Genomic DNA, 115,343 nt, shown 5'->3' with positions numbered 1-115,343 from the left:
TCGCCGGTGACGGTCTTGATGACGTCGGGGCCGGTGACGAACATGTGGCTGGTCTTGTCGACCATGATCACGAAGTCGGTGAGCGCGGGGGAGTACACCGCGCCGCCGGCCGCCGGGCCCATGATGATAGACAGCTGCGGGATGACGCCGGACGCCTGGGTGTTGAGGCGGAAGATCTCGCCGTACTTGCCGAGCGCGACCACGCCTTCTTGGATCCGGGCCCCGCCGGAGTCGAGGATGCCGATGATCGGCACGCCCGTCTTCAGCGCGTGCTGCATCACCTTGATGATCTTCTCGCCGGCGACCTCGCCGAGCGAACCGCCGAAGACGGTGAAGTCCTGCGCGTACACGGCAACGTTGCGGCCGTGGATCGTGCCGACGCCGGTGACGACCGCGTCGCCGTAGGGGCGCTTGGCGTCCATCCCGAACGAGGTGGTGCGGTGGCGGACGAACTCGTCGAACTCCACGAAGGAGTTCTCGTCGAGCAGCTGCTCGATGCGTTCGCGCGCGGTGCCCTTGCCCTTGGCGTGCTGCTTGGCGATCGCGGACTCGCCCGCAGCGGTCACGGCCTCGTGGTACCGCTCGCGGAGGTCGGCCAGCCGGCCTGCCGTCGTCGAGAGATCGGGGGTGTCTCCTGAAGTCACCCGCTCACCCTACCGGCGGCGGGGTCGGGGCCGGTTGGAGGACCCCCACGGTTCCTGCCCGTACATTTGCGTGCATGTCCACATCCCCGTCGTCGTCGTTCCCCGCCACCAGCGAGGCGGTCCGGTCGGCGGGCGCGACCCTCACCGTCCCCGACGAGACCGGCTCCACCAACGCCGACCTGCTCGCCGTGGCACCCGAGCAGCAGCACGGCAGCGTGGTCGCGACGCTCCACCAGACCGCGGGTCGGGGGCGACTCGACCGCACGTGGAGTGCACCGGCGGGCGAGGCGCTGGCCGCGAGCCTGCTCGTGCGCGCCGACCTCGCCGACCACGACCGTGGATGGCTGCCCCTGGTCGCCGGCGCCGCCATGCGTGACGCGATCGCACGGGTGCTGCCCGCCGGCGCCGACGTCGCCGTCAAGTGGCCGAACGACGTCCAGGTCGCGGGCGACAAGGTGTGCGGCATCCTCTGCCAGGTCGCCTCCGACGGCAGCATCGTCGTCGGCGCCGGCGTGAACCTCACGATCCCCGCCGACCGCCTGCCGACCCCGACGTCGACGTCGCTGCTCGTGGCCGGCGCGGTCGACGACGCCCCCGCGTTGGCCGACGCGGTCCTGTCCGCCTTCCTGGCAGCCGTCCTGGAGGCCGTGGCCGGCCTGGTCGCCGGTGGTCCCGCCGCCGAGTCGGTCCGGTCCCACGTCCGCGCCGCGTGCGGCACGATCGGTCGCCGCATCCGCCTCGAGCTGCCCGACGGCACCGTGGAGGAGGCCGACGCCACCGGCATCGACGACGAGGGCCGCATCACGATCCGGGATCGAGCGGGTGACTCCAGGGGCGTCGCCGTGGGGGACGTCACCCACCTGCGGTATGCATGACGGCATGACCGCCGAGCCGCCGCCCGAACGCGTCGTCGCTCGCCTGCGACCGCACGCTCGTCGGCTCGTGCGCCCGGCGGTGTTCGTCGTGCTGGTCGTGGTCGCCGGCGGGTTCGGGTTCGGGGTGTTCCAGGCGCAGCTGGCGTGGCTGAACGCCGTCGTCGCAGGACTCGTCGTGGTGCTCGTGGTGTTCGGCGGCGCCGTGCCGCTCTTCCGCTGGATGTCCGAGCGGTACGTCGTCACGACCCGGCGGCTCGTCGTCGTGCACGGGCTCGGCACCCGTACCCGGCAGGAACTCCTGCACTCCCGCGGGTACGACGTGACGGTGCGCCGGCGCGGGCTCCAGGGCGTGTTCCGCTCCGGTGACGTCCTGGTGTTCCCGGGCGACGACCCCGCCGTGGTGCTCGCGGATGTCCCGCACGCCGACCTCGTGGTGGCCGTCCTGCACGACCTGGTCGAGGCGTACGAGGCCCGGCGGCGGCACCGCGAGCCGGACTGGGACGAGATCGTCGGCGGCCCGGACCGACCGCCGTGGGGCGACGTCCGCGCCTGACGCCGCCGCGACACCCTGGGTACCGCGGTGCTGGAACTCCCACGAGAAACCGGTACCTTCTTCGTCGTGCGTATCTCTGTCATCGGCTGCGGGTACCTCGGTGCCGTGCACGCCGCCTCCATGGCCAAGCTCGGACACGAGGTCGTCGCCGTCGACGTCGACCCGGCGAAGATCGAGCGGCTCGCTGCCGGCGAAGCCCCCTTCTTCGAACCCGGGCTCCCGGAGATCCTGACCGAGGCGCTCGCGTCCGGCCGGATCCGCTTCACCACCGACATGGCCGAGGTCGCCGGTGCCCGCGTGCACTTCCTCGCCGTCGGAACCCCGCAGAGCCCGACCGGTGCCGCGGACATGACCTACGTGAACGCCGCGGTCGCCGCGCTCACCCCGTACCTGTCGGCCGATGAGTTCGTCGTCGGCAAGTCGACCGTCCCGGTCGGCACCGCCGCACGCCTCGCCGCCGAGGTGTCCGAGGCCGTGCCCGGGGCGACGCTCGTCTGGAACCCTGAGTTCCTGCGAGAGGGCTTCGCCGTGCAGGACACCATCAGCCCGGACCGCTTCGTCTACGGTGTGCCGGACGGTGACGCCGGGCAGGCCGCCGTCGACGCCCTCGACGAGGTCTACGCCGAGGCGCTCGCGTCCGGCACCCCCCGGCTCGTCGTCAACCTGCCCACTGCCGAGCTCGTCAAGATCAGCGCGAACGCGTTCCTCGCCACGAAGATCTCGTTCATCAACTCGATGGCGGAGATCGCCGAGGTCGCCGGCGCCGACGTCACCGCGCTCGCCGACGCCATCGGCCACGACGCCCGCATCGGCCGCAAGTTCCTCAACGCCGGCCTCGGCTTCGGCGGCGGGTGCCTGCCCAAGGACATCCGGGCGTTCCAGGCCCGGGCGAACGAGCTCGGCGTCGGGGAGTCCCTGGCGTTCCTGGCCGACGTCGACGCCACGAACCTGCGTCGTCGTGCGCACGTCGTCGAGCTGGCGCAGGAGCTGCTCGGCGGGGTCGTCAGCGGCAAGCGCGTCGCGGTCCTCGGTCTGGCCTTCAAGCCGAACTCGGACGACGTCCGTGACTCGCCCGCCCTCGACATCGCTGCGCGCCTGCACGAGCTCGGTGCCACGGTGTCCGCCTACGACCCCGAGGCCGTCGTCACCGCGCGTCGCGTGCACCCGGAGCTCGACTTCGTCGAGACGGCGGCGGACGCGCTGTCCGGCGCCGACCTGGTCCTGGTGCTGACCGAGTGGACCGAGTTCCGCGAGCTCGACGCGACCACGGTGGCGTCCCTGGTGTCGAGCCCGGTCGTCATCGACGGCCGCAACTGCCTCGACCGCGACGCCTGGACCGCCTCCGGCTTCACGTACCGCGGCATGGGGCGCTGACGCCGATCGTCCCGGACCGGCTCCGGCGGCTGTCCTCCGGCGTGCTGCGTCCCGCTGGACGACTCCGCGGGCGCGACTGGGCGACCCCGGTCGTGCTCGCCGCCACCCTGCTCGTCCTGACGGCGTCGGTGGCGCGGACGTTCTCGTCGATGCCGCTCGCGAGCGTCGACGAGTCGGCCCACGTCGACTACGTCCTGCGCGTCTGGCACGGCCAGCTGCCGGTCCTGTCCGACGGCATCCGGTTCCGTCCGGGCTTCGGCGGGACACCGCCCGTCCAGTGGGTCGCACAGCACCCGCCGCTCTACTACCTGCTGCTCGCCCCGGTGATGGGCCCGCTCGTCGACGCCGGGCACCCGGTGCAGGCCGTGGTGCTCGGCCGTCTGGCGAACGCCGTGTTCGTCGCCGCGATCGTGCCGGTCGCCGCGTGGGCTGCGGCCCGGTGCTTCCCCGGGGTCGTGCGGCTCCCCGGCACCGTGGCCGTCGTGACCGCGTCGACGAGCGTCCTCGTGGTGCAGGGCGGTGTCGTGTACAACGACTCGCTCGCAGCGTTGACCTGTGCGCTGGCGTGCGGCGTCGCCGGAGCAGCGCTGCGGTCCGGCGTGGGACCGGGGCTCGCCGTCGGGGGAGCGCTCGTGGCGGCGGCCGGCACGACCACCCGCCTGTCGTTCGCCCTGTGGCTCGTGGCGATCGTCGTCGCGTTCGCACTGGCTCGCACGGTCCGGTTCGGCCGGCTCCGCGGTGTCTGGGCCCGCGTCGTCGTCGCGGCGGTCCCGGTGCTCGCCGCCGCAGCCGCCTCCGGGTGGTTCTGGCTGCGGAACCAGGCCCTGACCGGCTCGTTCAGCGGTCGGCCGACCGCCTGGCCCGGGTACACCCCGAGGCCGCACTACTCCGAGGCCGAGGTCGTCTCGATGCTCGGCTTCTGGCGGCAGCTCTTCGCCCTGTTCCGCGGCTCGTTGCCGATCGCGAGCCCGCTGCCGTGGGTGCTCCTGCTCGTCCCGGTGCTGCTGTTCGTCGCGGCCCTCGTGCTGCGGCGCCTGCGCCCCTGGGCACCCGCCGACGACGACCGGTGGCCGCGCCGCCTCGTCGTCGCGATGCTCGTCGTGGTCACGCTGCTGTTCGTCGTCGTCGAGATCCGTTACACCGCGGGGGGCGGCGCACCGCTCAACCGGTACACGCTCACGGTGCTGCTGCCGATCGCGTTCGCGATGGCGGCGGGCTTCCTCGCCTGGCGTCGTGCGGCGACGTGGCTCGTGCTGGTGTGGGGTGCCGCGGCCGTCGTGCCGACGTGGTCGCTCGTCCGGTTCGAGGGCTCCGAGCTCGTCGGGCACTCCGGCGCCGTCGTGGTGGTCGCGTTCGCAGCGGCGGTCGTGTGCGCCGCCGGGATGCTGGTGGCCTACGCGATGGCCGCGCGCAGCACCGCCCGGTAGCGCTCGCCGATCCGTTCGGTGGAGAACTCCGCCGCCGACACCACGGCCTGCTCCTGGTAGCGCGCCCGTGCGGCGTCGTCGGTGAGCACGCGCTGCAGTGCTGTCCGCAGCGCGGGGACGTCACCGGGGGGCACGAGGACCCCGGACACGTCGTCCTGCACGACGTCGCGGATGCCGGGCAGGTCGCTCGCGACGATCGCGGCACCGACGGCAGCGGCCTCGAGCAGGGTGACGGGCAGCCCCTCTTGGTCGCCGTTCGCCGCGGGGATCGACGGCACCGCCACGACGGTGGCCGCAGCCAGGGTCTCGAGCACCTCGGTGCGCCCGCGCTGGCCCAGGAACGTCACGGGCAGTCCGGCGGCCTGCTGCTCGAGCTGTGCCCGGTACGGACCGTCACCGACGACGGTGAGTCGCCACGGCACGTCCTCGCCGAGTCCCCGCAGCCCCTCGATCAGGTTGCCGAAGCCCTTCTTCTCGACGAGGCGGCCGACCGCCACGACGTGGTGCTCCTGTGCGGGGACGCGGGCGCGGGTGTCACGGGCCGGGCCGAGGTCGACGCCCATCGGGATCACGGTCGACCGGGCCTCGGGCACGCCCCACTCGGTCAGCCGCTCGCGCATCTCGGAGTTCACGGTCGTGACGTGCGCCGAGCGGCCGAACACCCAGCGCTTCAGGCGGACCAGGGGAGCGGCACGGAGCGCGTAGATGTCCCCGCCGTGCGTCGTGACGACGATGGGGACACCTGGGGCCGCCAGCGTCGCGACGAGTGCCTGCGGGATCGCCCAGTGCGCGTGGATGACGTCGGGCTTCGCGGAGCGGACAACGCGGCGGATCGCGAACCACTGCGCGAGCACCAGGGCCGGCACCTGCACGATGCGCGACCGGCGTTCCTTGAGGTTGTCGAGGATCGCGCCGTCGGCCAGGTCCTCGAACGCCTTCGGGAAGTACGGGAACCGCCGGACGCCGACGTCGCCGATGCGTTCGGTGGTGGCACCGCCCGGGACCCGCGGCGTGAGCACCATCGTGTCGAACTCGAGTGCCTCTTGGTGCGCGAGGTCGAGCACGAACGCCGGCACGCCGTCGTCCGGACGGGCCGGGAACGTCGAGCCGAGGACGAGCAGGCGGGGACGGGCGGAGGGGGTGGGGCGGGACATCGTGCCTTTCCGGGGGTCGCGGGGGACGGTCCGGTAGGCTCTCCACCCGTGCGCGTTCTGATCCACAATAGCGATTCGCCCCACAACCGCGGGGACCGGGCGATCCTCGCCGGCAACGTCGAGCTGGTCCGCAGGCGGTGGCCGGACGCCGAGATCGTCTCCCTGTCGCAGTACCCCGAGCGGGACGCTGCGTGGTTCGGGATCCGGTTCCTGCCGGTCTCGCCGTACAGCACCGGCATCGGCGACCTGTTCGCCCTGCTGCGTGCCGCGCGCAGTGCCGACGTCGTCCTGTGGGGCGGCGGCGAGATCCTCAAGGACTACACGAACAAGCTCGGCCTCGTGTACTGGTTCGGCAAGATGCTGCTCGTCCGCGCGGTGAACAAGAACCTGATCGGAGCCTTCCAGGGCATCGGTCCGACCACCGCCGGCGTCAGCAAGCGCCTGATCCGCGCCACCGTCGACCTGTGCCGCTCGTTCGCCGTCCGCGACGACGAGTCCCGCGAGAAGCTCCTGGCGTGGGGCGTCCGCACGCCGATCGTGTCGTCGTTCGACCCGGCCGTCGTCGGGACCGTCACGACGCCCGACGCCGACGTGCTCGAACGGCTCGAGCGCACCACCGGCTTGACCGCCGAGCGCCTCGAGGGCTCGATCGGCTTCGGCGTCCGCCGCTGGTTCCACTACAAGCGCAGCGGCTGGATCCCGTTCCGCTTCCTGCCGAAGCGCTTCCGGCAGACCGGTGTCGACAGCGACAAGCTCGTCACCTACCGCCAGGCCGTCGCCGACCTGGCCGACCGCGTCATCGACCGTTGGGACGCCGACGTCGTGTTCTACCCGATGCACATGGAGGCGTCGGAGGGCGACGCCGCCTTCGCCCGCGAGGTCATCGCCCTCATGCGGCACGCGGACCGCACCCACGTGGTCGAGGCCGACGAGTTCTCACCGTCCGAGTACGCGGGCCTGATGTCCTGCAGCCGCCTGTTCCTGGCGAGCCGCCTGCACTCCGCGATCGTCGCGACCATCGCCGGCGTCCCCGCCGCGGTGCTCTACTACGTCGACAAGGGCCGGCTGTTCTTCGAGCAGATGGGCCAGCAGGAGTTCTCGAAGCCGATCGAAGCAGCACTCGAGCCGACGTTCGTCGACGACGTGACGGCGCAGCTGGAGCGGCTCGACGCCGACCGCGACGCGGTCCGCGCGCAGCTCGCCGAGGGCGTGGCCCGGATGGCGACCGCGCTCGACGCCGACTTCGCCGAGGCGACCCGCGACGTCCGCTGACACCAGCGGCTCGCGATCGTGAGCCGATGACGGACGGGAGGCCCGTGGCGACACCGCCACGGGCCTCCCGTCCGTCCGGGCGAAGCTCGCCGGCGCGTGGTGCGTGGGCGGCGCACCGTGCGTGCGTCGTCGTCCGGTGCGGGCTTGCCCGCTTGGTGCGCGGTTGTGTGTCGGCACGGGGCGTGCAACGGCGCACCGGGTGTCGGAGTCCGCACCGTGCGGCGGACGGGAGGCCCGTGGCGACACCGCCACGGGCCTCCCGTCCGTCATCCGCACCCGCTCAGGGCGTGACGCGCGTCACTCGGTCTTGGCCGCGAAGCGCTTCAGGTACGTGATGTCGTTCCGGTAGACGTCCTGGTCACCCGGGAGCACCCCGCCGGACGCCCACTGCCAGAAGGTCCACTTCGACCAGCTGCGCCCGAGCGTTCCCGGCGTGGTGAAGTTCTTGACCGGGTAGATCGCGACGAACAGCGGGTTCTTCGAGAACTGGTTGCTGTTGTTCGTGCAGCGCTTCCACCAGTCGGTGGTCGTGTAGATCGCAGGGTAGCGGTGGATCTTCTTGTACACGGTGTTCGAGAAGTCCTTGATCCAGCTGCGCATCTGGCCCCAGGTCTTGCCGTAGCAGGTGCCCTGGGCCGCGCTGCCGTACTCGATGTCGAGCAGGGGCGGCAGGGTCTTGCCGTCCTTGCTCCACTGCCCGCCGTGTGCGAAGAAGTAGTTCGCCGTCGCGGCGCCGCTCGCCTGGCTCGGCTGCGCGTACACGTAGCCGCCGCGGTACAGGTTCCGCTGCTTGGCGGTGGCGTACTGCTGCTTGTAGGTCGAGCTGACGTACGAGGTGCCCTCGGTCGCCTTGACGTAGGCGAACCGGGCGCCGTTGCGGTACGCCTGCAGGAAGTTGACGCTCGGCTGCCACGCGCTGATGTCGAACCCCTGGACGCGTCCCGGTGGTGGGCCGGACGCGGTGGCGGCGGAGGAGGTGCTCAGCGATTGGGCGCTCACGCCACCGGCGGCGCTGTCCGGCGCGGTGACCGTGACGTGTGACTCTCCGGCGTGGGCGGCGATGCCGGCCCCCATGGTGTGGTTCCCGGTGCGGTCCATCTCGGCGATGGAGAGCTGCTCGGCAGCGGGTGCGGGTGCAGCAGGTGCAGCAGGTGCAGCAGACGCAGTGGGGGCTGGGGTCGCCGCCGCTGTCGTCGTGGCAGTCGGTGCCGGCGTTGCCGGGGCGGTCTCGGCGACCGCCGTCCCGCTGCCGAAGGTGATGGCCCCGGCGACGGCGGCAGCGGTGCCGAGTCCGAGGATCTTGGTGATCGGTGCGCGCATGTGGTCTCGTCTTCCCTGTCGAGATGCCGTGGGCCCCTGATCACCCACGCCGCGGTCCGAGCGATGCTACCTGGCGAGCGACCGTGCTGTCCGCCACGCGCAGGACGTGAGCGCAGGACGTCGGCGCAGGACGTGCTGCGGCACACCGCGGGTGCGTCAGCGCGCGGTGCGGCTGCTCGCGTCGGTGGCGGCGTCGTCGCTCTCGACCTCGGGCAGGCGGCCGCGGTGCGAGACCTCGGCCGTGGCGTGCTTCTGCCGGCGGTTCATGAAGTTGCGCTCGACGAGCCACCAGAAGCCGATGCAGATGCCGATCACGACCGGGATCACGACGAACACCATCATCAGGAACTGGTACTTCGGGTACAGGCCGAGGGGCAGGAGCAGCAGGTTGCCGAGGCCCAGCAGCGGGCTGTGGAACAGGTAGATCGAGTACGACACCAGACCGGCGAGCACGAACGGCTTCCACGCGAAGAAGCGCGCGAGCCAGGTGTGGTTGCCGGTGACCGCCTGGCGTCCCATCCAGGTGAGCAGGATGCCCGCGAGGATGCCGGTGACGACCTCGGACGGCCAGGTCTGGTGCTGCCAGTAGTCGCGGTTGCGGAAGAACACGAGCAGGGTCCCGAGGGCCATGGCACCGACGAACGCGCCGCTCGCCCACCGCGGGCCGCCGAGCTTCGAGCGCTCGCGGACCACGCCGGACAGGTGCTCGTCGCGCGCCTTCACGGTCAGTTCGGCGGCGAGCATCCCCACTGCGAACAGGCCGACGAACCACGGGTGCATGAACGAGTAACGGCTCTCGGCGCCCATCCACATGCCGATGAGGACCAGGCTCGACGCCGTCGCCCACCCGCCGAAGACCCGCCACAGCGGCAGGATCAGCAGCGGCATCAGGAAGTAGATCTGCCACTCGACCGCGACCGTCCACATCGGGCCGTTGATCTTGCCGATGTACTGCGGGAAGAAGTCGTGCACCAGGAAGAAGTGCGTCAGGAACGTGCCCCAGCCCATCGGCAGCTTCGTGTCCCATTGCGTGCCGCCGGGCTGACCGAGCACGGGGACGAACAGGATCAGCAGGGCGAACAGCACGAGCGACGCCCAGTACGGCGGGATGATGCGGCGGGCGCGACGCCAGACGAACTTCCAGAACCCGCCGGGCAGACGGTAGCGGTCGAACCGTGTCAGCACCGGCAGCATGAGCACGTAGCCGGACAGCACGATGAAGAGCGGGACGCCGAGGTAGCCCCAGCCGATGATCGGGCGCAGCCAGGGCAGCTCGGTCGGGCCGGTGCCGGTCGTCCCGGTGAAGAGGTACGCGTGGTAGAAGACCACCGCGAGTGCAGCCAGCCCCCGGAGTCCGTCCAGGTAGGGGAACTCGAGTCGGCCGCCGGCGCGTGGCGCGGGGGCAGCGGAGTCGGCTGCGGGTACTGCGGCGCGGGTTTCGGTGGCCAATGATCGTCCTCGTGGTGGTCGGAGCGGGGTCGCAGGCAGTCTCCCACACGCCGACCCGGCGCCGCGATCAGGCACCCTGTGCCTGGTGTTTCGGTTCGGATGTCATGATGAAGCACGTGACCTCGACGAGCGCAGCCGCAACGCAGATCACCCACGAGCCCGTCCACCGGCGTTCGGGGGCGGTTCCGAGGCGGTACAAGCACGTCGTCGCGCCGGTCATCCTGGCGGTGCTCGTCGTCGTCGGCGTCGCGCTCAGCGCCGCCGTGGCGTACCACAACCGCCTCGGCGTGACGAACGTCGACGGTATCTCCTACATGGGCATCGCGCGCGAGTACGCGAACGGCTGGCTGCCCGACGCGATCAACGCCTACTGGTCGCCGATGGTGTCCTGGATGATGGCGCCGTTCATCGCTGCCGGCCTCGGCATGCAGACGGCCTTCGCGGTCGTGAACTGCTTCGCGGTCGCCGTCGTGCTCGGCGTCGGTGGCTGGCTGGTGTGGTCGCAGAACCACCGCATCGTGCCGGCCGTCCTCTTCATGGTCACCGCGATCCCGGCGCTGATGAGCGCGGTCTCGGTGCAGACCCCCGACCTGCTCGTCGTCGCGTGGGTCGTCGGCTACCTGTGGGCACTCCGGTGGGCCGACCAGGCGTTGCACGGGTCGACGCGGGCCCGGTTGGTCTCCGGCGGGGTGCTCGGCGCGGTCGCGGCCATCGGGTACTTCGTGAAGCTCTTCCTGCTGCCGGTGGCGGTCGGCGCGGTGGTCCTGTGGCTGCTGCTCCGGGTCTGGTCCGCACGACGCCGTCGTGAGCCGGTGCTGCACTGGTGGACGTCGCCCGTGGCCACGATCGTGGTCTTCGCCGTCGTCATCGCACCGTGGGTCGGTGCCCTGACCATGAAGTACGGGTCGCCGACCCTGGGCTCGTCGCTCTCGGTGAACATCGGCTCGAAGTTCGACGACGGCGGGCGTGCGACCGACTGGCCGTTCCTGCCCGTGCCGCCGAACTCGCACGCGTTCTCCCCGAACGAGGACTTCACCCCGTCGGTCTACAAGCAGGGCCCGATGGAGAACCCGGACCCGTCCGTGGTGCCGCCGACGACCGAGTCGACCACCGAGGACACCGCGCCGAAGGTCACGAAGGACTCCGGCATCGCGGCCCGCGCCGGCTACTACCTGCACGAGCGCATGCTCGCGCTGCCGTACTACCTGCAGAAGATCAGCACGTTCGCCCCCTTCGCGGCACCGATCGCCCTGCTCTTCGCCGCCGCCCTGGTGATCGGCGTGGTCCGGTTCCGCCGGTACGCGTTCACCTGCATCGTCGCGGCGACGACCCTCGTCTACTTCGTCGGCTACGGCATGATCACGTCGTCGTCGAGCGGTGGCGGGAACGCGCGCTACTACTGGCCGCTGTTCTACCTGACGGCGATGATCGGCGCGCTCATGCTGCCAGCCGTCTGGCGGTTGGTCCGACGACGCGGCGTGGTCCGGACGATCGTGGCGTGCGTCGCGATCGCCGTCGTCCCCGTGGCGTCGTTCACGCAGAACTGGATCGGGTCGCCGGCACCCTTCTACCCGTCGGTGAACCGCACCGAGGCGCTTCGTGTCACCGGACCGACCGACGTCCCCGAGATCGTGCGGCTCGCCGACCAGATCCGGGCGAGCGGGGCCCTGCCCGAGGACGCCACCGTCATCGGCTCGAACTACCGGTCGCTGTCCTCGTTGGCGTTCCTGACCGACACGCGTGTGTACGGTCGCTCAGGTCAGGGCTACACGTACCACTCGGACGCGATGCGCAAGCTGTTCATCGACGAGGGCGTGCAGTACTTCGTGCAGTTCGACCCCGCCAACGCGCCGGCACGCGACTACTCGATGGCCGGGAAGCTCGTCGGCACGTACAACGCGACGATCTCGTGCAGCGCCGACCGGTCCACGGATCCCGAGATCCCCTGCCGCGTCCAGATCGTGAAGTTCGCGAAGTAGCCGCCGCTCCAGGGAGCGCGCCACACCAGCGTCTACGATGACCTGGTCCCGAAGCCCGGCAGGAGACCACGTTTGTCAGGAACCACCAGCGACACCCCCGCGCCCGAGGGGAAGCGTCCGCCGACCTGGCGACGGTTCCTCGGCAAGGCGATCCCCATCGTCTTCTACGTCCTGCTCGCGGTCTTCCTCGTGCTGTACGTGCGGAGCGTCGACTGGGGGCAGCTCGCCGGGCTGGACTGGCAGTGGGGCTGGGTGATCCTGGCGACCGTGATCAGCCTGGGCTTCCGGTACTGGGGCGTCGGCATCTGGTTCTACCTGCTGCGGCGGCTCGGGGCGACCGGCCTGAAGGGCAGCGGCGTCACGCTGACCTACGTGTACGCGAAGTCCTGGATGGGCCGCTACATCCCGGGGGCCGCGACCTGGATCATCGGCAAGGTCTACTTCGCCTCGAAGCACGGCGTCTCGAAGGCCCGGCTCGGCGTCAGCGGCCTGCTCGAGGGCGCGCTGCAGATCGCCGCCACCCTCGCCCTGGCGCTCGTCCTGCTGCTCATCGACCCCCGCACGCACGCGCTCAGCCCGTGGCTCATCGCCCTGATGATCGCGGCGTTCGTCGCCTGCGTCGTGTGCCTGATCCCGCGGGTCTTCGTGTTCCTGATCGGCATCGCGCTGAAGATCCTGCGTCGCAAGCCGCTCGAGGCCGACGTCCGCCCGAACCTCGGCACCGTCCTCGGCGGCGCCGGTCTGTACGTCGCCGGTGCGATCCTGTCGGGCACGGCGTACTACTTCATCACCCTCGGGGTGTACCCGTCGCTCAAGCTCAGCGACGCGGCGTTCGTCATCGGTGCTGCGAGCATGGCCTCGGCGATCAGCATGCTGGCCGTGTTCGCCCCCGGCGGCCTCGGCGTCCGCGAGGGCGTGCAGGCCCTGCTCCTCACCCTCGTCATGCCGCCGGGGATCGCCCTGGTCGTGGTCGTCGTCACCCGCGTGTGGAGCCTGGCGGTCGACGGCCTGTTCCTGCTCTGCGCCGCAGCACCGACCTGGTTCCGCCGTGGTCGTCCGACCGACGACCCGTCGGCCGTCGAGGGCAGCGCCCCCGCCGCCTGACGCGCACTTCGTGAGCAGGAATGGTCGGGTCCGCGGTGTGCGACCCGACCATTCCTGCTCACCATCCGGGGGCACGCGACGCGCGTGACGGCCGAGCCTGGAGGGACGTGCCAGCTGGCACCGGGCCTCCCGTCCGTCTGGTGGGGCGTCCACCCCGTCAGCCGCACGCCCGACGTGTGGTCAGGACGCGGGGGCGGCCACCCGACGGTCGGCACGGGCGACCTGGACGACCGACGCGACCAGGCCGACGGCCACCAGCGCGACCACGGCCACGAGCACTGCGGGCGGCACCGGCCCGATCTCCGTGTAGCGGAGCAGCCCGCGCCCCGTCACCGGGAACAGGGCGGCGTTCCAGAACCACGCCGACGCCACCGCGAAGCCGTACACGCCCACGGCGGGCAGCAGGACGGCCAGCGCCACCGCGACCCACGAGCGTGCGCGCCCGGCGGGCACCAGGCGACGCCAGGCCAGGGCGCTCAGCACGATCAGGCAGACGATCGCGGGGAAGTAGTAGCGCCCCTGGGTCGCGGCGACCTCGGTGGTGGTGAGGTACGAGTGCGCGCTCGTCCGGTTCTGGATGCCGATGAGCAGCGCCGGGAACACCGCCAGACACAGGGCCACCCGTAGGTCGGGTCCGCGCCGGAACGCCCAGCCGACGAGCACGACGAGCGCGATGACCGTCAGGACGGCCGTGAGCAGGTCGCCCATGCTGACCTGTGCGCGACCGCCGAAGCTGCCCCAGAACGTGCGCGCGAGCGTGCCCCAGCTGACGTCGAGGAAGTGCCCGAGCGTCGGGTGCTCGCCGGGCGGGAAGTCCTTGGGCGGACGCATCGCCGTGTAGCCGTTCGGCTGGATCCGGCCGTAGGCGAACCAGTTGTGCACCCACCACCACGCCCCGATGCCACCGGTCACGGCCATCGTCACCACGGTGCGGACCACCCGTTGCCGCAGCGACAGCACCCCGGCGCCGGCGAAGAGCACGACCACCGCCACGAACGGCACGGCGGGCAGTCCGGTGCCCTTGATCCAGACCAGGGCGCCGAGCACCACCGCGAGCGCGATGGTGGTGCGCCACCGGGTGTCACCGGTGAGCAGCCGGGTGGCGAGCCACACGACGATCCCGGCGACGAGCAGGACGGGGGCGTCGTTCGAGAACGAGGAACCGATGGACGCGAGCTCGGGCGTCGCGAACACGGCGAGCCCACCGACGAGCGCGGCCCGCGGCGACCGGGTCACCCGGCGGACGGACGCCCACGCCAGCAGCGGCAGTGCGGTGACGGCGAGGACGTCGGCGAGCCGCAACGCGGTGAACGCCCGGTCCCACCGCAGGTCACCGAAGTCCACGGCACGGAGCACGGCGGCACCGGCGAGGTAGGCGGTCGGCGGGTGCTGGGTCATCTGGTTGACGGTCGACGACGGCCCGGGGGCGTTCTGCAGCAGCTCGCTGACGGTCGACCACTCGCTGGACGGCTTCGTCGCCTGCTCGACCTTCGCGGCCTGCACCGCGTTGGTGACGTACAGGTCGCCCGGGGCGGCCCAGGCGTCACCGAGCGCGACGTGCACGGCGGCGTCGATGTGCGCCGTCTCGTCCGGGGCCTCGAAGACCGGGACGATCAGCGCCCAGGCTACGAGCCACAGGCCGAAGGTCGCCGTGACGACGGCGATCGCCACACGCTCCCAGCGGGCGGTGCGGGGTGGTGCGGTGGTGCTGGTGGTGGTCTCGTGGGCCGTCACCCGGTCGAGTCTAGGGCGCGCCCCTCGGGTGAGACGTCCGCGGCCGCGGGCTCGGAGCCGGTCCGCTCGGGGTGGTACACCCACACCTTGTAGAGCCAGAAGCGGAACACCGTGCCGAGCACCAGGCCGACGATGTTCGCGACGTTGTCGGCGAAGACCGAGGTCAGTCCCATCACGTAGTGGGACACCCCGAGGCACGCGAGCGCGATGACCATGCCGCCGAGCGAGACGACGACGAACTCGATGCCCTCGCGGGTGGCGACGGCACGGCGCTGCTCGCGGAACGTCCAGTACCGGTTGCCCATCCAGTTGACGAAGATGGCGATGACGGTGGAGATCACCTTCGCCCAGAACGGCCCGGAGTGCACCTCGTCGGGGTTCAGGACGGTGATGCGCAGCACGTTGAACACCGTGGTGTCCACGACGAAGCCGACGGCACCGACCACGCCGAAGCGTGCCAGTTGGGCAATGAGGCGCCGCACGTGCCCTCCAGGATCCGTAGAGTTGTCGCGGGCCGTGCACAACGCGACCCGAACAGCGATTGTAGACAACGCGTTCACCCTCGATGGTGCGAACGCCGGAAGGATCACACAGCATGGCGTTGCGCGTCGGGGTCATCGGTGGGGGACAGCTGGCACGGATGATGGTGCCGGCGGCCGTCGAGCTGGGGATCGACATCCGGGTCCTCGCCGAGGGGCCGGGCATGTCGGCCGCCATCGCCGCCACGGCCGAGGGCGACTACCACGACGCCGCGACGGTGCTGGCGTTCGCCCGCAACGTCGACGTGGTGACGTTCGACCACGAGCACGTGCCCCAGGACGTCCTGCGCGCCCTGGTCGACGCCGGCGTGGCCGTCCGCCCCGGACCCGGTCCGCTGGCCGTCGCCCAGGACAAGATCACGATGCGCACGAAGCTCTCCGAGCTCGGCCTGCCGGTGCCGGACTGGGCCGCGGTGCACGACCCCGACGAGCTCCGGGCCTTCCTCGACGAGCACGGCGGCCGCGCGGTCGTGAAGACGCCCCGCGGTGGCTACGACGGCAAGGGCGTCCGGGTCGTGTCCGACCCGTCGGACGTCGACGACTGGTTCATCGCCGTCGCCGAGGCCGGCGGCGGGCAGGCCCTGCTCGCCGAGGAGCTCGTCCCGTTCACCCGCGAACTCGCGCAGTCCGTGGCCCGCCGCCCCTCCGGCCAGGTCGTCGCGTGGCCGCTGGTCGAGACCGTGCAGCGCGACGGGGTCTGCGCCGAGGTCATCGCCCCCGCGCCCGACAGCGCCGGACGCATCGCCGACGTGACGGAATCGATCGCGGTCCGGATCGCCGAGGAGCTCGGGGTCACCGGGGTCCTGGCCGTCGAACTGTTCCAGACCGCCGACGAGCGCATCCTCATCAACGAACTCGCGATGCGACCGCACAACACCGGTCACTGGACGATCGACGGTGCGACGACGAGCCAGTTCGAGCAGCACCTGCGTGCCGTCCTCGACCTGCCGCTCGGTGCCACCGGGTCGTTCGCCCCGGCCACCGTGATGATCAACGTGCTCGGCGGACCGGCCGACGGCGACCTCGCCGCCCGGTACCCGGCCGCGCTCGAGGCGTTCCCCGAGGCGAAGTACCACTTCTACGGCAAGGCCCCCCGGCCGGGCCGGAAGATCGGGCACGTCACCGTGATCGGTGAGGACGTCGACGACGTCGTCTACCGGGCACGCGCGGCCGCGGCGCACTTCGACGACTGACGATCGGGTGTCGGCACTGTTGCCGACACCCGCTCGGGTGCCACCCGCACTGGCGGCTGGCCGCCACTGCGGGCGCATGGTGCCATGGACGGGTCAGGGGTCCGATCGTCCAGGGGAGTGTCCATGCGCCGCCGTCCGCGCCGTGTCGTCGTCTGCAGCGCCGCCGTCGCACTCACCGCCCTCGTCGGCGGGCTGCTGCCCGTCGCGTTCGGGTCGAGCGCCACCGCCGCGACGTCCGCGACGACCATCCGCTCCGCATCGGCTGCGTCGCTGTACGGTGCCGGTCCGTACCGGTCGCCCACGAGCGAGGCAGCGAAGGCGGCCACCGCGCTCGCCGCCTCGGACCCCGCTGGTGCCGCTGCGGCGTCGACCATCGCCCGGTACCCCGTCGCGACGTGGCTCGGCGAGTGGACGCAGGGGACCCAGCTGACCAAGACGATCAGCACGGCGGTCTCGGGGGCCGAGCAGTCCGGCACCACCCCGGTGTTCGTGCTGTACGCGATCCCGGACCGGGACTGCGGCGGGTACTCCGCCGGCGGGTTCTCCGAGGCCTCCTACGACGCCTGGGTCGACCAGGTCACCGCGGCACTCGCCGGACACCGCGCCGCCGTGATCGTCGAGCCGGACTCCCTCGCGATGCTCAGCAACGCGAAGTGCAGCACCACGCTCGACGACCAGCGCTACCGGATCCTGTCCCGCACCGTCGCCGGGCTGACCGCCGCCGGGGTGCCGGCCTACCTCGACGCCGGCAACTCGAACTGGGTGCCGCCCGCGACGATGGCCGCACGGCTGAACAGCGCCGGCGTGCAGCAGGCCCGCGGGTTCTTCACGAACGTCGCGAACTACTACCCGACCGCGCAGGAGCAGGCATACGCGCAGAAGGTCTCCAGTGCGACCGGGGGATCGCACTACGTGATCGACACCTCGCGGAACGGGCAGGGCTGGCGGGGAACCTGGTGCAACGGACCCGGCGCCGGACTCGGCACTTCGCCCCGGGTCGCCACCGACGGCACCGCGCTCGACGCCCTGCTGTGGGTGAAGACCCCCGGCGCGAGCGACGGCACCTGCAACGGTGCGCCCGCCGCGGGCAAGTGGTGGTCCTCCTACGCCCAGGCCCTCGTCGCGAACGCCCGGCTCGGGGCCCCCGCGGCCGACCTCGCGCCGCAAGGTTCGCTCGAGGTCGTCGCCGGCACCGGTGGCGGCGTCCGGGTCCGGGGATGGGCCTTCGACGAGGACGACCCCACGCAGCCCGTCCGGGTCCGTGCCACCGTCGACGGCGCCGCCGCGGGAGCCGTGACCGCCGGACTCCGCCGCACCGACGTCGACGCCGCCGCGGGCGTCGGGGCGACCCACGGCTTCGAGGCCGTCGTCCCCGCTGCCGCCGGCGCTCGCCGGGTCTGCGTGACCGCGGTGAACATCGGCGCCGGGGCGGACACCACGCTCGGGTGCGCCACCGTCCGCGCCTTCCGGCACGACCCCTACGTCGCGCTCGAGTCGGTGACGGGAAAACCGGGCGGCATCAGCGTCCGTGGCTGGGCCTTCGACGGTGACACCGTGTCCTCCGCCAGCACGGTCGCGATCACGGTCGACGGCAGACGGGTGACGTCGTTGTCGGCGGGACGCGTGCGCGCCGACGTCGACCGGACGTGGGGCTCGGGCACGAAGCACGGCTTCGCCGGCACCGTCGCGCTCAAGGCCGGCAAGCGGACCGTCTGCGCGGTCGCGCGGAACACCGGCACCGGGAAGGACCGGAAGTCGAGCCCCTGCCGGACGGTGACGGTGGCGCGGCGCTGACCGCTCGGGCCCGTTCCGCTGGCAACCCCGCACCGTGCGAGGTGCGAGGTCCCGGTGCTGCCGTCGCACGGTGCGGCACTGCTCAGTCGGTACGAGGTTGATCGCTGGGTGCGGTCATGCAGGCTCGCACGGAGCGGTCAGCGACGACAGGAGTGGCGAACGTGCCACGGTGCTCGCCTGTTCTCCTCCCTGCGCACGGTGCGGCACTGCTCACTCGGTGCGAGGTTGATCGCTGGGTGCGGTCATGCAGGCTCGCACGGATCGGTCAGCGGGCTCCCCGGCGACGAACTCCGCACGGTGCGCGTCCGATCACTGCGTACGAGCCCGGTCGTCCGGTGCGAGAGGATGGGCACATGCCGCGTGATCTCGTCCGCCGGGCCGCTCGTCGACTCCGCCGGGTCGTCGCCGGGACGCCCCCCGTGCCCGTTCCGCTGCCGGTCCTCGGCTACGTCGTCGCGGGCGGTGACGGCGCCCACCCCGCATCCGCCCACGTGCGCGTCGTCCGGCGCACCGAGCACCTGGCGGCCAGCGGCACGGCCGAGGTCCGCCAGGTCGACCCCGTCGCGTTCGTCGACGGGACCGACACGACGTCGTACGCCGCCGTCCTGGTGCAGCGCGACATCCTGCCGCGCGACGCCGTGCAGCCCTTCCTCGCGGCGGCTGCGGCCCGCGGCGTCCGCGTCGTCGGCGAGGTCGACGACGACTTCTTCACCGAGTCCGGCCGCCAGCGCCTCGCCCGCGCCGAGTACGACCCGGACCGCCTCGCCTCGATCGACGCACTGGTCCGCGGTGCCGACACGGTCGTCGTGAGCACACCGGAGCTGGCCGAGGTCGTGCGCCCGGTCGCCCGCGACGTCACGGTCGTGCCGAACGCCCTCGACCCGGGGCTGTGGACCGCTGGCGTGACCGAGGACGACGACGATCGTCCCGGAGCAGAGCACCGGGTGCTGTACATGGGCACGCTCACCCACGCCGCCGACCTCGAACTCCTGCGCGACGTCTTCACCGACCTGACGACCACCGACGGCACGCCGATCCGGCTCGAGGTCATCGGTGTGACCGACGAGGGCGGCGCCGACTGGTTCCGCCGCATCGAGGTGCCGGACGGCCACTACCCGGCGTTCTCCCGCTGGCTCGTGGCGCACCGGGAGCGCTGGCGTGCCGGTGTCGCGCCCCTTCGTGACGAGGAGTTCAACCGCGCGAAGAGCGACCTGAAGTTCCTCGAGTACACCGCACTCGGACTGCCGGCAGTGGTCTCGGACCGGCCCTCCTACGCCGTGGCGCGGGCCCACGGGGCCGTCGCGGTGCCGGACGACGTCGGGGCCTGGCGTGGTGCGGTGCGCGCCGCTGTCGAGCGCGGGACGGCCGACGAACGGGCGGTCCGGTGGGTCACGGGGGAGCGCACGATCGGCCGTGACGACGACGCCTGGCGCCGCGTGCTGCTCGGCTAGGCTCGTCGCGTGACCGACACCGACGCACCCGTCCAGCCGCTCGTCTCGATCATCATGGGGTCGGACTCCGACTGGCCGACGATGCGCGCTGCGGCCGACATCCTGGCCGAGCTCGGCATCCCGTTCGAGGCGGACGTCGTGTCGGCGCACCGCACGCCCGACAAGATGACCCGGTTCGCCCGCGGCGCCGCCGAGCGTGGCATCCGCGTCGTGATCGCCGGTGCCGGTGGCGCCGCGCACCTGCCGGGCATGGTGGCCTCGATGACGACGCTGCCCGTCATCGGTGTCCCGGTGCAGCTCGCACGCCTCGACGGCCTCGACTCGCTGCTGTCGATCGTGCAGATGCCGGCCGGCATCCCGGTGGCGACGATGGCGATCAACGGTGCCGCGAACGCCGGACTCCTCGCCGCGCGGATCATCGGCACCTCGGAGCCCGCGGTCGCGGCTCGCCTGACCGAGTACGCCGACGGCCTCGAGCGACTGGTCGAGGAGAAGGCCGCGCGCCTGCGCGACTCCCTCTAGGTTCCGCGCGCCTGCGCGACTCCCTCTAGCGTTCCGCGCGCCTGCGCGACTCCCTCGAGCGTTCCGCGCGGGTGGCCCCGGGACCGTCGAACGGGTTCCCGCCGTTCAGGACGCCGTACGCGATCGCGTTCGTCCGGTCGGCGCAGGCACGGTCGAGCGTCCGCGTCGCTGTCCGGACGACCTCGCCGGTGATCGGTCGGCCGCATTCCTCGCATCGGGTCATGCGCGCTACGGTACCGCCATGCCCGCTCGTCTCCGTCGCCACACCGCCGCCCTCGTCCTGGTCGGTGTCGCGGTCGTCGCAGCCGTGGTGTGCGCCGTCGCCGCACGCGGTGCGGGCCCGATGAACCCGGTGTCCTGGTGGATCCGAGGCACGGACGAGCACGTCGTCGCGACGAAGTCGCAGTTCGACTCGTGGCTCCTGGCGTCGCACGTGGCCGAGGTCGCAGCGGTGGTCGCGGTCGTCGCCGTCCTCGCCGCGGTCGTCACCGCCGTCGTGTCGTCACGCCGCCGTCGCACGCGGGTCTGAACACCACCGCCTGCCGGAGCCCACGAGTCGCCGGCAGCCCCAGAACGGGGGACGCAACACGGCGCTGATCAGCACTTCTTCGACGTAGACGGAACGTTCTGCAACCCCCGCGTACTGGGGATGCGCCGGTTCTGTCAACCCCGCGCGCGGGCTGCATTTCGCAACTACGGTGAACGGCGGGTGGTCGAGATCCGGCCGCCCGGCACCCACGGGAACGGGTGCGAACCGTCACGTCAGGGAGTGACAGCTCATGCAGAAACGTGCAACCAAGCGGGCCGCACTCACCGTCGTGCTCCTCAGTGCCGCACTCGTCGCAGGACCGCTCGGCACGGGAACCGCAGCGTCCGCAAGCTCGGCACCGATCGGCAACGTCGGGAACTTCAAGCAGACCTTCCGCGAGAACTTCAGCACGGCGGCGGCGGCCAAGGGGAAGTTCGCCACGACCTACGCGAAGTCGTGGCAGCCCTACCCGGACGGCACCGGGGGCATGTACTACTCGGGCGCCCAGATCAGCTCGCACAACGGGTACATGGACGTCAAGCTGGACGGCAAGCACGGCGCTGCCGGCACCTTCGGCACCCCGTCGGGTGCATGGGGGCACAAGGGGGGCAAGTTCATCGTCCGCGCCAAGGCGACCGGCGGCAACGGGAACGGCGCCGCGTTCATGCTCTGGCCCTCGTCCGACAAGTGGTCGGACGGCGAGATCGACTACCCCGAGGCGAACTTCGAGCAGCAGCCGATGCTGCACCACCACTCGATGACCCCCGGCCAGGAGGTCAACGCGACGAGCCTGAGCACCGGCGTCTCGTGGCGCTCGTGGCACACGTACTCGATCGAGTGGATCCCGGGGAAGTCGGTGCGCTACCGCCTCGACGGCAAGGTGATCAAGACGATCACGAAGCACGTCCCGAAGACCGCGCACCGGTACATGTTCCAGGTGGGCAACTGGGGCGCCACCGGTCACCTGTACATCGACTGGGTCAGCACGTACACGTACAAGAAGTGACGTACACCTCCGAGGAGTGACGTGACGCCCGCGCCGGCTCAGAGGTCGGCGTGCAGCTGCCAGGTCTCGGCGGCGGAGTCGCTCCAGTCGTACATGCGGGCACGATCCGGCCCGGCGACGGCGAGCTGCCCGGCGAGCAACGGGTCGTTGACGACCTGGTAGACCGCCTGCGCGATCCGCTCCGGGTAGGAGTCCCGCGGGTTCCGGGCGACGGTCACCCCGGCGTCGGACGCGACCTCGGCCACCGCGGGGTCGTCGGAGTGGATGACCGGGGTGCCGAAGCTCATCGCCTCGATCACGGGCAGGCCGAAGCCCTCGGCGAAGCTCGGGAACACGAACACCGTCGCCCGGTCGTAGACCACGGCGAGGTCGGCGTCGTCGATCCGCCCGAGCACCTTCACCCGGTCGCGGGCGAGCCCGGCGCGCTCGGCGGTGCCGTACACGTCGACGTCGCCCCAGCCGTCCGGGCCGGAGATCACGAGCGGGATGTCGGCGGGGGCGTCGGGGTGCGCGAGCGCCTCGATCAGGGACCCGAGCGCCTTGCGTGGTTCGAGCGTGCCGACTGCCAGCACGTAGCGGTCCGGCAGGCCGAGACGCTCGGCGCGCAGGTCGGCGTCGACGGGCAGCCGCAGCCGACCGCTCGGAGCTCCGCCGATGACGCGCAGTCGGTCGTCGAACCGGTGGATCTCGTTCAGTGCGCTCGCGACCGCGTGGGTGGGGACGACGACGGCGTCGGCGTGCTTCCACGCGCGCTTCACCATCGCCTTGTGGAAGTGGACGCCGCGGGGCGTCAGGGTCTCGGGGTTCGTCCACGGCACGGTGTCGTGCACGGTGACGACGGTCTGCCGGCCCGGGTCCTGGAACCGGTCGTGCTTGACCAGGGGAGCGAGGACGCTCGGCGCGTGCACCATGCCCTTCGCGATGCCACCGACGAAGCCGCCCTGCCACGCGAGCGAGAGTTCACGACGGGCCAGCGGCAGACGCTGCAGGTCGGACAGACCGGGCAGCAGGGTGCGCAGATGAGCCATCTCGTCGGAGCTGACCGCGGACACGACCCCGGCGACGTCGCAGCCGCTCGGCGCGTTCGCGACGAGGTGCCGGGCGAGCTCCTCGGCGTACCGCCCGATGCCACCCGGAACGGGTGCGACGACCTGGTCGACGAGGACGTGGAGGGTGGTCATGGTGCTGCTCTCCTCGTCGTGGTGATGGGGCCGAGGACCGGCCCGGCGCCCGGCTGCCCGACCCTACCAGGGCCGGTGGGCCGCCCCCTGGAAGCCGCGGCAGGAGACCTGGACGGGAGGCCCGGATCACGTTCGCGACGCGGCGGACGTGATCCGGGCCTCCCGGTCGACTGCCGTGCCTACTTCGTCAACGCTCCTGCGGCCACCGCGGCGCGCAGCGCCTCGCGCCAGTCGCGCATCGGCGCGAGGCCGGCGCGCGACCAGCCGTCGTGGCCGAGCACGCTGTACGCCGGGCGCGGCGCCGGCCGGACGAACGCGGCGCTGTCGGTCGGCAGGACGCGCTCGGGGTCGAGTCCGAGCTCGGTGTAGATGGCGCGGGTGAAGTCGAACCACGACCCCTGCCCGGCGTTGGTGCCGTGGTAGACGCCCGCGGGGGCGTCGCCGTCGACGAGCTCGACGATCCGCGCGGCGAGGTCGCCGGTCCACGTCGGCTGACCGACCTGGTCGGTGACGACGCTCACGGTGTCGTGCGAGCCGGCCAGCCGGAGCATCGTCGCGGCGAAGTTCGGTCCGTGCGCGCCGTAGATCCAGGCGGTGCGGACGACGTACGACGTGTCCGGGGCGATCTCGCGCACGAACGCCTCGCCCGCGGCCTTGGTGCGGCCGTAGGCGTTGATCGGGTCGGTCGGGGCGTCCTCGGCGTACGGGGCGGTGCCGTTGCCGTCGAAGACGTAGTCCGTCGACACGGTGACGAGCTTCGCGCCGTGGCGGACCGCGGCCTCGGCCAGGAGCTTCGGGCCGGTCGCGTTGACGGCGAAGGCGTCGTCCTCGTGGCCTTCTGCGTCGTCGACCTTCGTGTACGCGGCGGAGTTGATCACGACGTCGTGTCCGGCGACGGCGGCGTCCACCGCGGCCGGGTCGGTGATGTCGAGCTCGGCGCGCGAGAGTGCCGTGACGTCGCGGCCGGCGAGCGCGGCCCGGAGGTCACGGCCGAGCATGCCGGCGGCGCCGGTGATGAGGTACCTGGTCATGCGATCGCTGCGCGCTCCTTGAGCGGCTCCCACCACGAACGGTTGTCGCGGTACCACTGCACGACGTCGGCCAGGCCCTGCTCGAAGGGGACCTGCGGCTCGTAGCCGAGCTCGGCCTGGATCTTCGAGATGTCGACCGAGTAGCGCAGGTCGTGCCCGAGGCGGTCGGCGACGCGGTCGACGTACGACCAGTCCTTGCCGGTGGCGTCGAGGAGCAGCTGCGTGAGCTCCTTGTTGGTGAGCTCGGTGCCGCCACCGATGTTGTAGATCTCGCCGGCGCGGCCACGGGTCAGGACCATCGCGATGCCGCGGGTGTGGTCGTCGACGTGCAGCCAGTCGCGGATGTTGTTGCCCTCGCCGTACAGCGGGACGTGCACGTCGTCGATGAGGTTCGTGACGAAGAGCGGGATGACCTTCTCGGGGAAGTGGTACGGCCCGTAGTTGTTCGAGCAGCGCGTGATCGAGAGGTTCAGCCCGTGGGTGCGGTGGTAGCTGCGGGCGAGCAGGTCGCTGCCGGCCTTCGACGCCGAGTACGGGGAGTTCGGCTCGAGCGGGCGCTCCTCGTCCCACGAGCCCTCGCTGATGGAGCCGTAGACCTCGTCGGTGGAGACGTGCACGAAGCGCTCGGTGCCGTGGCGGAGCGCAGCGTCGAGCAGGCGCTGGGTGCCGACGACGTTCGTCTCGACGAAGATGCCGGAGTCGCGGACCGAGCGGTCGACGTGGGACTCGGCGGCGAAGTGCACGATCGCGTCGACCGTCGGGACGACCTCGTCGAGCTTCGCGGCGTCGCGGATGTCGCCGTGCACGAAGGTGTAGCGGGGGGAGTCGGCGACCGGTGCGAGGTTCGATTCGTTGCCGGAGTAGGTCAGCGCGTCGTAGACGACGACCTCGGCGCCCTCGAGGCCGGGGTACGCGTCCTCCAGGGTGCGGCGGACGAAGTTCGAGCCGATGAAGCCGGCCCCTCCGGTGACGAGGATCTTCACGAGTTCTCTTTCCTGACGGTCGGTTCGTGGGTCGGCGGCGATTCTAGCGGGAGCCCGGTGACGGGGGTGGTCGTGGTGCTCGGCACGGCGGCCGTGGTGCTCGGCACTGCGGCCGCGCGCCAGACGAACACGGCGGATGCGACGGCGGCGGCGAGGAACAGCGCGCCGGCCAGCGCGATCGGGAGCGGCCCGGCGAGCGAGCCACCGGCCATCGCCGACAGGCCGCCGGGGGTGACCCGGAACTGGACGTTCTCCCACGCGCCGCGGTACGCGATGCCGATGCCGTACAGGGCGATGGCGAACGAGCCGACGGCGGCGATCCGGGCGAGCCGACGGCGCAGTTCCGGACGGACGACCAGGGCACGCCACGCCACGGCCTGCGACAGCACGAGGGCGACGACGGCCACGAACATGAACCGGCCCTGCAGCCCGTTGCCCTGGTGGGTGCCGAGGTAGTTCCGCCAGTCGTAGGCAAGGGTCGCGACGACGACGAGCACCGGCCAGACCAGGGCGATGGTCATCACCCGGCGTCCGGCGCCACGACGCGCGCACGACCAGCCGAGGGCGACGAGACCGACGATCGCCAGGGCGTCGACGACCATGGGCGGCAGTGGCCACTGGTTCGCGCCGAAGCCCCCGAAGAACGAGGCGGTCAGGCCGTCCCACTGCCGACCGGCGAACGCGCCGGGGTTCGCGCCGCCCGACGGGTACGGCTGCACCGTGGTGACGCCGCGCAGGGCGTCCGGCAGCAGGGTCCCGCTGACGAGCAGCGTGCGGACCCACCACCAGCCGGACACCGCGGCGGCGGCGACGACGACCACGCCGGCGTGCAGGGCCGCGCGGCGCCACGGACGTGCGGTGCGCTGGTCGCGGTCGCGGTCGCGGTCGCGCTCGTCGCGCTCGTCGCGCTCGTCGCGGGCCAGCGCGAACACGAGCACGACGAACGGCACTGCCAGCAGGCCGAGTGCGCTGATCGCTGCAAGGCCGGTCACCGCCACGGCCAACCCGGCCGTGGTCCACCACGACCGGTCACCGGTGAGCACGCGCACGCTCAGCCACACGAGCACGGCGCCGAGCAGGATCATCGGCGCCCACGACGTCACGCCGGCGGCCACCTGCGCGAGCTGCGGCACCGCGAAGAGCAGCAGCGGTGCGACCAGGGCGGTCCGCGGCGACCGCGTCACCCGGCGGACGGTCGCCCACACGAGCACGGGCAGCGCGGTCACGAGCACGACGTCGAACAGGCGCAGGACGAGCACCGAGGTGGCCCAGTCGTGCGCCCCGAAGCGGATCAGGCGCAGGATGCCCGCGGCGACGAGCCAGTACGTCGGCGGGTTCTGTGACATCGGGTCGATCGCGGGGGAGTCGCCGGGGACCGCTGCCAGGAGCGCGTCGACCGTGGGGCGGTCGACGGCGGGCACCGGGTGCTCCACGATCTGCCGGATCGCAGCGAGGTAGTGCATCTCGCCGCCGTGCGGCCACCCGAGGCCGAGCGCCAGCCGGAACGCGGCGTCGACGTGCGCGGGCTCGTCTGGGGCGCCGAACGCGGGGGTGAGCAGGGCGAAGCCGAGCAGCAAGCCCAGCCATGCGGTCGTGATCGTGCCGAGCACGACCCACTCGCGGCGGGCGGTCACACCGTCACCGCCGTCCGGCGCACGAAACGCACCAGCAGGACCGCCGTGGCGATCAGCGCGACCGCCGCCACGGTGGCCAGCGTGAAGTTCCCGCCGGCGGCGAGCATGCCGTACTGGTCGAACTTGACGATCGAGAACTCGTCGATCCAGAACGCGGCGTCGCGGCCGAACGCCCGGAGCGCGTAGACGACGCCGTAGAGGGCGATGGCCGTCGCTGCGACGGACATGCCGACGGCCAGTCGTGTGGCGCCGGCCGCGGTGACGGTCACGCGCCGCCAGGCCAGGGCGCTCAGGGCGATCAGGGCGATGAGGGTGGGGTAGTAGTAGCGCCCCTGGGTGCCGGCGACGATCGTGTTCCGCACGTAGCCGCCCCACCCGCTCTGCATGTGCAGGGCGATCAGGATGACGGGGTACGACGCCAGGACGATCGCGGGCCGCAGCGACGGGCCGCGGCGGAACGCCCAGATGACGATGCCGGCGATCGACACGATGGTCAGGCCGTCGATCAGGAACTGGGCGAACTGGAACTGCGTCAGGCCGCCGACGCTGCCCCAGAACGTGCGGGTCACGCCGTTCCAGTAGTCGCGCAGGAAGACCTCCGGACTGGCGGCGGTGTCGTCCGGGAACGGCATCGACGGACGGGCGTAGGCCATGCCGTCGGGCTGGATCGCGTGGTACACGAGGATGTTCCGCAGCCACCACCACCCACCGACGACACCGGCGATCCCCAGCGTCCAGGTGGTGCGCAGCACGTTCCGCCAGACGGTCGCGCGGGTGCAGCCCGCCGCCATCACCGCGATCCCGACGAAGGGGACCGCGGGCAGGGCGGTTCCCTTCGTCAGCAGCATCGCGCCGAGCAGCAGGCCGATCCACACCGTGGTCCGCACCCGCTGGTCGCCCGTCAGCAGCCGGACGACGAAGTACACCAGCGCACCCGCGAGGGGCAGCATCAGGGCGTCGTTCGTCACCGAGGTACCGATCGACGCGACCTCGGGGACGGCCAGGATCGCCGCCCCGCCGACCACGGCAGCCCGGGGCGAGCCGGTCAGTCGACGCACCGTGGCCCACGCCAGGAACGGCAGGGGCAGCACGAGCAGGGCGTCGAACAGCCGCAGGGCCATCACGGCGTGGTCCCACCGTAGGTCCTCGAAGTGCACCAGGTGGAGCACCCCGGCGGCCAGCGCGTAGTACGTGGGCGGGTGCTGCGACATCTGGTCGATGCTCGTCGGGTGCACGCCGGGGAACTCCCGCAGCAGCTGGCCCCACGTCGCGTTGTCCGACGCCGGCTGTCGCAGGTTGCTGATCTGCGTGTCGTGCGTGGCGTTGAGGTAGTGCATCGCGCCCGGCTCCGGCCAGGCGTCACCGATCGCCAGGTGCAGGACGGCGTCGACGTGCGTCGGCTCGTCCGGCGCCTTGTAGGTGGTCGTCACGATCGCCCAGACCGCCAGGACGGCGGCGAACGCGACCGTCAGGGCGATGACGACGACGCGCTCAGCACGGCCGACCCGTGGGCGGGCGACGGTGCCCGACACGGCCGGGGCCGTGTCAGTCGCCATACCGCTGCAGTTTCTGCAGGTCGAGCTGCTCCTCGGCCAGCGTGCGGTTGAGGCGGGTGAGGTCGGCGACGACGCCGATCACGATGGAGAGCAGCGCCGTGATGAGCAGCACCACACCGAGGATGATCGACTGCAGGTGGTTGCCGGGGGTCTGCATCGCGAGCAGCACCAGGTAGCGGACGAGCGGCCAGAGCCCGAGCCCGCCCAGGATCACGCTGACCCAGGCGAAGAGCGCCATCGGCCGGTACATCAGGTAGACCCGGGCGATCGCCGAGCCGGACTCGAACATGTGCTGGAAGATGTTGCTGAACAGCCGGGACTCGCGGGTCTTCGGGTTCGTCGTGATCGGCACGGACGCGATCGCCAGGCGCTTGTAGCCGGCCTGCACGATGGTCTCCATGCAGTAGCTGAAGCGCGTGACGATGTTCAAGCGGATCAGCGAGTACTTCGAGTAGGCGCGGAACCCGCTCGCGGCGTCGGGCAGGTCGAGCCCGGCGGCGCGGCTGGCGACCCACGACCCGAAGCGCTGCATGAGCTTCTTGAAGCCGGAGAAGTGCTCGATCGTGCGGGTCTGCCGGTCGCCGATGACGATCTCGGCTTCCTTGCGCAGGATCGGCTGGACGAGTTCGGCGATCTGCGCCTGCGGGTACTGGTTGTCGCCGTCGGTGTTGACGACGATGTCGGCACCGTGCAGCAGGGCGTAGTCGACGCCGTCGCGGAACGACCGGGCGAGCCCCATGTTGGTCGTGTGGTGCACGAAGTGCTTGACGCCGTGCTCCTTGGCGACCTCGACGGTGCGGTCGGTGCTGCCGTCGTTGATGACCAGGATCTCGATCTCGTCGATGCCGTCGATCTCACGCGGGATCGAGTCGATGACGCTGGCGAGGGTGTTCTCCTCGTTGAGGCAGGGGATCTGGACGAATAGCTTCACGGGCTCGCTTGGTCTCGTTTCGGGAGTCGCAGCGCGCGGGGCGCGGGGCACAGAACCAGGACAGCCTATGCGATGCGCCACCTTGCTAGGCTTCCCCGGTGCAGATCCGCGAACTGAAGATCCCCGGCGCGTGGGAGTTCACGCCCGTCCAGCACGGCGACGCACGAGGAGCATTCCTCGAGGCGTACCGGGCCGACGTCCTCGAGGAGACGGTCGGTCACCCGCTGGACCTCCGCCAGGTGAACATGTCGATCTCGTCGGCCGGCGTCGCGCGGGGCATCCACTACGCCCTCGTCGCCCCGAGCCAGGCCAAGTACGTCACCGCCGTCCGAGGCGCCTTCATCGACTACATCGTCGACATCCGCGTCGGTTCGCCGACGTTCGGGCAGTGGGACTCGGTCCGCATCGACGACGTCGACCGCAAGGCCGTGTACCTGTCCGAGGGCCTCGGTCACGCGATCGTCGCGCTCGAGGACCACTCCACCGTGAACTACCTGGTCAGCGCACACTACGACCCCCAGCGCGAGAAGGGGATCACGATCCTCGACCCGACCGTCGGACTCGAACTGCCGGACGGCATCGGTGAGCCGGTGCTCTCCGAGAAGGACACGAGCGCCCCGACGCTCGAAGCGGCCGCCGCCGCCGGTCTGCTGCCGACGTACGAGGAGTGCGTGGCCTACACCGAGTCCCTCCGCACGACGAAGTAACGAAGTAAGGAAGCGATCCCGATGAAGGGCATCATCCTCGCCGGTGGATCCGGCACGCGCCTCTGGCCGATCACCAAGGGCATCAGCAAGCAGCTCATGCCGATCTACGACAAGCCGATGGTCTACTACCCCCTGTCGACCCTGATGATGGCCGGCATCCGCGAAGTGCTCGTCATCACGACGCCGGAGTACAACGAGCAGTTCAAGGCCCTGCTCGGCGACGGCTCCGCCTTCGGCATGGAGATCCAGTACGCCGTGCAGCCGTCCCCGGACGGGCTCGCGCAGGCCTTCGTCATCGGCGAGGACTTCATCGGCGACGACAGCGTCGCACTCGTCCTCGGCGACAACATCTTCCACGGCACCGGCCTCGGGACGAACCTGCGGAAGAACACCGAGGTCGACGGTGCGACGATCTTCGCGTACCACGTGGCCGACCCGAAGGCCTACGGCGTCGTGGAGTTCGACGACGACTTCACGGCCGTCTCCATCGAGGAGAAGCCGGCCGAGCCGAAGTCGAACTACGCCGTCCCCGGCCTGTACTTCTACGACAACAAGGTCATCGAGATCGCGAAGACGATCGAGCCGAGCGCCCGTGGCGAGCTCGAGATCTCGACGGTCAACGAGCGCTACCTCGAGGCCGGTGAACTCGGCGTCCAGGTCCTCGACCGTGGCACCGCGTGGCTCGACACCGGCACGTTCGAGTCGATGATGCAGGCGTCCGAGTACGTCAAGGTCATCGAGGACCGTCAGGGCTTCAAGATCGGGTGCATCGAGGAGATCGCCTGGCGCAACGGCTGGATCGACGACGCGCAGCTCGCCGAGCTCGCCGCACCGCTCGTCAAGGGCGGCTACGGCGTCTACCTCCAGCGGCTCCTCGGCGCCTAGCACCGCCCGTGGCGTCCGGTTCTGGGTGGTTCGGTCGCCGTCGTCGCGACACGACGGCTGCCGACCACCCCGACCGGGAGGCCCGTCCCACGCCCGCAGCGACGACCGACGTCGTCCGCGTGGCCGGCTTCGACGGCCCCCTGCCGCACCTGGACCAGGACGTCACGGTCCTCGTCACGACCCGGTCGGACCGGCACGCCGAGGTCGCGCGCCTCGTCGCCGTCGCCCGCGAGGCCTTCGGCCGTGGCGCTGACGTCCGCGCCGTGAGCTACGTCGCCGACGCCTCGCCGCGCGATCCGTTCGGTCGTCGCCTGCCGTGGGTGCGGAGCGTGCCGGTCGACGGCCTGGGGTCCGCGATCAACGCCGGCCTCGCCGCCGGGGTCGGACGGGTCCTCGTGCTCGTCGACACCTCGGTGACGATCGATGCCGCCGGCCTCCGGGCACTCGCCGAGACCGGAGTCCACCGCCTGGTGCAGGCCTCGGTGCGCACGGCGGACGGTTCAGCGCGGAACGGTGCACTGCTCATCCGTCCCGGCGCACTCCCGTGGTCCGACGACCGTCCGTTCGGCACGGGGGACTCGGTGTTCGGTGCCGATCAACCCGTGCTCGCTGTGCCCCGGGCCGCGATCGTCCCTGCGCCCGTGCTCACGGACGAGCCGACGACGCTCGTCGGGTGGACGCACGCGTGCGCCGTGCGCCAGCGACCGCAGTCGGGTCCCACGATCCTGGTGAAGGACGTCGGTGAGACCGTCCGACTCGCTGAACCCGGGCGGACGATCGACGCTGCCACCGTGGACGTGTTCTCGTCGTGGCGGGACGCGAGACGGGACTCGGTCGACGGCCGGGGCGCTGCAGTCTCCGCCGGGCCGCCGCTGCCGCCGTGGGGAGCGCGACCGGTGACACCGGTCCGCCGGACGACCAGCAGCGCCACCGACCCGCTCACCTGGTCGCTGAAGATCGCCGCTCCCGCCGGGCCCGAGGGTGACGGCTGGGGCGACGTGCACTTCGCCGCCGAGCTGGCCGGGGCCCTCGAGCGGCTCGGGCAGCGCGTCCGGATCGACCGCCGTGACGCCCACGTGCGGGACGACGATGCCGCGGACGACGTGACGCTCGTGATCCGCGGGCTCGACCGGGTGCCGCCGAACCCTGCGTCGGTGAACCTGCTCTGGGTGATCAGCCACCCCGACGACGTCTCCGACACCGAGCTCCGGTCGTTCGACGCGGCCTTCGCCGCCGGGCCGGTCTGGGCTGCTGCGGCCGCAGCGCGGTCGGGGGTCCCGGTCCGCACGCTGCTGCAGGCGACCGACCCCGCGGTGTTCCACCCGGGCGCGCGGGCGACGACGAGCCCCGATGCCGACCGGGTGGTCTTCGTCGGCTCGACCCGCGGCGCCGCGCGCCCGGTGGTCGCCGATGCCGTGGCGCTCGGAGCCGACCTTCGCGTGCACGGCCCGGCGTGGCAGGGCGTGGTCCCCGACGCAGCGCTCGGCGAACCGTCGCTGAGCCGGGCCGAGGTCGCCACGGCCTACGCCTCGGCGCGCGTGGTGCTCAACGACCACTGGGCGGACATGGCGGCCGGTGGCTTCGTGTCGAACCGGGTGTTCGACGTGCTGGCGTCCGGGGGAGTCGTCGTCACCGACGAGGTCGCCGGGCTGACCGAGGTGCTCGACGTCCCGACGCTCGCGGTGGCGCGTTCCCGTGACGAGCTCGCTGCGCTCCTGGACCCGGCACGAGTGTGGCCGACTGCTGCCGAGCGGGCGGCGGTGGCGTCGCGCATCGCCGCAGAGCACTCCTTCGACGCCCGAGCCGACGTGCTGCTGGACGCAGCCCGAACCGAACGCGCCCGCCTCCGCGCCTGACCCGCTGCCCGCGTCCCCGCCGCGCGACGCTCCGCACAACCAAAGTGCGGTCGAGCCGTGCAATCCCGCGGTTCACGTGCACTTCGGTTGTGCGGAACGCGATCGAACCGGGGCCTCCGAAGCTGCGACCGATGTGCGCGCCCCGCTGCGGTCGTGGGGGGCCCCGGGGGGGGGGGGGGCCCCCCCGGCGGGGGGGGGGGGGGGGGCCCCCCCCCCCCCCCGCCCCCCCCGCGGGGGGGGGGGGGGGGGGGGGGGGGGCCCCCCCGCCCCCCCGCAGAAGGGGCCCGGGGGGGGGAGGCCCGGCCCGCCCCCCCGGCGGGGGGGGGCCCGCGCCCCGGCGGGGGGGGCGCGCGCGGGGGGCGGCCCCCGGGGGGGGGGGGGGCCCCCCCGGGGGGGGGGGGGGGCGCCGGGGGGGGGGGGGCCCCCACGACCGTGCGGGGGCGCGATGGCAGAACCCCGCGCGCAAAGACCCCGACCGGGCTACTTGCGTGTGACCCAGCGGGCGCGGGCGGAGAGGCCCGCGTGCAGGGCGACGCGCAGCGGCCAGAGCCACCACGCCCGGTACTTCCGCGACAGGAACCGGTACGCGCTGCGGTGGTGCTCGATCTCCATCCGGCGCCGGTTGGACGACGTCGAGTGCGCCCCGGTGTGGGTGACCACGGCCGTCGGCACGTACACGTTCGCGCGACCGGAGCGACCGACGCGCTGGCCCAGGTCGACGTCCTCGAAGTACATGAAGTACGACTCGTCGAACCCGCCGAGCTCGCGGAACACCGACGTCCGGATGAGGAAGCACGCGCCGGACAGCCAGCCGGCCTCGCGCTCGACGACCTGCGTGGTGGACCAGTACCGCTGGCTCCACGGATTGGCGGGCCAGAACCGCGAGAACGCCGCGTGGCCGAGCCCGGTCCGGAGCGACGGCAGCTGGCGTGCGGACGGGTACGTCTCACCCTGCTCGTCGAGGATCCGCGGCCCGAACGACCCGCCGGACGGCAGCCGGTCGGCGGCGCGGACGAGTTCGTCGATCGAGCCGGGTGCGAGCACGACGTCGGGGTTCGTGACGAGCAGGAACTCGGGGCGGACGTCGGGCAGGACGTCGTCGAGGGCGCTCAGTGCGGCGTCGATGCCCCCGCCGTAGCCGCGGTTGCCCCCGGAGGACACCACGACGGCACCGTAGGACTCACCGATCGCCCGCAGTGCGTCGATGTCGGCGGAGCCGTTGTCGGCGATCACGACGGCGACCGGCTCTGAGGACGCCGCCGCGACGCTCGCCAGGAACGGCCGGATGGTCTCGCCGGTGTTGTAGGTGACCGTCAGCACGGCGACGCGGATCACCGGGTACCCCCGGCCCGCGCGTCCCGGGCCACGGCCGAGTAGGCCTCGACGTGCACGGCTGCCGTGGCCTCCCACGTGAACGAGGCGGCCCGGGCCAGCGCGGCCGCCCGGTGCGACGCGGCGAGCGACGGATCGTCGAGCAGCCCCGTCATCGCGGACGCCAGTGCGGAGGCGGACGGCTCGGTGTACACCGCTGCGTCACCGCCGACCTCGGGCAGCGACAGCCGCCGGGTGGTCAGGACGCAGGCGCCGGAGGCCATCGCCTCGACCACCGGCAGCCCGAAGCCCTCGCCGAGCGACGGGTAGACGACGAACTCCGCGCCGCCGAGGTAGCCTGCCAGGTCCTCGAGGGGCAGGTAGCCGGCCTCGATCACGTGGTCGTCCGGCTGCAGCGCGTCGAGCCGGGCGATCGCGGACTCGTCCCACCCGCGGGCCCCGGAGAGCACCAGCCACGGGACGTCGGAGCCACCAGCCGAGCCACCGTCCGCGCGCGCGGAACGCAGCGCGGCGTAGGCGTCGAGCAGCGCGGTGACGTTCTTCCGCGGTTCGATCGTGCCGAGGAACGCGATCCACGGCGCACCCTCGGGCAGCGTCGCGGCGATCCGGGCGTCCTCGACCTCGGCGGTGGACGGCTCGTGGAACACGGCACGGTCGACGCCGAGCGGTGCGACCCGGACGTCGGCGCGGATGCCGGTCACGACCCGTGCGGCCTCGGTCGCGGTGGCCGCGCTCGGCACGATGACGACCGGGCGGGAGCGCAGGGACCGGCGGCTCCACCAGGTGAAGAACGTCCGCTTCAGGCGGGAGTGCCACTCGGGGTTCGAGAAGAACGTGGCGTCGTGCAGGGTGACGACGGATCCGCCGCGCCAGCCGAACGGGAACGTGTAGTGCGGGGAGTGCAGCACCTGCGCGCCGAGTCGTCGGCCGAGTGCCGGCAGCCCGGTCTGCTCCCAGAGGAACCGGAGCGGCACCGAGTCGGTCCAGCCCGGCGCGGTGTGCACGGTCGCGTGCGGCGCGACGGCGGCGAAGTGCGGAGCGTGCACGGGTCGGACCACCAGGTGGACGTCGAGCGCCGGGTCGGTCAGGTGCGACACGACCCCCTCGACGTAGCGGCCCACACCGCCGAGTGCACGCGGTACCGCGGTCCCGTCGACGAGGACGGTGAGCTGCGGCACGCGAGGGTCCTTCCGAACGGGGGAGCCACGGTCGGGACCGTCGGCGGGGGAGCGAGCAGGGGAGTGACCAGGATAGCCCTCCGCGCTCATGCGCCCGGGTCCACGCTGCGGCGCGGGACGGACGCGCGCCGCGACTCGCGGAGCCGCCGCGCGAGGTGCGACGGGAGCGCCCCGACGACGTCCGCGAACGCTGCCAGGACGAGCCGGGCCTCCCGTCGGGTGGGAGCGGCCAGCAGCCCGCGCAGGCCGCGGAAGAGGGTCCGGGCGCTCGCCCGCAGGACGGTGCCCCACGGCGCGTGCCAGAGCGCGACGACCACCCGGTTGCGCGCGTTGCGGAAGAGGAACAGGTCGCTCTGCACCCCGGACGACGCCGAGTGGTCGTGCTCGACGACCGCATCGGCCGCGTGTTCCACGCGCCAGCCGCGTCGGCGGAGTCGCCACGTGAGCTCGGTGTCCTCGTAGTACATGAAGAGCGACTCGTCGAGCAGGCCGACGTCGTCGAGGGCGCTCCGCCGCAGGGCGGAGGCCCCACCGGAGAACCCGAAGACGTCGACGTCCGCGACCCGGTCGACGGGCGCGAACCAGTCACGGTCCATGCCGTTGCCGTCGCGGTCGACGCGCACACCGGTCGAGTTGAGCCGCACGTCGCCGTCGGGCGACGGCGTCCACGAGCGGCCGTCGTGGCCCTGCAGCACGCGCTGGCCGGGTGCTGGCGTCGCGCCGACCGGGAGGCTCGTCCAGCGTCCGGCGAGCACGATGCGGCCCGTCACGGCCGCGACCTCGGGCCGCGCCTGCGCCAGGTGGTCGCGGAGCGCCGCGACGAAGCCCGGCGCGGGGACCGCGTCGTTGTTGAGCAGCACGACGACCTCGGCGTCCGCGTGCCGGATGCCGGTGTTGGCGCCGGCCGCGAACCCACCGTTGTGCTCCTGCGCGACCACGTCGACGTCGGGCAGCTCGCGGCGGAGGACGGCGACGGAGTCGTCCGACGAGCCGTTGTCGACGACGACCACCTGGTCGGCCGCGCCCTCGGCGAGCACGGCGCGGACGGCCGCGGTCGTCAGGTCGGCGCGTTCCCAGTTGACGACGACGACCGCGGTGCGCGGGACACCCGGGGTCCGGACGTCGGTGCCGTCGTCGGTCGGGCTCAGTCCAGCTCCTCGATCGAGGGCTGCGCGTAGACCGTGCCCACGGCGTTCTCGAACCCGGGCACCTCGAACGAGTCGCACTCCGGCATGTCGTGCAGGTGGCGGCCGGCGGAGTCCATCATCGACACGTTGATGAAGTACTTGCCGGTGCCGAACGCGGTGTCGGCGATCCGCAGGCGGAGCTTCCGGCGACCGTGCAGCGGCTGCAGTTCGAGGCCCATGATGCCGGTGGTGGTGCCGTACACGACCTGGCCGCCGGCGTTGTTGATCTGCACCGCGGCCTCCCAGTCGGCGATGCCGTCCAGGTGCTCGAACTCCATGTCCACGACGAGGTCGTCGCCGGGCATGACCTCGGCGCGGGGCTCCTTGCCGTCGACGTGCACGCTCGCGCCGAGGACCTTGCCGCGGCCGACGGCGACGTCGGTGCTGAGCTCGCCCTGGCGGCGTTCCTCGAGGACCTCGCGGAACATGCTCACGGCCTGGACGGGATCGCCGTCGTGCAGCACCTTGCCCTTGTTGAGCAGGACCACCCGGTCGCACATCTCCTGCACCTGGCTGAGCGAGTGCGTGACGATGATGATCGTCTTGCCCGCCTCTTGGAAGGTGCGGATGCGGTCGAGGCACTTGCGCTGGAACGCCTCGTCGCCGACGGCCAGCACCTCGTCGACGAGCAGGACGTCGGGGTCGGTGTGCACGGCGACGGCGAAGGCGAGTCGCACGTACATGCCGGATGAGTAGAACTTCACCTGGGTGTCGATGAAGTCGCCGATCCCCGAGAACGCCAGGATGTCGTCGAACTTCTCGTCGGTCTGCTTGCGGCTCAGCCCGAGCAACGACGCGTTGAGGTAGACGTTCTCGCGCCCGGACAGGTCGGGGTGGAAGCCGGCGCCGAGCTCGAGCAGGGCAGCGAGGCGACCGCGGCGGGCCACCGTGCCGGAGGTCGGCTGGATGATGCCGCCGATCGCCTTGAGCAGGGTCGACTTGCCGGAGCCGTTCTGGCCGATGAGGCCGACCGTGGAGCCGGCCTGGATCGACACGGTGACGTCGTCGAGGGCCCAGAAGTCCTGTCGGTGCTTGCGGCCGGCGCGACCGAGCGTGACGATGCGCTCGCGCAGGGTGTTGTCCTTGCGGACTGTGAAGCGCTTGCGGACGTGGTCGATGACGATGACGTCCGGCCGCTCGGCGGTGCCCTCGGTGGGCGTCGGGGCGACGGGGGTGCTGATGGCCATGGTCTACAGCTCCTGCGCGAAGTTGCCCTGCAGACGGGAGAACACCCGCTGCGCGCCGAGGAGGCAGAGGACACCGATGACGAACGCGATGCCGAGGCGCAGCATCAGGTGGTCCGGGTACGTGACGTCGGCCGGGTCGTGCAGCCAGATCGCGTTCTGCATGCCGAGCACGGCCAGCGTCAGGGGGTTGTTCGTGTAGGCGGTGATGAGCCAGTCGGTGTTCACGGTGGCGACCACCCGCGAGTACGAGTACACGATCGGCGAGGCCCAGAGGAGGACCATCAGGCCGACGTCGATGACGAACTGCACGTCGCGCAGGTACACGTTGAGGGCCGAGAGCACCAGGCCGATGGCCGCGCCGTAGACGAGGATCACCGCGAGCGACGGGATCAGGTAGACGAGCCCCTCGTGGAACGGGAAGACGCCGATGACCACGGTCGCGGCGAGCAGGATCGCGAACTGGATGGTGAAGTTGACCAGGGCCGCGCCGACGCTGGCGAGCGGGAAGACCTCGCGCGGGACGTAGACCTTCTTGATCAGCCCGGAGTTGCCGACGATCGAGCCGGTCGACCCGGCGACGATCTCGCTGAAGAGCGTGTACGCGGTCAGGCCGGTGAAGACGTAGATCGCGAAGTTGTCGATGCCGTTGGCGGCGCCGAGGACCTTGCCGATGACGAAGTAGTAGATGAGCAGCTGGGTCAGGGGGCGCACCAGCGTCCACACGAACCCGAGCGCCGAGTCCTTGTACCGCGCCTTGAGGTCGCGTCGGATGAGCATCCCGAGCATCTCGCGCTGCCGGAAGACGTCGCGCAGCTCTCGCCAGGTTCCGCGGAAGGCGCTCGTCGGAGCGCCGATCACGACGAGGGGTTCCTTCGCGAGCGCCGCCATGCGGGCTTGATCGACCATACGTCTCTTCGTTCGTGGGGGCAGGACCGGAACAGCATACTCACCGGGCCCGCGCGGCAGGGATGGGCGACGGCCGTCGTGCACCCCGAGCGGGGGTGATTCCGGACCGATCCAACCCTCAACCTTCACTTTGGGGTTACCGTTGTCGCAACCCGGACCCTTGTCAACATCCACAGGACGGCCCGTCAGCATGCTCCTCGCATCCAGGCCGATCGCTGCGTTCGCGGTGGTCGGTGCCCTCAGTGTTCTCTTGGCCGGTTGTTCCGGTGGTGGCGACGACGCCACCCCGTCGCCGTCCGCGTCAGCGACCCGCACCGCGAGTCCGACCCCGACCGCCGACGACCCGGCGACCACGGAGCCCACCGGCACCGCGTCGTCGCCCGCGTCCGAGGCCACCGACGACCCCACCGCCTCGGACGACGACACCCCCGGTGCCTTCCCGGGGAGCGGCTCGACCAACGAGCCGGACACCGACCCGTCGGACTTCCCGGCGACCGCCGTCGTCACCTACAGCGGCTGGGACACGGCCTCGAAGTCGCTGCAGGCCGGCGGACTCGTCTCCGGCACCACCGACACCAGCGGGACCTGCACGTTCACCGCGAAGAAGGGGAGCGTCACGCGCACCGCCACGAGCGCGGCGCAGGCGAGCGCTTCCTCGGTCAACTGCGCGCAGGTCGCGTTCCCCGCGGCCCAGGTCCCCAGCGGCACCTGGTCCGTCACCCTGACCTACGCCGTCGGCTCCGCGTCGACGACGTCCGACCCGATGCCGGCGGAGGTGCCGTGATGCGTTCCATCCAGACCGAGTCGGACGGGCGCCGTCGCCGACCCTTCCGGACCTCCCTCGCGATCGTCGCGGCACTCGCCGTCGCCGTCAGCGGGCTGACCTTCGGCACGATCCTGTCCGAGCAGACCACGACCGAGTCCGCCTCGGCCGCCGTCGCCGGCGACTTCGACCCGGGCAACATCATCAGCGACGCCAACTTCTACAACGGCTCGGCGATGAACGCCGCGTCCGTGCAGTCGTTCCTGACGAGCGTCGCCCCGAACTGCCGGAAGTCGTCGAGCGGACCGGCCTGCCTGAAGGACTTCTCGCAGAAGATGAGCGCGATCGGCGCCGTCTCCGGCCGGTGCAGCGCCATCGCCGGCGGCACCAAGTCCGCCGCGACGATGATCGCCCAGGTCGGCGCCGCGTGCGGCATCAGCCAGAAGGTGCTCCTCGTGCTCCTGCAGAAGGAGCAGGGCATCGTCACGACGTCCTCGCCGACGTCCTACATGTACCTGCACGCCACCGGCTTCGCGTGCCCGGACACCGCCCCGTGCGACCCGGCGTACTTCGGCTTCGGTCAGCAGGTCTACGCCGCCGCGCTCCAGTTCAAGCGCTACCAGTCGTCGCCGACCTCGTGGGCGTACCAGGCGGGTCGGACCAACTCGATCCTCCTCAACCCGAACGCGGCCTGCGGTCGCAAGTCCGTCTACATCCAGAACCAGGCGACCGCGGGGCTGTACATCTACACCCCGTACACCCCGAACACCGCCGCGATGTCGAACCTCTACGGCACCGGCGACGGCTGCTCGGCGTACGGCAACCGCAACTTCTGGCGCATGTACACCGACTGGTTCGGCTCGGCGACCGGCGGCGGCAACCCGTACGGCAACGTCGACGCGGTCACGCCGAGCTCGACCTCGTCGATCACGGTCAGCGGCTGGGCCGTCGACCCGGACACCACGAGCGCGGTCCGCGTCGCGTTCTACGTCGACGGCGCCGGGGCGAAGACCGTCACCGCGAACGTGAACCGTCCCGACCTGTCCGCCACCCTCGGCGCGAACAACCTCAAGCACGGGTTCTCGACCGAGCTGACCGGGCTGAGCGTCGGCAAGCACTCGGTGTGCACCTACGCCATCAACCAGGGCAAGGGCAGCAACACGCTGCTCGGCTGCTACACCCGCACCGTCGTGAGCGCAGCCCCGAAGGGTGCACTCGACACCGTCACCGGCAGCGCCGGCACGATCACCGCGACCGGCTGGGCGCTCGACCCCGACTCGGCGAAGCCCGCCCCGTGGAAGATCCTGGTCGACGGCGTCAGCAAGGCGACCGGCACCACCGACCGCACCCGCACCGACGTCGCCAAGGTCTACAAGGGCGTCGGCAGCACCCTCGGGTTCTCGAAGACGATCGGCGGCATCACGCCGGGCACCCGCACCGTGGCGCTGTACACGCAGGACAAGCCCGGCACCGACTACGTCAAGGTCGCGTCGAAGTCCGTGTCCGTCAGCGCCCCCACCACCGGCAAGACCGGCAAGACCGGAGCACTCCGCGGCTCGTACGAGTCCGTCACCGGCGGCGCCGGCACGGCCACGGTGCGCGCGTGGGCGATCGACCCGGACGTCTGGGACCCCGTCAAGTACAAGGTCCACGTCGACGGCGTCAGCACGAACAGCGGCACCGCGAACGCCACCCGCACCGACGTCGAGGCGAAGCACCCGTCCTGGGGTTCCGACGTCGGCCTGGCACTCCGCCTGACCGGGCTGAGCGCCGGCAACCACACCGTGCGGGTCTACTTCCAGGACCTGCCGAGCGGCACCTACAAGAGCTTCGGCACGAAGACCGTGAAGGTGACGTCGGCCACGGCCCCGTCGTCCGGCACCACCGGCAAGACCGGCAAGACCGGCGCGGTGACGGGCTCGTACGAGTCGGTGACCGGCGGCGTCTACAGCGCGACGGTCAAGGGCTGGGCGATCGACCCCGACGTGTGGGACCCGGTCAAGTACAAGATGCACCTGGACGGCGTCGCGATCGACCCGGGCGTGGTGAACGCCAAGCGCACCGACGTCGAGGCGGTCCACCCGGGCTGGGGTTCCGACGTCGGCCTGTCCGTGCAGCTCACCGGTCTGAGCGCGGGCACGCACACCGTCCGCGTGTACTTCCAGGACCTGCCGAGCGGCACGTACAAGAGCTTCGGCACGAAGTCCTTCACGGTCATCGACCCGCCGGCGACGGGCAAGACCGGCAACACCGGCGCGGTGAAGGGGTCGTTCGACTCCGTCACCGGCGGCAAGGGGACCATCACCGTCAAGGGCTGGGCGATCGACCCCGACGTGTGGGACCCGGTCAAGTACAAGATGCACCTGGACGGCGTCGCGATCACCCCCGGCACGGTGAACGCGACCCGCACCGACGTGCAGAAGAACTACCCGAACTGGGGTTCGGACGTCGGGCTGTCGCGGGTGCTCACCGGCCTGCGGCCCGGCACGCACACCGTGCGGGTCTACTACCAGGACCTGCCGAGCGGGACGTACAAGAGCTTCGGGACGAAGACGGTGACCGTGCAGTAGACGGTCGCCGAGACGGACGGGAGGCCCGGTGCCAGCTGGCACCGGGCCTCCCGTCCGTTCCGTGGTTGCGCCCACGGCGGCGGATCGTGAGCAGCAATGGTCGGGTCCGGTGGACGGACCCGACCATTCCTGCTCACGAAGTGAGCGCGCTCGACGTCGGTGCTGGTCCCACGTCAGCGGCGCACGCGCCGGGCCATCAGGCCCACGCCGTGCAGCAACCGGTACTCGGGGGAGCGGGTGAGGCCCGCGAACCGCGCCGCGATCTGGTCGCGCTCCGCCTCGGCCTGGCGGCGGGCCGTGTCGTACGCGCCGACCTGCTGCTCCGACGCGACGAGCCGCCGGTTGATGTCCTGCACCCCGGACAGGTGGACGTCACGGTCGTGCTCGGCCTGCCGCAGGACCTCGCGCTGCGCGGTCGCCCAGCGCAGGAAGGCGTTCCGCTCGCCGGACCGACCCGAGGCGATCGCCACGGCCGCGTCCAGGACCGGGCCGACCTGCTCGGCGCGCGCGCGGAACGAGTGTCGCTCGACCACCACGGCACGGAGTCGGGCCGTCAGGGCCGTGCGCTCGGCGCGGGGCATCGCGAGCACCCGCTCGAGCGACGCGGCGTCGTCGAAGACCGGCACGTCGGACAGGCCGAGCTCGTCCAGGCCGAGCGCGCAGTCCGTCACCGGCAGCGCCCCGGACGCGAGTGCCTCGTACAGGCGCGAGTTCAGGGTGCCGTACTCGGCAGCCGGAGCGATCACGTCGTCGACGACGAAGCCGGCGGCGCGGTACACCTCGGGCAGCGCGAAGTAGGACACCGCGGGGCGGAGCTCGACGCCGGCCGTGGCCTCGACGTGGTCGACGTTCGCGGCGAACCACACGATCGGCTCGGCCGGGGCGACCTCGGCGAGCACGTCCTGCACGCGGCGGCGCACGCCCCAGAAGTTGACGGTCGTGACGGCGCGGTCCGTGCGCTCGGACGCCGTGGCGGGCGCGGTCGTGCCGGCTTCGTGCGGACGCTCGTCGGTGAACAGGTCCAGGTCGACACCGATCGGGACGACCTCGACCGGACCGTCGTACTGCGCGGCGACGGCGTCGCGGGCGATGCCGGACGACGTCCACACCGCGTCGAACTCACCGAGGTAGGGCAGGGCCGCCCACTTCGCGGTCCAGTTCCGCACCCACGCGACCAGGGCGGTGCCGGCGGGGACGTACCCGGGGACGAACGACTCGATCATGCTGACCACGACGGCGGTGTCGGCGGGGACCGCTTCCCCCCAGCGCTCGAGCGGCCACATCGCGACGCCCCAGCCCTCGGCACGGAGCGCCCGTGCGAGCCCGAGTGCGACGAACAGGTCGCCCTTGCCCTCGGTCGGGTCGGCGGTCGACACGGCGAACCGGACGGTGCCGCGCGGCCCCTCGGCGTGCGCACCGGCCGCGATGGCCGCGTACTCCGGTGCGAGGGGCGAGGACAGGGGAGTGTTCGGGATCACTGCGGCAGTCACGCGGCCCATTCTGCACGAATCGGCGACGGCCACAGGGGAGTGGCGGGGCGCGCCTTGTAGGGTGTCATCGGCTCGCGGCACCCCGTGGGCCGAGCCACCGATCCGCGCCGTGCGCGGCAGCTGCTGGAGGAACTCGCGTGACAGAGCGCAAGCCGGGAGTCGTGTCCGTCATCCTCGTGAACTACAAGGGCACGGACGACACCCTGACGAGCATCGCGGAACTCCGCAAGCAGGACTGGCCTCAGGACAAGCTCGAGGTGATCGTCGTCGAGAACGGCTCCGGTCCGGAGCACCTCGGTCGGCTGCAGGCCTCCGACCTCGACTTCACCCTGATCGACGCGGCCGCCAACCTCGGCTTCACCGGCGGGTGCAACCTCGGCGTCGAGAAGTCCTCCGGCGAGGTCGTCGCGTTCCTCAACAACGACGCCCGTCCCGACACCGGCTGGGTGCGCGAGGCGATGGCCACGTTCGCGTCCGGCGCCGACATCGGTGCCGTGGCGTCGAAGGTCCTCGACTGGGAGGGCGTCAACATCGACTTCACCGAGGCCGCGATGACCTGGTACGGCATGGGCTACAAGCCCTTCGCCGGGTCGCCGGACACGGGCCGCTGGGAGAGCGAGACCGACGTCCTGTTCGGCACCGGTGCCGCGATGTTCATCCGCGCCGAGCTCTTCGAGCAGCTCGACGGCTTCGACGACCGCTACTTCATGTTCTACGAGGACGTCGACCTCGGCTGGCGGCTCAACCTGCTCGGCTGGCGCTTCCGCTACCAGCCGAAGTCGGTCGCGTTCCACAAGCACCACGCGTCGATGAACAAGTTCGGCGACTTCCGCGAGACCTACCTGCTCGAGCGGAACGCCCTCTTCACGCTGTACAAGAACCTCGGCGACGAGCAGCTCGCCGCAGCCCTGCCCGGCTCGCTGGCGCTCGCCGTCCGCCGTGCCGTGGGCCGCGGGGAGCTCGACTCCACGGAGCTCGACCTGCGGAACCCCGGCGACGACAGCGTCCCCACCATCCCGGTGCCGAAGACGAGCATGGCCGGCATCTACGGTGTCGACCAGTTCGTCGAGCAGCTGCCGTCGATGACCGAGTCGCGCCGCGCGATCCAGGCCACGCGTGTCCGCAGCGACCGCGAGCTCTTGCGCCTGTTCGGCAACCGCGATGAGCCCGCGTACCCGATCGAGAACTACCTGGCCGGCTACGACAAGATCGTGCACTCCCTCGGTGTGCTCGAGGTCGGCACCCGTCGCCGCATCCTCATCATCACGGGCGACTCGATCGGCGCGAAGATGGCCGGACCCGCGATCCGCGCCACCCAGATGGCGAAGCAGCTCGCGTCCGAGCACGACGTGCGCGTGGTCAGCCTGACCCGCTCGTCGCAGATCGACCCGTCGTACGACGTCGTCACCGTGCCGCACCGCCACCCCCGTCAGATGGTCGAGCACGAGGGCTGGGCCGACGTCATCATCGTGCAGGGCCACGCGCTCCGGCTGTTCCCGGTGCTCGAGTCGACGAGCAAGATCCTGGTCGTCGACGTGTACGACCCGCTGCACCTCGAGCAGCTCGAGCAGGGCCGCAGCGACGACGTCGACCAGTGGAACCGTCAGATCCTCGACGCCTCGGACACGCTCAACCACCAGCTCGAGCTCGGCGACTACTTCATCTGCGCCTCGGAGCGCCAGCGCATGTTCTGGCTCGGCCAGCTCGCCGGTTCCGGCCGGGTCAACGCCCGCACGTACTCGCGCGACGCTGACCTCCGCTCGCTCATCGGCGTCGTGCCGTTCGGGCTGTCCTCGACCCCGCCGGTGCACGACCAGCCGCGGGTCAAGGGAGTCGTGCCGGGCATCGGCAAGAACGACAAGCTCGTCGTCTGGGGCGGTGGCATCTACGACTGGTTCGACCCGATCACCCTGGTCCGCTCGATCGCCCAGCTCGCCGCCCGCCGGCCGTCGGTGAAGCTCTTCTTCATGGGCGTGCAGCACCCGAACCCCGACGTGCCCGAGATGGACATCGTCGCGAAGGTCCGCGCCGAGGCCGACGCCCTCGGTCTGACCGGCAAGCACGTGTTCTTCAACGACTCGTGGATCCCGTACGAGGAGCGCGGCGCCTACCTGCTCGAGGCCGACGCCGGCGTCTCGACGCACTACGAGCACCTCGAGACCACGTTCTCGTTCCGCACCCGCATCCTCGACTACCTGTGGGCGCGCCTGCCGATCGTCACGACGGCCGGCGACTCCTTCGGTGACCTGGTCGCCGAGCAGCAGCTCGGCGTCGCAGTGCACGAACAGGACGTCGACGGCCTGGCCACGGCGCTCGAGACCGCGCTCTTCGACAAGAAGGCCCGCGCCCAGTTCATCGCCAACGTCGACCGCGTGCGCGAGCAGTTCACGTGGGAGAACGTCCTGGCACCGCTCGTCGAGTTCTGCCGGAACCCGATCCGCGCGGCGGACAAGTCTGTGCGGGACACCAGCACGAAGCTCGCGCCCCACACGATGCGCGTGCGCGTGCCGGACCGCAAGAAGCTCTCAGGCGTCCGCTACGACGTCGGGCGTGCGGTGCATTACTTCCGCACCGAGGGCCCGCGCAGCGTCGCGGGGAAGATCAAGCGACGCCTCGGCAACCGGTGAACCCAGCCGAGACCACGGCCCTCGTCATCGTCCCGACGTACGACGAGGTCGAGAACATCCGAGCCATCGCCGACGCGATCCTGACGGCGTCGCCCGGTGCCCACCTGCTCGTCGTCGACGACGGCAGCCCGGACGGCACCGGCGACATCGTGCGGTCCATCGCGGCCGACGACGACCGGGTGCACCTGCTGCAGCGGTCGGGCAAGCTCGGGCTCGGCACGGCCTACGTCGCCGGGTTCCGGTGGGGCCTGGAGCGCGGCTACCCGCTGCTGGTCGAGATGGACGCCGACGGCTCGCACCCGGCCGATCGGCTGCCCGCGCTCATCGACGCGGTCACCTCGTCGGACGACGTGCTGCTCGCGATCGGGTCGCGGTGGGTGCCCGGTGGGTCGGTCGTCGACTGGCCGCTCCGTCGTCAGGCCCTGAGCCGCGGCGCGAACACGTACGCGCGGTTGGTGCTCGGGATCCACGTGCGGGACATCACCGCCGGGTACCGCGTCTACCGTTCCGACGCGATCGCGCGGATGGACCTCGGCTCGATCGACTCGAAGGGGTACTGCTTCCAGGTCGACATGACGCTGCGCGTGGACGCGCTGGGCGGCCGCATCGTCGAGGTGCCGATCCGGTTCCGCGACCGCGTGCACGGGGTCTCGAAGATGAGCCGGTCCATCGTCGTCGAGGCGATGCTCCGCGTCACGCAGTGGGGCCTGCAGCGCCGCCTGGGTCGTCCGACGCGCCCGTAGCGCGCGCGCCCGCGCTGCCCCCGCACGCCCGCGCCCGCCCGCCCCCCGTGTGCGGCCCCGAGGTTCCGAGATCTCGGAACCTCGGCGCTCCCACCGCCGTTCCGTGGAACCTCGGCGACACACGGGCGGCGTGTCGTGGAACCTCGGCGCCCTGCGCCCGCGGCAGGCATGACGACCGCGGTGGCCGGCGCTTCGTGAGCAGAAATGGTCGGGTCGCCGCGGCGGACTCGACCATTCCTGCTCACGAAGTGCGTCACACGCCGTGCCTGCGCGCCCCCGCGGCACCTACGCCCGCGGCAGGTGCCGGCGCCACGAGCGCCGCCGCGCCGCGATCACGAGCACCGTCACGAAGAACATCAGGCCCGCACCGTGCAGCAGGTAGCTCTCCGCCGTGCTCGTCACCGCGAGCAGCACCAGCACCGCGGCCGGCCACACGTAGGCCACCCCGGGGAACGTCGTCGCCGTGACCCATGCCCGAGCGAAGGCCAGCAGTGCGGCGATCCCCAGGATGATCGTGCCGGCCACCCCGAGCTGCAGCCACGCGTCGACGAACGCGTTGAGGCCGGACGTGAACCGCGCGCCGGACGGGTCGATGAGCGTGACGTACGGCACGACGGGCTCGGTCGGCCACGTCCCGACCCACCCCCAGCCCTGGATCGGGTAACGCTCGGTCAGGACGCGGATCTGCGACCACAGGTCGATGCGCGTCGCCGTGCCCCCGGCCGCACCGATCTCCGCGAGCAGCCGGTGCCGCGCGAACACGGCCACGACCAGGGTGAGCAGGACCGCGCCGCCGAGGACGCCGTTGACCACCGGTCTGGTGGCGGGCCGTGCGTGCCGGAGCGACCAGAGGGCCAGCGCGGTGACGGCGAGGGCGATCATCGCGAGGCCGGTGATGGGGGACTGCACGAGCATCAGCGCGATGACGGCGAGGGCGGTGGAGCCGATCGCCCGCCACATGGTGACCGAGCGGGTGAGGAACTCCACGACGAAGGTGACCAGGGCCATCGCGGCGATGAACCCCATGAAGTTGCGGGTGCCGCCGATGCCCTGGATCGGGCCGCCGTAGGCGATGTCGCCGCGGATCCCGAAGGCCGGCAGCGGGACGTCGAGCACCAGTCCGGACAGGACCTCGAGGCCGAGGGCGACGACGAGCAGGATCCGGAACGCGTCACCCGACGCCCGGATCACCTGCACCAGGTCCCGCCCGAGCGCCAGGTAGAGGCCGAGCCCGATGAAGCACACCGTCTGCACCAGGCCGCGCAGGGCGACCCACGAGTACTCGCTCCAGAGCACGCTCAACGCGCAGTACCCGACGAACGCCAGCAGCGACAGGGGCAGCACGCCGTGCCACTCGATCCGGTACCGCTGCCCGAGCAGGCTCAGCCCGGCGAGGACGAACAGCGTCACGAGCACGGCCCACGTGCCCGACCTGCCGACGAGGGCCTGGACGGTCGGCTGCCCGAACCCGAACAGCACGATGACCGTCGCGAGCGCCTGGCTGAACCGTCCACCGGCCGAGAAGCCGATCCAGGCGGAGAGGTACCGGCGCCCGAGCACGTGTCTGCTCACCCGGCCGTCCGTCACGCGTCCATCTTGGCGTACGACCTTGTGACGAGTCGCCCGCATCGCGGAACGGCTGTATCGACGATCCGCGGTGTGGCGTCATCGACGATGCGCGATGCTGACCTAGCTTCACTGCAATGGACCCCCTGCGGAGGGCCGCCGGCCTGCCGCTGGTCGCGGTCGTCATCGGCTTCGCCGCCGCCGCGCTCGCCTGGTACCGGCTCGGCCCCGTGCCCCGGAACACCGTCTGGGCCGAGGACGGCGGGGTCTTCCTGCGGGAGCGCATCGCGCTCGGCCCCGTGGACACCCTGCTGCACCCGTACGCCGGGTACGTGCACCTGCTGCCCCGGATGGTGGTCGACCTCGGGTACGCACTGCCGACCGCGCGGTACGCCCAGGTCGTCTCGCTGTCGTCCTGCCTGGTGGTCGGAGCCGTGTGCGCGCTGGTCTTCGTCCTGTCCCGCGACGTGGTCCGACCGTGGCCGTTCCGCCTCGTGCTCGCCGCGGTGCCCGTCGTGCTGCCGCTCGCGCCGTACGAGATCAGCGGGAACGCCGCCAACCTGCACTGGTACCTGCTCGTGCTGGTGCCGTGGGTCTTCGCACACCGCAGCCGGACCTGGTGGGGAGCCGTCGGGCTCGCCGTCGTCGCCGCACTCGCGGTCCTCACGGAACCGCAGACGATCCTGTTCACGCCGCTGCTCCTGCTCGCGTGGCCGCTGCGTCGTCCTGGGGGCGACGGGTCGCGCCGCGCGCGCCTGCTCCCGCTGCCCGTCACGGTCGTGGCGCTCGCCGGGGCCGTCGTGCAGGTCGTCACGACGCTCACCCACCCGCGCGACCTGACGCCCGGCGCTCCCGCGTTCCGCGACGTGCTCGCCGGGTTCCTGCTCCGGCCCGTCGCCGGCGCATGGGACCCGCACCTCGGCGTCGTGGTCACCACGGTCGTCGAGCACGGCTGGGCGCCGGTCCTGGTGCCCGTCAGCGCACTGGTGCTGGTCCTGGTCGCCGGTGTCGTCGTCGGTCCGGCCCGCTCCCGGTGGATGGTCGTCGCGCTGACGGTCGCGTCCGGTGCCGTGTGGTGGGCGGCGCTGCTGGCGAACGACGGCGCCGGGCAGCCGTGGGCGAGCCCCACGGCCGCCATGGCGGCGATCCCGCCGCAGCGCTACGCAGCCGCGTCCGGCCTGCTGCTCGTCAGCGCCGCGGTGGTCGCCGCCGCCGCACTGGTGGACACCGATCGGTGGTCGCGTGTCGCGCAGCGGACGGGAGGCACGGGTCGCCTCGTCGGGGCGCTGGCCGCCTGGTGCGTGGTCGCCGCCGTCGTCGCGTCGGCCGTCCTGCACGTCGCGCCGGCGGACACCCGGCGCAGCGACGGGCCGGTGTGGGCGGAGCAGCTGCCCGCGGCCGCCGAGGCGTGTCGCGCCGACCCGACGCTCGAGGTCGTGCGGGTACGGTCGAACCCGTGGTCGTCACCGGTCGCGTGCGCGTGGCTGTTCCGCTGACGCGGGACCGCTGACTGCGGGCCGCTGACGATCAGCGCGTGGTGGCCCAGCGGAACTCGCGCTTCGCGGGCGGGGTGCGCGGGCCGTCGCCGGTCGACGTCGGTTCCTCGCCGGTCAGGACGATCCGGGTCTTGATGGCGATGAGCGCGAAGAGCACCCAGTTCCCCTGGTAGAGCAGCCGCGACTCCGCGACGGACTGCACGAGCAGCGCGACGACGACGAGCAGCGGCAGGAGCGACACCGGGTCGAACGTGCGTGGACGGAGTGCGGCGTCGTAGCCGATCCGGGTCGCGCACGCCCACGAGCGCGACAGCGTCGTGACGACGTACAGCAGGAACAGGACGAGGCCGATGATGCCGGTCTGCATCCACACGTCGAGGTAGGCGTCGTGTGCCTGCAGGTACGTGACGCCCTTGCGGTGCGCCAGGTCGGCCAGGGTGGGGATGCCCGGCCACCAGTAGCCGATCCAGCCCCAGCCGACGACGGCGTGCTGGTCGATCAGACCGAGCACCTTCGCCCAGATCTCGCCGCGGCCGGTCGCGTCCGACCCCTTGCCGAGCAGCTCCGAGACCGGACCGCGCAGCACGAACGCCGCGCCGGCGACGACGACCGCGCCGACCGCGAGCAGCAGGTAGCGCGGGGTGCGTCGCTCGGTCGGGACCCGGCGCATCCACACGGCGACCAGGGCGACGACGGCGACGACCAGCGCGGCCGCGATGACCGTGGAGGACCGGGTGAGGACGAACCCGAGGGCGGCGACCACGAGCCAGCCGGTGGCCCGCTGCCCGCGCATCCGGCCCTCGGCGAGCTGCACCACGACGACGATCGCGACGAGCAGCGCGACCATCGCGAGCAGGTTCGCGTTGCCCGGCAGGCCCTGGATGCGGCCACCGGTGAAGAGCTCGGCGCGTGAGAAGTAGAAGGCGTCCGGGATGTCGGCGTCGCCGTAGTCGGTCCAGATCGGCGCGATGGGGTGCCGCACGAACACCGCGACGACGGCCTCGAACAGGATCGAGAGCAGCAGCACCCAGCGGAGCGCGAGGCTGAGCGCGTCGAGGATCCGGCGCCAGGTCAGGGTGGACGCGATCGTGAAGGCCACGGCAGCGCAGATCACCTGCACGGTCAGGCTCGAGATCGTGGCGAACCGCCAGTGCGACCAGACGACGGACAGCAGGCACCACCCCAGGAAGGCCCAGAGCGGCCAGGGGGAGCGCACGAGCGGCGGCTTCGCCCGGACCAGGATCGTGATGCCCCAGGCGGCGACGAGCGCCCACAGGACGCCTGCTCCGACCCAGGTGAGGGTGTTCGGGACGGCGTCCCCGGCGAACAGCACGAAGATCGTGGTCGCACCGAAGGCGAACGCCTCGCGCTCGGGTACGGTCCCGCGTGCCAGCGGCCAGGTGTTCGTCACGACGTCAGGCTACCGGCGGCAGCGGGCCACCGGAGTCCCCGGATCCCGCCGGTAGGCTCTCGCCCATGTTCCTCGGCATCACGAACACCCCCCGCGACTACGCCTGGGGCTCGGTCACCGCGATCCCGGAGCTCCTCGGTCGCACCGCCACCGGCGCCCCGCAGGCAGAGCTCTGGCTCGGCGCCCACCCGGGCAGCCCGAGCGTGGTCGTCAACCCGGCGATGGTCGGCGGTGCCGACACACTGCTCGACTGGATCGCCGCCGAGCCGCAGGACGCCCTGGGCGGCGACCGCACCGGCCTGCCGTTCCTGCTGAAGGTGCTCGCAGCGGCGGCGCCCCTGTCGCTGCAGGCGCACCCGACGCCGGAGCAGGCCGAGGCCGGCTTCGCGCGCGAGGAGCGCGAGGGCATCGCGATCGACGACCCGGCGCGCAACTACAAGGACCCGTTCCCGAAGCCCGAGCTCGTCGTCGCGCTGAGCGAGCGGTTCGAGGCCCTGAGCGGCTTCCGGCCGGTCGAGGAGACCCTGGCCGAGGTCCGCGTGCTCGACGCCGGCAGCGGTCGGCTCGGCCCGCTCGAGGTGCACCTGCAGCACGGCCTCGAGGACACCGTGCGGTGGCTCGAGACGGCCGACGACTCCGCGCTCGCCGTCGTGCAGGCCGCGAGCGACCTCGCCGTCGCCCTCGACGACGACCTGCTCACCCCGAACACGGCGACGGTCCGCGACCTTGCGACGAGCTGGCCGGGCGACCCCGGCATCGTCGTCTCCCTGCTCATGCACCGGGTGACGCTCACCGCGGGGCAGGCGATGTACCTGCCCGCCGGCAACATCCACGCCTACCTGGACGGCCTCGGCATCGAGCTGATGGCGCCGTCCGACAACGTGCTGCGCGGGGGACTGACGCCGAAGCACGTCGACGTCCCCGAACTCCTGCACGTGCTCGACTTCACGGCCTACCCCGCACCGGTCCTCGAGCCCGAGCGCCTGGCCCCCGGCGTGGACCGCTTCGCACCAGAGGACGTCGGGTTCGCGCTGCTGCGGGTCGACGGCGACGGACGACCGGTCGGCCTGAGCACCGGCGGGGTGGCTCCGCTGGCCGGCCCGTCGATCGCGATCTGCACCGAGGGTGTCGTGACGCTCGTCGGCGCGACGTCCGCCACGTTGCTCCGCAAGGGCGAGTCCTGCTTCATCACACCGGACGAGGGCGACGTCACGGTCGAGGCCGACTCGTCGAACGGCGTGACGTCCACGGTCTTCATCGCGACCGGCCGGTAGCGCGGAGCCGCACCGGCTGGCGCGGTCCCGCACACCGCGACCGGGGTGCGCCGTCCGTCCGCTAGCGTGGCGACCATGAGTTGGCTGGTCACCGGCGGTGCCGGGTACATCGGGTCCCACGTCGTCCGAGCACTGCGCTCGGCCGGCATCGACACGGTCGCGTTCGACGACCTCTCGAGCGGCTTCCGCGCGTTCGTGCCGGACGACGTGCCGTTCGTCGAGGGCACGATCCTGGACGGCGAGCTGGTCGCCCGCACCCTGCGCGAGCACGACGTCACCGGCGTGGTGCACGTCGCGGGTTTCAAGTACGCCGGCGTCTCGGTCGAGCGTCCGCTGCACACCTACGAGCAGAACGTCACCGGCATGGCGACGCTGCTCCGTGCGATGGCCGAGAACGGCGTCACGAAGGCCGTCTTCTCGTCGAGCGCCGCGGTCTACGGCACCCCGGACGTCGACGTCGTCGTGGAGTCGACCCCGAAGGCACCAGAGTCCCCGTACGGCGAGTCGAAGCTCATCGGCGAGTGGCTGCTGCGCGACATGGAGGTCGCCGCCGGCTTCACGACGACCTCGCTCCGCTACTTCAACGTCGTCGGGTCCGGCGAACCCGACCTGTACGACGCCAGCCCGCACAACCTGTTCCCGCTCGTGTTCGACGCCCTGCTGGCCGGCCGCACGCCGCGCATCAACGGCGACGACTACGCCACCGAGGACGGCACCTGCGTCCGTGACTACATCCACGTCGCCGACCTCGCGCACTCGCACGCCGTCGCGGCGCAGAAGCTCGAGGCGGGGGAGCCGCTCGAGCAGGCGTACAACCTCGGCAGCGGCGACGGTGTGAGCGTCCGGCAGATCATGGACGCCATGGCGAAGGGCACCGGGATCGCCTTCGACCCGGAGATCGCGCCCCGCCGCCCCGGCGACCCGGCGCGCATCGTGGCCACCGGCGAGGCCGCCACGCGCGACCTCGACTGGGCGATGCGCCACACGCTGGACGAGATGGTCACGAGTGCGTGGGAGGCCCGCCGCAGCGCCTCCTAGCGGCTGAGGACGTGTCAGTTGTCCCCCGAAACCCCGACAGACCGGGCGCGACACGCCCAGACGGGGGACATGACACGCCGAAGCGGTCAGTGCCTTCTATGATCCGCGACTTGACTCAGGCGAATGACACCGCTGTAATTACAGGCAACGACTTCAATCGTTGTGGTCCCGTTATCGAGACGTCAGGGGTGATCAGGGTGAACGGTTCCGACTTCCACGCCGGAGTTCCGGAGGACTGGCACGTCGACCCCGTGGCGCTCGGCGTCCCGGGTGTTCGACGGCCGGAGACGGACGACGAGGAGAACCCGCTCGCGTGGCAGGTCGACTCGTTGTGCGCACAGACCGACCCGGAGGCGTTCTTCCCCGAGAAGGGCGGCTCCACGCGCGAAGCGAAGAAGATCTGCACGTCGTGCGAGGTCCGGGCGCAGTGCCTCGAGTACGCGCTCGAGAACGACGAACGCTTCGGCATCTGGGGCGGCCTGTCCGAGCGCGAGCGTCGCAAGTTGCGCAAGCGCGCGTAGCCGTCCAGGAGGCACGGTGCGCGCCCGGCGCACACCGTGCGGTCCCGAATCCTCGTCGCAGGCTCCTCGGCGCGACCTCGCACGGCGCTGGCGCGCCGTGACCGCTCGGCCGCGCAGGTTCACGGCGCGCCGCCGTCCGCAGCGGACGCCGTGCCTCCAGACCGTAGAGTGACGCCCGTCATGCAGCCCAGAGTCACCGCGATCCTCGTCGCCGCCAACGGAGCGGCCCACCTCGACCGGACCCTGGACGCACTCGCGGCCCAGACCCGCCACCCCGAGAACCTGGTGGTCGTCGACGTCGGATCGACCGACGGCTCCACCGCCGGCCTGTCCTTCGGCGGGTCCGCCGAGCTCCTGCGCCTGCCGGCCGGACGCCCCTTCGGCGAGGCCGTCGCCCGCGGGGAACGCGAGGCCCCGCCCGCCGTCGTCGACGAGCCCGTCGACGAGTGGCTGTGGCTGCTCGGGCACGACAACGCGCCGTCGCCGACCGCGCTCGCCGACCTGCTCTCCGCCGTCGAGATCGCGCCGTCCGTGGTCGTGGCCGGCCCGAAGCTCGTCGCCGACGACGACCCCTCGCTCATCCGCGCGTTCGGCGAGAGCATGACGCGCTTCGGCCGATCGATCGGTCTCGTGCAGGACGAGCTCGACCAGGGTCAGCACGACCGGCACACCGACGTGCTCGGCGTCGCCGCCGGCGGCATGCTCGTGCGACGCTCGGTGTGGACCGAGCTCGCCGGCTTCGACCCGGCGCTGCCCGACGTCGACGCCGCCCTCGACTTCTGCGTCCGGGTGCGCCTGGCCGGGCACCGCGTCGCCGTGGTCCCCGAGGCGAAGGTCACCACCGCGGGTCCGGTCGAGGAGTTCGGCCGCAAGCGCGTCTCCGAGGCCCGCCGTGTCCGCATGCACCGGCAGGCGCAGCTGCACCGCCGGATGACCTACGCGCCGGGCGGACTGCTCTGGCTGCACTGGCTCACCCTCGTCCCCTTCGCACTCGGCCGGGCGATCGGCCACCTCGTCGCCAAGCACCCCGCGGCCGTCGTCCCCGAGCTCGCCGCGGCGTTCGCGGTGGCCTTCGGCGGAGGCACCGGTCGGGCGCGCAGGAACCTCGCCCGCACGAAGAAGCTCGGTTGGGCCGCCGTCGAACCGCTCCGGGTCAGCTGGCGTCGGGTGCACGAGCACCGCACCACCTCGCGCGACGTCGAACTCGCCCGGGTCGAGGACGCCCCGATCGCGCGGGCGTCGTTCCTCGGCGACGGCGGGATCTGGGTCGTGCTGGCCGCGGCCGTCCTGAGCGTCGTCACGCTCTACCCCCTGCTCGGCTCACCGGCGCTGACCGGCGGCGGCCTGCTGCCCCTCAGCACGAGCGTCGGGCAGCTGTGGCAGAACGTCGGGTACGGCTGGCACTCGCTCGGCACCGGGTTCACCGGTCCGTCCGACCCGTTCGCCGCCGTGCTGGCGGTCCTCGGGTCGATCGTGTTCTGGTCGCCCTCGACGTCCGTCGTGCTCGTGATGCTCGTCGCGTTCCCGGTCTCCGCCCTCGGCGCCTGGTTCGCGGTCCGCAAGGTGACCACGCGCAAGTGGGTGCCGGTGATCGGTGCCGCGCTGTACGCCATCGCGCCCTCGCTCGTCGGCGCGGTCACGACGGGCCACCTCGGCGCCGTCATCGCGCACCTGGTGCTGCCGTGGCTGTTCGTCGCCGTGCTCGAGGCGCACCGCTCCTGGGCCTGGGCCTCGGGTGCCTCGCTGCTGTTCGCGGTCGTGGCGGCCTCGGCGCCGTCGTTGCTGCCGGTCCTGCTGATCGGGTGGCTCGTCGCGCTCGTCGTCGGGTGGCGCCGTGCACACCGTCGGGCCTTCATCCCGGTGCCGACCGCCGTGCTCTTCCTGCCGCTCGTCCTCGCCCAGGTCGCACGCGGGAACGTCCTCGCCGTCTTCGCAGACCCCGGCGTCCCGTCCGCCACGCGTGCGCCGTCCGCGCTGCAGCTGGCCATCGGTCAGCCGCTGCCGGACTGGAGCGGGTGGCTGCCCGCCACGTCCGGGCTCACCGCCGTCAGCACGTGGCTGCCGATCGTGATGGCCGTCCTGGCCGTCCCGATCGCCGCCGCGGCGATCGGCGCGATGCTCGGACACCGCTGGGCCGTCGCCGGCTCGGCGCTCGTCGTCGCACTGCTGGGTTTCGGCACCGCGTTCGCCGCCACCCACGTGACCGTCACCGGCGTCGGGTCGACCACCACCATCGTGTGGCCGGGCAGCGGGCTGTCGGTGTACTGGCTCGCGATCGTGGTCGCTGCCTGCATCGGGATCGACGTGCTGCCCAAGGCCGCCCCGGTCACGGGACTCGTCGCGACGGTGCTCGCCGGTGTGGCGGTGGCCCCCGCCTTCGCCGCGTTCTACCTGGGCAACGCCGCCATCCAGCCGACCACCGGCCGGGTGCTCAGCGCGTACGTGAACGCCGAGGCGCAGGCGAACCCCGACGTCGGCACGCTCGTCGTGGTGCCGCAGGACGACGGGTCGCTCGCGGTCGCGCTCGAACGCGGCCAGGGAGCCACCCTCGACGACCAGTCGACCCTCGACGCCACCGCCCTGCGGTTGAGCGAGTCCGGCGCCCGGCTCACGACGCTCGCCGGCAACCTGGCGAGCCGCAGCGGCTACGACCCCCGGCCGGCACTGCAGGAACTCGGCATCAGCTTCGTCCTGCTCGACGACGCCGGTGACGACCCCGAGGCGCAGACCGTGCACGACCGTGCCGCTGGCGCGATCGGGCAGAACGCGCTCTTCACGAGCATCGGTGAGACCACGAACGGCCAGCTGTTCCACTACGAGGGCGACGTCGACCGGACCACCACCGGGTCCGCCGCCGCCCGTGCCACACACGTCCTGTACCTGGTCGTCCTCGGCGTGGTGTTCGGGGCGGCCGCCCTGCTCGCCGTGCCGACGGCCCCGCGCCGTCGCCGCGCCACCTCGAACGTCATCGAGGCCGAGGAACCCGCGACCACCTTCGACGAGGAGCGCGACGAATGAGCACCACCACCCGCTCCGTCCGACGCTGGGTCGTCCGCGGCACCGCGACCGCGATCGCCGTCGTCGTCGCTGCCGGCGCCGTCACGGCCGCGCACGCCTACGGCACCGCGGCCGAACCGGGTCGCCCGGCCGGCCGCACCGTCACCCCGGTGCCCGCCGACGCCGAGCGCGTCTGCGCCGGCAGCGCCCTGCGCCTGTCCGACGACTCCGGCAACGACGCCACCCAGGCGAGCACCGTCGGGTCGGCGACCGTGGCCACGGCGACGACCGGCTCGACCGTCGAGCGGACCTCGCTCGACCCGTCGTCCACCGGCGGCAGCGACCCGCGCCTGCTCACCGCCCCCGCGGGCGACACGACACCGCAGGTCGCGGGCAGCAGCTACCAGAGCGTCTCCAGCGGCGACCTGGTCGGTGCCGGCGCGGCGTCGTGCGACGATCCCTCGCAGTCGACCTGGCTCGTCGGCGGCTCGACCGAGACCGGGCGCACCAGCCTCGTCACCCTGTCGAACCCGACCGACGTGAATGCGACCGTCGACCTGGCGATCTACGACGGCACCGGCACGGTCAGCGCCCCCGGCACGACCGGCATCGTCGTCGCCCCGAACACCCAGAAGGTCGTCCCGCTGTCCGGCTTCGTGTCCGACCAGGGATCCACCGTCGTGCACGTGTCGTCCTCGGGCGGGCAGATCGTCGCCCACATGCAGGAGACCGTCGTCCGCACGCTGACGCCCGGTGGCTACGACATCGTCTCCGGCGGCGCCGCTCCCTCGCGGTCGCAGGTCATCCCCGGCGTCGTGCTCGCCGGCGCGCAGGAGGCACAGCTCGGTGACGACACGGCGGACGCAGCCCCCGTCGTCCGGCTGTTCGTCCCCGGTACCGAGTCGGCACGCGTCACGCTCGGCATCAGCACGGCGGACGGCGGCGGCACGACCGTGAACGCCACCGCCGAGCCCGGGGTCGTGACCGACGTCGCGCTCGACGACTTCCCGGACGGCCGCTACTCGTTCATCGTCACGTCGACGCAGCCCGTCGTCGCCGGTGCCCGCACGACCTCACCGACGGCCGACGGCAACAGTGACCTCGGCTGGTTCGCCTCGGCCGAGCCCCTGGGTGACCAGGTCATCACCGCGGTGGCACCGGGGGAGGGCGTCCGCATGAACTTCGTGAACCCGACGCGTGAGGACCGTTCGATCACGATCCGCTCCGGCGACGAGAAGCGCACCATCACGGTGCTGTCGGGTGCCACCGCCACCATGCCCGTGCAGACCGCGAAGCAGCTCTCGATCTCCGGCGCCGAAGGGGTCGTGGTGGGCGTGACCTACCGCGGGGACGACGGCATCGCCGGGTTCCCGGTCCGACCGTCCACCCAGGTGTCCACGCCGGTGCGCGTCTACCCCTGACGGTGACGTCGGTGCGGCGCCTCCGGGCGCCGCACCGTCACCAGTGGCGGTAGCGGTCCGGCGCCAGGTCCCACGGGTCCTTGCCGATCAGCTCGCCGACGGCGCGGAACACGGCCGTCTCGATGATGATCCGCCGGTCCGCGTCGTCCTTCTCGGGGCTGCGGTTCACCCGCTCGACGGGGATCCGGAACACGGTGACCCTGCGGGTGTCGCGGTCGATGCGCCAGCGGGGCATCGCGTCGGGCAGGGTGGCGTCGGTCGGCATGTCGGCCACCTGGAACACCACGCCCGACAGCTCGTCGGGCCAGAGCCCGATCAGGTAGTGGGCACTGTCGCCGACGATGCGGTCGAAGGCCTCGGCGCGGGTGGTGATCGGTGCGAGCTCGGGACCGGTCACGCTCGACCGCCCGCCGCGTCCGTGCCGGGACCGGCCTCGACCGCGGTCGACGGGAGTGACGAGGCGGGGCTTGCGACGCATCCCCACATCGTACGCGTGCCGTCGTCACTCCCGGTCGCTCCGGTCGCTCGTGCGCGCTCCGCTAGGCTCCCTGACGACATGGACGTGAGGATCTGCAGCAAGGTCGCGTGCGCCGCGAGCGCTTCGGCGACCCTGACCTACGACTACGGGGACTCCATGGTCGTCGTCGGGCCGCTCTCCACGCGGGTCGAACCGCACGGCTACGACCTCTGCGCCCGGCACGCGGCCGGCCTGCGCGTCCCGCGCGGCTGGCAGGTGGTGCGGCGCGAGCCGCTGCAGCGCGAGGCCGACTGACGGCTCGCGTCCGCGACGCACCAGCGGTGGTGGACGGGATGCCCGTGGAACGTGACCGACGTCGGCTGGGGACCCGCGCCTCCCGGCATGGAAGACTGATGGGCATGCCCACCGAAGCCCAGACCGCAGCACCGCACCGCGTCGCCGACCTCTCGCTCGCCGAGGCGGGCCGCCACCAGATCCGCCTCGCCGAGAACGAGATGCCGGGCCTGATGGCCCTGCGCGAGGAGTTCGGTGCGTCGCAGCCGCTGGCCGGCGCGCGCATCGCCGGGTCGCTGCACATGACGGTGCAGACGGCCGTCCTGATCGAGACGCTCGTCGCCCTCGGTGCGCAGGTGCGGTGGGCGAGCTGCAACATCTTCTCCACGCAGGACGAAGCCGCCGCGGCGATCGCGGTCGGGCCGACCGGCACGCCGGACGCACCAGCCGGCGTCCCCGTGTTCGCGTGGAAGGGCGAGACGCTCGAGGAGTACTGGTGGTGCACCAGCCGCATCTTCGACTGGACCGCCGAGGCCGCTGCCGTCGGAGCCGACTGGGCCGGTCCGAACCTGATCCTGGACGACGGCGGTGACGCCACCATGCTCGTGCACACCGGAGCCGACGCCGAAGCCGCTGGTGCTGCGCCGGTCGCCGGTGCCGATGCGAGTGCCGAGTGGAAGATCGTGCTCGACACCGTCGCGGCGTCGCTCGAGACGTCGTCCGACCGCTGGACCCGCATCGCCGCGGACATCGAGGGCGTCACCGAGGAGACCACCACGGGCGTGCACCGCCTGTACGAGCTGTCGCGCAACGGACAGCTGCGGTTCCCCGCGATCAACGTGAACGACTCCGTGACGAAGTCGAAGTTCGACAACAAGTACGGCATCCGCCACTCCCTGCCCGACGGCCTGAACCGTGCGACCGACGTCCTGATGGGCGGCAAGGTCGCGTTCGTGGTCGGGTACGGCGACGTCGGCAAGGGTGCGGCGGAGGCACTGCGCGGCCAGGGCGCCCGCGTCATCGTCAGCGAGGTCGACCCGATCTGCGCGCTGCAGGCCGCGATGGACGGCTACCAGGTGGCCCGTCTGGCCGATGTCATCGAGACCGTCGACATGGTCATCACGTGCACGGGCAACCTCGGCGTCGTGGGCGTCGACGAGATGCTCGGGCTGAAGCACCTGGCGATCGTCGCCAACGTCGGCCACTTCGACAACGAGATCGACATGGCCGGGCTCGAGTCCCTGCCCGGTGTGGAGAAGGTCGAGATCAAGCCGCAGGTGCACGAGTGGCGCCTGCCGACGGGCCGCTCGATCCTGGTGCTGTCCGAGGGGCGGCTGATGAACCTCGGCAACGCCACCGGGCACCCGTCGTTCGTGATGAGCAACTCGTTCACGAACCAGGTCCTGGCGCAGATCGAGCTGCACACCCGTCGTGACGAGTACCCGACCGGGGTCTACGTGCTGCCGAAGCACCTGGACGAGAAGGTCGCGCGCCTGCACCTCGGCGCCCTCGGGGTGGAGTTGACGACGCTGCGCCCGGAGCAGGCGGCGTACATCGGCGTGCCGGTCGAGGGCCCCTTCAAGCCCGAGCACTACCGGTACTGAGCCGGGGCGCGCCGCGCACCGCGCTAGCGCGGGAAGCCCGGGGGCCGCGCCGACGCCGACGCTCCCGCCTCGGTGAGCAACCCGACGCGGGAGCGCAGCGCCTGCACGTCCCGCCCACGGCGCAGCACGACGACCCCGGCGAGGAACACCTCGGCGGGCACCGGCGGCACCGGGTGGGCGAAGGGTGCGACGTCCGCGGCCAGCGCACGGGCGGCGGACTCCCGGAGTTCGGGGCGCATCACGGCGGCCCCGCGGAAGAACGCGCCGAGCCGGTTCTCGAGCCGCTGCGGCAGCGCCGAGACGTCCGCGACCGTGGCCCAGGCCGTCAGCTCGGGTGGCAGCACCACCTGGGGGTCGCGCTGCTCCGGCAGCCGCTCGTGCTGCACGACGGTGCCGGCGAGCAGGTCCCCGAGGCGCCGCGGACGACTGCCGAACAACGCCACGAGCAGCGCCACCGACCCGAACGTCATCCACAGCTCGAACAGCCCGACGAGCGCGCGGGTGAAGGCGTGCCGGAACCCGATCGCACCGCCGTCGACCCGGACGACCCGCGTGCCGACGGCGTACCGGCCGACGCTGCGGCCCCGAGTCACCGTCTCGACGGCGGCCGGCACCAGCACGAGCACGGCGACGAACAGGGCGATGCTCAGCGCGGCGCCCCACGCCTCGTCGAGGCCGCTCGGCCACAGCCGGGACACCCCGAACATGAGCAGCAGGTACAGGACGAGCAGGCACACCCCGTCGAGGAGCGCCGACGCCAACCGCAGGACGAGTCCGGCCGGCTGCACGTCGAGCGCGACCGCCTCGCCGACCACGAGCTCGTCGGCGGTCTCGTCCAGGGCGAGCGAGAACCGGGCGTCGGCGAGGTCGCGCGGCGTGCGGGGCTTCGACATGGGATCATTCTGTCGGAAGTCGGCCGACACGAGGGGGAACACGTGGACCTGGACGCCTACGCCGAGGTGCACCGCGACCGGTGGCAGGAGCTCGACCGCCTCGCGCGCGCCCGGCACACCACCGGTGCCGACGTCGACCAGCTCGTCTCCGGCTACCAGGCCGCCGCGACGGACCTCGCCCGCATCCGCGGCGCCGCACCCCGCACCGCGACCGGCGACCGGCTGTCCCTCACCCTGTACCGCGCCCGCCTGCGCTTCACCGGCACCCCGGTCGACCCGCTCACCGCGGTCGCCCTGTTCTTCACCCGGCAGCTGCCCGCGGCGCTGTACCGGATCCGCTGGGTGACGATCTGGGTGGCGCTGGCCACCATTGCGATCGGCGCGATCGTGGCCGTCTGGATCACGACGACACCGGGGGCGACGGCGACCTTCGGCACGCCGGAGGCGCTCCGCCAGTACGCCACGCAGGACTTCGTCGACTACTACTCCGACCACGGCCTGGGCGCGTTCACGGCCCAGGTGTGGACGAACAACGCCTACATCGCCGCCACCATGGTCGCGTTCGGCATCACGGGCGTCTTCGTGCCGTTCTCGATCATGCAGAACGCCGTCGGGCTCGGGGTCTCCGCGGCGATCATGCACTCACAGGGCCGCCTGGCCGACTTCTTCCTCTACATCGCCCCGCACGGCCAGCTCGAGCTGTACTCGGTCTTCCTCGCTGGCGGCGCGGGCCTGATGATCTTCTGGTCGTGGGTCGCTCCGGGGTCGCACCGGACCCGTGCGCAGGCCCTCGCCGAGGACGGCCGAGCCCTCATCACGATCGCGGTCGGCCTGACGCTGACGCTGCTGCTGTCCGGCCTGGTCGAGGGCATCGTCACCCGTCAGGACTGGCCGTGGCCGGTCAAGATCGGCATCGGGACGATCGCCCTCGCTGCGGTCCTGGCGTACCAGTGGGTGCTCGGCGGTCGCGCGTACCGGGCCGGGGAGCGTGGCGACCTCGACGAGTTCGAGCGCGGCACCTCCGCCCTGGTCGCCGGGTAGCGTCCGTCCCGTTTCAGAGCCGGCCGGTCGCCTTCGCGCGCAGGTAGGCGTCGGCCACGAGCGGTGGGACGTCCTCCGGTGCGCCACGGACGACCTCGGCGCCGCTCCGGCGTGCGACGTCGGCGACGCCGTCGGCATCGAGCAGGGTGCGTTCGGCGGCGGCCCGCCGGTACACGTCGCGCTCCGCGCCGGTGGGGAGGCCCGGCACGCGTCCGCCCCGCGCGGTGCGGATCGTCGTCGCCGGGTCCACCCCGCCGCGTGCGGTCCGCTGCACCGCCGGGTCCTCGATGCTCGTCACCACGACGGCGTGCCGCCGGGTGAGCCGGGGCAGTACCGCCAGCAGGTCACCGGAGGCACCGACCGAGTCGAGACTCGACGCCAGCACGACGAGCGCCCGTGAGGTCGTGATCGAGTCGACGAGCGCCGGCACGGCGGACCAGTCGGTCGCGGCGAGTCCGGGTTCCGCCATCGCGAGGGCCTCGCCGAAGCGCTGGACCACGTCGGTGCGGGTCGCCCCGTGCACACGGTCGTGGACGGTGTCGTCGAGGACCGCCAGGTCGACCCGGTCGCCGGCGGCCGCGGCCAGGGCACCGAGGAGCAGTGCGGACTCGATGAAGGTGTCGAGGCGTGGTTCGTCCGCGACCCTACCGGCCCCGGCGCGTCCGGCGTCGACGACGACCACGACCCGACGGTCGCGCTCCGGGCGCCAGGTGCGGACCACGAGGTCCTGCCGTCGCGCGGTCGCTCGCCAGTCGATGGAGCGGACGTCGTCGCCCCGGACGTAGTCGCGCAGCGAGTCGAACTCCGTGCCGTGGCCGCGGAGCTGCAGGGTGGTCTCACCGTCGAGTTCGCGCAACCGGGCCAGCCGTGACGGCAGGTGCCGTCGCGAGCGGAACGGCGGCGTGACGACGAGTTCGCCCGGCGCCGTGACGACCCGCTGCCGGGCGGCGAGACCGAGCGGGCCGAACGCCCGGACCGCCACGCCGGCCGTGCGGCGTCGACCGCGGCGGAACGGGGTGAACCGCATGCGGGCGGTCCGTCGTTCGCCCGCGGGCACCGTCATCCGGACCCGGCGCGGCCGGTGTCCGGCCGAGGGCTCCCACATGTCGCGGACGATGCCCCGGAGCACCCGCCCGCCGTCGTTCGCGAGCACGAGCGTGCCGTCGGCGGTGCTGTCCCGGCGGGCCAGTCGCGGCATCCGCCGTTCGACCCGCACGCGTGCCAGGTCGGCGGCGAGCAGGACGTCGAGGGCCGCGGCGAGCAGCACGACGACGACCCACGCCAGGCCGGCCCACCCGCTGGCGAGCAGCACGGTGGGCACGACGGCGACGGCGAGCAGCGCGACGAACCGGCCGGAGACCGCCACTAGATCGGCACCCGCACCTGCTCGAGCACCTGCTGGAGCACCCCGTCGGCGCCGACGCCCTCGAGCTCGGCGTCGGCGGCGACCCGGAGCCGGTGCCGCCAGACCGGCAGGGCCATCGCCTGCACATGGTCGGGCGTGATGGCGTCGTAGCCGGTGAGCCACGCCCAGGCCTTCGCGGCGGCGAGCAGGGCCGTCGCACCGCGCGGGCTGACCCCGACCCGGACGGACGGTGCCTGACGGGTGGCGCGGGCGAGGTCGACGATGTACGCCAGCACGTCGTCACGAGCACCGACGGCCCGGACGGCGCGCTGCGCGGCGAGGACCTCGTCGACGCCGACCACGGGGGTGATGCCCGCCGACCGGACGTCCCGCGGCACGAAGCCGTCGGCGTGCCGGCGGAGGACCTGCCACTCGACGTCGCGCGGCGGGATGTCGAGCGTCAGCTTCACCAGGAAGCGGTCGAGCTGCGCCTCGGGGAGCGTGTACGTGCCCTCGAACTCGATCGGGTTCATGGTCGCGGCGACGAAGAACGGGTCGGGCAGCAGCCGGGCGTCGCCGTCCACGCTGACCTGGCGTTCCTCCATCGCCTCGAGCAGGGCTGACTGGGTCTTCGGGGGCGTGCGGTTCACCTCGTCGGCGAGCAGCACGTTCGTGAAGACGGGGCCCTCGCGGAACGGGAACGTGCCGGTGGAGGCGTCGTACACGAGCGAACCGCTCACGTCGCCGGGCATCAGGTCCGGCGTGAACTGGATCCGCTTCGTGTCGAGGGACATCGCGGCGGCCAGGCTGCGGACGAGCAGGGTCTTGGCGACGCCGGGCACGCCCTCGAGCAGCACGTGCCCCTGCGCCAGGAGTCCGACGATCATGCCGGACACCGCGCCCTCCTGCCCGACGACGGCCTTGGCGACCTCGGCCCGGACCCGCCCGAAGGCGTCGCGGAGCCCGGGGTCGTGCTGGTTCCGGTCGTGCGGGGCGCGGTCGCCCGGTGCGGGGACGTGCTGGTCGGGGGCAGCTGGCAGGTCGGTCACGGTCGTGCTCCTGGTCGGTCGTGGTCGGTGCTGGGACGGTCGCCCGAGGTGGATCGTCGGACGGCCCGTTCGAGGTCGTCGAGTGCCCTCGTGCCGTCGACGAGCGCGCGGTCGTCGGAGGTCGGACCGCCGACGAGGACGGCGCCGACGCGGTCGTGCGGGATGCTGGTGGCGCGGGCCGCTGCGCGGACGACGTCGTCGACGTGCGCGGACCGGGGGAGTCCGAGCAGCCGGCCGATCCGGCGCACCGCGGCGACGCGGAGGGTGTCCAGGGCGTGGGTGCGGTCGTGGGTGCGGGCGTACATCCGGGCCCGGCCCTCGGTGGTCTCGGCGGCGCGGACCACGACGGGCATCCGCTCGACGACGAGCGGCCCGAGACGTCGGCCCCGCCACACCGCGGCGGCGACGGCCACCAGGGCGAGCAGCGCGAGGCTGCTCGGCACCCACGGTGGTGCGAGCTCGCCGAGGGTCGGGGCGGCGTCTGGGGCGCCGACGGTCGGCGTGTACCAGGTGAGGCGGTCGTCCGAGCCGAGCAGCCCGAGGGCGAGCGCGGCGTTCCCGGCGGTCGTGATCGTGTCGTTGCGGAACGCCGAGGTGGTGCCGACGAGGGTGACGTCGCCGCCGGGCGTCGCAGTGCGGACGAGTCCCCAGGCTCGGTCGTCGCCGCTGCCGGACGGCGCGCAGCGATCCGCGTCGGGGTCGTCCACCGTGTAGCCGTACCCGGCGGTGGACACCCGCGCAGCCGACGCCGCGGCCGGGATCGCGCAGGACGCGGTGGACACGGTGTCGTCGCCCTCGGGCGCGGTGGCCGTGGTGACGTCGAGGCCGAACGACGCGAACGGCGTGGAGTCGACGCCCACCAGGACCACGTGGTCGGCGGTCCGGGCGAGGCGCTCGGCGACGCCTGGGTCGAGGACGCCGTCGGAGTCGTCGACGAACACCGTGCCACCGTCGATCCCGTCGGCACGGTCGGTCACCCGGACGGAGGTGCCACGCTGCTCCAGGACCCGGACCAGCGCCGCCGATCCGCTCGCGGTGGTCGAGGTGGGGTCGAGCGGCCGGCGGTCCGGTCCCTCGGCGCCCTGCACCACGGCGGTGAGCACGGCGAGCACGAGCCCGACGAGCACGATCGCGATCCAGAAGCCGAACCGGAACCGGCGGCCCTCTGGCTGGTCCTCCGACGGCGCACCCGTGCGCGGCGCAGCGGCGGTGGCGGTGCTGGCGGTCATGCCGGTACCACCGGCCCCGAGGACCTGGCCGGACGAGCCTGGCGCACGGCGCGCTCGGTGTCGAGGACCCGGCGAGCGGTGCCCTCGTCGGCGTCGAGCCCGAGGTAGCGGACGGCGTCGAAGGCCGTCGCCGCGTCGTCGAGCGCCGCGGCCTCGGCGGGGAACGGCGCGGCACCCCGCACCGCGATGGTGCGTGCGGTGGCCCCGGGGATGTCCGGGACCAGGTCGCGCTCGCCGAGGCCGCGGGCCGTCGCACGGAAGCCGTCGAGGACCGCGGCCGACCAGTCGCCCCGGCGGATCGCGGACTGCGCGGCGTCGAGCAGTTCTCGGGCGGAGCGCAGGTCGTCGTCGTCGAACACTCCGCCGGTGTCGTCCGCGCCGCTGCGTGCACGACGTCGGGGGAGCCCGCGGGCCACGACGACGAGCACGACGACGGCGACGAGCACCACGATCGCGATCACCAGGGCCGTGCGTGCCACGACGGGGGAGTCGAGTCCGTCGGCGCGGAGCGACCCGAGCCAGTCCAGGAACGTCCGTGACGCGCGGTCCCACCAGGTCACGTGCGCGCCGTCGTACGCGGGCCGGTCGAGTTCGCGTTCGAGCAGACGGCGGGCCTCGTCGGGGTCGACCGCGGTCATGCGGTCCCGTCCGGCGGGCGGTGCTGCCCCTGCTGCGGCGGGTGTTGCGGCCACGGTTGCTGCTGTCCGGGCCAGGGCTGCTGCGCCTGCTGCTGTCCGGGCCACGCCTGCGGGGGCTGCCCGGCCCACGGCTGCTGCGCCCACGGCTGCTGCTGCCCGGCCCACTGCTGCGGCGGCCACGGCGGTCGGGCGACCGGTGCGGACGGTGCGAACGGGTCGGCCGGCTGCCCGGTGTCGAGGTGCGAGGCGATGCGCTGGTCGAGGGCCTCGGTCCGGATCCGCCGGTCGATGGTCAGGAAGGTGACGACCGCCGCGCTCAGCACGTCGGTGACGCACTGCACCGCGATCGCGAGCAGGCTGCCGATGACGATCAGGACGAGGGCGCCCGCACCGATGCCCGAGGACGCGTCGGTCTGCCCGAGCGGGTCGAACACGCCGCCGACGAGCACGGCCCCGATGGTGAGCGGCGCCGTGGCGATCGAGGCCGCGACGCCGAACATCACCTGCACGAGCAGCAGGATGCCGAAGGTCCGCCAGAACGCACCGCGGGTGAGCCGCCACGACTGCGCGGCGGCGGCGAAGACCGGTCGGCCCTCGAGCGCGATGGTCGGCACCGTGAAGGCGAAGCGGATGCCGAGCCACGTCAGCACGACACCGAAGCCCAGGACCATCACGAAGACCGCCAGGACGAACCACCCGGCGCCGGCGTCCCCGGCACCGAGCGCCGCGAAGAACCCGAAGAACACCACCGCGACGATGATCCCGACGACGAGCCCCGCGCCGATCTGCACGAACATCCACCCGACGACCGGCCACCGCCGCCCGGCGAGCAACGCCCACAGGCCCCGGAAGGTCGCGCGACGGCCGAGCACCCGCTGGCCGGTGTCCGCGGCGACCGGTGCGACCAGGAAGCCGCGCCCGAGGTACGCCAGGAACGGCAGGCCGATCGTCAGCAGGATCCACAGCGTCACCGAGCCCGCGACGATCGTGTCGCCGCCACCGCTGCCGTCGAACGCCGTCATCATCCGCGACTGCAGCGCCTGCTGGCCGAACGTGCTGACGAGGGTGGAGAGCAACCCGAGCACGCCGCTGAGCAGCACGCTCCAGAGCAGCAGGACGCGGGCGTTGCGGCGGAAGACCGTGAAGGCGCCGCCGAGCACGTCACCGAACCCGAGCGGGCGCAGGGGGATCACCGGACGCGAGCCGGACGGCGGACGACCGCCGGGGGGTCGACCCGGCCCCGGGGCGGGCGGCGGCGGTGCGGAGAAGCGGGGCGGGCCTCCCGGCTGTCCCTGCCACGCGCCCTGCTGCCCGGCACCCTGCTGCCCGGCCCCCTGCTGACCACCGCCAGGCGTCTGCCAATCGGACATGACCTCGGCCCCCTTCGTCGTGTCGGTCCGCGCTGCGACGCGCGGTCCACCTCCATCCTGGCGGAAAACGCCGCGTGACGGGGCCTCGGCTATCGTGTGGGGACACGTGCCGACCCGGCACCACCCGCACGCCACACGGAGTCCACATCACATGACACCGCGCATCCTCGTCGTCGACGACGACCAGGCCCTCGCCGAGATGATCGGCATCGTCCTCCGCTCGGAGGGCTACGAACCCGAGTTCAGCGCCGACGGCAACGACGCCGTCGACGCGTTCCACAGCACGAAGCCGGACCTCGTCCTGCTCGACGTGATGCTCCCGGGCATCGACGGCATCGAGGTCTGCAAGCGCATCCGTGCCGAGAGTGGCACGCCGATCATCATGCTCACCGCCAAGAGCGACACCGCCGACGTCGTCCTCGGCCTCGAGAACGGGGCCGACGACTACGTCGTCAAGCCGTTCAACCCGAAGGAGCTCGTCGCCCGCATCCGCACGCGGCTGCGGCCGAGCGCCACCGACGCCACGGTGCTGCACGTCGGCGACGTGACGGTCGACGTCGCCGGGCACGAGGTCCGCCGCGGTGACACCGTCATCGCGCTCACCCCGCTCGAGTTCGACCTGCTCCGCGCGCTCGCCGAGAAGCCGAACCAGGTCTTCACCCGCGAGATGCTGCTCGAGCAGGTCTGGGGCTACCACTACAAGGCCGACACCCGCCTGGTGAACGTGCACGTCCAGCGCCTGCGCGCGAAGATCGAGCACGACCCGGACAACCCGAAGACCGTCACCACGGTCCGCGGCGTCGGGTACCGGGCCGGAGGAGCCTGACCACCGTGCCGCCCGCCCCGCCCGCCGGCACCGCTCCCGGCACGGCAGCCGGTGCCGCCCCCGGCACGGCCACCGTGTCGATCGGGGTGGTCGGCCGTGGCCGACGACGGATGCGCCGCTGGGTCCGCCGTGGCTGGCGGCCCGTCGCGTACGTGTGGCGTCGGTCCCTGATGTTCCGCTCGGTCGCCATCACCGTGATGACGACCGGACTGGCGGTCGGGATCATCGGCACCGCCGTCATGGTGAGCATCTCGACGAACGTCTACTCGCAGCGCCGCGACCAGATCGAGTCCGAGTCGGCCCGCGCGACCATCGTCGCGCAGGGGATCTTCGACGCCGCCACCGCGGCCGAGGACAACAACCAGTCCGAGCTCGAGACGCTGCAGAACGAGGCGCAGCAGGCGATCCTGTCGAACACGACGAGCCCCGGCGGCACGAGCATCGCGATCGAACGGAGCCCCGACCAGTCCACCCCGCAGACGCTGCAGACCATCGCGAGCCAGGACTTCCCGGACGCCGTCATCACGGACGCCCTGCGCAAGGAGGTCGGCGCGAACACCGGCAAGCTCAGCCTGCAGCCGGTGCAGCTCGACGACGACGGCCGACGCGTGCCCGGGCTGGCCGTCGGCTCCACGCTGCAGATCCCGAGCGCCGGCCAGTACGAGCTGTACCTGGTCTACGACCTGTCCGATGCCCAGCAGACCCTCGACTTCGTGTCGCAGACGCTCTCGATCGGCGGCGTCGCGCTCATGGTGCTCATCGCCCTGGTGACCTCGCTCGTCGTCCGGCTGGTCGTGGTCCCGATCCGCGAGGCAGCGGAGACGAGCCGCAAGATCGCGGCCGGACGCCTCGACGAACGCATCCCGGTGCGCGGCCAGGACGACCTGGCGACCCTCGCGCGGAGCTTCAACGGCATGGCCGAGGCCGTCAGTCGGCAGATCACCCAGCTCGCCGAGCTCTCCCGCGTGCAGCAGCGCTTCGTGTCGGACGTGTCCCACGAGCTGCGCACGCCGCTCACCACCATCCGGCTCGCCGGCGACATGCTCTTCGACTCGCGGCACGCGTTCGAGCCGTCGGTCGGGCGCTCGGCCGAGCTCCTGCACGCCCAGGTGGAGCGGTTCGAGCTGCTGCTCGCCGACCTGCTCGAGATCTCCCGCTACGACGCGCAGGCCGTGCAGCTCGACACCGAGCCGTCGGTGCCGGCGGCGCTCGCCGCGGACATCGTCGAGGAGTTCCGCCCCCTTGCCGAACGCGCCGGCATCGACCTGCAGCTCGCCACCCCCGGCGGCCACACCACGATGCGGCTCGACGCCAAGCGCGTCCGCCGCATCCTGCGCAACCTGGTCGGCAACGCGATCGAGCACGGTGACGCCAAGCCCGTCCAGGTCGTCGTCGACAGCGACGCCCGCACGGTCGCCATCGCGGTGCGCGACCAGGGCGTCGGCATGCCGCCGGAGGACGCAGCACGGGTGTTCGACCGGTTCTGGCGCGCCGACCCGAGCCGCAAGCGCACCATCGGCGGCACCGGCCTGGGTCTCGCGATCAGCCTGGGCGACGCGAAGTTGCACGGCGGTCGGATCGACGTGTGGTCGCGCCCCGGTCAGGGATCGACCTTCGTGCTGACGCTGCCCCGCAACGAGCAGGTCACCGCCGCGACGTCGGCGATCCCGCTGCCCGAGCTCGACGAGTCGTACGACGGCCCCCGCGCCGTGCGAGAGGAGTCCTGATGCGCCCCCGTCTCCGCCCCCGCTTCCGGCACGTCGTCGCCGCGGCGCTGGCGGCCGTCAGCGTGCTGGCGCTCACCGCCTGCGCCGCCATCCCCGTCGACGGCGCCGTCCGCACCGGGCAGACGATCAAGGACGAGTCGCTGTCCGGCGTCGACTTCCGGCCGGACAAGCCGATCACCGGCTCCGACCAGACGGCGATCCTGCGCGGGTTCATCGCGGCGGCCACCGGTGCACAGGACAACTACGCCATCGCCCGGCAGTTCCTCGCCTCGGACTTCTCGCAGCAGTGGAACCCGCGGCAGGGCGTCACGATCCGCGACGGCAGCGGCACCGTCGAGCGCGCCGACGACCGCGAACTGACGTACACGCTCACCGCGAGCGCGACGGTGGACTCCGAGGGGGAGTACACCCAGGCGGTCCGCCCGACCTCGTCCACGCTGACGTTCCAGTTCACCCGCGAGGACGGCGAGTGGCGCATCGCCTACGCCCCGGACGGCATCATCCTGTCCCCGGTGAGCTTCGACTCCGTCTTCCAGCAGCACGCCCTGTACTTCTACGACCCGACGTTCCGGTTCCTCGTGCCCGACGAGCGCTGGTTCCTCGCCCGCTCGTCCACCAGCACCCGCATCGCCAGCGCCCTGATGGCCGGTCCCGCCGACTGGTTGAAGGGCGCCGTGGTCTCGTCGTTCCCCGAGGGCACCCAGCTCTCCCTGAACGCGGTCACCATCGACAGCGGCACGGCACTCGTCGACCTGTCCAGCGACGCCCTGCGGGCCAGCACCGTCGACCGCGTCCGGATGCGCGAGCAGCTGAGCAAGTCGCTCGCCTCGGTCGCCACGATCTCGTCGGTGTCGATGACCATCGAGGGCGCGAGCCTGTCCGTCCCGGACTCGAGCGGGGCGAACGCGCAGCAGAACCCGGACGTCGACCCCCGCCCCCTCGTCGACGAGGACGGTGTGGTCGGCTACGCGGCCACGGGCACCGGCAAGGTCTCGAAGCTCGGCGGCGGCGTCGGCGACACCGTGGCCGGCCTCGACCCGACCTCGATCTCGCTGTCCGCCTCCGGCACCACGGCCGCCGTCGGCAACCGCGACGGTGCCGTCGTCGTCCGCGGCGACGACCACCTGCGCGTCGACGCCCGCGAGGACCTCGTCGCCCCCGCGATCGACGACCTCGGGTTCGTGTGGGTCGGCCAGTCGTCGGACACCCGCCGGATCACCGCCTACGGCCTCGGCGGCGACCCGCACCAGGTCGCGACGTCGTTGCCGCGCGGCGACCTCGTGTCGTTCCAGGTCTCCCGCGACTCGACCCGGGCACTCGCCCTGATCCAGACCGCCGACGGCCCCGGCCTGTACGTGATGGCGATCATCCGCGGGTCCGACCGGTCCCCGACGTCGTTCGGCGCAGCCGTCCGGGTGCAGGCAGCCACCGGCGACGCGGTCGGGGCGACGTGGGTGAACGACACCGACGTGGCCTCGGTCGGGCAGACCACGGCCGGGCCGAACGTCGTCCGGACCACCATCGGCGGGCAGTCGAGCACCCTGCCGAAGCCGGACGGTCGTGCGACCTCGATCAGCGGCGGGAGCGGTGGTGCTCTGCTGCTCCGGATGTCGAGCGGGTCGGTGCTGCAGTCGACCGGCGGCGGTTGGGACACCACCGGCGTGACCGCCGACGTGCTCGGCGTCCAGCGCTGACGTCGCGGTCACCCCTCCACACCCACCCCGGCCAGGAGGCCCGTCCACCGTCCGCACGGTCGGCCCACTACCGCCGTCCGGTCGCCACCACACTCGTCGCATGCGCACCGAGGACCCGCCCACCGAGGACCGGTCCACGGCGGGCCCGCTCACCGGGGACCGGTCCACCGCGGACCCGCTCACCCCGTGGCGCGACGCGGCGCTCGCGGTGCTCGGCCTGTTCCTGCCGGTGGACTGCCTGGGCTGCGGACGCCCCGACCGTGCGCTCTGCCGGGCCTGCCGCGCCGCCCTGGCCGCGCGCCCGCGCCGGGTCCGACTCGTCGCGGGCGTGCGGCTCGACGCCGCCTTCGAGTACGAGGGACTCGTCCGGACCCTGCTGCTCGAGCTGAAGCTCCGCGGTCGGGTGGACGTCGCACGACCGCTCGGCGCTCGCTTCGGCTCGCTCGTGCGTGCCGCGCTCGCCGAGGCACCCGTCGGCACCGTCGTGCTGCGGGTCCCGCCGTCGCGGGCGGGGGCACGGCGTCGGGGGTTCGACCCCGTGGTGCTGCTGCTCGCCCGCGGCGGCGTCCGTGGCACCGGGCGGCTCCGACGGGTGCGGGTCCGGGGTGGACCGGCGAGCGGGGGGCCGGGCCAGAAGGAACGGACGGCGATCGAGCGGGTCGCCGCGACCGTCGGGACGCTGCGGGCGTGCGGGGTCGACGGGCGGGACGTGGTGCTCGTGGACGACGTCGTGACGACCGGCGTCACGATGGCCGAGGGGGTGCGGGCGGTCCGCGCCGCGGGCGGCCGGGTCGTCCGGTGCGTGGCCGTCGCGAGCGTCGAGGACTGACGGCTCGGTGAACACCGGGTGACCGCTGTGCGTCCGGTGGGTGTCCGGCAGACTCGCCGACGCACCGTGACGCGGGACCTGCGGCGGGTCTAGCCTCGCGGCAAGGCGTTCGGGTTCGCCGGATGGAGGCGACGCGCCGAAGCTCGATGGGAGCCGCGACATGGACGTGACGATCACAGGCCGGAACGTCGGGGTCACCGACCGATTCCGCACCTACGTCGAACAGAAGTCCGAGAAGATCGACGTGCTCGCTGACCGTGCGCTCGCCTTCGAGGTGCGCATCAGCCGCCACCACGAGAAGTCGGGCGGCAGCCAGGGCGAGGACCGCATCGAGCTGACGCTCATCGGTCCCGGGCCCCTCGTGCGGGCGGAGTCCGCGGCGTCCGACAAGTACGCCGCCTTCGACCTCGCCTTCGCCCGCATCATGGAACGGCTGCGTCGTGCTCGTGACCGGCGCAAGGTGCACCGCGGTCGTCACCGCCCGACCTCGGTGGCCGAGGCCGCAGGCAGTGGCTTCGACGGCATGGGGGTGGTCCCCGCTGACGGCCGCCTCATCGAGGACGTCGCCACCGGCGCGGTCACGGTCGTCGACGCCGACGCACCGGAGGACGAGGACGACGAGGTCTACAGCCCCGTGGTCATCCGGCACAAGGTCTTCGAGGCCGCCCCGATGACCGTCGACGACGCCCTGTACTTCATGGAGCTCGTCGGACACGACTTCTACCTGTTCGTGGACGCCGAGACCCACCGCCCGAGCGTCGTCTACCGACGCAAGGGCTGGGACTACGGCGTGATCGGCATCGACGACCAGACCGGTGCCGCGGCATCGGTGGACGCCGAGCCGGCCGCCGCGCTCGCCTGACGCGATCGCTGCGGACACCGTCCGACCCGTGTGTGCGCGGTCCGTTCGCGGGCCGCGCACACCGCTGCCCCCACACCGACGCCCCTCACAGCGCACGGCACCGGGGGGTTGCTAGCATGACTGGTCGATCGGGCGCGCAGGTCGCGCACGACGACCCCGTAAGGAGCTCACGTGGCAAACGTGCTGGAGAAGGTCCTCCGCATCGGCGAAGGACGCACCGTCCGCCGGCTGAAGGCGTACGCCTCGGCGATCAACGACCTCGAGGACGACTTCTCGAGCCTCACCGACGAGGAACTCCAGGACGAGACGAAGGAGCTGCGCGAGCGGTACGCCAACGGCGAGACCCTCGACGACCTGCTCCCCGAGGCGTTCGCCGCCGTGCGGGAAGCAGCGAAGCGCACCCTCGGCATGCGGCACTTCGACGTGCAGCTCATGGGCGGGGCGGCCCTGCACCTCGGCAACATCGCCGAGATGAAGACCGGTGAGGGCAAGACCCTCGTCGCGACGACGGCGGCGTACCTCAACGCGATCCCGTCGCGTGGCGTGCACGTCATCACGGTCAACGACTACCTGGCGTCGTACCAGTCCGAGATCATGGGTCGCGTCTTCCGCGCCCTCGGCATGACGACCGGCTGCATCATCGCCAACCAGACGCCGGCCGAGCGCCGCGAGCAGTACGCGGCGGACATCACCTACGGCACGAACAACGAGTTCGGCTTCGACTACCTGCGCGACAACATGGCGTGGCAGGCCTCCGACATGGTGCAGCGCGGCCACTTCTTCGCCGTCGTCGACGAGGTCGACTCGATCCTCATCGACGAGGCCCGCACGCCGCTCATCATCTCCGGCCCGTCCTCGGGCGAGGCCAACCGGTGGTTCACGGAGTTCGCCTCGATCGCCAAGCGCCTCACGCCGGGCGAGGACTACGAGGTCGACGAGAAGAAGCGCACCGTCGGCGTGCTCGAGCCCGGCATCGAGAAGGTCGAGGACTACCTCGGCATCGACAACCTGTACGAGTCGGCGAACACCCCGCTCATCTCGTTCCTCAACAACTCCATCAAGGCCGTCGCCCTGTTCAAGCGCGACAAGGACTACGTCGTGATGAACGGCGAGGTGCTCATCGTCGACGAGCACACCGGCCGCATCCTGATGGGCCGTCGCTACAACGAGGGCATCCACCAGGCGATCGAGGCGAAGGAGAACGTCGAGGTCAAGGCGGAGAACCAGACCCTCGCCACGGTCACGCTGCAGAACTACTTCCGGCTGTACCAGAAGCTCTCCGGCATGACCGGTACCGCCGAGACCGAAGCGGCCGAGTTCATGTCGACCTACAAGCTCGGCGTGGTCCCGATCCCGACGAACAAGCCGATGCAGCGCATCGACCAGACCGACCTGGTCTACAAGAACGAGAAGTCCAAGTTCGAGCAGGTCGCCGAGGACATCGCCGAGCGCCACGAGCAGGGCCAGCCCGTCCTCGTCGGCACCACGAGCGTCGAGAAGTCCGAGTACCTGTCGAAGCTCCTCGCCAAGAAGGGCGTGAAGCACGAGGTCCTCAACGCGAAGAACCACGCGCGTGAAGCCGCGATCGTCGCCCAGGCCGGTCGCCTCGGCGCCGTCACCGTCGCGACGAACATGGCCGGCCGAGGCACCGACATCATGCTCGGCGGCAACTCCGAGTTCCTGGCGGTGCAGGAGATGCACGCCAAGGGCCTGTCGCCGACCGAGACCCCCGACGAGTACGAAGCCGAGTGGGACGAGGTCTTCGCCCGCGTCAAGGCCGAGGTCGAGGTCGAGGGCGACAAGGTCCGCGAGGCCGGTGGGCTCTACGTCCTCGGCACCGAGCGCCACGAGTCGCGCCGCATCGACAACCAGCTGCGCGGTCGTTCCGGTCGTCAGGGTGACCCGGGCGAGAGCCGCTTCTACCTGTCGCTCACCGACGACCTCATGCGCCTGTTCAACTCCGGTGCCGCCGAGAGCCTCATGGGCCGCTCGAACGTGCCGGACGACCTGGCGATCGAGAACAAGCTCGTCGGCCGCGCGATCCGTTCCGCCCAGGCGCAGGTCGAGGGCCGGAACGCCGAGATCCGCAAGAACGTCCTGAAGTACGACGACGTCCTGAACCGGCAGCGCGAGGCGATCTACAGCGACCGCCGCCACATCCTCGAGGGCGACGACCTGCACGACCGCGCGCAGTCGTTCCTCAAGGCCGTCATCGACGACGTGATCGACACCCACACCGGCGAGGGCTCGCCGGACGACTGGGACCTCGACGCCATGTGGACCGAGCTCGGCACGCTCTACCCGATCTCGATCTCGATCGACGAGGTCATCACCGAGGCCGGCTCGAAGGGCAAGGCATCGCGTGACTTCCTCGGCCGCGAGATCCTCTCCGACGCCAAGCTGGCGTACTCCACGCGTGAGGAGCTCCTCGGCGACGAGGCGATGCGCGAGCTCGAGCGTCGTGTCGTCCTGTCGGTGATCGACCGCCGCTGGCGCGACCACCTGTACGAGATGGACTACCTCAAGGACGGCATCGGCCTCCGCGCGATGGCGCAGCGTGACCCGCTCGTCGAGTACCAGCGCGAGGGCTACGCGCTGTTCCAGACGATGATGGGCCAGATCCGCGAAGAGTCGGTCGGCTACCTGTTCAACCTCGAGGTCCAGGTGCAGTCCGACGGCGAGAACGCCGTCATCGAGGCCAAGGGTCTCGGCGAGGACGAGGTCTCCGGCCTCGAGTACTCGGCACCGTCGATCGACGGCGAGGTCGAGGTGCGCGACGAGAAGGGCCGCCTCGAGCAGGCCGCCACGGCGCGTGCGCAGCAGGCCCAGGCCGAGGCCGAGGCAGCTGCCGAGCCCGAGCAGGGCTCCGCGTTCGGCAACGCGGCCACGGCCTCCGGCCAGGCTGCCGCGGCCGGCAACCGTGCCGAGCGTCGTCAGGCGTCGAAGAAGTAGTCCGCGTGCGCGCGAGCGCATCGTGAGCAGCAATGGTCGGGTCCCGCGTCGGGACCCGACCATTGCTGCTCACCAAGCGCACCACGCGCACCGACGACGGACGGGAGGCCCGTGGCGGCACCGCCACGGGCCTCCCGTCCGCGTCAGGCACCTACAGGACGCCGATCGCGGTCGCCCGCCACCTGCCGTCCCGCGTCTCCAACCGCATCGCCACGGCGCGTGCATGACTGCGCGTGTGCACGACGACGGTCGCCTCGGCGACGCCGTCCGCCGGTCGGCAGACGAGCACGCTGCCGACCCGCAGCACCGCTCGGCTCCGCGACCGTCGGCGCACCGAGCGGGCGTGCGCGGCCACGGCTGCACGTTGCTGCAGGTGTCGGTGCACGTCGTCGGTGATCCAGCGGGCGATGCTGTCGACCTCGCGGGCCCCGGTCAGGACCTCGGCGACGCACAGTCCCAGGGCGCGTGCGGTGTCCGCCGGGTCCGGAGGGCCGCTCGCCGGTTCCTCGACCGGTTGCGGTTCGACGATCGTCAGTGGCGGCGAGTGTGCCGTCGTCGTCGTGTGGTCGATCCGGCGTGCCTGCTCCGCCACCCCTGCCCCTTCCGTTGCTGGAGCGAGCGTATGGGGCGTGCAACATGAGAAATACAAAGCTGCTGGGCCTGTGGAGAGGACGACGTTCTCCACAAGTCGGCGCACCTAGACTGGCTGGGTGTCGACCCTCAGTGACCTCGTCCTCGCGCAAGGCCGTTCCTCCGAAGCCGACGTGGAGTGGCTCCACCTGCTCGTGGGGGACTGGCAGCTCCTCGCCGACCTGTCCTTCGCCGACATGGTGCTGTGGGTGCCGACTGCCGAGGACGGCTCGTTCGTCGCCGTGGCACACGCCCGACCGAGCTCCGCCGCCACGCTGTTCTACCGCGACATCGTCGGCCAGGAGATCCGCGAGGAGTGGCGCGGTCAGGTGACCGAGAGCTTCGCCGGCGCCCGCGTCGTCGACTCCGCTGAGCCCGACTGGTACGAGGACACCCCCACCCGGGTCCGTGCGATCCCGGTGCTGCGGCGCCTCAGTGCCAAGAGCGCAGAGACCACCGAGCGGCCGATCGCCGTCGTCACGCGGCACTCCAACCAGGACGAGATGCGGACGCCGAGCCGTCAGGAACTGAACTTCACCGCGAGTGCGAACGACCTGTTCGGCATGATCGCGACGGGCGACTTCCCGGACCTCGGAGCACCGGCCGGTCCGCGCCGCGGCGCCCCGCGCGCCAGCGACGGTCTGCTGCGCCTCGACACCGCCGGCATCGTGACGTTCGCCAGCCCGAACGGCCTGAGCGCCTTCAACCGGATGGGCTTCGAGGGGGAGCTCGAGCGGAAGTCCCTCGCCGAGGTCACCACCGAGCTCATCGGCGCGCAGCTCGACGTCGACGAGTCATTGCCCCTCGTCGTCACCGGTCGCGCTCCGTGGCGGGCCGACATCGAGTCGAAGGGCGTGACGGTGTCGCTGCGGTCGATCCCGCTCCGCGACCACGGCGACCGCATCGGAGCGATCGTGCTCTGCCGCGACGTGTCCGAGCTCCGGCACCAGGAGCGCGAGCTCATCACCAAGGACGCGACGATCCGCGAGATCCACCACCGCGTCAAGAACAACCTGCAGACGGTGGCGTCGTTGCTGCGCATCCAGGCTCGCCGGACACACTCCGACGAGGCACGCACGTCCCTGCAGAACGCGATGCGCCGCGTGGCAGCCATCGCGGTCGTGCACGACACGCTGTCGAGCGGCCTGAGCCAGACGGTCGACTTCGACGACGTCTTCGACTCGGTGCTCAAGCTCGTCACCGAGGTCGCCGCGTCGCACAACACGACCGTGCACCCGAAGAAGACCGGCGAGTTCGGGGTGCTGCCGTCCGAGGCTGCCACGCCGCTCGCACTCGGGCTCACCGAGCTCGTCACGAACGCCGTCGAGCACGGACTGGACGGCCGCGACGGTGAGGTCGAGATCGTCGCCCGCCGGTTCGACGACCACCTGGAGATCGAGGTCCGTGACAACGGCGTGGGTCTGCCCGAGGGGAAGGTCGGGTCGGGCCTCGGCACCCAGATCGTCCGCACGCTCATCCAGGGTGAACTCGGCGGCACGATCGACTGGCACACCCTGACCGGCAGCGGCACCGAGGTGACGATCACCATCCCGTTCCGCTGGCTGACCGCTCCCGCCTAGCCCGCGCGCTGCGCCGCGCCGCGCCCGCGGGAGTCGCGCGTCGGGTCCGCGCCCGCTCGTGAGGTTCCGAGATCTGCGCATCTCGGCGGGCGATCGCGCGTGTTGTGGAACCTCGACGGTCGGCGCGCGGCGAGTTGTGGAACCCCGAGGACCAGCGCACGGCGTGCCGCCCCGCCCCGCGCCCCGCGCCCCGCGCGCACGACGACGCCCGCCGCCCCCGGAGGGACGACGGGCGTCGGTGTGTCCTGCGGGAACCGGCCCGGGTCAGGAAGCGCGGCGGGCGCGGGCGGCGCGGCGCTTCAGCGCACGACGCTCGTCCTCGCTGAGGCCACCCCAGACACCGGAGTCCTGGTTGTTCTCGAGGGCGTACTGCAGGCACATCTCGGTGACCGTGCAGCGTGCACAGACCGACTTGGCCTTCTCGATCTGATCGACGGCGGGCCCGGTGTTCCCGACGGGGAAGAAGAGCTCGGGGTCCGCGGTGAGGCAAGCTGCCTTGTCACGCCAGTCCATGTGTGGTGCTCCTTGATGTCGATGCTCGAACGGCAGGCCGGGGCCGGGGTTCGGGGGATCGGAACGCTGACCATGCATGAGGCATGAGGGGACAACTGTGGGGAGGAGTCCGCTGGAAGCGAGTCTGACGCCCGCGTGACGCTCGGGGGAGGAGCGACGAACCACGGGAGACGCACACCACATCGTGCCGTCCAAACGACCTCGAATATCGTTCCATACTGGTAGGGGCAAATCAAGGGTTCCGATGCTGGAGGATCACTGTGCACGATGACGACCCGACCGCGGTCGACCGTCCTGAGCGACGCTCACGCGCGCTGATCGGCCTGCTGGTGGTGGTCGGCCTCGAGTTCGCGGCGCTCGTCGTGGTCACGGTCGTCCTGGTCGTCGAGCTGATCGTCGCGCCGGCGTCGAGCCTGGCGTCCGGGATCGCCCTGACGATCCTGTCGGCCGTCGCGGCGCTCTGGCTCGGTGCGCTCCTGAACGGCCTGTGGAAGCGTCGCGCCTGGGTGCGCTCGGGGATCATCGTCTGGCAGGTCCTGCAGGGTGCGATCGCGATCGGCGCGTTCCAGGGTGTCTTCCGCGAGCCGGCGGTCGGCTGGGTCCTGCTGATCCCCGCACTGCTCGGCATCACGTTCGTGCTGTCGCGGTCGGTGACGGCCGCGCTCGCGCGTCCCGTGGAGTGAACGCGACCGACAGACGGACGGGAGGCGCGGTGCCAGCTGGCACCGCGCCTCCCGTCTCGCTGTGGTCCGGTCCTCAGACCAGGCCGAGCTTCTTCCGCAGGCTCGCCACGTGTCCGGTCGCCTTGACGTTGTAGAGCGGCAGCTGCACGCTGCCGTCCTCGTCGACCACGATCGTGGAGCGGATCGTGCCGGTGACGATCTTGCCGTAGTTGTTCTTCTCGCCCCATGCGGCGTAGGCCTTGTGCACCGCCAGGTCGGGGTCACTCAGCAGCGGGAACGTGAGTGCCTGCTCGTGCTGGAAGGTCTTGAGCTTCGCCTGCTCGTCCTTCGAGACGCCGAGGACCTCGTAGCCGGCTGCCTGCAGCGACGACATGTTGTCGCGGAAGTCGCAGGCCTCGGTGGTGCAACCGGGGGTGGACGCGGCCGGGTAGAAGTACACGATGACCTTCTTGCCCCGCAGTGCGGCGAGCGAGTGTTCGACGCCGTCCTGGTCCGGCAGCGTGAAGTCGGGGGCGGTGTCGCCGGCGGCGAGACGGTCGGTCATGGTGCTCCTGTTCGCTTGGTGCCCACGAGTGGTCGTGAGCGCGCAGAACCCATGCTATTGTTGATTCCCGTTGCGGCACGGAAGCCGGAACATGCACCTCTAGCTCAATTGGCAGAGCAACTGACTCTTAATCAGTGGGTTCTCGGTTCAAGTCCGAGGGGGTGCACCACAACCACGAAGGCCCCGACTCATCGAGTCGGGGCCTTCGTGCGTTCCGGGAGTGTGTACGCGTTCCGAGCGGGACACGCCCGAGGTACTTCCGGCGGTCGGATTCAGTCGGCGGCGACGTCGACGATCCGTTCCGGGCCGACGACGAGGTCGACGGCGCCGGCGGAGGCCGATGCGAGGTCGGCGGTCAGGGTCCCGAGCGCCTCGGCGGGCACCCAGACCTCGAACGTCGCCGTACGCCCGTAGGTCGTCGCACCGAGCGTCGCGTGGTGGTGCCGGACCCAGTCGCGCAGGACGTTGTCGAGCCGGCCGGCCTCGGCGTGCGGGGCGTCGAAGTGCACCTGCGTGAGCGCCTCGCGCCGGACGAGCGCGGCGGTGTCGAGGGCCTCGGAGACCGAGGTCGAGTAGGCGCGGACGAGTCCGCCGGCGCCGAGCTTCACGCCGCCGAAGTAGCGCGTCACGACGGCGACCACGTCGGTGAGGTCGCGGCGGCGGAGCACCTCGAGCATCGGTACGCCCGCCGTGCCCGACGGTTCTCCGTCGTCCGACGACCGGGCCTGGTCGCCGAGCGTGCCGGTGACCATCGCGGTGCAGTTGTGCCGGGCGTCCCAGCGGCGGCGTTTCACCTCGGCGATGACCCGCTCGGCGTCCGCGACGTCCGACACGGGGGCGACCGTGGTGATGAACCGCGACTTCGTGATGACGATCTCGTGCTCGACCGGGTCGGCGATCGTCGCGGGGAAGCTGCGGGCCATGCCCACGAGGCTAACGGCGTGCACCGTGTCCGCCGCGCTACGATGTCGTGCACGCACGGCTGGGGAGGAGTCCGACATGGAGACCGGTGATCCGAGGGGCGGGGTCCTGGACGCCGCCGAACTCGCACGGCGCATCAACCTGCTGCTCGACTTCGAGGAGTCCCAGCGCGGTGCTCCGGTGCCGTTCGCCTCGATCGAGGAGTACGTCGCCGCCCACGGCGGTTCGCTCTCGCGGGCGAAGTGGACCTACATGCTCTCCGGCGACGGCCGACGCAACCGCGACACCGAGCTCCTGCGGCTGCTCGCGGGGTTCTTCGAGGTCGACGAGCGCTTCCTGCTCGAGGACAGCGACGTCCCCGAGCGCATCGGCGCCCAGCTCGCCCTCGTCCGCTCCCTGCGTTCCGCCCGCGTGAGCGGGTTCGCTGCACGCACCTTCCCCGGCGAGCTCTCACCCGAGGCGCTGCGGCGCATCGCCGAGGTGCTCGAGGAGGAATCACAGCGCGGGAGCGTGGCGTGACCGACCCGCTGCTCGAGTCCTTCTGGGCACGCGGTGCGGTCGAGGGGTGGTCCGACGTCGACCAGGCCGTCGCAGCCGCAGCCGTCGTCGTGGACAAGCCCATCGTCGTCCGCGAAGAGGCGTTCCTGGCGACGGAACCCGTGTGCGGCTTCGTCGCGACGCTCGAGCACGCCCACCTGATCATGATCTCGCCGACCGCGTCGCCGACCTTCCGGGCGTTCGTCATCGGCCACGAGCTCGGCCACGTCCTGCACCGGCACCAGGAGCACGCGCCCCAGTCGGCCTACATCCGCGACGTCATCCCGGACCTGCCCGAGTACAAGGTCGAGCGGGCGCTGGCGCGGGGGATGTTCTCGAACGCGTACGAACACGAGGCCGAGGTCTTCGCCGACGCACTCGCGACGCTCATCCGGCGACACCGCGGCCGCCCGAGCGCCTTCCGCGGGGTCTTCGGGTGATCGTCGCCGTCGTCCAGGCGGTGCTGCTCATCGCCGGGACGATCGCGCTCTTCGTCCTGCAACGCGGGCAGGACCGCACCCTGGCGGTGACCTTCCTGCTGTTCGCCGGCACCATCGTCACGAACGTCGACCCGCTGTACCGGTGGCTCGACCCACTGCTCGGTGGCTTCAACGTGGTCACCGTGGTCAGCGACTGCCTGATGGTCGCCGGCACGAGCACGCTGCTCTGGGGCGTGGCGAAGGCGGTCGGGGCAGCGCGGCCGTGGCTCCGGAACGCGATCGTGGCGTCGTGCGCCGCGGTGGTGGTCGTGGTGGTCGTCGCCTTCTCGGTGCTGGACAAGCCCGCCACCACGACGACGTTCATGCTCGACGCCGGGTCGCACCCGGCCGCGACCGTCTACTCGATCGCGCAGACGGTGTACCTCGGGGTGGCGCTCGGCGCGACGGGCCTCATCTGCGTCCTCCGCCTGCGCGAGGCCCGGACGACGACGGACCTGGTCGGGCTGTGGGTCCTGGTGCTCGGCGGCGTGCTGGGGGTCGTCCGGATGGTCGTCGTCGTGGTCATGGACCTGGCGCACGTCACGGGGGACCTCGACCGGATGCGCTCCCTCGCGCTGCCGTACGACGTCACGACGCCCGGCGCCGTGATCTGCGTCTCGACGGGGATGCTGCTGCTCGTCGTCGGACACCGGGTCTCGCGACGTCGACACACCCGGCGGGTCGACGCGGCGCTGCGGCGTCTCGCGCCGCTGCACGAGCGGATCGGTGCCGACAACGCCTACCCGTCGACCGAGGACCCCGCGACGCGGTTGAGCCGCGCGATCGTCGAGGTCAACGACGGGCTCCGGCGGACGCGTACGCCGTTGACCGATGCCGAGCGAGCCGTCCTCGCCGAGGCCGAGTCGGCGCTCGACTCCGCGTAGCCCGAAGGGGTGACTCGACGGTCTCCCGACGCCCGTGTAGGGTTTGTAGCAAGTGCTACAGATCCTGTGGCTCGTCGGTGGGACTCGGCCGCGTTGGGGGCGGCCGAGCACCACCGACACTCGTTGTCTAGACTCGGACGGTGCTCGTCTTCGCCGCAGTCGTCCTGTTCATCGGTGCCGTCTTCAACGTCGTCACCTGGCCGCGCTTCTTCCAGCGCGTCGCGAAGGACACCCGCGCGCGTGACGCCGCGGGCAAGCCGACGACGTTCTACACGGTGCACCTCGTGCTGCTGCTCATCGCGCTCGCGATCGCCGTGGCCGCGGTCGTCGCCGGGGTCCTGCTGCTGGTCTGAGCCATTCGCCGATCGCCGATCGCCGATCGCCGTCGGGCGTCGCTTCAGCGCTGCTTCAGGGCGGCACGGCAGGATCGTCGCCATGCGTGTCCTGGTGGTCGATGACGAGGTGCGGCTCGCCGACGGCGTCCGTCGCGGCCTCGAGGCCGAGGGGTGGGCGGTCGACGTCGCCCACGACGGCGTCGACGGCCTGTGGCACGCCCGCGAGTTCCGCTACGACGCGATCGTCCTCGACCTGATGATGCCGGGGATGAGCGGATGGGCGGTCTGCGCCCAGCTCCGGGCCGACCAGGACTGGACGCCGGTGCTCATGCTCACCGCCAAGGACGGCGAGTGGGACCAGGTCGAGGCCCTCGACGCCGGCGCCGACGACTACGTCACGAAGCCCTTCTCGCACCCGGTCCTCGTCGCCCGGCTGCGCGCGCTCGTCCGCCGCGGTGCTCGGGAACGCCCGGCGGTGCTGACCCTCGGCGACCTGGTCGTCGACCCGGCCGCACGGACCGTGGCGCGTGCCGGGACCCCCGTCGACCTGACGAGCCGGGAGTTCGCGGTGCTCGAGTACCTCGCGCGGCGCTCCGGGCAGGTGTGCTCGAAGCGCGAGGTGATCGAGAACGTCTGGGACGTCGACTTCGAGGGTGACCCGAACATCGTCGAGGTGTACGTCGGGCACCTCCGACGCAAGCTCGACCGGCCGTTCGGACGGACGTCACTCGAGACCGTCCGCGGTGCGGGCTACCGACTGGCGGCCGACGGTGGCTGACCGGGGGACGGGGCGCACGCGCCGCTTCCGGTCCGTGCGCGCGCGGACCACGCTCGGCGCCGGCGTGGTCGTGCTCGCCGCCCTGGTCGTCGGTGCCGTGGGGTTCGTCGTGGTGCTCCGCCTGGTGCTGCTCGACGGGGTGCGGACGTCCGCCGAGGCCGGACTCGAACAGGTGTCGTCACGGGTCGAGTCCGACGGTGCCGGTGCGGTGACCGACTACGAGGACGTCCTGGTACAGGTGGTCGGTGCCGGCGGCTCGGTCCTCGCACACGGTGAGGACGCCGACGCTCCGGCCCTGTCGACCGCCGACGAGTCCCGGTGGTCGCACGACGGCGAACGCTGGCTGCTCGTCGCCGACGACGTCGACCTGCCCGGTGGGGGTGAGGCGACCCTGGTGTACGGCGTCTCCCTCGAGCAGACCGAGACCGCCATCCGGACCGCCGTGGTGCTCCTCGCCGTCGGGGTGCCGGTCCTCGTCCTCGTGCTCGGGATCGTGACCTGGTCCGTGACCGGGCGGTCGTTGCGTCCGGTGGAACGGATGCGCACCGAGGTCGAGACGATCCGTGCCGCGCAGCCCGATGCCCGCGTGGTCGTGCCGGACACCGGCGACGAGATCGCCCGGCTCGCGACCACCATGAACGCCATGCTCGACCGGCTCGACCGATCCGCGGTGGGGCAGCGGCAGTTCGTGTCCGACGCCTCGCACGAGCTGCGGTCGCCGATCGCGTCGCTCCGCCAGCACGCCGAGGTCGCCGTCGCGTACCCGGGCCGGACGGACGTGGCCGAGTTCTCCGACGTCGTGCGGTCCGAGGCCGTGCGCCTGCAGGACCTCGTCACCGGGCTGCTCGAGCTGTCGCGGCTCGACGAGGGCGGCGCGGGTGTCCGTCGTCCCGTGGACCTCGACGACCTCGCACTCGACGCCGTCGCGCGGACGCGGGCCCGGGTGCCGGGTGGTTCGACCGGTGACCGTGCGATCCGGGTCGACGGCTCGGGGATCTCCGCCGCACGCGTGCTCGGCGACGAACGGCTGCTCACCGGCGTGGTCCGGAACCTCGTCGACAACGCCGTCCGGCACGCGACGTCACGCGTCGCGGTGGCCCTGGTCGAGCAGGACGGCGCCGCGGTGCTGACCGTGGACGACGACGGCTCCGGGATCCCGGCGGCCGAGCGCGACCGGGTGTTCGAGCGGTTCGTCCGGCTCGACGAGGCCCGCAGCCGCGACGCCGGTGGTGCCGGCCTCGGTCTGGCGATCGTGCGGGACGCCGTCCGGGCGCACGGCGGCGAGGCGACGGTGGCGGACTCGCCGCTCGGCGGGGCGCGGTTCGTCGTGCGCATCGCACTCGGCGGCTGAACAGGCGGCTTCAGGTCTGCTTCAGCACCCCGACGACATGCTCGTCCCATGACCTTCCGCACCCAGCTCCAGAAGCCCTCCGCCCGCCGCGTCGCCGCCCTCGCCGCCCTGCCCGTCGTGGCCGCGCTCGCCCTCACCGGCTGCTCCACCGACGGGTCGTCCGACTCGGCGGCGTCGTCCTCGAACGGATCGGCCGCGACGGGCGCCACCACCGGCACGTCGGGTGGCGCGTCCGCGACCGCCGCCTCGGCCACGTCGAACGACGCCCTGCTCGCCGCCGTCGCGACCGCACGCGGGAGCGTCGGCTCCGGCACCGTCATCTCGGTCGAGCAGGAGCAGCGTGGCAGCGCGTACGAGGTCCTCGTCGTGACGAAGGACGGCACCGAGCACGAGGTGCACACCGACGCCGCCGGCACCGGGGTGACCGGTACCCCGCAGACCGAGACCGCGGACGCCGACGACCGTGCCGAGCACGACCGGTTCGTCGCAGCGGCCGACGTCGACGTCAGCAAGGCCGTCAGCGCCTTCGAGGACCTGCACGCCGGTGCGATCACCGAGCTCGGCCTCGACGACCACCTCGGCAAGGTGGTCTGGGAGGGTGACGTCGTCGACGGGTCCGGCACCAAGCACAGCGTCCGGATCGACGCCGGTTCGGGCGACGTCGTCACCGACCAGGTCGACACCGACGACTGACCCGACGACTGACCCGACGAACGACCCGACGACCGACCCGGCCGACGTCGGCGGTCAGCGGTAGACCTGGGGCATCCGACCTGGGCGTCGGCGACCCCGGGAGACACCATGACGGACCAGACCCCTCGCACCTACCCGCAGGGCGTGCCGAGCTGGATCGACGGACGACACCCGGACCCCGACGCCGCGCAAGCGTTCTACGGCGGTCTGTTCGGCTGGGACTTCGAGGAGCGCCTGCCGCCCGGAGCCCCCGGCTCGTACCGGATCGTGAGCATCGACGGGCGCGAGGTCGGCGCGATCGCCTCGGGTGACGAGCCCGCGTCGTGGACGACGTACATCGCCGTGGACGACGCCGACGTGGGGGCCGCTCGGGTCGTCGAGCTCGGTGGCACCGCCGCTCCGGCGGAGGACGCCGGGCCGGGTGGCGCCGCGGGCCGCAGCGTCGACTGCGTCGATCCGCGCGGTGCGGCGTTCGGACTCTGGCAGGCGCGCGAGCGGCTCGGGTCGCAGCACATCAACGCCCCCGGCGGCTGGGTCTTCAGCGACCTCCGCTCGACCGAGCCGGAGCAGGCGATCTCGTTCTACGAGCAGCTGTTCGGCTGGCGGGTCTCCGGCATCGAGGAGGGCCCGAGCGCCATGGTCCGGCTCCCCGGCTACGGGGACCACCTCGCGGACACCTCCGACCCCGACATCCGCGAACGGCAGGTCGGCGCACCGGAGGGCTTCGCGGACGTCATCGGCGCCCTCGCCCGACTCGACGACGGGCCGGACGACTGGCACGTGTCGTTCAGCGTGGCGGACCGTGACGCCGCCGCCGCACGGGCCGAGGAGCTCGGCGGCGCCGTACTCGGCACCTGGCAGGGTCCGTGGACGCGTGCGGCCGAGCTGCGGGACCCGCAGGGCGCGACGTTCCGCGTCACGCAGTTCGCCCCGGAGGGCGACGCCTGAGCGCAGCGCCCGTGGATCGTCAGCCGGTGGTGAGCGGCGGTCCGAGCACCTTCTGGATCGCCAGCGCGGCGAGCTGCTCGTCCGAGGTGTCGAGCAGCACGCGGAATGTCTCCGGCTCCGTGACGAACTCGACGCAGACGGCGTCCTCGTCGCACGGGCCGAGGCGCCATCCCGACACCGCGTCCATCGGCACGGAGACCCGCGCCTCGCGCTCGTAGTCGGTCTCGGCCTCGAGGCGGTCGGGGAACACCCGGAGGTGTCCGTACGCGCCTCGCCAGCTGAGCCGGAGATCGAGGGTGGGTGGGACTGACGCAGGGGAGACAGAGCGGTCCGGCACCCGCCGATCGTACCGACGGGAGCCGGACCCACTGCACTCGGCGCGCGATGTGCTGCGCTCCGGGGACAGATCAGACGGTGTCGTCGGACCCCTTCTGCTCGTCGCCGTCCTCGCCGTCGCGACGGACCTGGTTCGCCGGGTCGCGGACACCGATCGGGTACGGACCGGTGACGCCCTGTCGGAGCGACGCGATGCGCAGGATGCGGTCGCGCTGCAGGAACCAGCCGACGATGAGCAGCGGGATGACGATCACGAGGGACGCGATCGTGTAGGTGCCGACCGGGTAGTCGATCGCCATCAGCACGATGACCGACGCCAGGAACGCCAGGGTGAGCCAGGCGGTCACCGGGGCACCCGGCAGCTTGAACGACGGCTCCTTCGCCAGTCCCTGCTTCGCCCAGGACCGGAGCCGCATCTGGCAGAGGATGATCGTGCCCCACGCGGTGATGATGCCGAGGCTCGCGATGTTCAGCGCGATCTCGAACGCCTGGCTCGGGACGAAGTAGTTGAGGACGACCCCGGCGACCGTGAAGCCGGCGGTGAGCAGGATGCCGGCGTACGGCACACCGCCCTTCGACATCTTGGTGGTCCACTTCGGCGCCGAGCCGTTCATGCCCATCGAGTGCAGGGCGCGACCGGTCGAGTACAGGCCGGCGTTGAGCGACGACAGTGCCGCCGTGAGCACGACGAAGTTCATGATGCCGCCGACGATCGACCCCACCTGCGGGTTGCCGAGCGACGAGAAGAACGTCACGAACGGGCTCTCGCCCTCCTTGTACGCGGTGTACGGCAGGAGGAGCGAGAGCAGGATGATCGACCCGACGTAGAAGACCGCGATGCGGAACACGACGGAGTTGATAGCGCGGGGGATGACCTTCTCGGTGTTCTGCGTCTCACCGGACGCGGTGCCGACGAGCTCGATGGCCGCGTACGCGAACACGACACCCTGGATCACGATGACCGCGGGGAGCAGCCCGTTCGGGAACAGCCCGCCGTTGTCCCCCCAGATCGAGAAGCCCGTGCGGACGGCTTCGCCGCCGGCCTCGACCGGGAACGCGAAGACGAGCCAGATGATCGCGACGACGAGGAACGCGACGAGTGCCGCGACCTTGATGAGCGCGAACCAGAACTCGAGTTCGCCGAACACCTTGACCGCGACCATGTTGGCGGCGAGCACGACGACCAGGGCGATCAACGCGAGGAGCCACTGCGGTGCGGCGGTGAACGCGGACCAATACTGCAGGTAGATGGCGACGGCGGTGGTGTCGACGATCGAGGTCATCGCCCAGTTCAGGAAGTACATCCAGCCGGCGGCGTAGGCGAACTTCTCGCCGTAGAACTCACGCGCGTAGGAGATGAACGACCCCGACGACGGACGGTGCAGCACGAGCTCGCCGAGGGCGCGCAGGATGAAGAACGCGAAGATGCCGCAGATCAGGTAGGTCAGCGCGAGCGCGGGGCCCGCGGTGTGGAGTCGTCCACCCGCACCGAGGAAGAGTCCGGTACCGATGGCCCCACCGATCGCGATCATCTGCAGCTGCCGGGGCTTCAGACCGTGCTGGTAGCCCTCTTGCTCGTGCGAGAAGTCGTTCGCCGGAGCACGGTTCACGCCCGTGTCGTTCTGCGCTGTCATGCGCGCCAACCTACATGCGCACGGAACCGGGGCGGCACACAAACCTCCGAACGAGCTGATCTGTAACGAGACGGTCACGATCGTGATCCCCATGTGCGTGGGCGACACGCCGACGACGGGGTACAGCGATGCCGGGATTCCGGCGGACGTCGATTGTGATCGGGGGACAGGAAGCCGTTAGGTTTGAACGTCCCCACAGGCCCGACGGCCGGGGGCACGACGACCAGAACGCGTCCGCGGCCAGCAGCGCCGTGACCGTACGGTCGGCCGGACCGGGACCGCCCCGAGCGTGGTCCCTGCGTGCGTGTTCGCTCGCCCTGCGCCGTTGCGCGGGCTGACGTGGGCCGTGCGCGCCGTCCCGGGCGACCCGTTCGCAACCACACCGTCACCGCACGTGCGCTCCGGCGCCGCGGCGACGCGAGGAGTCCAGTTGTCCATTGCCCCATCCGAGATCCGGCACGACACGTCGCCGGACGGCACGGGCGCCGCGCTCAGTGTGCGCGGTGTCTACAAGGTGTTCGGCCGCCGACCCGGCGACGCCGTCCGCCGCCTCGCCGCCGGCGCCACCCGCGACGAGGTCCGCGAGCAGGGATCCGCCGCGGTCATCGACGCGTCCTTCGACGTCCGCCCCGGCGAGATCTTCGTCGTCATGGGACTGTCCGGCTCCGGCAAGTCGACCCTCATCCGGATGCTCAACGGCCTGCTCGAGCCCAGCGCCGGCAGCGTCGAGATCGGCGGGCGCACGGTCACCAAGGCGAGCGCCAAGGAGATCCGCGAGATCCGTCGGTCGAGCGTGTCGATGGTGTTCCAGCACTTCGCCCTGCTGCCGCACCGCACCGTGCTCGAGAACGTCGCGTACGGCCTCGAGGTGAACGGTGTCGACAAGACCACTCGGCTCGCGAAGGCCCGTGAGGTCATCGACCTGGTCGGCCTGGACGTCTGGGCCGATGCGAAGCCCGACGAGCTGTCCGGCGGCATGCAGCAGCGCGTCGGCATCGCCCGCGCCCTCGCCGCCGAGACCGACGTCCTGCTGATGGACGAGGCGTTCAGCGCGCTCGACCCGCTCATCCGCCGTGAGATGCAGGAGCAGCTCGTCGACCTGCAGCAGCGGCTCGGCAAGACCATCGTCTTCATCACGCACGACCTCAACGAGGCGATGTTCCTCGGTGACCGGATCGCCGTGATGCGCGACGGCCGGATCGTGCAGATCGGGTCGCCGGAGGACATCCTCACCGACCCGGCGAACGACTACGTCGCCCAGTTCGTGCAGGACGTCGACCGCGCCCGTGTGCTCACCGCCGCGAGCGTCATGGAACCGGCGCGCGCGGTCGTCCCGTCGACGGCGGGCCCACGTGGCGCGCTCCGGGTGATGCGCGACCTGCAGACCGCAGCGGTGTTCGTCACCGGGCGTGGTCGCACGCTCGACGGATGGGTCCGCGATCGCCACGTGATGCGACAGGTCAAGGCCGGCGACACGAACCTCGACGCCATCGTGAACACCGAGTACGCCCGGGTCTCACCCGACACCGCGCTCACCGATCTGTTCGAGCTCGCCGTGGAGTCGCCCCTGCCGATCGCCGTGGTCGACGACGAGGACCGCCTGCTCGGCGTCGTGCCGCGGGTCACACTGCTCGCAGCGCTCGGCAACGTGCCGACCGCGACCATGCCGATCCCGGTGCTCGAGCCGGTCACGCGCATCTCGGATTCGGATCTCGACGCGACCCTGGCCACCGGGGAACAGCCCGTCGTGAGCGATCCGACCATCATCTCGACCGACCGCACAGGAGCCGACGCATGACCACTCTCTTCGGATTCCGACTGCCGCTCGGCGACGCGGTCGACGCGATCGTCGAGTGGATCACGACCTACCTCGGTGGCGTCTTCGACGTCATCGCCGCGATCTTCACGTTCTTCTACGAGTGGATCGAGTACTTCCTCACGACGCCGCCGTTCTGGGCCGTGATCGTCGTGCTCGTCGCCGTGGCCTTCTGGGCGAAGGGCTGGAAGCTCGCGCTCGGCACCCTGGTCGGCCTGGCTGTCATCGTGAGCATCGGCGAGTGGAGCTACGCGATGGAGTCGCTCGCCCTCGTCGTCGTCGCCGCCGGTATCGCCGTGGTGCTCAGTCTGCCGCTGGGCGTCTGGGCGGCGCGCTCCGACGCAGCGAGCCGGACGATCAAGCCGGTCCTCGACTTCATGCAGACGACCCCGGCGTTCGTGTACCTGATCCCCGCGCTCATCCTGTTCGGCATCGGGCCGGTGCCGGGCATCGTCGCGACGATCGTCTTCGCGATGGCGCCGGGCGTCCGCCTCACCGAGCTCGGTATCCGCGGCGTCAGCTCCGAGGTCGTCGAAGCCGGTGCTGCGTTCGGCTCGAGCCCGTGGCGGATCCTCCGTCAGATCCAGCTGCCGCTCGCTCGTCCGAGCATCATGGCCGGCGTCAACCAGGTCATCATGCTCTCGCTGTCCATGGTCGTCATCGCGGGCATGGTCGGCGCCGGGGGACTCGGCGGCCAGATCGTCGCCGCCCTGAACCGCATCGACGTCGGTCTGGGCTCCGAGGCAGGCATCTCGGTCGTGATCCTCGCGATCGTGCTGGACCGGATGACCGCAGCGTTCGGTGGCGACCGCAAGAAGCGCGCTCCGAGCCGGACGACGGCGGCCACCGCGCCCACCGGCGACGACGACCAGGAGTCGGCGACCCAGCAGGCGGAGCAGCCCGTGCCGGTCGGCGCCTGACGGCTGGAGCGCCGTCGCGCACCCGGTCGACCAGATCATCCAGACCCCACAGACCGCACGGTGACAGCACGCCGTGTCGACGACGCCGAACCCGGTCCGCCGGTGCCGAGCGTCGAACCAGGAAGGAAACCATGAACACCCGAACCAAGATCCTGTCGGCCATCGGACTCGGTGCCGCCGCGGCCCTCGCGCTCAGCGCCTGCTCGCCGCCCGGCTCGAGCAACGCGTCCGACACGGTGGACAACGGCGACAAGCAGGCGATGAAGATGGTCGTCTTCAACGGCTGGGACGAGGACACCGCAGCAAGCGAGCTCTGGAAGTACGTCCTCGAGAAGAAGGGGTACGACGTCGAGCTCGACTACGCGGACCCCGCGCCGGCGTACCAGGGGCTGGCTCAGGGCGACTACGACGCCGTGCTCGACACCTGGCTGCCGAACACGCACAAGGCGTACATGGACAAGTACGGCGACGACCTCGAGGACCTCGGGTCGTGGAACGACCAGGCGTCGCTCGAACTCACCGTGAACGCGGACGCTCCGATCGACTCGCTCGCCGACCTCGCCGCGCACAAGGACGACTTCGGCGGACGGATCGTGGGCATCGAGCCCGGCGCGGGCGAGACGAAGATCGTCAAGGAGAAGGTCATGAAGGCCTACGGGCTCGACGACTGGGAGCTCGTCACGAGCTCGACGCCGGCGATGCTGTCCGAGCTGAAGAAGTCCGAGAAGGACGGCAAGGACATCGTCGTCACCCTCTGGCGTCCGCACTGGGCCTACAACGCCTTCGACGTGAAGGACCTCGAGGACCCGAAGAACGCCCTCGGCGACAACGAGAGCATCCACACGATCGTGAACGAGGACTTCGGCGACGACTTCCCGCAAGCGCAGAAGTGGCTGCAGGCGTTCAAGATGGACTCCGACACGCTCTACTCGCTCGAGGACGCGCTCGTGAACAGCGGCGCGGACCAGTCCGAGTACCAGTCGATCGTCGAGAAGTGGGTTGCCGACAACGAGGACTACGTGGACTCGCTCACCGCGAGCAAGTAGCGGTTCCGGTCGGACAGGAGGCCCGGTGCGCGTCGTGCGCACCGGGCCTCGGCCGCGTCCTGGGCCGGTTTTCTGAACGACGCCTGTCGTTTCGTTGCTTGCATGGAGGGATGGACATCCTCCTCCGACTCCTGGTCGCGATCGGGTTCGCCCTCCTCATCACCGCCGTCGCCGCGGTCGTCCTGCACCTGGTGCTGCGGACGGTCGCGCGACGGGAACGGTGGGCCGGCGTGCTCTCGCGCCGGGCGAAGCACCCCTTCCGCACCACCCTGCTCGTGGTCCTGCTCTGGATCGCGTTCACCTCGAGCGTCCCGCGCGACGCCGACGCGTACCCGTGGCGCGACGAGGTCGTGCACGGGTTCCTCATCGCCACGATCGCGGTGGGCTGCTGGCTGGCGTGCCAGATCGCGATCTTCCTCGAGGACCTCGGCCTGCACCGGTTCCGCATCGACGTCCCCGACAACCGGCAGGCCCGCCGCATCCGCACGCAGGTCCTCATCATCCGGCGGCTCACCGTCGCCGTGCTCGTCATCATCGCCGTCGGCGCGATCCTGCTCACCTTCGACGGGGTCGAGGCGGCGGGCGCGAGCGTGCTCGCGAGCGCCGGACTCATCTCGGTCGTCGCGGGTCTGGCGGCGCAGTCGACGCTCGGCAACGTCTTCGCGGGCATGCAGCTCGCGTTCTCCGGGTCGATCCGCGTCGACGACGTCGTCGTGGTCGAGCAGCAGTGGGGACGGATCGAGGAGATCACCCTGACCTACGTGGTCGTGCACCTGTGGGACGACCGGCGCTTCGTGCTGCCGTCGACGTACTTCACGAGCACGCCGTTCGAGAACTGGACGCGCACGAACAGCGAACTGCTCGGTGCCGTCGAGATGGACCTGGACTGGCGGGTCCGGCCGGGGGAGATGCGCCAGGAACTCGACCGGATCCTCGACCGCACCGAGCTGTGGGACCGCCGCGTCAAGGTGCTGCAGGTCACCGACGCCGTGCAGGGGTCCGTGCGGGTGCGGGTCCTCGCGACGTCGCACGACGCCCCGTCGCTGTTCGACCTGCGCTGCTACATCCGCGAGGAACTCGTCGAGTGGATCCAGCGCACCCACCCCGACGCCCTGCCGGTCCAGCGCGTGCTCATGGTCGACGAGACGGCGCCGCGGCGACGCACGGCGTCGACCGCTGCCGACTCGGCGCTGTTCGCGCCGGGGCAGGAGGACCGCGCGGCGCTCTTCACCGGTCCGATCCAGACGTCCGACATCCCGCCTGCGGAGCGCTGACGGGAGGGTCCTCCGCTGCGGAACCAGGTTCCGGACACAGCACCGCGGGATCGCGTGGTTCCGTGTCCGGAACCACGTGCCGTGGACGGGACTGACGACGGACGGGAGGCCCGTGGCGGATCCGCCACGGGCCTCCCGTCCGTCGTGTGGTCGCGATCGCGACCTACGGCTGGCGCGCCTTGACGGCGCGGTCGTCCTCGACCACCGTGCCGATCGCCACGATCGTGGTCGCGATCCACGCGACCCACGTCAGGGCGAGCCGCCAGTCGCGGGGTCCCTGGCGGGTGGTCTGGAGCACGCTGTAGCCGCTGATGAGCGAACTCCACACCGCACCGTTGAACATGAACTTGCGCACAGAGGCCTCCTGTCGTCGTGCTGCCAACGCTACCGGTCAGTACATTGGAGCGCCGCCGGACACCCTGCCCGGCGCACTCGTGGAGGAGCGCCCGTGCGTCAGGCCGTCATCGGAGCAGTGCTGCTCGTCATCGGCGCGGTGTGCGTCGCGCTCGGCCTGCTGCCGCTCGACGACCTCGGGGTCCTGGCCGAGCGGGTCCTGCCCGTCCTCGGGTTCGTCCTCGGGCTGACGATCGTCGCCGAGCTCGCTGCGGACGCCGGGGTGTTCGACCGACTCGCCGACGTCGCGGCACGTGTCGGCGGCGGACGCACCATCGGGCTGTGGGGTGCGGTCGTGGTCCTCGCCGTGCTCTGCACCGTGTTCCTCTCGATCGACACGACCGCGGTGCTGCTCACCCCGATCGTGATCTCACTGGCGCGCCGGGTCGGGCTGCCGCCGATGCCGTTCGCGCTCACCACCGTCTGGCTCGCGAACACCGCGTCCCTGCTGCTGCCGGTGTCGAACCTGACGAACCTGCTCGCCGTCGACCGGATGGGCCTCGGCGGCCCGCTGCCCTTCGCCGGGCTGATGGCCTGGCCGGCCGTCGCCGGGGTCGTCGTGCCGTGCGCCGTCCTGCTCGTGGTGTTCCGCGGCAAGCTCTTCGGGCGCTACACGCCGGTGTCGGTGCGGCGTCCGTCCGCCCCGGTGTCGTTCTGGGCGGCGTCCGGTGTGCTCGTCGCGCTCGTCGTGGCGCTGACCGCCGGGGTGACGGTCTGGATCGCCGCCGTGGCCGGTGCCCTCGTGCTCGTCGTCGTCGCGGCGTTCCGGTCGCCCGCCGAGCTCCGGCCGTCGCGGGTGCCGTGGTCGACGCTGCTGTTCGCCGCCGGGCTCTTCGTCGTGGTCGAGACCCTGCACAGCACCGGGCTCACCGACCCGATCGTGCGGGCGCTCGGCGACGGCACCGGGACCGGACCGCTCCTGCTGCTCGGCGCCGGGGGAGCGGTGGCGGCGAACGCGATCGACAACCTGCCCGCGTACCTGGTGCTCGAGCCCGCTGCCGGTCACGAGGCCGTGCGGTACGCGGCGCTCCTCATCGGCGTGAACGCCGGGTGCCTGGTGACGCCGTGGGCCTCCCTCGCCACCCTGCTGTGGCACGCACGGCTGTCGGCCGAGGGCGTGCACCTGTCGTGGGGCAGGTACATGCTGCTCGGGTGCATCGCGGCGCCGCTCACCGTGGTCGCCGGGGTGCTCGCGCTCGCGATCTGACGCGGGGCCGCTGGGGTGCTCGCGCTCCGACGCGCGGTCGCGGTCAGAGCCAGTCGCGGGCCTTGAAGACGCGGTAGAGCACGAGCGACGACGCGACGATGAGCGCGAGCGAGACGTACAACCCGCTCCACGCACCCTCGCCCGGGAACGTCACGTTCTGCCCGAAGAAGCCGGTGATGGCGGTGGGGATCGCGATGATCGCGGCCCAGCTCGTCACCTTCTTCATCACGGTGTTCTGCCGGTTCGACGCCAGGTTGAGGTTCGTGTCGAGGACACTCGAGACGGCGTCGCGCAGTTGCTCGACGGAGTCCGAGATCGACACCAGGTGGTCCTCGACGTCGCGGAAGTAGGGCCGGATGCCGTCCGAGATCGTCTCCGCGTCGCCGTGCAGCAGCGACGCGACGCTGTCGCGGGTCGGGACGACGAGCCGCCGCAGCACGCCGAGGGCCTTGCGGAGGCGGAACGACCGGCGTTGGATCTGCTGTTCGCGGGCGTTGCCCCGCTCGAACAGGTCGTCCTCGAGGTCGTCGATCCGTCGCTCGATGTCCTCCACGGTCTCGGTGGCGTGGTCGACGACGGCGTCGAGCAGCGCCCAGACGAGCCACGGCACACCGTGCTCGGCCACGTCGGCGTTCGCGTCGAGCCGGTGCTCCATCGCGGCGGTGTCGACGTCGGCCCCGTGGATGGTGACGAGGGCGTGCTCGGTGACGAACGCCTTCACCTCGTGGGTGACGAGCTCACCGTCCTCGCCGAGACCGCCGACGTCGTAGACCACGAGGAACAGGCTGTCGCGGTACCGGTCGAGCTTCGGGCGCTGGCCCTGCTCGACGGCGTCCTCGACGGCGAGGGCGTGGATGCCGAGCTCCTGTTCGACCTGCACGAGGTCGTCGTGCACGGGGTCGGTGTAGTCGACCCAGACGAAGGTGTCCGCGTCGGCGACGAGGTCCGAGACCCGGTCGACCGGGAAGTCCCGTTCCGCCGCGTCGCCGTTCCGCCACGCCCGTGTCCTGACCATGCGCGTCAGCCTAGTGAGACGGCCGGCCCGGGGATCCCAGGCCGGCCGTCGTCGCGTTCGGTGGTGCGTCAGTAGGCGGAGACGAGCTTCCCGTCCTCGACCTTCAGGTACTGGTACACATCGAAGCTGTCCTCGCCGTGCTCCTCGTCCCCGAAGTACGAGGTGTAGTCGTACTCGACGACACCGTCCTTCGTGCTCTGCACCATGACCGTGCCCGAACCGGAGGCCTCGACCTCGACCTCGGGCATCGTCGTGACGTCGTAGCGCACGGCACCATCAGCGTCGTACGGGCCGTACCAGGGGCACCCGCTCAGCGCGCTGAGGTCGGTCTTCGTGGCGCAGTCGTCGATCAGGTCGGTCACGTACTGCTCGGCGTCCTGCTGCAGCGCCTTCGTGGCGGTGGGGGTGAAGTCGACGTACCCGGACGACGTCGCGCCGACCGACACCTGCTCGGTGCCGCCGGTGAAGTACTTCGTCCCGCCGACCTGCACCTCGTAGGTGCCGGGGTAGGCGAGCGAGGTGAACCGGCCGTCGCTGATCTCACCGATCTCCTTGCCGCCGACCGTGACCGGGGCGCCCTCGAGCACCTCGGACGCGGTCAGGGTGACGGTCTGGGCGAGCGGCTCGGTGACGCGCCACTCGTCCTTCACCAGGAACGAGGTGCCGGTGCGCCGGAGGCTGACCTGGCCGGAGCGGTTCTTGCCGTCCTGGGTGTAGCTGACGGTGGCGAGGGCGCTGTCTCCGCTCGTCGAGACGCGGCCGACGCGGATGTCCGACGGGCGGTCCTTCGCGCTCTTCAGCACCGCGGTGTCGAGCATGGCGGCGTCGGACGGCACCTCGCTGAGTCGGGCGGCGGTGTCGGCGTCGCCGCTCGCGATGGCCTGCACGTAGGACTTCACGGTCGGAGCCGGCCCCCACACGTTGGCACGGAGCACACCGGTGGTGACGGCTCCCGCGATGACGACGACGACCACGGCGCCGCCGGCGATGAGCGAGCGGACCAGGACCTTCTTGGCGCGCGGCGACATCGGAGCGGGCGTGGGAGCGCCGCCGCCGACGAAGGGCTGTTCCGGCTGACCGGGGTGGCCGACGCCGGGCGTCGCCGCCCACGCTGCTGCCGCCGGGTCGCCCGCGGGCGCCGCCGACGGGGACGCCGGGTCGGCCGACGGGAACGCAGGGTCGGCCGGCGGGAACGCCGGAGTCGCTGCCGGGAAGGTCGGTGCGGCCGCCGGGCGCTGGTCCGCTCCGACGAGGCGCGAGGTCCGCAGCACGACGCCACCGCCGAGGCGGGGGAGCAGCACGGGCGCGAGGTACCGTGCCACGGCCTCGATCGCGCCGCCCCACAGCGCGAACACGAGCGGCGTCCACGGTGCGATCCCGATCGAACCGGTCCCGCTGACGGCGCTGATGCCCGTCGCCTGGTAGGACACCAGGCCGGTGCCGAGCACGAAGAGCAGGAGCCCGAGGGCGAACCAGACGACCGGGGTCACGACCCAGTCCAGCGTGGTGCGGAACCGGTCGTTGCGGCGGACAGCGAGTGCGAGGCCCGCGACGACCGAGGTCACGACGACGAGCAGGACGACGAGCCAGGTCCAGCCGCCGGCGCCGCCGAAGACCGACGCCGTGCTGCCCGCCGACCCGAAGCCGGACAGCCCGACGCCGCCGAGGAAGCCGAGGGCGGTGAGGCCGACCGCGACGTTGCCGACGAGCACCGGCAGCGCTGCGCCCCACGAGGGCTGTGCGACCAGGGCGACGACGATGACGACGACCGTCACCAGCACGACGAGCACCGTGAGCTGCGACGCCGCGACGCGCAGCGTGCCGAGGACGCGACCGGCGAACACGTTCCGGCCGAGCAGGGCCGACGGGCGTGCGAGCACCGCGGCGAGTGCGCCGATCACGAAGGCGCCGAGGGTGCTGCCGAGGCCGACCGCGTGCACGGGGTCGATGGAGGCGCCGGAGACGGCGGGGAACCGGATGGCGAGGATGCCCGCGGCGGCGTTGGTCAGCACCGTGGTCACCAGCCCGGACAGGACGGCGGTCAGCAGGATCGGGGTGCGCCCGAGGCCGCGGGTGCGGATGCGACGGGTGAGCACGACGGCCAGCACGACCTGCGCGGCGAGCACGAGCACCGGGACGACCGCGAGTGCGCCCGACCCCGACCCGAGGAAGCCGATCGAGCCGGACAGGTGCAGACGGCCGAGGTCGGCGAGAGCGACGAGCTGGGCGGGGGTGCCGAGCAGGACGCTGACCCCGGACAGCAGCGACTGGACGTCGGGGGTGCTCCCGGCGCCGAGGTCGGTCCCGGTGCCGGTCGACCCCGACCCGAAGGAACCGGATCCCGATCCGCCCGCTGCCAGCACGGCGACCGTGAGGAGCAGTGAGATCGCAGCGACCACGTACGCGGCGACCCAGCCGCCGACGGCGGCGAGCACGGCGGCCAGCCAGTCACGGCCGGACACGGACCGCAGCAGGCGACCGAACGCATCCGACGACTGCGGGCCGGGCTGCCCCGGCGGGACGGGCGGGACGGGCGGGTTCGGCGGGTTCTCGCTCATGGCTGGTGGGTCCTCTCCGACCGGGAGGCCGATGCCGCACGCCAGCACCCGTGTCCCCCCGACACGCACCCGCAGCGTACCGGAACCCGCCGATCCGCCGTGAATCCGCTGTCCGGGCGCTGGTAGGTTCCCACCGTGTCTGCGCCTTCTCGTTCCTCCACCAAGTACGCCTTCGTCGTCGCCTCGAACCGCCTGCCGGTGGACCGGGTCGTCGACCAGGACGGCAACGAGGGGTGGCGGCACTCGCCCGGTGGCCTCGTCACCGCCCTCGAGCCCGTGATGCGCGCGAACGACGGGGCCTGGGTCGGCTGGGTCGGCCAGCCCGAGGTCGAGGTCGAGCCGTTCGACAACGAGGGCATCCACATCGTGCCGGTGCCGTTGTCCGACGACGACGTCGAGGAGTACTACGAGGGCTTCAGCAACGACACCCTCTGGCCGCTCTACCACGACGTCATCGAGCACCCGAGCTACCACCGCGACTGGTGGAACGCGTACAAGCGCGTCAACGAGCGCTTCGCCGCCCAGATCGCCGAGATCACCGAGCAGGACGGCATCGTCTGGGTGCAGGACTACCAGCTGCAGCTCGTGCCGGCACTGCTCCGGGCCAAGCGTCCCGACCTGACGATCGGCTTCTTCAACCACATCCCGTTCCCGCCGGTCGGCATCTACGCCCAGCTGCCCTGGCGCGCGCAGATCCTGGACGGCCTGCTCGGCGCCGACGTCATCGGCTTCCAGCGCCACGACGACGCGAGCGACTTCCTCCGCGCGGTACGTCACATCAAGGGCTACACGACGAAGGGCCAGACGATCGACGTCCCCGTCGACGACCCGGACGCACCGCGCAGCCGCAAGGGGATCACGGTCCGCCACGTCGAGGCCCGGCACTTCCCGATCTCGATCGACGCCGAGGCCTTCGAGGACATCGCGCGCCGTCCCGAGGTGCAGGAGCGTGCCCGCGAGATCCGCGAGAGCCTCGGCAACCCGAAGACGGTGCTGCTCGGGGTCGACCGTCTCGACTACACCAAGGGCATCCGGCACCGCATCAAGGCCTTCGGCGAGCTCGTCGAGGACGGCCGCATCAAGGTCGAGGACGCCGCCCTCATCCAGGTCGCGAGCCCGAGCCGCGAGCGCGTCGACACCTACGCCACGCTCCGCGACGAGATCGAGCTGAGCGTCGGCCGCATCAACGGCGACCTCGGGGTCATCGGCCACCAGCCGATCTCGTACCTGCACCACGGGTACCCGCGCGAGGAGATGGTGGCGCTCTACCTGGCCGCCGACATCATGCTCGTCACCGCGCTGCGGGACGGCATGAACCTCGTCGCGAAGGAGTACGTCGCGGCCCGCTTCGACAGCGACGGGGTGCTCATCCTGTCCGAGTTCGCCGGTGCCGCCGACGAACTGAAGCAGGCCGTCATCGTCAACCCGCACGACATCGGCGCGCTGAAGGACAGCATCGAGCGCGCGATCGAGATGCCGCGCCGCGAGCGCTCGACACGCATGCGTGCGCTCCGGAAGCGGGTGCGCGACAACGACGTGGCGCGCTGGTCGCGCTCGTTCCTCGAGGCGCTCGACCGGCACGCGCCGCGGAACGCCCAGCTCGACCCGTCCGCCACCGACCCGGCGGACCGACACCGTGAGGCGCAGACCGACAACATGTCGATCTTCGACCAGGACGCCCAGTCCGCCAGGGCTGCCGAGGACACCCGGGAGGCACGTGATGACTGAGACCACCACCGACCAGACCGCCATCGACACGGCTCTCGAGACGCTCGCGGCTGCGCCGCGACTCATCGTCGCCCTCGACTTCGACGGCACGCTCGCGCCGTTCGCCGACGAGCCGTCGCAGGTCGGCGCCCTGCCGGGCTCGTGGGCAGCGGTCCTGACCCTGCACCGTGCGAAGGACACCGAGGTCGTGCTCGTCTCCGGTCGCCCGCTCGGCAGTCTCGCGGCCGTGTCGCACGCGCCGCAGGACATGGCGCTGGTCGGGTCGCACGGTGTCGAGTGGCGCGTGGACGGCCACGACGAGGCCGCCCTGACCGACGACGAGGTCGCCCGGGTCGCACGCATCGGTGCGGCGCTCGACGAGGTCGGCGCGCGGTACCCGGGCGTCGTCATCGAGCACAAGCCGGCCGGTCACGGCGTGCACACCCGTCGCGTGAGCGCCGAGGTCGCCGCGCAGGCGAACGCCGACGCGAGCCGTGCGGCGCACGAGGCCGATGCCGACGTGCTCGAGCGTGGCGGCAAGGACATCGTCGAGTTCGCCGTCCGGCACGTCACGAAGGGTGACGCGATCGCCCGGCTGCGCGAGCTCCACGGTGCCGACGCGGTGTTCTTCGCCGGTGACGACGTCACCGACGAGGACGGCTTCCGCGTGCTCGGGGACGGCGACGTCGGCGTGAAGGTGGGCCCGGGGGAGACCCGTGCCGGGTACCGCATCGCGGACCCGGCGGCCCTGACCGGCGTCCTGAAGCAGCTCGCGCGCCTGCGTGCGACGCGCTGACAGGGTGATCCGGGCCTCCCGTCCGCCACGCGGAAGCATGCGAACGCATGAAGGTGCGCGACTGGTATCCCAATCGGTCCTAGACTCGCTCCATGCCTGATATCGACGTCAAGCCGCGCAGCCGGGTCGTCACCGACGGGATCGAAGCAACCACCTCGCGTGGCATGCTGCGGGCCGTCGGTATGGGAGACGAGGACTGGAGCAAGCCGCAGATCGGCATCGCGTCCTCGTGGAACGAGATCACGCCCTGCAACCTCTCGCTCGACCGCCTCGCACAGGGCGCCAAGGAAGGCGTCCACTCCGGCGGCGGCTACCCGCTGCAGTTCGGCACCATCTCCGTCTCGGACGGCATCTCGATGGGCCACGAGGGCATGCACTTCTCGCTCGTCTCGCGCGAGGTCATCGCCGACAGCGTCGAGACCGTCGTCAACGCCGAGCGCCTGGACGGCACCGTCCTGCTCGCCGGCTGCGACAAGTCCCTGCCGGGCATGCTCATGGCCGCCGCGCGCCTCGACCTGGCGAGCGTGTTCCTGTACGCGGGCTCGGTCATGCCGGGCTACGTGAAGCAGGCCGACGGCACGATGAAGGAAGTCACGATCATCGACTCCTTCGAGGGCGTCGGCGCCTGCAAGGCCGGCACCATGTCCGAGGAAGAGCTGAAGAAGATCGAGTGCGCCATCGTCCCGGGCGAGGGCGCCTGCGGTGGCATGTACACGGCCAACACCATGGCGAGTGTGGCCGAGGCCCTCGGCATGTCGCTGCCGGGCTCCGCCGCCCCGCCGAGCGCCGACCGCCGCCGTGACTACTACGCGCACCGCTCCGGCGAGGCCGTGGTGAACATGCTCGAGCACGGGATCACCGCCCGCCAGATCCTGACGAAGGAAGCCTTCGAGAACGCGATCGCCGTGGCGATGGCCCTCGGCGGCTCCACCAACGTCATCCTGCACCTGCTCGCCATCGCCTACGAGGCCGAGGTCGAGCTGTCGCTGGACGACTTCAACCGCATCGGTTCGAAGGTCCCGCACCTGGCCGACATGAAGCCCTTCGGCAAGTACGTCATGGTCGACGTCGACCGCAACGGCGGCATCCCGGTGATCATGAAGGCGCTGCTCGACGCCGGCCTGCTGCACGGTGACTGCCTCACCGTCACGGGCAAGACCGTCGCCGAGAACCTGGCCGAGATCGACCCGCCGGCGCTCGACGGCGAGGTCTTCCGCACGCTCGACAACCCGATCCACGAGACCGGCGGCCTGACCGTCCTGCAGGGGACCTTCGCCCCCGAGGGTGCCGTGGTGAAGACCGCGGGCTTCGACGCCGAGGTGTTCGAGGGCCCCGCGCGGGTGTTCGACCGCGAGCGTGCCGCGATGGACGCCCTCACCGAGGGGAAGATCCAGAAGGGCGACGTCGTCGTCATCCGCTACGAGGGCCCCAAGGGCGGCCCGGGCATGCGCGAGATGCTCGCCATCACCGCAGCCATCAAGGGCGCGGGCCTCGGCAAGGATGTACTACTCTTGACCGACGGACGATTCTCAGGCGGCACAACCGGCCTGTGCATCGGCCACATCGCACCCGAGGCAGTGGACGCAGGTCCAGTTGCCTTCGTGCGCGATGGCGACCGCATCCGTGTCGACATCGCGGCTCGCTCGCTCGACCTACTGGTCGACCCGACCGAGCTGGAGGCCCGCCGTGACGGCTGGGCCCCGCTGCCCCCGCGCTACACCCGCGGAGTCCTCGCGAAGTACGCCAAGCTCGTGAAGTCCGCCGCCCAGGGCGCGGTCACGGGCTAGCGTTCGACACACGCACCATCGCCACCTCTCCAGGCAAGGACCACCTCATGCCCACGGAAGCAACTCCGCTGTCCGCGGCCGCCGGTGCACGCCGGTCGCCGGAGATCCTGACCGGCTCGGGAGCCGTCCTCCGGACGCTCGAGCACCTCGGGATCACCGACGTCTTCGGCCTGCCGGGCGGTGCCATCATCCCGTTCTACGACGAGCTCATGGCGTCGAAGACGATCCGCCACATCCTCGTCCGCCACGAGCAGGGCGCCGGCCACGCCGCCGAGGGCTACGCCTCGGCGTCCGGCAAGGTCGGTGTCGCCATCGCGACGTCCGGCCCCGGTGCGACGAACCTCGTCACGGCCATCGCCGACGCCTACATGGACTCGGTGCCCTTCATCGCGATCACCGGCCAGGTGTTCTCGACGCTGATGGGGACCGACGCGTTCCAGGAAGCCGACATCGTCGGCATCACGATGCCGATCACGAAGCACTCGTTCCTGGTCACGGACCCGGCCGACGTGCCGGCGACCCTGGCCGCGGCGCACCTCATCGCGACGACCGGTCGGCCCGGCCCCGTGCTGGTGGACATCACGAAGGACGCCCAGCAGAAGTCGGCGCCCTACGTCTGGCCGCCCAAGATCGACCTGCCCGGCTACCGACCGGTCACCAAGGCGCACGGCAAGCAGATCACCGCGGCCGCGCAGCTCCTGGCCGAGGCCGAGCGTCCGGTGCTCTACGTCGGCGGCGGCGTGATCCGCTCCCGTGCGACCGCCGAGCTGCTCCGCTTCGCCGAGGCGACGGGTGCGCCCGTCGTGACGACGCTGATGGCACGCGGCGCCTTCCCGGACTCGCACCCGCAGCACCTCGGCATGCCCGGTATGCACGGCACCGTCCCGGCGGTGCTCGGTCTGCAGGACAGCGACCTGATCATCGCGCTCGGTGCCCGCTTCGACGACCGCGTGACGGGCAAGGCCGACGAGTTCGCGCCGAACGCCAAGGTCGTGCACGTCGACATCGACCCGGCCGAGATCTCGAAGATCCGCTTCGCCGACGTCCCGATCGTGGGCGACGCCCGTGAGGTCCTGGTCGACCTGCTCGACGCGTGGGGCGGCATCGCCGTCGACGACCGCGCCTCGACGGCCGACTGGTGGACGAAGCTCCGCCAGCTCAAGGTCGACTTCCCGCTCGGGTACGCCGAGCCGACCGACGGGCTGCTCGCCCCGCAGGCCATCATCAAGCGCATCGGCGAGCTCTCCGGACCCGAGGCCGTCTACGCCTCGGGTGTCGGACAGCACCAGATGTGGTCGGCGCAGTTCATCAAGTACGAGCGCCCGAACGCCTGGCTGAACTCCGGCGGCGCGGGCACGATGGGCTACTCCGTCCCCGCCGCGATGGGCGCGAAGGTCGCCCAGCCGGACCGCGTGGTCTGGGCGATCGACGGCGACGGCTGCTTCCAGATGACGAACCAGGAACTCGCGACCTGCGTCATCAACGACATCCCGATCAAGGTCGCGATCATCAACAACTCGTCGCTCGGCATGGTGCGGCAGTGGCAGACGCTGTTCTACGACGGTCGTCACTCGTTCACCGACCTCGAGACCGGCCACGACTCGCGCCGAGTGCCCGACTTCGTGAAGCTGGCGGACGCGTACGGTGCCCTCGGCATCCGCGTCGAGAAGGCCGACGAGGTCGACGCCGCCATCCAGCTCGCACTCGAGACGAACGACCGCCCCGTGGTGATCGACTTCGTCGTGAGCCGTGACTCGATGGTCTGGCCGATGGTCCCGCAGGGAGTCAGCAACTCGTCCATCGAGTACGCCCAGGCCCTCGCACCCACCTGGGACGATGAGGACGCCGACATGACGGGGGAAACCGCATGAGCCACGTCCTGTCCCTCCTCGTCGAGGACAAGCCCGGTCTGCTGACCCGCGTCGCGGGCCTGTTCGCCCGCCGCGGGTTCAACATCGAGTCGCTCGCCGTCGGCAACACCGAGGTCGACGGCCTCAGCCGGATCACCGTCGTCGTCGACGTCGAGGACCTCCCGCTCGAGCAGGTGACGAAGCAGCTCAACAAGCTCGTCAACGTCATCAAGATCGTCGAACTGGACTTCTCGCAGTCCGTCCAGCGCGAGCACATGCTCGTGAAGGTCCGCGTCGACAACCAGACACGGTCGGCCGTGCTCGAGGCAGTGAACCTGTTCCGCGCACAGGTCGTCGACGTCGCGAACGACTCGCTCATCGTCGAGGTGACCGGAGACCCCGGCAAGATCCAGGCGATCCTCCGCGTCCTCGAGCCCTACGGCATCAAGGAGCTCGCCCGTGCGGGACTCCTCGGCATGGGTCGCGGACCGAAGAGCATCACCGACCGGGTGCGCTGACCAGCGGTCCGCCACCCCCACAATCCACCAGAACCAAGGAGACACACCCTCGTGACTGACATCGTGTACGACGCCGACGCCGACCTGACGCTCATCCAGGGCAAGAAGGTCGCCGTCATCGGGTACGGCTCGCAGGGCCACGCCCACGCCCTCAACCTCCGTGACTCGGGTGTCGAGGTCAAGATCGGCCTCAAGGAGGGCTCGAAGAGCCGCCAGAAGGCCGAAGAGGCCGGCTTCGAGGTCCTCACCCCGGCCGACGTCACCGCCTGGGCCGACGTCGTCGTCATCCTCGCGCCGGACCAGGTCCAGCGCATCGTCTACGCCGACGACATCCGTCCGAACCTCAAGCCGGGCGCCACGCTCGTCTTCGGCCACGGCTTCAACATCCGCTTCGGCTACATCGAGGCGCCCGAGGGCGTCGACGTGTCGCTCGTCGCCCCGAAGGGCCCGGGTCACACCGTCCGTCGCGAGTACGAGGCCGGCCGCGGCGTCCCCGTCATCGTCGCCGTCGAGGTCGACGCGTCGGGTTCCGCCTGGGACCTCGCCTGGTCGTACTCGAAGGCCATCGGTGGTCTGCGCTCCGGCGGCATCAAGACGACCTTCACCGAGGAGACCGAGACCGACCTGTTCGGCGAGCAGGCCGTCCTGTGCGGTGGCACCTCGCAGCTCATCCAGTACGGCTTCGAGACCCTGGTCGAGGCGGGCTACCAGCCGCAGATCGCGTACTTCGAGGTCCTGCACGAGCTCAAGCTGATCGTCGACCTGATCTGGGAGGGCGGCCTCACCAAGCAGCGCTGGTCGATCTCCGACACCGCCGAGTTCGGCGACTACGTCTCCGGCCCGCGCGTGATCTCGCCCGACGTCAAGGAGAACATGAAGGCGGTGCTCGCGGACATCCAGAACGGTGCCTTCGCGAAGCGCTTCATCGACGACCAGGACGCCGGCGCACCCGAGTTCAAGGCGCTGCGCGCCAAGGGCGAGGGCCACCCGATCGAGGCGACCGGCCGCGAGCTCCGCGCGCTCTTCGCGTGGAAGCAGAACGACGGCGACTACGTGGACGGCTCGGCAGCGCGGTAGTCTTCCGAGGAACACTCGATGACGAGGCGGCGGTGCAGCCCTTGCACCGCCGCCTCGCGACGTGACCCGAACGTTATGCAGCAGCTCTTCTCCAGCCCCGACGCCGTGGACCGGCGTCCCCTCGGCGTGCGCCCGGACGATGTGCGACAGCCGTCGTCCGCGGTCCGCACGAGCGGTCAGGGGCGGACCGACCAGCATGGGATGATCATCGGATGGCGGTGACGAAACGAGCGGTCCACATCGGCGCCGGCAAGATCGGGCGTGGGTTCGTGGGCCAGTTCCTCGTGGCGAGCGGCTACGAGCTCACCTTCGTCGACGTCGACGACCGTGTGGTGTCCGCGTTGAACGAAGCCGGACGCTTCGTGGTGCACGAGGTCGGCGAGATGCCGGTCGAGCACCTCGTCTACGGCTTCCGGGCGCTCAGCAGCAAGACCGACCGCGACCGCGTGATCCAGGCGATCGCCGAGGCGGACGTCGTGACGACCGCCGTCGGCGCCCGGACGCTCCCGCTCGTCGCACCGCTCATCGCCGAGGGACTCGCGGCACGTCCGCTCGAGCGCGGCGACGTCACGATCGTGGCGTGCGAGAACGCGTTCAACGCCACCGATTCGCTGCACGCGAGCATCCGGCGTGCGCCGGTGCTCGAGGACCGCGACATCGCCGCGGTCTTCGCGAACTGCGCCATCGACCGCATCGTCCCCGACCAGTCCGGCGTGCTCGGGCAGTCCGGCGGCCTCGACGTCGTGCTCGAGCCCTTCTACGAGTGGGTCATCGAGCGCACGCCGTTCCTCGGCTCCGACGCCGAACCCCCGACGATCGAGGGCGTCACCTGGGTCGACGACCTGCAGCCCTTCGTCGAGCGCAAGCTCTACACGGTGAACACCGCGCACGCGACGGCCGCCTACCACGGCTACGTCCGGGGCATCCGGCTCATCCGCGAAGCCCTCGAGGACGACGCCGTCCGTGCCGAGGTCGACGGCGTGCTCGCCGAGACCACCGCGCTGCTCGTCGCGAAGCACGGCTTCGACCCGGAGGACCACGCTCGGTACGTCGCGGCGAACCTGTCGCGCATCGCGAACCCGCACCTCCCCGACACCACCGTGCGCGTCGGACGCAACCCGCTCCGCAAGCTCGGCCGACGCGAGCGCTTCGTCGGTCCCGCCGCGCAGCTCGCCGAACGCGGGTTGCCGGTCGAGCACCTGCTCGGGGCCGTCCGCGTCGCGCTCGCGTTCGACGACGAGAACGACCCGGAGTCGATCGAGCTGCACGCGCTGCTCCGCTCCGGCGCGACGGCGCACGCGCTCACCGAGATCCTCACCGGCCTGATGGAGAGCCACCCGCTCTTCCCCGCCGTGCGCGACGTCGTCGCCGAGGTGCTCGCGACGCAGCCCGCCGACGCCTGAGCGCACCGCCCACCGGGAACCCGTGGTCTCCCCGTGCGCCGGTCCCTCGTAGGATCGAGGCATGAACACGGCAGCATCCCCACCCGACGGGTCGGTCGACCCGGACGTGACGAACGCCGTCGACCACGACGACGAGGCGCTCAGCTGGGGTGACGCCGACGACGCCACCCACGTCGACGCCGCGCACAACCCGGTCGCCGTCAAGGACCGTGGCGACCGCGACCCCGAGGCACCGGAGACCTCCGGCGCCCTCGTCGGGTTCGGCGTGTTCGGTGGGCTCTACCTGCTCTACACGGTCGCCTGGCTGCTGACGGCGTCGACCTCGTACGTCTCGGGTGTCGACACCGTCCTGACGGTCTTCGTCGAGGTGCTCCGGTTCCTCGCCATCCTCGCGCCGGCGCTGTGGTTCACGGTGGTGCTGTGGGCCGCCCGCGGCAGCCGGACCCGGACACGACTGCTCTGGATGCTGCTCGGTGCCGTGGTGCTGTTCCCGTGGCCGTTCCTGCTGACGCGGAGCTTCGGGTGACCGCCGCGACGCCGGTCGGCCGCCGGTCGCGCGGTCCGGTCGTCGGCCGCATCGCGGTCTGGCTCGTGTTCGCCGTGCTCTTCGCCTACATGACGGTGCAGGCGGTGGGGAACCTCACGCAGATCTCGCAGCGGGTGGACGAGTTCAACGCGTTCCTCGCGACCACCTCCGGTGGCGAGTCGCTGCAGGCGAGCACACCCTGGGTGTGGCTGGTCCTGGACATCCTGATCGCCCCGGTCGCCTTCGTGGTCGCCCTGGTGATCACGCGTCGTGCGCGGCTCGCGGTCACCCTCGCCGTGTTCGTCCTCGCCTTCGCGGCGGCGGGCGCCCTCTGGCTCGACCTGCAGCTGTTCGTGCCGAGCCTGCTGCAGTTCTAGGCGCCGCGGTCGTAACGGGCCGCGCACGTCGATAGCATGGTGGGATACCAACCGTCTCTCGTGAGGAAACAGCAGCTGTGTCGAAGCCGGTCGTCCTGATCGCCGAAGAACTCTCGCCCGCCACGGTCGACGCCCTCGGGCCCGACTTCGAGATCCGGAACGTGGACGGCACCGACCGCCCCGCGCTCCTGTCGGCCCTCGCCGACGCGGATGCCGTGCTGGTGCGTTCCGCCACCAAGGTCGATGCCGAGGCGATCGCCGCGGCCCCGAACCTCAAGGTCGTCGCCCGTGCCGGTGTCGGCCTGGACAACGTCGACATCAAGGCGGCGACCACCGCCGGTGTCATGGTGGTGAACGCGCCGACGTCGAACATCATCTCCGCCGCCGAGCTCACCGTCGGGCACATCCTGTCGCTCGCCCGCCACATCCCGGCCGCGCACGCGTCGCTGGCCGCCGGTGCGTGGAAGCGCTCGTCGTACACCGGCGTCGAGCTCTACGAGAAGACCGTCGGCATCATCGGTCTCGGCCGCATCGGCGCGCTCATCACGCAGCGCCTGCAGGCCTTCGGCGTCCAGGTGATCGCGTACGACCCCTACGTCACGACGGCTCGCGCCCAGCAGCTCGGGGTCGAGCTCGTCTCCCTCGACGACCTGCTGCGGCGTGCCGACTTCGTCACGATCCACATGCCGCGCACGCCCGAGACCCTCGGCATGATCTCGGACGACCAGTTCGCGCTCATGAAGCCGACGGCGTTCGTCGTGAACGTCGCCCGCGGCGGCCTGATCGACGAGGACGCCCTGCACCGTGCACTGACCGCGAACACCATCGCGGGTGCCGGCCTCGACGTCTTCGTGTCGGAGCCCCCGAAGGACTCCCCGCTCGTCGCGCTGCCCAACGTCGTCGTCACGCCGCACCTGGGTGCCTCGACGGACGAAGCGCAGGAGAAGGCCGGCGTCTCGGTCGCCAAGTCGGTGCGTCTCGCGCTCGGCGGCGAGCTCGTGCCGGACGCGGTCAACGTCGCCGGCGGCGTCATCGACCCGTACGTCCGCCCCGGCATCCCGCTCGTCGAGAAGCTCGGCCAGGTCTTCACGGCCCTCGCCACGTCGCCCGTCACGAGCATCGACGTCGAGGTCCACGGCGAGCTCGCCGAGTACGACGTCAGCGTGCTCAAGCTCGCGGCGCTCAAGGGCGTCTTCACCGACGTCGTCAGCGACCAGGTCTCCTACGTCAACGCCCCGCTCATCGCGGAGCAGCGCGGTGTCACCGTGCGGCTCATCACCGAGACCGACAGCCCCGAGTACCGCAACGTGCTCACGATCCGCGGCGCCCAGTCCGACGGCCCCGCGATCAGCGTCTCCGGCACGCTCACCGGCCCCAAGCAGGTCGAGAAGCTCGTCGAGATCAACGGGCACGACGTCGAGGTCCCGCTCGACCGGCACCACGTCGTCATGGAGTACGTCGACCGCCCGGGCATCGTCGCGGTCTACGGCAAGGAGTTCGGCGAGGCCGGCATCAACATCGCGGCGATGCAGATCTCGCGCGAAGCCGCCGGCGGCCAGGCGCTCAGCGTCCTCACCGTCGACTCGCCGGTGCCCGCCGAGATCCTCGAGCACGTCGGCCGGGCGATCGACGCCTCCTCGCTCCGCGAGATCGACATCACGCTCTGATGGCCGTCCGGACGCTCCAGCTCGCGGTGATCCGCGGGGACGGCATCGGACCAGAGGTGGTCGACGAGGCCCTCAAGGTCCTGCACGCCGTGACCCCGGACGACCTCGTCATCGAGGAGACCCCGTTCTCGCTCGGTGCGACGCGCTACCTCGAGACCGGTGACATCCTCACCGAGGAAGACATGTCCGCCATCGCGTCGCACGACGCGATCCTGCTCGGAGCGGTCGGCGGGGACCCCCGCGACCCCCGGCTCGCCGGCGGGATCATCGAGCGTGGGCTCCTGCTGAAGCTGCGCTTCGCGTTCGACCACTACGTCAACCTGCGACCGACCAAGGTCCACGACGCCGTCGCGACGCCGCTCGCCGACCCGGGCGCGGTGGACTTCGTCGTCGTGCGCGAGGGCACCGAGGGGCCGTACGTCGGCAACGGCGGAGCGATCCGCACGGGCACGCCGCAGGAGATCGCGACCGAGGTCTCGCTGAACACCGCGTTCGGTGTCGAGCGGGTCGTCCGCTACGCCTTCGACCTGGCGAACCGTCGGGCACGGAAGCACCTCACGCTCGTGCACAAGAGCAACGTCCTGGTGCACGCCGGGGCCCTGTGGCAGCGCACGGTCGCGGCCGTCGGCGCGGAGTTCCCGGACGTCACGGTGGACTACCAGCACGTCGATGCGGTCACCATCCACATGGTGCGGGATCCTGCTAGGTTCGACGTCATCGTCACCGACAACCTCTTCGGCGACATCATCACCGACCTGGCCGGCGCGATCAGCGGCGGCATCGGTCTGGCGGCCTCGGGCAACATCAACCCGGACGGCACCTTCCCCAGCATGTTCGAGCCGGTCCACGGCTCCGCGCCGGACATCGCGGGTCAGCAGAAGGCCGATCCCACGGCCGCCATCCTCTCCGTCGCCCTGCTGCTCGACCACATCGGTCGCAGCGACCTGGCGACGGCGGTGACGCGGGCCGTCGAGGCGGACCTGGCAGACCGGGGCACCACGCAGCGTCGCACGGCCGAGATCGGCGACGCCATCGCCGCCGCGGCCACGGCACGCACCACCACCGCCTGAGAAGGAGCCCTCCCCATGAGCACCGACACCGCCTTCGGACTCGAGTTCGCCACCACCCCGTCCGCGGACCGTCGTGCCGCCGCCGAGCGCGAGGAGATCCTCGCCGACCCGGGCTTCGGCAAGCACTTCACGGACCACATGGCCACCGTCGAGTGGACGCTCGACGGCGGTTGGCACGGTGCCTCGGTCCACCCCTACGGCCCGCTCTCGCTCGACCCGAGCGCCAGCGTGCTGCACTACGCGCAGGAGATCTTCGAGGGGCTCAAGGCGTACCGGCACGCGGACGGGTCGGTGTGGTCCTTCCGCCCGGACGCCAACGCCCGTCGGTTCCAGCGGTCGGCCCGTCGGCTGGCGCTGCCGGAACTGCCGGTCGAGGCCTTCGTCGAGTCGATCCGGCAGCTCGTGCAGACCGACGTCGACTGGGTGCCGTCCGCGCCCGAGACGAGCCTGTACCTCCGGCCGTTCATGATCGCGACCGAGTCGTTCCTGGGGGTGCGTGCGGCGCAGGCGGTGGCGTACCACTGCATCGCGAGCCCGGCCGGGGCGTACTTCGCCTCGGGCCCGAAGCCGGTCTCGATCTGGCTGTCGACCCAGTACGCCCGTGCCGGCAAGGGCGGGACCGGTGCCGCCAAGACCGGTGGCAACTACGCGTCGTCGCTGCTGCCACAGCAGGAGGCCTACGAGCACGGGTGCCAGCAGGTCATGTTCCTCGACTCGGTCGAGGGCAAGTACCTCGAAGAACTCGGCGGCATGAACGTCGTGCTCGTGAAGTCCGACGGCACGCTCGTCACGCCGGATTCCGACTCCATCCTCGAGGGCATCACGCGCGACTCGATCCTGCAGTTGGCAGAGGACCGCGGGCTCACGGTCGAGAAGCGCCGGGTGACCCTCGACGAGTGGCGTGACGGTGTGGCCGACGGCTCCATCACCGAGGCGTTCGCCTGCGGGACGGCCGCCGTCGTGACCCCGATCGCGGAGCTCCGCGGCGAGGGCTTCACGATCGGTTCGCCGACCGAGGGCGCCGGGGAACTCACGATGTCCCTGCGCGACGAGCTCACCGACATCCAGTACGGACGTCGTCCCGACCCGCACGGGTGGATGACGAAGCTGACCGACGCGTCCTGATCGACGTCCGAGCGTGGGTAGGGTCGAACGGTGAAGATCGCACGGTTCAGCAGCAAGGGTGAAGACCCCCGGTACGGCATCCTCGACGAGCGGCACCTGGTGGTGCTCGCTGGAGACCCGATGTACCAGGGGTTCGAGACCACGGGGGAGCGTGTCGCACTCGCCGACGCCAAGCTCCTCGCCCCCGTCATCCCGCGGTCGAAGGTCATCGGGGTGGGGCTCAACTACCTCGAGCACGCTTCGGAGATGGACGAGCGCGCCGGCGACGACCCGGTGGTGTTCCTCAAGCCGAACACCTCGGTGATCGGACCCGACGAACCCATCCGTCTGCCGGCGGACATCGGCCGCGTCGACCACGAGGGCGAACTCGCCATCGTGATCGGATCGCTCGCCAAGAACGTCCGGCGCGAGGACTTCGCGAGCGTCGTGCTCGGGTACACGATCGCCAACGACGTGACCGCCCGCGACCTGCAGGCCCGCGACGGCCAGTGGACCCGTTCGAAGGGGTTCGACACCTTCTGCCCGCTCGGCCCCGTGATCGAGACCGAGATCGACCCGTCGGACATCCGCATCGAGACCCGCGTGGACGGCGACCTGCGCCAGGCGGGCTCGACGAACGAGATGGTCCACGACATCCCCTCGCTGGTCGAGTTCGTGTCGTCGATCTGGACCCTGCTGCCCGGTGACGTCATCCTGACCGGTACCCCCGCCGGGGTCGGCCAGATCCGCGACGGCGAGGTCGTCGAGGTCACGATCTCGGGCATCGGCACGCTCAAGAACCCGGTGATCGCGCGCCACTGACCCGGCTCGTCACCCCACGGCCCGTTCCCCCTCGGGGGAGCGGGCCGTTCCGCGTTCGGCGCCGATCCGGGCGACACGCCCGGGATGCAGCCTGGCTTGGCGCAGCCGTTCGTCCCTGCGTAAAGTGATCACTCGTTGCCACGGCGGCGGAGAACGGAACGGCTGAGACGGTCACTGGGTTTACCCGGGGATCTTGTCCGCCACGGTTCTTCCCCGGGCAGCGGATTCACCAGCCTCTCTGGCGGAGCATCTTCGGGTGTCGAGCGGGGGAGTGCGTCTGGTCCTTGAGAACTCAACAGCGTGCACATTGTCAATGCCAATTTATTGATTGACCTCGTGCCTGGGCAGCTTCGGTTGTTCAGGT

The 115,343-nt window shown here is 71.6% G+C and carries 99 protein-coding genes and 1 tRNA gene (1 of these 100 running past the window's edge); 64 read left to right on the top strand and 36 right to left on the bottom strand.

The genetic code is table 11. The annotated features are described in order from the left end of the window. Positions 1–644 carry the 5' end (the start) of an acyl-CoA carboxylase subunit beta gene (locus EDF47_RS16555; RefSeq protein WP_123292198.1) on the bottom strand. Its footprint begins 952 nt before the window's first position, so the window shows 644 of its 1,596 coding nt (coding positions 1–644); the start codon lies at positions 642–644; its stop codon lies off the left edge, out of view. Positions 645–718: 74 nt separating this feature from the next. Between EDF47_RS16555 and EDF47_RS16550 the strand changes: the two genes are divergently transcribed. From EDF47_RS16550 to EDF47_RS16535, 4 genes are all read left to right on the top strand, one after another. After that, a complete protein-coding gene (locus EDF47_RS16550) occupies positions 719–1,519 on the top strand; it encodes a biotin--[acetyl-CoA-carboxylase] ligase (protein ID WP_131881400.1) in 801 nt (266 codons plus the stop codon). A 4-nt stretch (positions 1,520–1,523) separates the two neighbouring features. Continuing rightward, positions 1,524–2,072 (top strand): PH domain-containing protein, encoded by a 549-nt coding sequence (locus EDF47_RS16545; RefSeq protein ID WP_123292200.1) that lies wholly within the window; start codon positions 1,524–1,526, stop codon positions 2,070–2,072. Between the two features lie 66 nt (positions 2,073–2,138). Then, positions 2,139–3,446 (top strand): UDP-glucose/GDP-mannose dehydrogenase family protein, encoded by a 1,308-nt coding sequence (locus tag EDF47_RS16540; protein ID WP_133938396.1) that lies wholly within the window; start codon positions 2,139–2,141, stop codon positions 3,444–3,446. Between the two features lie 41 nt (positions 3,447–3,487). Beyond that, on the top strand, positions 3,488–4,873 hold the full coding sequence (locus EDF47_RS16535; RefSeq protein WP_131881403.1) for a hypothetical protein: 1,386 nt from the start codon (positions 3,488–3,490) through the stop codon (positions 4,871–4,873). Here the strand turns inward: EDF47_RS16535 and EDF47_RS16530 are convergent. Further along, positions 4,840–6,027 carry a glycosyltransferase gene (locus EDF47_RS16530; protein ID WP_133938394.1) on the bottom strand — a complete coding sequence of 396 codons (1,188 nt, stop codon included), beginning with the start codon at positions 6,025–6,027 and terminating at the stop codon, positions 4,840–4,842. The genes EDF47_RS16535 and EDF47_RS16530 overlap by 34 nt on opposite strands. A gap of 48 nt (positions 6,028–6,075) precedes the next feature. On the opposite strand from EDF47_RS16530, the gene EDF47_RS16525 reads away from it, so the two are divergent. Further along, on the top strand, positions 6,076–7,299 hold the full coding sequence (locus tag EDF47_RS16525) for a polysaccharide pyruvyl transferase family protein (RefSeq protein ID WP_165932442.1): 1,224 nt from the start codon (positions 6,076–6,078) through the stop codon (positions 7,297–7,299). A gap of 297 nt (positions 7,300–7,596) precedes the next feature. Here EDF47_RS16525 and EDF47_RS16520 read toward each other — a convergent pair whose 3' ends face one another. Together EDF47_RS16520 and EDF47_RS16515 are read right to left on the bottom strand one after the other, a co-directional pair. Beyond that, positions 7,597–8,619, bottom strand: a complete 1,023-nt coding sequence (locus EDF47_RS16520; protein WP_208320988.1) for a GH25 family lysozyme — start codon at positions 8,617–8,619, stop codon at positions 7,597–7,599. Between the two features lie 156 nt (positions 8,620–8,775). Further along, positions 8,776–10,068: an acyltransferase gene (locus EDF47_RS16515; RefSeq protein WP_165918799.1), complete on the bottom strand. Its 1,293-nt coding sequence runs from the start codon at positions 10,066–10,068 to the stop codon at positions 8,776–8,778. 107 nt (positions 10,069–10,175) lie between these two features. Here EDF47_RS16515 and EDF47_RS16510 point away from each other — a divergent pair, with 107 nt between their 5' ends. Beyond that, positions 10,176–12,047: a hypothetical protein gene (locus EDF47_RS16510; protein WP_131881409.1), complete on the top strand. Its 1,872-nt coding sequence runs from the start codon at positions 10,176–10,178 to the stop codon at positions 12,045–12,047. Positions 12,048–12,119: 72 nt separating this feature from the next. Further along, the gene (locus EDF47_RS16505) at positions 12,120–13,151 is read left to right on the top strand and encodes a lysylphosphatidylglycerol synthase domain-containing protein (protein WP_165901173.1); all 1,032 of its coding nucleotides are present in this window, start codon (positions 12,120–12,122) and stop codon (positions 13,149–13,151) included. A gap of 180 nt (positions 13,152–13,331) precedes the next feature. Here EDF47_RS16505 and EDF47_RS16500 read toward each other — a convergent pair whose 3' ends face one another. Continuing rightward, positions 13,332–14,885: a DUF2142 domain-containing protein gene (locus EDF47_RS16500; RefSeq protein ID WP_133938392.1), complete on the bottom strand. Its 1,554-nt coding sequence runs from the start codon at positions 14,883–14,885 to the stop codon at positions 13,332–13,334. After that, positions 14,882–15,367: a GtrA family protein gene (locus EDF47_RS16495; RefSeq protein ID WP_133938391.1), complete on the bottom strand. Its 486-nt coding sequence runs from the start codon at positions 15,365–15,367 to the stop codon at positions 14,882–14,884. The genes EDF47_RS16500 and EDF47_RS16495 overlap by 4 nt, the downstream gene beginning before the upstream one ends. 113 nt (positions 15,368–15,480) lie before the next feature. Between EDF47_RS16495 and EDF47_RS16490 the strand changes: the two genes are divergently transcribed. The 6 genes from EDF47_RS16490 to EDF47_RS16465 all read left to right on the top strand — a co-directional run bounded on the left by EDF47_RS16490 (position 15,481) and on the right by EDF47_RS16465 (position 21,919). Continuing rightward, positions 15,481–16,617 (top strand): 5-(carboxyamino)imidazole ribonucleotide synthase, encoded by a 1,137-nt coding sequence (locus tag EDF47_RS16490; RefSeq protein ID WP_133938389.1) that lies wholly within the window; start codon positions 15,481–15,483, stop codon positions 16,615–16,617. A gap of 123 nt (positions 16,618–16,740) precedes the next feature. Further along, on the top strand, positions 16,741–18,411 hold the full coding sequence (locus EDF47_RS16485) for a glycoside hydrolase family 6 protein (protein WP_166673253.1): 1,671 nt from the start codon (positions 16,741–16,743) through the stop codon (positions 18,409–18,411). Positions 18,412–18,764: 353 nt separating this feature from the next. Further along, positions 18,765–19,862, top strand: coding sequence for a hypothetical protein (locus EDF47_RS16480; protein WP_133938385.1), 1,098 nt, complete (start codon positions 18,765–18,767; stop codon positions 19,860–19,862). A 9-nt stretch (positions 19,863–19,871) separates the two neighbouring features. Further along, complete coding sequence (gene purE / locus EDF47_RS16475; protein WP_111086008.1) at positions 19,872–20,384, top strand: 5-(carboxyamino)imidazole ribonucleotide mutase; 513 nt, start codon at positions 19,872–19,874, stop codon at positions 20,382–20,384. A 241-nt stretch (positions 20,385–20,625) separates the two neighbouring features. Next, positions 20,626–20,913, top strand: coding sequence for a hypothetical protein (locus tag EDF47_RS16470; RefSeq protein WP_123292214.1), 288 nt, complete (start codon positions 20,626–20,628; stop codon positions 20,911–20,913). 250 nt (positions 20,914–21,163) lie between these two features. Further along, complete coding sequence (locus tag EDF47_RS16465) at positions 21,164–21,919, top strand: glycoside hydrolase family 16 protein (RefSeq protein ID WP_133938383.1); 756 nt, start codon at positions 21,164–21,166, stop codon at positions 21,917–21,919. Between the two features lie 38 nt (positions 21,920–21,957). On the opposite strand, the gene EDF47_RS16460 is transcribed toward EDF47_RS16465, so the two are convergent. From EDF47_RS16460 to EDF47_RS16435, 6 genes are all read right to left on the bottom strand, one after another. Continuing rightward, entirely contained in the window at positions 21,958–23,100 is a 1,143-nt protein-coding gene (locus EDF47_RS16460; protein ID WP_123292216.1) for a glycosyltransferase family 1 protein, read from the bottom strand. Between the two features lie 179 nt (positions 23,101–23,279). Continuing rightward, positions 23,280–24,131: a dTDP-4-dehydrorhamnose reductase gene (gene rfbD / locus EDF47_RS16455; protein ID WP_133938381.1), complete on the bottom strand. Its 852-nt coding sequence runs from the start codon at positions 24,129–24,131 to the stop codon at positions 23,280–23,282. Continuing rightward, the gene (rfbB, locus tag EDF47_RS16450) at positions 24,128–25,114 is read right to left on the bottom strand and encodes a dTDP-glucose 4,6-dehydratase (RefSeq protein WP_133938379.1); all 987 of its coding nucleotides are present in this window, start codon (positions 25,112–25,114) and stop codon (positions 24,128–24,130) included. Before rfbB ends, rfbD begins: the two co-directional genes overlap by 4 nt. After that, on the bottom strand, positions 25,111–26,748 hold the full coding sequence (locus EDF47_RS16445) for a glycosyltransferase family 39 protein (protein ID WP_133938377.1): 1,638 nt from the start codon (positions 26,746–26,748) through the stop codon (positions 25,111–25,113). The genes rfbB and EDF47_RS16445 overlap by 4 nt, the downstream gene beginning before the upstream one ends. Beyond that, positions 26,745–28,304 (bottom strand): glycosyltransferase family 39 protein, encoded by a 1,560-nt coding sequence (locus tag EDF47_RS16440; RefSeq protein ID WP_133938375.1) that lies wholly within the window; start codon positions 28,302–28,304, stop codon positions 26,745–26,747. Before EDF47_RS16440 ends, EDF47_RS16445 begins: the two co-directional genes overlap by 4 nt. Beyond that, complete coding sequence (locus tag EDF47_RS16435; protein ID WP_111086000.1) at positions 28,294–29,235, bottom strand: glycosyltransferase family 2 protein; 942 nt, start codon at positions 29,233–29,235, stop codon at positions 28,294–28,296. Before EDF47_RS16435 ends, EDF47_RS16440 begins: the two co-directional genes overlap by 11 nt. A 98-nt stretch (positions 29,236–29,333) precedes the next feature. On the opposite strand from EDF47_RS16435, the gene rfbC reads away from it, so the two are divergent. From rfbC to EDF47_RS16420, 3 genes are read left to right on the top strand one after another with little or no spacing between them, the layout of a single operon-like run. After that, positions 29,334–29,942: a dTDP-4-dehydrorhamnose 3,5-epimerase gene (rfbC, locus tag EDF47_RS16430; RefSeq protein WP_111085999.1), complete on the top strand. Its 609-nt coding sequence runs from the start codon at positions 29,334–29,336 to the stop codon at positions 29,940–29,942. A gap of 21 nt (positions 29,943–29,963) precedes the next feature. Further along, positions 29,964–30,827 (top strand): glucose-1-phosphate thymidylyltransferase RfbA, encoded by an 864-nt coding sequence (rfbA, locus tag EDF47_RS16425; RefSeq protein WP_111085998.1) that lies wholly within the window; start codon positions 29,964–29,966, stop codon positions 30,825–30,827. 8 nt (positions 30,828–30,835) lie between these two features. Beyond that, complete coding sequence (locus EDF47_RS16420) at positions 30,836–32,683, top strand: glycosyltransferase (protein WP_132100119.1); 1,848 nt, start codon at positions 30,836–30,838, stop codon at positions 32,681–32,683. A gap of 480 nt (positions 32,684–33,163) precedes the next feature. Here EDF47_RS16420 and EDF47_RS16410 read toward each other — a convergent pair whose 3' ends face one another. From EDF47_RS16410 to EDF47_RS16390, 5 genes are all read right to left on the bottom strand, one after another. Then, complete coding sequence (locus EDF47_RS16410) at positions 33,164–34,018, bottom strand: glycosyltransferase family 2 protein (RefSeq protein WP_123292223.1); 855 nt, start codon at positions 34,016–34,018, stop codon at positions 33,164–33,166. Continuing rightward, positions 34,015–35,193, bottom strand: a complete 1,179-nt coding sequence (locus tag EDF47_RS16405) for a glycosyltransferase family 1 protein (RefSeq protein WP_243834074.1) — start codon at positions 35,191–35,193, stop codon at positions 34,015–34,017. Before EDF47_RS16405 ends, EDF47_RS16410 begins: the two co-directional genes overlap by 4 nt. 86 nt (positions 35,194–35,279) lie before the next feature. Continuing rightward, positions 35,280–36,419: a glycosyltransferase family 2 protein gene (locus EDF47_RS16400; protein WP_133938912.1), complete on the bottom strand. Its 1,140-nt coding sequence runs from the start codon at positions 36,417–36,419 to the stop codon at positions 35,280–35,282. Further along, positions 36,338–37,567: an ABC transporter ATP-binding protein gene (locus tag EDF47_RS16395; RefSeq protein ID WP_123292226.1), complete on the bottom strand. Its 1,230-nt coding sequence runs from the start codon at positions 37,565–37,567 to the stop codon at positions 36,338–36,340. Before EDF47_RS16395 ends, EDF47_RS16400 begins: the two co-directional genes overlap by 82 nt. Positions 37,568–37,570: 3 nt before the next feature. Next, positions 37,571–38,473, bottom strand: a complete 903-nt coding sequence (locus EDF47_RS16390; protein WP_123292227.1) for an ABC transporter permease — start codon at positions 38,471–38,473, stop codon at positions 37,571–37,573. A 190-nt stretch (positions 38,474–38,663) separates the two neighbouring features. Between EDF47_RS16390 and EDF47_RS16385 the strand changes: the two genes are divergently transcribed. Continuing rightward, the gene (locus tag EDF47_RS16385) at positions 38,664–39,257 is read left to right on the top strand and encodes a hypothetical protein (RefSeq protein ID WP_133938911.1); all 594 of its coding nucleotides are present in this window, start codon (positions 38,664–38,666) and stop codon (positions 39,255–39,257) included. After that, a complete protein-coding gene (locus tag EDF47_RS16380) occupies positions 39,257–41,806 on the top strand; it encodes a hypothetical protein (RefSeq protein ID WP_133938909.1) in 2,550 nt (849 codons plus the stop codon). Before EDF47_RS16385 ends, EDF47_RS16380 begins: the two co-directional genes overlap by 1 nt. A 173-nt stretch (positions 41,807–41,979) precedes the next feature. Here the strand turns inward: EDF47_RS16380 and EDF47_RS16375 are convergent, their stop codons facing one another. Beyond that, entirely contained in the window at positions 41,980–43,296 is a 1,317-nt protein-coding gene (locus EDF47_RS16375; RefSeq protein ID WP_165901351.1) for a glycosyltransferase, read from the bottom strand. Between the two features lie 137 nt (positions 43,297–43,433). Between EDF47_RS16375 and EDF47_RS16370 the strand changes: the two genes are divergently transcribed. Further along, positions 43,434–45,923, top strand: a complete 2,490-nt coding sequence (locus EDF47_RS16370; protein WP_133938907.1) for a glycosyltransferase — start codon at positions 43,434–43,436, stop codon at positions 45,921–45,923. Further along, positions 45,920–46,666 carry a polyprenol monophosphomannose synthase gene (locus EDF47_RS16365; RefSeq protein WP_133938905.1) on the top strand — a complete coding sequence of 249 codons (747 nt, stop codon included), beginning with the start codon at positions 45,920–45,922 and terminating at the stop codon, positions 46,664–46,666. The genes EDF47_RS16370 and EDF47_RS16365 overlap by 4 nt, the downstream gene beginning before the upstream one ends. Before the next feature lie 285 nt (positions 46,667–46,951). Here the strand turns inward: EDF47_RS16365 and EDF47_RS16360 are convergent, their stop codons facing one another. Further along, positions 46,952–48,238: an O-antigen ligase family protein gene (locus EDF47_RS16360; protein ID WP_123938722.1), complete on the bottom strand. Its 1,287-nt coding sequence runs from the start codon at positions 48,236–48,238 to the stop codon at positions 46,952–46,954. A 131-nt stretch (positions 48,239–48,369) separates the two neighbouring features. On the opposite strand from EDF47_RS16360, the gene EDF47_RS16355 reads away from it, so the two are divergent. Next, positions 48,370–49,728 carry a hypothetical protein gene (locus EDF47_RS16355; RefSeq protein ID WP_133938903.1) on the top strand — a complete coding sequence of 453 codons (1,359 nt, stop codon included), beginning with the start codon at positions 48,370–48,372 and terminating at the stop codon, positions 49,726–49,728. Between the two features lie 31 nt (positions 49,729–49,759). On the opposite strand, the gene EDF47_RS16350 is transcribed toward EDF47_RS16355, so the two are convergent. Next, positions 49,760–51,139 carry an O-antigen ligase family protein gene (locus EDF47_RS16350; protein ID WP_133938901.1) on the bottom strand — a complete coding sequence of 460 codons (1,380 nt, stop codon included), beginning with the start codon at positions 51,137–51,139 and terminating at the stop codon, positions 49,760–49,762. 65 nt (positions 51,140–51,204) lie between these two features. Between EDF47_RS16350 and manA the strand changes: the two genes are divergently transcribed. The 5 genes from manA (at position 51,205) to EDF47_RS16325 (ending at position 58,390) form a co-directional block, all read left to right on the top strand. Continuing rightward, positions 51,205–52,413 carry a mannose-6-phosphate isomerase, class I gene (gene manA / locus EDF47_RS16345; protein ID WP_133938899.1) on the top strand — a complete coding sequence of 403 codons (1,209 nt, stop codon included), beginning with the start codon at positions 51,205–51,207 and terminating at the stop codon, positions 52,411–52,413. A 75-nt stretch (positions 52,414–52,488) separates the two neighbouring features. Beyond that, positions 52,489–53,451 carry a UDP-glucose 4-epimerase GalE gene (gene galE / locus EDF47_RS16340; RefSeq protein WP_111086023.1) on the top strand — a complete coding sequence of 321 codons (963 nt, stop codon included), beginning with the start codon at positions 52,489–52,491 and terminating at the stop codon, positions 53,449–53,451. A 197-nt stretch (positions 53,452–53,648) separates the two neighbouring features. Next, positions 53,649–53,972, top strand: coding sequence for a WhiB family transcriptional regulator (locus tag EDF47_RS16335; protein ID WP_111085981.1), 324 nt, complete (start codon positions 53,649–53,651; stop codon positions 53,970–53,972). Between the two features lie 180 nt (positions 53,973–54,152). Continuing rightward, positions 54,153–56,990, top strand: coding sequence for a glycosyltransferase family 2 protein (locus tag EDF47_RS16330; RefSeq protein ID WP_133938897.1), 2,838 nt, complete (start codon positions 54,153–54,155; stop codon positions 56,988–56,990). Beyond that, positions 56,987–58,390: a DUF5719 family protein gene (locus EDF47_RS16325; RefSeq protein ID WP_133938895.1), complete on the top strand. Its 1,404-nt coding sequence runs from the start codon at positions 56,987–56,989 to the stop codon at positions 58,388–58,390. Before EDF47_RS16330 ends, EDF47_RS16325 begins: the two co-directional genes overlap by 4 nt. Before the next feature lie 37 nt (positions 58,391–58,427). Here the strand turns inward: EDF47_RS16325 and EDF47_RS16320 are convergent, their stop codons facing one another. Continuing rightward, complete coding sequence (locus tag EDF47_RS16320; protein ID WP_123938728.1) at positions 58,428–58,868, bottom strand: metallopeptidase family protein; 441 nt, start codon at positions 58,866–58,868, stop codon at positions 58,428–58,430. Positions 58,869–58,946: 78 nt separating this feature from the next. On the opposite strand from EDF47_RS16320, the gene EDF47_RS16315 reads away from it, so the two are divergent. After that, positions 58,947–59,162 (top strand): DUF3499 family protein, encoded by a 216-nt coding sequence (locus EDF47_RS16315; protein WP_123313702.1) that lies wholly within the window; start codon positions 58,947–58,949, stop codon positions 59,160–59,162. A 104-nt stretch (positions 59,163–59,266) separates the two neighbouring features. Then, complete coding sequence (gene ahcY, locus EDF47_RS16310; protein ID WP_133938893.1) at positions 59,267–60,745, top strand: adenosylhomocysteinase; 1,479 nt, start codon at positions 59,267–59,269, stop codon at positions 60,743–60,745. A 23-nt stretch (positions 60,746–60,768) separates the two neighbouring features. Here the strand turns inward: ahcY and EDF47_RS16305 are convergent, their stop codons facing one another. Next, the gene (locus EDF47_RS16305; protein ID WP_133938891.1) at positions 60,769–61,638 is read right to left on the bottom strand and encodes an RDD family protein; all 870 of its coding nucleotides are present in this window, start codon (positions 61,636–61,638) and stop codon (positions 60,769–60,771) included. A gap of 42 nt (positions 61,639–61,680) precedes the next feature. Here EDF47_RS16305 and EDF47_RS16300 point away from each other — a divergent pair, with 42 nt between their 5' ends. Further along, positions 61,681–62,679, top strand: a complete 999-nt coding sequence (locus tag EDF47_RS16300) for a stage II sporulation protein M (RefSeq protein ID WP_133938889.1) — start codon at positions 61,681–61,683, stop codon at positions 62,677–62,679. 13 nt (positions 62,680–62,692) lie between these two features. Here the strand turns inward: EDF47_RS16300 and EDF47_RS16295 are convergent, their stop codons facing one another. Genes EDF47_RS16295 through EDF47_RS16275 form a run of 5 tightly spaced genes read right to left on the bottom strand, consistent with a single transcriptional unit; the run spans position 62,693 to position 68,133 of the window. Then, the gene (locus EDF47_RS16295) at positions 62,693–64,045 is read right to left on the bottom strand and encodes a DUF58 domain-containing protein (protein ID WP_123292241.1); all 1,353 of its coding nucleotides are present in this window, start codon (positions 64,043–64,045) and stop codon (positions 62,693–62,695) included. Then, the gene (locus EDF47_RS16290; RefSeq protein WP_132100134.1) at positions 64,045–65,073 is read right to left on the bottom strand and encodes a MoxR family ATPase; all 1,029 of its coding nucleotides are present in this window, start codon (positions 65,071–65,073) and stop codon (positions 64,045–64,047) included. The genes EDF47_RS16295 and EDF47_RS16290 overlap by 1 nt, the downstream gene beginning before the upstream one ends. Further along, positions 65,070–66,302, bottom strand: coding sequence for a DUF4350 domain-containing protein (locus tag EDF47_RS16285; protein ID WP_132100135.1), 1,233 nt, complete (start codon positions 66,300–66,302; stop codon positions 65,070–65,072). The genes EDF47_RS16290 and EDF47_RS16285 overlap by 4 nt, the downstream gene beginning before the upstream one ends. Then, on the bottom strand, positions 66,299–66,940 hold the full coding sequence (locus tag EDF47_RS16280; RefSeq protein WP_132100136.1) for a DUF4129 domain-containing protein: 642 nt from the start codon (positions 66,938–66,940) through the stop codon (positions 66,299–66,301). The genes EDF47_RS16285 and EDF47_RS16280 overlap by 4 nt, the downstream gene beginning before the upstream one ends. Beyond that, a complete protein-coding gene (locus EDF47_RS16275) occupies positions 66,937–68,133 on the bottom strand; it encodes a glycerophosphoryl diester phosphodiesterase membrane domain-containing protein (protein WP_165918802.1) in 1,197 nt (398 codons plus the stop codon). The genes EDF47_RS16280 and EDF47_RS16275 overlap by 4 nt, the downstream gene beginning before the upstream one ends. A gap of 328 nt (positions 68,134–68,461) precedes the next feature. Between EDF47_RS16275 and mtrA the strand changes: the two genes are divergently transcribed. The 6 genes from mtrA to secA all read left to right on the top strand — a co-directional run bounded on the left by mtrA (position 68,462) and on the right by secA (position 77,200). Then, entirely contained in the window at positions 68,462–69,136 is a 675-nt protein-coding gene (mtrA, locus tag EDF47_RS16270; protein ID WP_123292246.1) for an MtrAB system response regulator MtrA, read from the top strand. Between the two features lie 5 nt (positions 69,137–69,141). Beyond that, complete coding sequence (gene mtrB / locus EDF47_RS16265; protein ID WP_243692441.1) at positions 69,142–70,863, top strand: MtrAB system histidine kinase MtrB; 1,722 nt, start codon at positions 69,142–69,144, stop codon at positions 70,861–70,863. After that, positions 70,863–72,557, top strand: a complete 1,695-nt coding sequence (locus tag EDF47_RS16260; protein ID WP_123292247.1) for a GerMN domain-containing protein — start codon at positions 70,863–70,865, stop codon at positions 72,555–72,557. The genes mtrB and EDF47_RS16260 overlap by 1 nt, the downstream gene beginning before the upstream one ends. A 100-nt stretch (positions 72,558–72,657) precedes the next feature. Next, the gene (locus EDF47_RS16255) at positions 72,658–73,386 is read left to right on the top strand and encodes a phosphoribosyltransferase family protein (protein ID WP_132100138.1); all 729 of its coding nucleotides are present in this window, start codon (positions 72,658–72,660) and stop codon (positions 73,384–73,386) included. Positions 73,387–73,546: 160 nt separating this feature from the next. After that, complete coding sequence (gene raiA, locus EDF47_RS16250) at positions 73,547–74,248, top strand: ribosome-associated translation inhibitor RaiA (RefSeq protein WP_123292249.1); 702 nt, start codon at positions 73,547–73,549, stop codon at positions 74,246–74,248. A gap of 171 nt (positions 74,249–74,419) precedes the next feature. Next, positions 74,420–77,200: a preprotein translocase subunit SecA gene (secA, locus tag EDF47_RS16245; RefSeq protein WP_123938737.1), complete on the top strand. Its 2,781-nt coding sequence runs from the start codon at positions 74,420–74,422 to the stop codon at positions 77,198–77,200. 151 nt (positions 77,201–77,351) lie between these two features. On the opposite strand, the gene EDF47_RS16240 is transcribed toward secA, so the two are convergent. After that, positions 77,352–77,792, bottom strand: a complete 441-nt coding sequence (locus EDF47_RS16240) for an Rv3235 family protein (protein WP_123938738.1) — start codon at positions 77,790–77,792, stop codon at positions 77,352–77,354. 118 nt (positions 77,793–77,910) lie between these two features. Here EDF47_RS16240 and EDF47_RS16235 point away from each other — a divergent pair, with 118 nt between their 5' ends. Beyond that, positions 77,911–79,410 (top strand): PAS domain-containing sensor histidine kinase, encoded by a 1,500-nt coding sequence (locus EDF47_RS16235; RefSeq protein ID WP_111085963.1) that lies wholly within the window; start codon positions 77,911–77,913, stop codon positions 79,408–79,410. A 264-nt stretch (positions 79,411–79,674) separates the two neighbouring features. On the opposite strand, the gene EDF47_RS16230 is transcribed toward EDF47_RS16235, so the two are convergent. After that, positions 79,675–79,923 (bottom strand): WhiB family transcriptional regulator, encoded by a 249-nt coding sequence (locus EDF47_RS16230; RefSeq protein ID WP_017888820.1) that lies wholly within the window; start codon positions 79,921–79,923, stop codon positions 79,675–79,677. A gap of 260 nt (positions 79,924–80,183) precedes the next feature. Between EDF47_RS16230 and EDF47_RS16225 the strand changes: the two genes are divergently transcribed. After that, positions 80,184–80,606 carry a hypothetical protein gene (locus EDF47_RS16225; protein WP_111085962.1) on the top strand — a complete coding sequence of 141 codons (423 nt, stop codon included), beginning with the start codon at positions 80,184–80,186 and terminating at the stop codon, positions 80,604–80,606. Between the two features lie 73 nt (positions 80,607–80,679). On the opposite strand, the gene bcp is transcribed toward EDF47_RS16225, so the two are convergent. Continuing rightward, entirely contained in the window at positions 80,680–81,150 is a 471-nt protein-coding gene (bcp, locus tag EDF47_RS16220) for a thioredoxin-dependent thiol peroxidase (RefSeq protein WP_123672221.1), read from the bottom strand. A 93-nt stretch (positions 81,151–81,243) separates the two neighbouring features. Between bcp and EDF47_RS16215 the strand changes: the two genes are divergently transcribed. Then, positions 81,244–81,319: transfer RNA gene (locus tag EDF47_RS16215), tRNA-Lys, on the top strand. 103 nt (positions 81,320–81,422) lie between these two features. On the opposite strand, the gene EDF47_RS16210 is transcribed toward EDF47_RS16215, so the two are convergent. Further along, the gene (locus tag EDF47_RS16210; protein ID WP_132100179.1) at positions 81,423–82,079 is read right to left on the bottom strand and encodes a YigZ family protein; all 657 of its coding nucleotides are present in this window, start codon (positions 82,077–82,079) and stop codon (positions 81,423–81,425) included. Between the two features lie 70 nt (positions 82,080–82,149). Between EDF47_RS16210 and EDF47_RS19955 the strand changes: the two genes are divergently transcribed. The 8 genes from EDF47_RS19955 (at position 82,150) to EDF47_RS16175 (ending at position 88,076) form a co-directional block, all read left to right on the top strand. Beyond that, entirely contained in the window at positions 82,150–82,590 is a 441-nt protein-coding gene (locus EDF47_RS19955; RefSeq protein ID WP_159573933.1) for a hypothetical protein, read from the top strand. Continuing rightward, positions 82,587–83,048 (top strand): ImmA/IrrE family metallo-endopeptidase, encoded by a 462-nt coding sequence (locus tag EDF47_RS19950; RefSeq protein ID WP_111085958.1) that lies wholly within the window; start codon positions 82,587–82,589, stop codon positions 83,046–83,048. The genes EDF47_RS19955 and EDF47_RS19950 overlap by 4 nt, the downstream gene beginning before the upstream one ends. After that, positions 83,045–83,971, top strand: coding sequence for a hypothetical protein (locus EDF47_RS16200; RefSeq protein ID WP_132100139.1), 927 nt, complete (start codon positions 83,045–83,047; stop codon positions 83,969–83,971). Before EDF47_RS19950 ends, EDF47_RS16200 begins: the two co-directional genes overlap by 4 nt. A 140-nt stretch (positions 83,972–84,111) precedes the next feature. Next, positions 84,112–84,324, top strand: a complete 213-nt coding sequence (locus tag EDF47_RS16195; RefSeq protein ID WP_123938741.1) for a hypothetical protein — start codon at positions 84,112–84,114, stop codon at positions 84,322–84,324. 82 nt (positions 84,325–84,406) lie between these two features. After that, positions 84,407–85,084, top strand: coding sequence for a response regulator transcription factor (locus EDF47_RS16190; RefSeq protein WP_123938742.1), 678 nt, complete (start codon positions 84,407–84,409; stop codon positions 85,082–85,084). Between the two features lie 34 nt (positions 85,085–85,118). Then, entirely contained in the window at positions 85,119–86,435 is a 1,317-nt protein-coding gene (locus EDF47_RS16185; protein ID WP_207906681.1) for a HAMP domain-containing sensor histidine kinase, read from the top strand. A 48-nt stretch (positions 86,436–86,483) separates the two neighbouring features. Next, on the top strand, positions 86,484–87,128 hold the full coding sequence (locus EDF47_RS16180) for a PepSY domain-containing protein (RefSeq protein ID WP_132100141.1): 645 nt from the start codon (positions 86,484–86,486) through the stop codon (positions 87,126–87,128). Positions 87,129–87,236: 108 nt separating this feature from the next. Beyond that, complete coding sequence (locus EDF47_RS16175) at positions 87,237–88,076, top strand: VOC family protein (RefSeq protein WP_133938887.1); 840 nt, start codon at positions 87,237–87,239, stop codon at positions 88,074–88,076. 19 nt (positions 88,077–88,095) lie between these two features. Here EDF47_RS16175 and EDF47_RS16170 read toward each other — a convergent pair whose 3' ends face one another. Then, positions 88,096–88,413, bottom strand: a complete 318-nt coding sequence (locus EDF47_RS16170; protein ID WP_131881479.1) for a hypothetical protein — start codon at positions 88,411–88,413, stop codon at positions 88,096–88,098. Between the two features lie 70 nt (positions 88,414–88,483). After that, positions 88,484–90,046: an amino acid permease gene (locus EDF47_RS16165; protein WP_132100142.1), complete on the bottom strand. Its 1,563-nt coding sequence runs from the start codon at positions 90,044–90,046 to the stop codon at positions 88,484–88,486. A gap of 430 nt (positions 90,047–90,476) precedes the next feature. On the opposite strand from EDF47_RS16165, the gene EDF47_RS16160 reads away from it, so the two are divergent. From EDF47_RS16160 to EDF47_RS16145, 4 genes are all read left to right on the top strand, one after another. Continuing rightward, on the top strand, positions 90,477–91,844 hold the full coding sequence (locus tag EDF47_RS16160; protein ID WP_216834478.1) for a glycine betaine/L-proline ABC transporter ATP-binding protein: 1,368 nt from the start codon (positions 90,477–90,479) through the stop codon (positions 91,842–91,844). Next, positions 91,841–92,782 carry an ABC transporter permease subunit gene (locus tag EDF47_RS16155; RefSeq protein ID WP_132100143.1) on the top strand — a complete coding sequence of 314 codons (942 nt, stop codon included), beginning with the start codon at positions 91,841–91,843 and terminating at the stop codon, positions 92,780–92,782. Before EDF47_RS16160 ends, EDF47_RS16155 begins: the two co-directional genes overlap by 4 nt. 131 nt (positions 92,783–92,913) lie before the next feature. Further along, positions 92,914–93,828, top strand: a complete 915-nt coding sequence (locus EDF47_RS16150) for a glycine betaine ABC transporter substrate-binding protein (RefSeq protein ID WP_123292260.1) — start codon at positions 92,914–92,916, stop codon at positions 93,826–93,828. A 110-nt stretch (positions 93,829–93,938) separates the two neighbouring features. Beyond that, the gene (locus EDF47_RS16145) at positions 93,939–95,102 is read left to right on the top strand and encodes a mechanosensitive ion channel domain-containing protein (RefSeq protein ID WP_133938885.1); all 1,164 of its coding nucleotides are present in this window, start codon (positions 93,939–93,941) and stop codon (positions 95,100–95,102) included. A 163-nt stretch (positions 95,103–95,265) separates the two neighbouring features. Here EDF47_RS16145 and EDF47_RS16140 read toward each other — a convergent pair whose 3' ends face one another. Then, entirely contained in the window at positions 95,266–95,457 is a 192-nt protein-coding gene (locus EDF47_RS16140; RefSeq protein ID WP_111085947.1) for a hypothetical protein, read from the bottom strand. A 93-nt stretch (positions 95,458–95,550) separates the two neighbouring features. Between EDF47_RS16140 and EDF47_RS16135 the strand changes: the two genes are divergently transcribed. Next, positions 95,551–96,702: an SLC13 family permease gene (locus EDF47_RS16135; protein ID WP_133938883.1), complete on the top strand. Its 1,152-nt coding sequence runs from the start codon at positions 95,551–95,553 to the stop codon at positions 96,700–96,702. 43 nt (positions 96,703–96,745) lie between these two features. Here EDF47_RS16135 and EDF47_RS16130 read toward each other — a convergent pair whose 3' ends face one another. Continuing rightward, entirely contained in the window at positions 96,746–97,717 is a 972-nt protein-coding gene (locus EDF47_RS16130) for a magnesium transporter CorA family protein (protein WP_123292263.1), read from the bottom strand. Positions 97,718–97,785: 68 nt separating this feature from the next. After that, positions 97,786–100,275, bottom strand: a complete 2,490-nt coding sequence (locus tag EDF47_RS16125) for a hypothetical protein (protein WP_133938881.1) — start codon at positions 100,273–100,275, stop codon at positions 97,786–97,788. A 135-nt stretch (positions 100,276–100,410) separates the two neighbouring features. On the opposite strand from EDF47_RS16125, the gene otsA reads away from it, so the two are divergent. The 13 genes from otsA (at position 100,411) to EDF47_RS16060 (ending at position 114,979) form a co-directional block, all read left to right on the top strand. Further along, positions 100,411–102,003 (top strand): alpha,alpha-trehalose-phosphate synthase (UDP-forming), encoded by a 1,593-nt coding sequence (gene otsA, locus EDF47_RS16120; RefSeq protein WP_123292265.1) that lies wholly within the window; start codon positions 100,411–100,413, stop codon positions 102,001–102,003. Further along, positions 101,996–102,778, top strand: a complete 783-nt coding sequence (gene otsB, locus EDF47_RS16115) for a trehalose-phosphatase (RefSeq protein ID WP_111085942.1) — start codon at positions 101,996–101,998, stop codon at positions 102,776–102,778. Before otsA ends, otsB begins: the two co-directional genes overlap by 8 nt. Positions 102,779–102,870: 92 nt before the next feature. Next, positions 102,871–104,565 carry a dihydroxy-acid dehydratase gene (ilvD, locus tag EDF47_RS16110; protein ID WP_123292267.1) on the top strand — a complete coding sequence of 565 codons (1,695 nt, stop codon included), beginning with the start codon at positions 102,871–102,873 and terminating at the stop codon, positions 104,563–104,565. Between the two features lie 47 nt (positions 104,566–104,612). Continuing rightward, positions 104,613–106,436, top strand: coding sequence for an acetolactate synthase large subunit (locus EDF47_RS16105; protein ID WP_123292268.1), 1,824 nt, complete (start codon positions 104,613–104,615; stop codon positions 106,434–106,436). Continuing rightward, positions 106,433–106,933 carry an acetolactate synthase small subunit gene (gene ilvN, locus EDF47_RS16100; RefSeq protein WP_022907763.1) on the top strand — a complete coding sequence of 167 codons (501 nt, stop codon included), beginning with the start codon at positions 106,433–106,435 and terminating at the stop codon, positions 106,931–106,933. The genes EDF47_RS16105 and ilvN overlap by 4 nt, the downstream gene beginning before the upstream one ends. Positions 106,934–106,984: 51 nt before the next feature. Next, a complete protein-coding gene (gene ilvC, locus EDF47_RS16095; protein WP_111085939.1) occupies positions 106,985–108,010 on the top strand; it encodes a ketol-acid reductoisomerase in 1,026 nt (341 codons plus the stop codon). Between the two features lie 212 nt (positions 108,011–108,222). After that, the gene (locus EDF47_RS16090; protein WP_123292269.1) at positions 108,223–109,413 is read left to right on the top strand and encodes a mannitol-1-phosphate 5-dehydrogenase; all 1,191 of its coding nucleotides are present in this window, start codon (positions 108,223–108,225) and stop codon (positions 109,411–109,413) included. A gap of 61 nt (positions 109,414–109,474) precedes the next feature. Beyond that, positions 109,475–109,939 carry a hypothetical protein gene (locus EDF47_RS16085; RefSeq protein WP_111085937.1) on the top strand — a complete coding sequence of 155 codons (465 nt, stop codon included), beginning with the start codon at positions 109,475–109,477 and terminating at the stop codon, positions 109,937–109,939. Continuing rightward, complete coding sequence (locus EDF47_RS16080; protein WP_123292271.1) at positions 109,936–110,316, top strand: hypothetical protein; 381 nt, start codon at positions 109,936–109,938, stop codon at positions 110,314–110,316. The genes EDF47_RS16085 and EDF47_RS16080 overlap by 4 nt, the downstream gene beginning before the upstream one ends. Before the next feature lie 77 nt (positions 110,317–110,393). Continuing rightward, complete coding sequence (gene serA / locus EDF47_RS16075) at positions 110,394–111,983, top strand: phosphoglycerate dehydrogenase (protein ID WP_123938753.1); 1,590 nt, start codon at positions 110,394–110,396, stop codon at positions 111,981–111,983. Then, positions 111,983–113,053, top strand: a complete 1,071-nt coding sequence (locus EDF47_RS16070; protein WP_133938879.1) for a 3-isopropylmalate dehydrogenase — start codon at positions 111,983–111,985, stop codon at positions 113,051–113,053. The genes serA and EDF47_RS16070 overlap by 1 nt, the downstream gene beginning before the upstream one ends. Positions 113,054–113,068: 15 nt before the next feature. Then, positions 113,069–114,178 carry a branched-chain amino acid aminotransferase gene (locus EDF47_RS16065; RefSeq protein WP_133938877.1) on the top strand — a complete coding sequence of 370 codons (1,110 nt, stop codon included), beginning with the start codon at positions 113,069–113,071 and terminating at the stop codon, positions 114,176–114,178. A gap of 30 nt (positions 114,179–114,208) precedes the next feature. Beyond that, complete coding sequence (locus tag EDF47_RS16060) at positions 114,209–114,979, top strand: fumarylacetoacetate hydrolase family protein (protein WP_111085932.1); 771 nt, start codon at positions 114,209–114,211, stop codon at positions 114,977–114,979. Positions 114,980–115,343 lie beyond the last annotated feature (364 nt).

Source organism: Curtobacterium sp. PhB190 (assembly GCF_004365385.1).
Lineage (GTDB): Bacteria > Actinomycetota > Actinomycetes > Actinomycetales > Microbacteriaceae > Curtobacterium.
This window is presented reverse-complemented; position numbering and strand designations above follow the sequence as displayed.

Bases quoted from the DNA above. Each gene is read 5' to 3' on its own strand.
- EDF47_RS16550 (WP_131881400.1), top strand. From the start codon at position 719: ATGTCCACATCCCCGTCGTCGTCGTTCCCCGCCACCAGCGAGGCGGTC.
- EDF47_RS16545 (WP_123292200.1), top strand. From the start codon at position 1,524: ATGACCGCCGAGCCGCCGCCCGAACGCGTCGTCGCTCGCCTGCGACCG.
- EDF47_RS16530 (WP_133938394.1), bottom strand. From the start codon at position 6,027: ATGTCCCGCCCCACCCCCTCCGCCCGTCCCCGCCTGCTCGTCCTCGGC.
- EDF47_RS16520 (WP_208320988.1), bottom strand. From the start codon at position 8,619: ATGCGCGCACCGATCACCAAGATCCTCGGACTCGGCACCGCTGCCGCC.
- EDF47_RS16510 (WP_131881409.1), top strand. From the start codon at position 10,176: ATGAAGCACGTGACCTCGACGAGCGCAGCCGCAACGCAGATCACCCAC.
- EDF47_RS16490 (WP_133938389.1), top strand. From the start codon at position 15,481: ATGGCGTTGCGCGTCGGGGTCATCGGTGGGGGACAGCTGGCACGGATG.
- EDF47_RS16485 (WP_166673253.1), top strand. From the start codon at position 16,741: ATGCGCCGCCGTCCGCGCCGTGTCGTCGTCTGCAGCGCCGCCGTCGCA.
- EDF47_RS16480 (WP_133938385.1), top strand. From the start codon at position 18,765: ATGCCGCGTGATCTCGTCCGCCGGGCCGCTCGTCGACTCCGCCGGGTC.
- EDF47_RS16470 (WP_123292214.1), top strand. From the start codon at position 20,626: ATGCCCGCTCGTCTCCGTCGCCACACCGCCGCCCTCGTCCTGGTCGGT.
- EDF47_RS16465 (WP_133938383.1), top strand. From the start codon at position 21,164: ATGCAGAAACGTGCAACCAAGCGGGCCGCACTCACCGTCGTGCTCCTC.
- EDF47_RS16460 (WP_123292216.1), bottom strand. From the start codon at position 23,100: ATGACCACCCTCCACGTCCTCGTCGACCAGGTCGTCGCACCCGTTCCG.
- rfbD (WP_133938381.1), bottom strand. From the start codon at position 24,131: ATGACCAGGTACCTCATCACCGGCGCCGCCGGCATGCTCGGCCGTGAC.
- EDF47_RS16440 (WP_133938375.1), bottom strand. From the start codon at position 28,304: ATGGCGACTGACACGGCCCCGGCCGTGTCGGGCACCGTCGCCCGCCCA.
- rfbA (WP_111085998.1), top strand. From the start codon at position 29,964: ATGAAGGGCATCATCCTCGCCGGTGGATCCGGCACGCGCCTCTGGCCG.
- EDF47_RS16395 (WP_123292226.1), bottom strand. From the start codon at position 37,567: ATGGCCATCAGCACCCCCGTCGCCCCGACGCCCACCGAGGGCACCGCC.
- EDF47_RS16390 (WP_123292227.1), bottom strand. From the start codon at position 38,473: ATGGTCGATCAAGCCCGCATGGCGGCGCTCGCGAAGGAACCCCTCGTC.
- EDF47_RS16385 (WP_133938911.1), top strand. From the start codon at position 38,664: ATGCTCCTCGCATCCAGGCCGATCGCTGCGTTCGCGGTGGTCGGTGCC.
- EDF47_RS16380 (WP_133938909.1), top strand. From the start codon at position 39,257: ATGCGTTCCATCCAGACCGAGTCGGACGGGCGCCGTCGCCGACCCTTC.
- EDF47_RS16355 (WP_133938903.1), top strand. From the start codon at position 48,370: ATGGACCCCCTGCGGAGGGCCGCCGGCCTGCCGCTGGTCGCGGTCGTC.
- manA (WP_133938899.1), top strand. From the start codon at position 51,205: ATGTTCCTCGGCATCACGAACACCCCCCGCGACTACGCCTGGGGCTCG.
- galE (WP_111086023.1), top strand. From the start codon at position 52,489: ATGAGTTGGCTGGTCACCGGCGGTGCCGGGTACATCGGGTCCCACGTC.
- EDF47_RS16330 (WP_133938897.1), top strand. From the start codon at position 54,153: ATGCAGCCCAGAGTCACCGCGATCCTCGTCGCCGCCAACGGAGCGGCC.
- EDF47_RS16325 (WP_133938895.1), top strand. From the start codon at position 56,987: ATGAGCACCACCACCCGCTCCGTCCGACGCTGGGTCGTCCGCGGCACC.
- EDF47_RS16320 (WP_123938728.1), bottom strand. From the start codon at position 58,868: ATGCGTCGCAAGCCCCGCCTCGTCACTCCCGTCGACCGCGGTCGAGGC.
- EDF47_RS16315 (WP_123313702.1), top strand. From the start codon at position 58,947: ATGGACGTGAGGATCTGCAGCAAGGTCGCGTGCGCCGCGAGCGCTTCG.
- ahcY (WP_133938893.1), top strand. From the start codon at position 59,267: ATGCCCACCGAAGCCCAGACCGCAGCACCGCACCGCGTCGCCGACCTC.
- EDF47_RS16305 (WP_133938891.1), bottom strand. From the start codon at position 61,638: ATGTCGAAGCCCCGCACGCCGCGCGACCTCGCCGACGCCCGGTTCTCG.
- EDF47_RS16285 (WP_132100135.1), bottom strand. From the start codon at position 66,302: ATGACCGCCAGCACCGCCACCGCCGCTGCGCCGCGCACGGGTGCGCCG.
- EDF47_RS16280 (WP_132100136.1), bottom strand. From the start codon at position 66,940: ATGACCGCGGTCGACCCCGACGAGGCCCGCCGTCTGCTCGAACGCGAA.
- mtrA (WP_123292246.1), top strand. From the start codon at position 68,462: ATGACACCGCGCATCCTCGTCGTCGACGACGACCAGGCCCTCGCCGAG.
- EDF47_RS16260 (WP_123292247.1), top strand. From the start codon at position 70,863: ATGCGCCCCCGTCTCCGCCCCCGCTTCCGGCACGTCGTCGCCGCGGCG.
- EDF47_RS16255 (WP_132100138.1), top strand. From the start codon at position 72,658: ATGCGCACCGAGGACCCGCCCACCGAGGACCGGTCCACGGCGGGCCCG.
- raiA (WP_123292249.1), top strand. From the start codon at position 73,547: ATGGACGTGACGATCACAGGCCGGAACGTCGGGGTCACCGACCGATTC.
- EDF47_RS16230 (WP_017888820.1), bottom strand. From the start codon at position 79,923: ATGGACTGGCGTGACAAGGCAGCTTGCCTCACCGCGGACCCCGAGCTC.
- bcp (WP_123672221.1), bottom strand. From the start codon at position 81,150: ATGACCGACCGTCTCGCCGCCGGCGACACCGCCCCCGACTTCACGCTG.
- EDF47_RS19955 (WP_159573933.1), top strand. From the start codon at position 82,150: ATGGAGACCGGTGATCCGAGGGGCGGGGTCCTGGACGCCGCCGAACTC.
- EDF47_RS16190 (WP_123938742.1), top strand. From the start codon at position 84,407: ATGCGTGTCCTGGTGGTCGATGACGAGGTGCGGCTCGCCGACGGCGTC.
- EDF47_RS16180 (WP_132100141.1), top strand. From the start codon at position 86,484: ATGACCTTCCGCACCCAGCTCCAGAAGCCCTCCGCCCGCCGCGTCGCC.
- EDF47_RS16175 (WP_133938887.1), top strand. From the start codon at position 87,237: ATGACGGACCAGACCCCTCGCACCTACCCGCAGGGCGTGCCGAGCTGG.
- EDF47_RS16165 (WP_132100142.1), bottom strand. From the start codon at position 90,046: ATGACAGCGCAGAACGACACGGGCGTGAACCGTGCTCCGGCGAACGAC.
- EDF47_RS16155 (WP_132100143.1), top strand. From the start codon at position 91,841: ATGACCACTCTCTTCGGATTCCGACTGCCGCTCGGCGACGCGGTCGAC.
- EDF47_RS16150 (WP_123292260.1), top strand. From the start codon at position 92,914: ATGAACACCCGAACCAAGATCCTGTCGGCCATCGGACTCGGTGCCGCC.
- EDF47_RS16145 (WP_133938885.1), top strand. From the start codon at position 93,939: ATGGACATCCTCCTCCGACTCCTGGTCGCGATCGGGTTCGCCCTCCTC.
- EDF47_RS16130 (WP_123292263.1), bottom strand. From the start codon at position 97,717: ATGGTCAGGACACGGGCGTGGCGGAACGGCGACGCGGCGGAACGGGAC.
- EDF47_RS16125 (WP_133938881.1), bottom strand. From the start codon at position 100,275: ATGAGCGAGAACCCGCCGAACCCGCCCGTCCCGCCCGTCCCGCCGGGG.
- otsB (WP_111085942.1), top strand. From the start codon at position 101,996: ATGACTGAGACCACCACCGACCAGACCGCCATCGACACGGCTCTCGAG.
- ilvD (WP_123292267.1), top strand. From the start codon at position 102,871: ATGCCTGATATCGACGTCAAGCCGCGCAGCCGGGTCGTCACCGACGGG.
- EDF47_RS16105 (WP_123292268.1), top strand. From the start codon at position 104,613: ATGCCCACGGAAGCAACTCCGCTGTCCGCGGCCGCCGGTGCACGCCGG.
- ilvN (WP_022907763.1), top strand. From the start codon at position 106,433: ATGAGCCACGTCCTGTCCCTCCTCGTCGAGGACAAGCCCGGTCTGCTG.
- EDF47_RS16090 (WP_123292269.1), top strand. From the start codon at position 108,223: ATGGCGGTGACGAAACGAGCGGTCCACATCGGCGCCGGCAAGATCGGG.
- EDF47_RS16085 (WP_111085937.1), top strand. From the start codon at position 109,475: ATGAACACGGCAGCATCCCCACCCGACGGGTCGGTCGACCCGGACGTG.
- EDF47_RS16070 (WP_133938879.1), top strand. From the start codon at position 111,983: ATGGCCGTCCGGACGCTCCAGCTCGCGGTGATCCGCGGGGACGGCATC.
- EDF47_RS16065 (WP_133938877.1), top strand. From the start codon at position 113,069: ATGAGCACCGACACCGCCTTCGGACTCGAGTTCGCCACCACCCCGTCC.